Genomic DNA, 113,073 nt, shown 5'->3' with positions numbered 1-113,073 from the left:
AGAAGGCCGCCGCACGCGCGCGTGCGGCCGAACTCCTGGACCTCGTGGGCCTCGACCCGGCCACCTACGGCCCCCGGTACCCGGCGCAGCTCTCCGGCGGGCAGCGCCAGCGCGTCGGCGTCGCCCGCGCCCTGGCGGCCGATCCGCCCGTCCTCCTCATGGACGAGCCGTTCGGCGCCGTCGACCCCGTGGTCCGCGAGCGCCTGCAGAACGAGTTCCTCGCCCTCCAGGCCACCGTCCGCAAGACCGTCCTCCTCGTCACCCACGACATCGAGGAGGCGGTCCGCATGGGCGACCGCATGGCCGTCTACGGGCAGGGCCGCATCGAGCAGTTCGACGCCCCCGCCACCGTCCTCGGCTCCCCCGCCACCCCGTACGTCGCGGACTTCGTCGGCAGCGACCGCGGCCTCAAGCGGCTCGCCGTCACCCCGGTCACCGAGGCCGACCTCGACCCGTGGTCGAAGGACGGCGGCGACGGCGACCCCGCCCCCGTCCCCCTCGGGACCTCGCTCAAGGACGCGCTCGCCGCGCTCCTCCAGCACGACACCGGGCGCCTCACCGTCACCGGCGCCGACGGCGGCCCGGTCGGCGTGCTGACCCCGGCCGGCGTCCACCGCGCGCTGCGCCGGGCCACCCCCGAGTGACCGGCGCCGGCGTGCGCACCGGCCCGGGCGCTCGGGACCCGGTGCGCGCGCCGGTCAGGTCGCGCTGAGCTTCCCGCTCATCCAGACGAGGCCCGAGGGGATCTCGCGGTTCCAGGTGTTGAAGTTGTGGCCGCCGCTCTCCAGGGTGATCGACGACACCTTCGCCGGGTCCTTCACCTTCCGGATGAACTCCCGGGTGGGCTTCAGGTTGTCCTCGCCCCGCTTCGAGGTCGTCACCAGGAACGACGTGCCGCCCTGCGGCCGGTGGTCCAGGCTCCACAGCAGGTCGGACCGCTTGCGCAGCCGGTCGTCGCCGCGGAAGAGGTCACCGGTCGTGACGTCCTCGGCGGCCCGGTAGTACGCCGAGAACCCCGCGCCCGCCGCGAACCGGTCCGGGTGGTGCATCGCGATCTTCAGCGCGCAGTAGCCCCCGGTCGAGTTGCCCATGAAGCCCCAGTTCCGCGGCTTCGTCCCGACCCGGTACGTCCCCGAGACCGCCTTCGGCAGGTCCTCGGCGAAGAAGGTCTCCGTCTGCGGGCCCCCGGGGACGTCCACGCACTCGGTGTCCCGCGGCGGCGCCACCGTCGGGCGCAGCATCACCAGGATCATCGGCTGCATCCGGCCCTCCTTCGCCTGCAGGTAGGCCGTCTTCGGGTACTTCAGCCCCTTGATCAGGTTCTCGGCCATGCCCGGGTAGCCGGTCAGCACCACGGCGGCCGGGAACGTCCGCTTGGCGTACCGGGGCTGGAAGTACTCCGGGGGCAGGTACACGTACGCCTGCGAGACGATCCCGGACCGGTCCCCCGCTATGACGACCTTCTGTATCTGCCCGCCGACCGCCGGACGGCCGGCGCCGGGCACGTCGAGCGTCCGCGTGCCGACGACCCTGACGTCCTTGGAACCCGCGGCATGGTCGACGACCACCCCCATGTCCTGCTCCTGGCCGAGGAGGTCGGCCCACGAGCCGTAGAAGAGGAACGACCGGTTCGCGGCCAGCCCCACCGCGGCGAACAGCGCCACCTGGGTCACGAGGAGCAGCCCGACCCGCCCCACGACCCGGCGCCAGCCGCTCCGCGCGAGCCGCGGCCAGAGCAGCACCGTGGCCAGGAACAGCCCCACGCCCAGCAGCACCGCCAGCCAGAGGACCTTGTCACTGGTGAGTCCCATGAGACGACCGAGCCTTCTTTCAGAGAATTTCCTGTGAACCGATGAACCCGACCCCGCACGGCTCCGTCCTAGAAGGCGCACCAGCCGGAACGGCCCGCCGAACGCGCAGCGAGGCCCGACCGGAGTCGAGAGCCCTCGCAGGACCCCTCGCGGGACCACAGGAACCACGGGAAGTACGGGAAGCCATGTCTGTCACGGTAGATGGGGACAAATCGGGATTGGTTCCGGTTCGGGTACGCCGGATTCTCCACGGCCCCCGCCCCGAGAAGGTCCCCGCCCTCGTCGGCACGGCCTGCACCCTGGTCGGACTGATCGACATCGCGGCCGGGGTCTTCCCCCGGTTCCGCGCCAGCCGCATGCACGCCGTCGCCGAAGTCCTCCCCGGCACCCTCGGCCCCCTGTCCGCCGCCCTCTCCCTGAGCGCCGGCGTCCTGCTCCTGCTGCTCGCCCACGGCCTCAAGCGCCACAAGCGCCGCGCCTGGCGCGCCGCCGTCGTCCTCCTCCCGCTCGGCGGGCTGGCCCAGTTCGTCTGGCGCCACTCCGTGCTCGGCGGCCTGCTCTCCCTCGCGCTCCTCGCCCTGCTGCTGCGCCACCGGAGCGAGTTCGCCGCCCTCCCCGACCCCCGCAGCCGCTGGCGCGCCCTCGCCAACTTCGTGGTCATGGGGGCCGGCTCCATCGCCCTCGGCCTCGTCATCGTCAGCGCCCACCCCGGCCGCGTCGTCGGCAGCCCCAGCCTCACCGACCGCCTCGAACACGTCCTGTTCGGCCTCTTCGGCGTCGAGGGCCCCGTCGGCTACACCAAGGGCGTCGACTGGACCGTCGGCTACTCCCTGGGCGCCCTCGGCATGCTCACCGCGCTCACCACCATCTACCTGGCCTTCCGCCCCGAGCACCCCGCCGCCCGCCTCACCGACGACGACGAGGCCCGGCTGCGCGGCCTCCTCGACCAGCACGGCGGCCGCGACTCCCTCGGCCACTTCGCCCTCCGCCGCGACAAGGGCGTCGTCTTCTCCCCCAGCGGCAAGGCCGCCGTCACCTACCGCGTCGTCTCCGGCGTCATGCTCGCCAGCGGCGACCCCATCGGCGACGTCGAGGCATGGCCCGGCGCCATCGAACGCTTCATGGACGAGGCCAAGGCCCACTCCTGGACCCCCGCCGTCATGGGCTGCTCCGAGACGGGCGGCCAGGTCTGGACCCGCGAGACCGGCCTCGACGCGCTCGAACTCGGCGACGAGGCCGTCGTCGACGTCGCCGACTTCTCCCTCTCCGGCCGCGCCATGCGCAACGTCCGCCAGATGGTCAAACGCATCGAACGCAACGGCTACACCACCCGGGTCCGCCGCGTCGCCGACCTCGACGAGGCCGAACTCGCCCAGGTCCGCCGCGCCGCCGCCGCCTGGCGCGGCACCGACACCGAGCGCGGCTTCTCCATGGCCCTCGGCCGCATCGGCGCCCCCGGCGACGGTGACGCCGTCATAGCGACCGCCCACAAGGCCGACGAGGACGGCACCGACTCCCCCTACGGCGACCTCAAGGCGATCATCCACTTCGTGCCCTGGGGCCGCGACGGCATGTCCCTCGAACTCATGCGCCGCGACCGCTCCGCCGACCCCGGCATGAACGAGCTCCTCATCGTCGCCGCCCTCCATGCCTCGCCCGGCCTCGGCATCGCGCGCGTGTCCCTCAACTTCGCGATGTTCCGCTCCGCCCTCGCCCGCGGCGAGAAGATCGGCGCCGGCCCCGTCCTGCGCGTCTGGCGCGGCCTGCTCGTCTTCCTCTCCCGCTGGTTCCAGATCGAGTCGCTGTACAAGTTCAACGCCAAGTTCCGGCCGCGCTGGGAACCCCGCTTCGTCGTCTACCGCACCAGCCGCGACCTGCCCCGCATCGGCTTCGCCGCCATGCAGGCCGAAGGCTTCGTCAACCTCTCCCTGCCCCGCCCCTTCACCCGCCGACGCCCCGCACCGGCCCCCCGGCCCTGCGCCCACATCGTGCCCGCCGCCGTCGAGCGCGAGGTCCGCGCGGCCTGATCCCACCCCTGGGCCCTACGCTGGACACATGAGTACGACGATCGACCGGGGCACCGCCCGAGGACTGCCGGAGTGGGACCGCTGCGCGGTCATGGGCGTGGTCAACGTGACGCCCGACTCCTTCTCCGACGGCGGCCGCTGGTTCGACACCACGGCCGCCGTCAAGCACGGCCTCGACCTCGTCGCCCAGGGCGCCGACCTCGTCGACGTCGGCGGCGAGTCCACCCGGCCCGGCGCCACCCGTGTCGACGAGGAGGAAGAGCTCCGCCGGGTCGTCCCCGTCGTCCGCGGCCTGGCCGCCGAAGGCGTCGCCGTCTCCGTCGACACCATGCGCGCCCGCGTCGCCGCCCGCGCCGTCGAGGCCGGCGCGGTCCTCGTCAACGACGTCAGCGGCGGCCTCGCCGACCCCGCCATGGTCCCCGCCGTCGCCGCCGCCGAGGTCCCCTTCGTCGTCATGCACTGGCGCGGCTTCAGCCAGGACATGAACAGCCTCGCCGTCTACGACGACGTCGTCGCCGAGGTCGTCGGCGAGCTCCGCACCCGCCTGGAGGCCGTCGTCGACGGCGGCGTCGACCCCGAACGGATCGTCGTCGACCCCGGCCTCGGCTTCGCCAAGCTCGCCCCCCACGACCTGGCCCTGGTGGCCCACCTCCCCGAGCTGCGCGCCCTCGGCCGGCCCCTGCTGGTCGCCGCCTCCCGGAAGCGCTTCCTCGGCCACGTCCTCACCCGCGACGGCGCCGCCCCGCCGCCCGCACGCGAGCGCGACGCCGCCACGGCCGCCGTCTCCGCCCTCGCCGCCCACGCGGGCGCGTGGGCCGTCCGCGTCCACGAGGTCAGGGCCACGGCGGACGCCGTACGGGTCGCCCGAGCCGTCGAGGGAGCCGCGTGAGCCGCACGGGCCGCAGCACCGACGAGGCGGCCGTCGAAGCCGCCAACACCGCCTTCTACGAGGCGATGGAGACCGGCGACTTCGAGGGCGTCTCCCGCCTCTGGCTCGACGACGGCGCCACCCCCGTCACCTGCGTCCACCCCGGCTGGCCCGTGCTCACCGGCCGCGGCGAGGTGCTCCGCTCGTACGCCCTGATCATGGCGAACACCGAGTACATCCAGTTCTTCCTCACCGACCTGGAGATCTCCCTCGCCGACGGCACCGCCGTCGTCACCTGCACCGAGAACATCCTCAGCGGAGGACCCGCCGAGGACGGCGCCGAGCTCGGCCCCCTCGTCGGCCAGCTCGTGGTCGCCACCAACGTGTTCCGCCGCACCTCCGACGGCTGGCGGATCTGGTCCCACCACGCCTCCCCGGTCCTCGCCGACACCGGCGACGAGACGGCCGAACAGCCCGGTGCGGACGGCTCCGAACCCCCCTCCTGACGCGCCCGCGGCCCCCCGAGGGCAAGCGCTGTCGGTCCCCGCAGGTAGATTCGACAGTGGACACCCGGCCGTCCGCACCCGGCTGCGTGGCCACCCGAACTACGACAGCAGGAGTGATTCGCGTGGATCGTGTCGCGCTGCGCGGCCTCAAGGCCCGGGGCCACCACGGCGTCTTCCCCAAGGAGCGCGAGGAGGGCCAGACCTTCATCGTGGACCTGGTCCTCGGCCTGGACACCCGCCCCGCGGCGGCCGACGACGACCTGGCGAAGACCGTGCACTACGGCATCGTCGCCGAGGAGGTCGTCGACGTCGTCCAGGGAGAGCCCGTCGACCTCATCGAAACCCTCGCCGAGCGCATCGCCCAGCAGTGCCTCGGCCACGCCGGGGTCCAAGAGGTGGAAGTCGTCGTCCACAAGCCGGACGCACCCATCACCGTGCCCTTCGACGACGTCACCATCACGATCACCCGGAGCCGACGATGAAAGCGACCCACAGCGACCCCACCGTCCAGCCGGTACCGGCCTCCGTCGTCGCGACCGTCGACGCCGCCGACGTGACCCTCTCCAACCCCCGCTGGGCCGTCCTCGCCCTCGGCGCCAACCTCGGCAACCGCCTGGAGACCCTCCAGGGGGCCCTCGACGCCCTCGGGGACACCCCGGGCCTCCGGGTCAAGGCCGTCTCCCCCGTCTACGAGACGGAGCCGTGGGGCGTCGCCCCCGACAGCCAGCCCTCCTACCTCAACGCCGTGGCGCTCGTGAAGACGACGCTGCCGCCCTCCTCGCTGCTGGAGCGGGCCCAGGCCGTCGAGGAGGCGTTCCACCGCGTCCGCGAGGAGCGCTGGGGCGCCCGCACCCTCGACGTCGACATCATCGCGTACGCCGACGTGGTCTCCGAGGACCCCGTCCTCACCCTCCCGCACCCGCGCGCCCACGAACGCGCCTTCGTCCTCGCCCCCTGGCACGACGTCGACCCCGAGGCGCAGCTCCCCGGCCGCGGCACCGTCGCCGCGCTCCTCGACGCCCTGGGCCGCGAAGGCGTCACTCCCCGTGTCGACCTGGAACTCCGTCTGCCCGAGTAGTCGTTAGGCTCGTGGCAGACAGCCTCGCGACCACATGAAGGACACCCGGTGAAACAACTGCGGCTGAAGGTGCTCGCCGGACTGTTCCTCGTGGCCGGCATCCTCTCCTGGGGTGCCGCCCGCCTCTGGGACGCGGTCGGCACCCTCCCCAGCGTGCCGATCGCCGCGCCCATCGTCCTCGCCGTGATCGCCGTCACCCTCACCGCGACCGCCCTCTCGATCCGGGTCCGCCTCAAGGCCCAGCGCGAGCGGCGCCCCGGCGCCAAGGGCGTCGAGCCCCTCATGGCGGCCCGCGCCGTGGTCTTCGGACAGGCCAGCGCCCTCGTGGCCGCCCTCGTCGCCGGCATGTACGGCGGCACCGGCGTCTTCCTCCTCGGCTCCCTCGACGTGCCCGCCCGCCGCGACCAGGCCCTCTACGCCGGCCTCGCCGTCCTGGCGGGCATCGGCGTCATCGTCGCCGCCCTCTTCCTGGAACGCGTCTGCCGCCTCCCGGAGGACGACGACGAGAACCGCCCCCAGGCCGCCGCATAGCCTCCTACCGGCACGCGCGCACGAGGTGCCCGTTCACCAGGAAGGTCGGGTACGGGGCGAGGCGGTAGCTGTAGAACGAGAAGGGCTTCGCACCGAGGGCGGGGCGGGGCCGGACCTCGTGGACCTGGATCCAGGAGCACTCCGGCGGGTCGAGGGGATGGCGCTCGGGAGCGAAGGCGTTCCTGTCGGCCCAGCGGTCCGACACGTAGAGCTGTGAGACCAGTCGCCGTTTCGACGGGGTGAAGCGCGCTCCGATGATCGTGGCCAGCTCCGTCAGGAACGGGACGTTCGCGCTCACGATCACTCGCCCCAAGCCGGACTTGACGGTGCAGCCGTCGCCTTCGATGTAGCCGTCCAGGAATCCCTGGAACGTATCGATGTCCCTCAGGACCACCCGCGGAAAACGCTGCCGCATATGGTGCGCGTCACCGCCGGCGTAGTGCCGCATGGCGTCGGCCAGGTAGGAGGAGACAACCCGCACGCGGAAGCCGGGCAGGTCGCGTCCCAGATAGCCGGAGGGCCGGCTCACCGCTTCCAGGCGGGCGGGCAAACCGGTGCAGGCGGTCAGCGCAGCCGCGTAGCGGGAGGCGAAGCCCTCCTCGTTCACGACCAGCGAGACGTAGTTCCTGCCGACCGTCCCGTCGGCGCAGGTGGCCCCGACGAAGTACCCGAACTCGTACCCCGGCCTCATCGTGAGCCGTTCCCGGCACAGCTTCCGTGCATGCGTCCAGGCGATCGTCTCCCCCGCCGTGCCCGCCGCGCGTACCCACCCGTCCGGCGTGGCGAGGAGCAGGTCGGGGCTGGCGGTGAACGTCATGTGGTCGGTCACCACCTCTACGGCCGCACGCGCCTTCACCGCCCTCACGTCCACCACCGTGGTCCGCACCGTCCGGTCCCCGTCCAGCGTCCACAGCGTGCTGCCCGGAGCGACGTTCTTCGCCTGGACACAGCCGTCCACGAGATTCACCAGCATCTTGCTGGTGAGGCCGTACCCCATACCGATCCCCCTTGAGCAGCGATCAACTCCACTGATCAAGGACGGTAGGGAGTACGGCGGGCGGGCCGCTACGAACGGGCCACTATCAGGGACATGGCCTCGGCACGGGTGGTAGCGTCGCGCAGTTGCCCACGTACCGCCGAGGTCGTCGTCTTCGCGCCCGGCTTGCGGACACCGCGCAGCGCCATGCACATGTGCTCCGCTTCGATGACCACGATCGCACCGCGGGCATCGAGGATGCGCATCAGCGAGTCGGCGATCTGCGTGGTCAGGCGCTCCTGGACCTGCGGGCGGCGGGCGAAGACCTCGACGAGACGAGCCAGCTTGGACAGGCCGGTGATCTTGCCGGATTCGGCAGGAATGTAACCAATGTGGGCTACGCCATGGAACGGCAGCAAATGATGTTCACACTGGCTCGTCAGCTCGATGTCCTTCACGAGGACCATCTCGTCGTGTCCGAGGTCGAACGTCGTCGTCAGGACGTCCTCGGGCTTCTGCCACAGTCCCGCGAAGAGCTCCTTGTACGCCCGGGCCACCCGCGCCGGGGTCTCGCGCAGGCCCTCGCGGTCCGGGTTCTCGCCGACGGCGATGAGGAGTTCGCGGACGGCGGCTTCCGCGCGCTTCTCGTCGAACTCGCCGATCGTGCCCTCGCCGTCCAGGGTCACCGGGTCGGTCATCTCTGTGCCTCGTTCCGTCTGGCTGATGTGCGCGAAATGCCGCGCCCCCACAGGCTAAAACCTGTGGGGGCGCGGCAGCCATTCCGGGGTGGGACGGTCAGTCCTCGGGGTTGTCGACCGGGGCGATCTCGATGCCCTTGGTGGTGTCGACCGCCGGGGTGGCCGTTCCGTTGGCGCTGTTCGTCAGTGCGAGCTCCTTGGGGGAGAGCACCGGCGGACGCGTCGAGGGGGTGCGGCGGGCGGATCCGGTCCAGGCCGGGCGCGCCGGGCGCTTGACGATGGGGGCGAAGATCTCGGCGATCTCCTCCTTGCCCAGCGTCTCCTTCTCCAGCAGGGCGAGGACCAGGTTGTCGAGAAGGTCACGGTTCTCGACGAGGATCTCCCACGCCTCGTTGTGCGCGGTCTCGATGAGCTTCTTGACCTCTTCGTCGACCAGCGCCGCGACCTCTTCCGAGTAGTCGCGCTGGTGCGCCATCTCGCGGCCGAGGAACGGCTCCGTGTTGTCGCCGCCGAACTTGATGGCGCCGAGCCGCTCGGTCATGCCGTACTGGGTGACCATCGCGCGGGCCGTGGCGGTGGCCTTCTCGATGTCGTTCGCCGCGCCCGTGGTCGGGTCGTGGAAGACGAGCTCCTCGGCAGCGCGGCCGCCCAGCATGTAGGCCAGCTGGTCGAGCATCTCGTTGCGGGTGGTCGAGTACTTGTCCTCGTCCGGCAGGACCATCGTGTAGCCCAGGGCGCGGCCGCGGGACAGGATGGTGATCTTGTGGACGGGGTCGGAGTTCGGCGAGGCCGCCGCGACCAGGGCGTGACCGCCCTCGTGGTACGCGGTGATCTTCTTCTCCTTGTCCGACATGATCCGGGTCCGCTTCTGCGGGCCCGCGACCACTCGGTCGATCGCCTCGTCCAGAGCCTTGTTGTCGATCAGCTTCTGGTCGCTGCGGGCGGTGAGGAGCGCCGCCTCGTTGAGGACGTTGGAGAGGTCGGCACCGGTGAAGCCGGGGGTGCGTCGGGCGACGGCGCCGAGGTCGACGTCCGGAGCGACCGGCTTGCCCTTCTGGTGGACCTTGAGGATCTCCAGACGGCCCAGCATGTCCGGTCGGTCGACCGCGATCTGGCGGTCGAAGCGGCCCGGACGGAGCAGGGCGGGGTCGAGGATGTCGGGCCGGTTCGTGGCGGCGATCAGGATGACGCCGCCCTTCACGTCGAAGCCGTCCATCTCGACGAGGAGCTGGTTGAGCGTCTGCTCGCGCTCGTCGTGGCCGCCGCCGAGGCCGGCGCCGCGGTGGCGGCCGACCGCGTCGATCTCGTCGACGAAGACGATGGCCGGTGCGTTGGCCTTGGCCTGCTCGAAGAGGTCGCGGACGCGGGAGGCGCCGACGCCGACGAACATCTCGACGAAGTCGGAGCCGGAGATCGAGTAGAACGGCACCCCGGCCTCGCCGGCGACGGCGCGCGCGAGGAGCGTCTTGCCGGTTCCGGGCGGCCCGTAGAGCAGGACGCCCTTGGGGATCTTGGCACCGACGGCCTGGAACTTCGCGGGCTCCTGGAGGAATTCCTTGATCTCGTGGAGTTCCTCGACGGCCTCGTCCGAGCCGGCGACGTCGGCGAAGGTGGTCTTCGGCGTGTCCTTGGTGATGAGCTTCGCCTTGGACTTGCCGAACTGCATGACGCGGGAGCCGCCGCCCTGCATCTGGTTCATCAGGAAGAGGAAGACGACGACGATCAGGACGAAGGGGAGGAGCGAGAGCAGGATCGAGACGAAGGGCGACTGCTTCGTCGGGGAGACGGTGTAGCCCTTCTCGATCTGCCCGGCCTCGAACTTCTCCTGGAGCTTGTCGGCGATGTCCACGCCCTGGCTGCCGATGTAGCTGGCCTGGACCTTGCTGCTCTTGTCGATCTTCTGGCCGTCGATGAGCTCGATCTTGATGATCTGCTCGTCACCGGTGGTGACCTTTGCCTGCTTGACCTGGTTCTTGTCGATCGCCTGGACGACCTTGCCGGTGTCCACCGTCTTGTAGCCCTCGGACGAGCCGACGACCTGCATCAGCACGACCACGGCGAGGACGGCCAGCACGATCCACATGACCGGCCCACGGAAGTATCGCTTCACGTCCATCCATACGGAGCGAGTACGCCCCGTCCCTCCTGCCCGTAGGAAAATGCTGCTGTGAGTGCTGCTGTGTGAAAAAGCTGTTCTTCGGACGGTACCTCAGCCGCGTCGCCCGCGACCGCCTTCCCGTGGTTCAACGGGGGGAAGGCGGTGCGGGTTCCCCGGACTGCCGGGTGATCAGCCGCCGTAGACGTGCGGGGCGAGCGTGCCGACGAACGGAAGGTTCCGGTACTTCTCGGCGTAGTCGAGGCCGTAGCCGACGACGAACTCGTTGGGGATGTCGAAGCCGATCCACTTCACGTCGATGGCGACCTTGGCGGCCTCGGGCTTGCGCAGCAGGGTGCACACCTCGAGGGTGGCGGGCTCGCGCGAGCCGAGGTTCGACAGGAGCCACGACAGGGTCAGGCCGGAGTCGATGATGTCCTCGACGATCAGGACGTGCTTGCCCTTGATGTCGGTGTCGAGGTCCTTGAGGATCCTGACGACGCCCGAGGACTGGGTGCCGGCGCCGTAGGAGGAGACGGCCATCCAGTCCATGGTGACGGGGGTGGAAAGGGCGCGAGCCAGATCCGCCATCACCATCACGGCGCCCTTGAGGACACCGACGATGAGCAGGTCCTTGCCCGCGTATTCCGCGTCGATCTTCGCGGCCAGCTCTGCCAGCTTGGCGTCGATCTCTTCCTTGGTGATGAGCACCGACTGGAGGTCGGTGCCCATGTCCTTCTCGTTCACCCGGGTCACTTTCGTTGCAGCGTGCGTCAGCCTTGCCGGATGACCAGTCTGCCACCCTGGCGGCGGGCTTCGACGCGGCCGGGCAGGTTGATGGCCCCCTGGCCGCGCCATCCGGTGATGAGCCGGTCGACTTCCTCGATGTGCCGGGCGAAGAGGGAGCCGGCGGGGGCGCCCTCCGCGATGACCGCGCGGCGCAGGACCCGGCGGCGTACGGCGGGGGGAAGTCCGAAGAGCTTGGCGCATTCGAGGGCGCCGGCCTCGTCGCGCACGGAGGTCTCGGCGTCGGCGGCCCAGGTGTCGAGGGCGTCCGCGTCGTCCCGGGAGAGCTGGGCCGTTCGGGCGAGGGCTTCGACGACGCCCTTGCCGAGGGCCTTCTCCAGGGCGGGGAGCCCCTCGTGGCGGAGCCGGGAGCGGGTGTAGGCCGGGTCGCTGTTGTGGGGGTCGTCCCACACGGCGAGTTCCTGGGCGATGCACGCCTTGCGGACGGTCTGGCGGTCGAGCTGGAGGAACGGGCGCCGGTAGCGGCGGGCGGCGCCGGAGACGGCGGCCATGCCGGAGAGCGAGCGGATGCCGGAGCCGCGGGCGAGACCGAGCAGGACGGTCTCCGCCTGGTCGTCGCGGGTGTGGCCGAGGAGGATCGCGGCGGCGCCGTGGCGCGCGGCGGCGTCGTCGAGCGCGGCGTAGCGCGCGTCGCGGGCCGCGGCCTCGGGGCCTCCCTCGCGGCCCACGGTGACGGTGACGGCCTCGACGGGGGTGAGGCCGAGGGCGGTCATGCGTCCGGCGACCTCGGTGGCGCGGCTGTCGGAGCCGTCCTGGAGGCCGTGGTCGACGGTGATGCCGCCGGCCCGCACGGGGAGCTTGCGGGCTTCGAAGGCGAGGGCGGAGGCGAGCGCCATGGAGTCGGCGCCTCCGGAGCACGCGACGAGCACCAGGGGTGCGGGTGCGTCGGGTGCGGTGGTGGGGTCGGTCTGGTGCTCGGTGAGAACGTCGTGGAGTACGCGGCGGACCGCCAGGCGTATCGCCGCGACCGCAGGATGGGGACCCATGTCCGGTGCCCTTCGTGATGGGGTGGGGTGCCTCGGTCGGAGTCTTAACGGTCGGAAAGGGGGGTTCGGTCACTCAGAGTGCGTCGATGGTGACAGAAACCCGGCCGTTACCCGAGCATTGCACGCCTCACCCCATGCCCAGGGTCCCTCGGATGGGTGATTGGCCGGCCGTTCTCACGTGTTCCTACGCCGTCCGCCGCACCTGTCTCACGAGTCTGCCTTACGGTGCACCCTCGCGATCCAGTCGGCGGGGGCGGCGATCTCCGACTTGGTGGGGAGCGTGTTGGGGGAGGTCCACACGCGGTTGAAGCCGTCCATGCCGACCTGGTCGACGACGGCGCGGACGAAGCGCTCGCCGTCGCGGTACTGGCGGAGCTTGGCGTCGAGGCCGAGGAGCTTGCGCAGGGCGAGGTCGAGGCGGGAGGCCCCGCGGGCCCGGCGCTGCTGGAACTTCTCACGGATCTCGGCGCCGGAGGGCACGACCTGCGGTCCGACGCCGTCCATGACGTAGTCGGCGTGGCCTTCGAGGAGGGACATGACGGCGGTGAGCCGGCCGAGGATCTCGCGCTGCTCGGGGGTCTGGACGAGTTCGACGAGGGACGGCGAGGGTTCTCCCTCCTCGCCCTCGGGGCGGCCGCCGGCGAGGGTCTGGGCCGCCTCGCGGAGGCGTTCCACGACGGTGCCGGGATCGACGTCGGTGGCGGTCAGGAACGACTGGATTTCGCCCTGGAGGTGGTCGCGGAGCCAGGGGACGGCGGTGAACTGGGTGCGGTGCGTCTCCTCGTGGAGGCAGACCCAGAGCCGGAAGTCGTGCGGGGCGACGTCCAGTTCGCGTTCGACGTGGACGATGTTGGGGGCGACGAGGAGGAGTCGGCCGCCGCCGCCACCGGCGGGCAGCTCGCGGGTGGCGGGGGCGAAGGTCTCGTACTGGCCGAGGATGCGGGAGGCGAGGAAGGACAGCAGCATGCCGAGCTCGACGCCGGTGACCTTGCCGCCGACGGCGCCGAGGACGGCGCTGCCGGGGGTGCCGGCGCGGCGGTCCTGCATCTTGCCGAGGAGCGGGGTGAGGAGTTCGCGGAAGCCGGCGACGTTGGCCCGGATCCAGCCGGCCCGGTCGACGACGAGGACGGGCGTGTCGTGTGGTTCGACGCCCTCGGGGATCATGCGCGTGTAGGCGCGGACGTGTTCCTCGGACGCCTTGGCGTGCCTGCGGAGTTCGGCGACGACCTCGCGGGCCTCGTCGCGGCTGACTTCGGGTCCGGGCCGCACGAGGCGGGTCGCGGTCGCGACCGCGAGGTTCCAGTCGACCATCCCGGATGTGCCTGCGCCACCGATGCTCGTCATGCGTCAACCGTACGGTCTCGGCGCGCGATCGGAGAGGGTTCGGTACGGGTTCGCCGCGGGTCGGCGGTGGTCTCGGGCGGGGTCAGCGGGCTCCGGTGAGTGCCGCGGAGAGGCGGTCGAGGGCGGGCTGCGCTTCGTACGGCGAGGGGGTGCGGCCGGCGAGGAAGGCGAAGGCGAGGAGGCGGCCGTCGGGGGTGACGACGGTCCCGGCGAGCGTGTTGACGCCCGTGAGCGTGCCGGTCTTGGCGCGGACGAGTCCGGCGCCCGCGGCGGCCGGCGCGGTGTCGTAACGGCCGGCGAGGGTGCCGGTGAAGCCGCCGACGGGGAGGCCGGTGAGAAGCGGGCGCAGGGCGGGGCGCGCGGGGTCGGCCGCCCGGGTGAGGAGGCCGGTGAGGAGGGTGGCGGAGACGCGGTCGCGGCGGTCGAGTCCGCTGCCGTCGGCGAAGCGGGCGCCGGCGACGGGGAGGCCGAGGCGGACGAGTTCGTCCCGTACGGCCCGTTCGGCGCCCTGGAAGCTGGCGGGGAGGCGGTGGGCGAGGGCGGTCTGCCGGGCGAGGGCCTCGGCGAGGTCGTTGTCGCTGTGGGTGAGGGTGCGCTCGGCGAGGTCGGCGAGGGGCGCGGAGTAGGTGCGGGCCAGCGGGGCGGCCTTCGGGGTGCGGCCGGGGGCGGGGTCGCCGGTGACCCGGACGCCGGCGGCGGCGAGGTGGCCGGCGAAGGCGCGGGCGGTGTCGCCGGCCGGGTCGGCGGTGCGGGGGGCGGGGCCGCTGCGGCTGCCGTCGAGGCGGCCCTCGTCGGTCATGAGGGCGACGACGGGGGCGATGTTCTCGTTGGGGCCGATGGGGTGGAGGGCGGGGCCCCGGTAGAGCGCGGTGTCGTACGCGAGGCGTACGGAGGTGTGCCCGCCCTTCTTCAGGGCGCGGGCGGTGTCGGCGGCGAGGGACTTCAGCCGCGCCGGGTCGAGGGTGGGGTCGCCGCCGCCGGTGAGGGTGACGGTCCGGCCGTCGGGGGCGGCGGTGACGGTCGTGGCGACGCGGTGGTCGGGGCCGAGGGCGGAGAGCGCGGCGGCGACGGTGACGATCTTGATCGTGGAGGCGGGGGTCATGGGGGTGCCGGCGCCTTCGCCGTACAGCTGCGCGCCGGTGGCGGTGTCGACGACGGAGGCGGTCCGCAGCGAGCCGAGGCCGGGGTCGGCGAGGAGCGGGACGAGGACGGCGGCGAGGTCGGCGGGACGTCCGGCGGGGCGTCCCGCGGGGGCCGGGGCGTGCAGGGCGGTGAGGACGCCCGGGGCGCTCGGGGCGGGGGCCGGGCGGCGGGGCGCGGCGGGGGCCGGGGCGGGCGCGGGGGCGTGACGCGTGCCACCCGCCACGGGGGCGGCGGCGCGGGCCCGCTCGGCCGTACGCTGGCCTCCGTCCCACGGCCCGGCCGCGGTCACCGCCGCGGCGGCCACGACGAGTCCGAGGGCGGCGGAGCCCGCCGTGAGCTGCCACATCCTCGGCTCCGGCATCTGCTGACCAGCCCCTTTCGCGATCACACACGTGCGTGAGGGACACTTAATCACCGCGCGTCGTCGCGAGCATTCACTTGTGTTGATTCAGGAGGAGCCACCCGTGGAGTTCGACGTTCTCATCGAGATCCCCAAGGGGTCGAGGAACAAGTACGAGGTCGACCACGAGACGGGTCGCATCCGCCTGGACCGTCGCCTCTTCACGTCGACGGCCTACCCGACCGACTACGGCTATGTCGAGAACACCCTCGGCGAGGACGGCGACCCGCTGGACGCGCTCGTGATCCTCGACGAGCCGACCTTCCCGGGCTGCCTGATCAAGTGCCGCGCGATCGGCATGTTCCGGATGACCGACGAGGCGGGCGGCGACGACAAGCTGCTCTGCGTCCCGGCCACGGACCCGCGCATGGAGCACCTGCGCGACATCCACCACGTGGCGGAGTTCGACCGCCTGGAGATCCAGCACTTCTTCGAGGTCTACAAGGACCTGGAGCCGGGCAAGTCGGTCGAGGGTGCCGACTGGGTCGGCCGCGCCGAGGCCGAGGCCGAGATCGAGAAGTCGTACGCGCGCGCCAAGGAGCAGGGCGGCCACTGAGCCCCCGCTGTCGTGATCGTGTGAAGGCGGTGCACCTGTCGGGTGCACCGCCTTTCGCACGTCCGTCTCCCCTTCATACTGGAATCCACGATTCCCTGGGGATGAGGCGGAGAGAGTGGTGGCGGAGCCGAAGGGCCCCGAGGAGGCGCCGGAGGACCGGAAGCCTCAGTCGGACGAGGCACGGAGCGCGTTCGTCCCTCCGGCCGGGGTGGAGCAGCCCGCGCCGCCCGAGGAGGAGCATCCGACCTCCGAGTTCGCCCTGCCGCCCGGTCTGACGCCGGAGCCGCCGCCGGAGCAGGAGAAGTCGGCGTTCGCCACGCCGGCCACGTACTCGGCGAGGAACTCGCCGCCCGTCTTCACCCCGGCGTACGGGGTGCCGCTGGTGCGGCTCTCGCAGGACGCGCCGTGGCAGGACCGGATGCGGACCATGCTGCGGCTGCCGGTGCACGAGCGGCCGGTGCCGGAGTCCTCCCGCAAGGAGGACGAGTCCGGGCCCTCGGTGCCGCGCGTGCTCGACCTGACCCTGCGCATCGGCGAGCTGCTGCTGGCGGGCGGGGAGGGCGCGGAGGACGTCGAGGCGGCGATGTTCGCGATCTGCCGCTCGTACGGGCTCGACCGGGTCGAGCCGACGGTGACGTTCACCCTGCTGTCGGTCACCTACCAGCCGTCGCTGGTGGACGATCCGGTGACGGCGAACCGGACGGTGCGGCGCCGGGGGACGGACTACACGCGGCTCGCGGCGGTGTACCAGCTGATCGCGGACATCAGCGAGCAGTCGCACGAGGTGTCGCCCGAGGAGGCGTACCGGCGCCTCGCGGAGATACGGCGCAACCGGCACCCGTATCCCGGCTGGGTGCTGACGGCGGCCGCGGGCGTCCTGGCCGGCGCGGCCTCGGTGCTGCTCGGCGGCGGTCCGACGGTCTTCTTCGTGGCGGCGCTGGGCGCGGTGCTCGGCGACCGGCTCGCGTGGCTGTGCGCGGGGCGCGGGCTGCCGGAGTTCTACCAGTTCCTGGTGGCGGCGATGCCGCCGGCGGCGATGGGGGTGCTCCTGACGCTGCTGCACGCGGATCTGCGGCCGTCGGCGGTGATCACCGGTGGCCTGTTCGCGCTGATTCCCGGGCGGGCGCTGGTGGCGGCCGTCCAGGACGGCCTGACCGGCTTCTACATCACCGCGTCGGCCCGTCTCCTGGAGGTCGCGTACTTCTTCGTCGCGATCGTGGTGGGCGTGCTGTCGGTGCTGTACATCGCGGTGCAGTTCGACGCGCAGCTGAACCCCGAGGGGGCGCTGCGGGCGGTGGAGCGGCCGGTGACGCAGATCCTGGCGTCGATGGTGCTGTGCGCGACGTTCGCGGTCCTGCTCCAGCAGTCCCGCTCCACGGTGCTGTTCGCGACGCTGAACGGCGGCGTGGCCTGGGTGATCTACGCGTCGATAGCGGTCACCGCGGAGGGCTCGGCGGTGATGGCGACGGCGGTGGCGGCGGGGCTCGTGGGGCTCTTCGGGCAGCTGATCGCCCGCTACCGCCACACGTCGTCGCTGCCGTACGTGACGGCGGCGATCGGTCCGCTGCTGCCGGGTTCGGCGACGTACTTCGGAGTGCTGGCGATCGCCCAGAACAACCTGGACCAGGGCTTCGCGTCGCTGGCGAAGGCGGCGGCCCTGGCCCTGGCGATCGCGATCGGGGTGAACCTGGGGAGCGAGCTGGCCCGGCTCTTCATGCAGGCCCCGGCCGCGGCGGCGGCCCGCCGCGCGGCGAAGCGGACCCGAGGGTTCTAGGAGGTGTCGGCCCCTGCTGGGAGCGTGCTCCCGGCAGGCCCGACCCCGCAGGCCGACACCCCGGTACGCCGACACCCCGGGGCTCTGGGCTCCCGGGGTGTCGGTGCGGCGGGGTCAGGGCGCCCCGCCGGTGGCTCAGCGCTTCGCGTGGCGGCCGCGGGGGCCCTGGGGGTTGGGGGTGCCGGGGGCGTCGTGGTCGCCCTGGGCCTGGGCCTTCTTGGACTGGGAGCGGGCCCGGAGGAACTCGATCACGATGGGGATGACGGAGATCAGGACGATGCCGACCAGGATCATCTCGATGTGCTTGTGCACGAAGTCGATCTTGCCGAGGGAGGCGCCGAGCAGGGTCACGCCGGCGCCCCACAGCACGCCGCCGATGACGTTGAACGTGATGAACGACCGGTAGTTCATCCGGCTCACGCCGGCGATGATCGGCGTGAAGGTCCGCACGATGGGGACGAAGCGGGCCAGGATCAGCGACTTCGGGCCGTGCTTCTCGAAGAACTCGTGCGCCTTCTCGACGTTCTCCTGCTTGAAGAGCTTGGAGTCGGGGCGCTTGAAGAGGGAGGGCCCGACCTTCCGGCCGAAGAGGTATCCCACCTGGTCGCCGATGATCGCGGCGGCCACCACCAGCGTGCAGACCAGCCACAGCGGCGAGTCCAGCTTCCCGGTGGTGACGAGCAGGCCGGTGGTGAAGAGCAGCGAGTCGCCGGGCAGGAAGAACCCGATGAGAAGGCCGGACTCGGCGAAGACGATCACCAGGACACCGATCAGACCAAAGGTCTGGATCAGATAGTCCGGGTCCAGCCAGCTCGGTCCGAGGGCAAGCGTGTTCACGGGTTCCGGGCTCCTGCGGTCGGTGGGGGCTTGGGGGACGGCTGGCCCCAAGCTATCAACGCGGGCCGGACGCCCCCGGTTCCACCCGGCTCCCACGGGATGCGGACCGGGCCTCCGCACCCGAGGGTGGGGGGTCAGGAGGTGCATGCCGATGGGCATCGAGGAGTACGGAGGCGGCCAGGGGCCGCACCCCGACGTACTGGTCGTGACCACGAACGACGTGCCGGGTTTCGAGGTCCGGCAGGTGCTCGGTGAGGTCTTCGGGCTCACCGTGCGCTCACGCCATCTGGGCAGCCAGATCGGCGCGGGGCTGAAGTCGATGATCGGCGGGGAGCTGAAGGGTCTGACGAAGACCCTCGTGCAGACCCGCAACCAGGCGATGGAACGCCTGGTGGAGCAGGCTCAGGCGCGCGGCGCGAACGCCGTGCTGATGTTCCGCTTCGACGTGACGGAGGCCGCCGACCTGGGCACGGAGGTGTGCGCGTACGGCACGGCGGTGGTGATCGCGCCACGCGCCTGAGCGGGACCGGCGCCGCGCGGCTCAGGCCGCGCGGCGCGCCGCGTTCGCCCGGACGGCCCCGAGCAGGTGCTCGGGGAGTCCGGGGTGGATCGACGCGTAGAAGGCGTGGAAGTTCTCGTCGGCGACGTACATCTCGGCGAGCCCCTCGTGGGTCTTCGGGTGGCACTCGAAGAACCAGGCGGTGATGTGACGGCGGTGGGCCTCGGCGAGGTCCATCGCCTCCTCGGAGGCGGGCGCGTGCCCCTCCTCCATCAGGGCGCGGTAGGCGGCGCCCCAGGCGTCCACCTCGTCCTTCATCCGCTGCCACTCCTCCTTGCCGTACGCGGCGGCGCGGGCCTGCGCCCGCTCGTGCGCGTGGGTGCCGCCCCAGCGGCGGGCGGTCTCCTCCGCGTACCGCTCGGGGTCCTTGTCCCCGAACACCTCGAACTTCTCCTCGGGGGTGAGGTTGATGCCCATCCTCTTCGCCTCCATGGCGTGCTCGACGGCCGCCGCCATCCTCCGGAGCTCGTCGATCCGCGCGGTCAGCAGGGTGTGCTGGCGCCGCAGGTGCTCCTGCGGATCGGCGTGCGGGTCGTCGAGGAGGACCGCGACCTCTTCGAGGGGGAAGCCGAGCTCCCGGTAGAACAGGATGCGCTGGAGCCGGTCGAGGTCCGCGTCGTCGTAGCGGCGGTGTCCCGCCGTGCTGCGGGCGCTCGGCGAGAGCAGCCCGATCGCGTCGTAGTGGTGCAGGGTGCGCACCGTGACCCCGGCGAGGCCGGCGACCCGTCCAACGGAGTAGTCCATCGGTCTTCCGCCCTTCTCTCTGTCGGTACGCGGTTCAGCCTCGGGCCTGACGTGACGTGAGGTGCAAGTCCGTCCGGCGGACAATCTCGGGATGTTATGCGGCTTTTGCTCACTTATGGTGGGTCGGTGGCCACCGATCATGCTCCGTCCGCGCCGTCTCCCGCCGCCGAGACCCCCCTGCGGATCCTGCTGCCCCAGGTGCTGCCCGCCCTCGTGGTCGGAGTGCTGGCGAGCCTGCTGTTCCTGGGGGTCAGCACGCTCGCGGAGCAGTTCGAGGGCGTCCTGTGGGGCGACCTGCCCGACGCCCTGGGCATCGGCGCGTACTCCTCCCTCTGGATCATCACCATGCTCACGGCGACCGGCATCGCCGTGGGGCTCGTGGTCTGGAAGGTGCCCGGACACGCCGGGCCGGACCCGGCGTCCATGGGCCTCGGCGGAGCGCCGCTGCCCGTCGGGATCGTGCCCGGGCTCCTCCTCGCCAGCGTCCTCGTGCTCGCCGGCGGGGTCAGCCTCGGCCCCGAGAACCCGATCATCGCGAGCAACATCGCCCTCGTGTACTGGCTCGGACACCGGGTCGCCCCCGCGGTCCCGGCCGCCGCCTGGGTCGGCCTCGCCTCGGCCGCCACCGTCGGAGCCCTCTTCGGGACACCCGTGGCGGCCGCTCTCATCCTCTCCGAGGCCCTGGCGAGCCGGCCGGGCCCCGGTTCCCTCTGGGACCGGCTCTTCGCCCCGCTGCTGGCCGCCGGCGCCGGCTCGATGACCACGCAGCTGCTGGAGGGGCCGACCTTCGACATGGGGCTCCCGCCGCTGACCGACCCCGGTTACGGCGACCTGCTCGCGGCCCTGGTCATCGCCTCCGCCGCGGCCGCCTTCGGCCTCGCCGCCTGCTACCTCTTCCCGCACGTCCACACCGCCTTCGGGCGTCTGCGCCACCCCATGCTGATGCTGCCGCTCGGCGGCCTCCTCCTGGGGCTGCTGGGCGCCCTCGGCGGGCAGCTGACCCTCTTCAAGGGCCTGGAGGAGATCAAGGAACTGAGCGAGTCGATCGGCAGCTGGTCCTCCGGCGACCTCGCCAAGATGGCCGTGGTCAAGCTCGTCGCCCTCGTCGTCGCCGCGTCCTGCGGCTTCCGGGGCGGCCGGATCTTCCCCGCCGTCTTCATCGGGGCCGCCTTCGGGCTGCTCGCCCAGGCCCTCGTCCCCGAGGTCCACCCGGCGGTCGCCGTCTCCTCCGCCGTCCTCGGCGTCCTCCTCGCCACCACCCGCCAGGGCTGGATCAGCCTCTTCACCGGCGCGATCCTCGCCCCCTCCCCGGCGATGCTCACCCTGCTCTGCCTCGCCTCCCTCCCCGCCTGGCTGATCGTCACCGGCCGCCCCCAGCTCGAACTCGACGAGCACGGCAAGTCCCTGCGCTGACCACCCGTCCCCACCTCACCCCCTGACCACCCGTCCCCGGCCCCACCCCTGATCACCGCCCTCGCCTCGCCCGCCCCGAGCGGGCGGACCGCCCCACCGGCCAGAAGGAGTCCCCCATGCCGCTCCACAAGGGCAGCCACCCCTCCCCGCCCGAACCCCGGCTCGCGCTCAACCCCTTCTTCGGGGAGGCCAACCCGGTCGGCGGCATGACCGAGGCTCCCCCGCACCACCGCCTGCCGGACGGCCCGCTGCCGCCGATGAGCGCCTACCAGCTCGTCCACGACGAGCTGATGCTCGACGGCAACTCCCGGCTCAACCTGGCCACCTTCGTCACCACCTGGATGGAGCCCCAGGCCGGGGTGCTCATGGCCGAGTGCCGCGACAAGAACATGATCGACAAGGACGAGTACCCGCGCACCGCCGAACTGGAGCGCCGCTGCGTCGCCATGCTCGCCGACCTGTGGAACGCCCCGGACCCGGCGACCGCCGTCGGCTGCTCCACCACCGGCTCCAGCGAGGCGTGCATGCTCGCCGGCCTCGCCCTCAAGCGCCGCTGGGCCCAGCGCAACGCCGATCGCTACCCGGGCAGCGCCCGCCCCAACCTGGTGATGGGCGTCAACGTCCAGGTCTGCTGGGAGAAGTTCTGCAACTTCTGGGAGGTCGAGGCCCGGCTCGTCCCCATGGAGGGCGACCGCTTCCACCTCGACGCCGCATCGGCCGCCGCGCTCTGCGACGAGAACACCATCGGCGTCGTCGCCGTCCTCGGCTCCACCTTCGACGGCTCCTACGAGCCGGTCGCCGAGATCTGCGCCGCCCTGGACGCCCTCCAGGAGCGCACCGGCCTCGACATCCCCGTCCACGTCGACGGCGCCTCCGGCGCGATGGTCGCCCCCTTCATCGACGAGGACCTCGTCTGGGACTTCCGGCTCCCCCGCGTCTCCTCGATCAACACCTCCGGCCACAAGTACGGCCTGGTCTACCCGGGCGTCGGCTGGGCGCTGTGGCGCTCGCCCGCCGAACTCCCCGAGGAGCTGGTCTTCCGCGTCAACTACCTGGGCGGCGACATGCCCACCTTCGCCCTCAACTTCTCCCGCCCCGGCGCCCAGGTGGTCGCGCAGTACTACACCTTCCTCAGGCTCGGCCGGGAGGGCTACCGGGCGGTGCAGCAGACCGCCCGGGACGTGGCCCGGGGCCTCGCCGAACGGATCGAGGCGATGGGCGACTTCCGCCTCCTCACCCACGGCGACGAGCTGCCCGTCTTCGCCTTCACCACCGCCCCCGACGTCACCGCCTTCAACGTCTTCGACGTCTCGCGGCGGATGCGCGAACGGGGCTGGCTGGTCCCCGCCTACACCTTCCCCGCCCACCGGGAGGACCTCTCCGTCCTGCGCGTGGTCTGCCGCAACGGCTTCTCCGCCGACCTCGCCGACCTCTTCATCCGGGACCTCCATCTGCTCCTGCCCGAACTCCGCCGCCAGTCGGGCCCGTTCACCGACGACACCGCGGCGGCGACCTCCTTCCACCACTGAGCCGGACCGGGGCCGGCCCTCAGCCGGCCCCCTCCCCTCAGCCGGCCCCCTCCCCGCAGGCGAGCCGGAACTCCGTCCACCGCACCCCGTCCGCGGTCAGCGCGTACTGACAGCGGGCCCCCTCGCGCAGCAGTCCGAGCGGGGTGCGGCGGACGTGCTGCGTGCCGTCGTCCAGCCGGGCGAACGTCCGGCCGCCGTCCACGCTCGCGTGCCCCGACAACTCCCCGGGGATCTCGACCCGGTCGCCCGGGCCCGGCACCGGCAGTCCCACCAGTGTGCGCGGCTCGGCGACCGGTCCCGTGGTCCACACCCGCTGCCACGTCCTGCCCCCGTCACCCGACCGGTGCAACGCCCTCATCGGGTTCTTGACGGGCTCGCCGCCCGCGAGTTCGCCCATCTCCGCCGCGTACACCGCGTCCGGTCCGACCGCGACCGCGACCCGCCTCACCGGCCGGTCCGTCGGGCTCGGCAGCCGGCTCACGGTCCAGCCGCGCCCGGCGTCCCGCGAGAAGGCGACCGCCGCCCGGCCCGAGACCGGGTCCGTCCCGGAGACCCACCAGGACCCGTCGGGCTCCGGCTGCCCGGCCGGCACCGGATGCGGCCCGAGGGCCGGCGCCCCGGCCAGGACCCGGCGCCGGCCGTCCCGCGGATCCACCACGACCAGCCGCTCCCGTATGCAGTCGTCGAGGGAGCCCCCGACGGGCGACGCGCACGCGGTGGTGAGCGCCGCGCCGTCGGGTATCTCCCGGACCACGCCGGCCGTGCGCCGGTCCACCGGGCTCCACGCACGGCCCCCGTCCCGGGTGAACCAGGTGCGCTCCGGCCGGTCGCCTCCGCCGTCCTCGATCAGCGCCCGGCCGGGGCCGAGGGCCAGCAGGTCCGCCGAGACGCCCTGGGACGCAGGGATCTCGGGCAGCGGCGACCGCCGCACGACCCACTCGTCGGCCCCCGCGTCCCGCACGGCCACCTGCTGCCGGCAGAAGCCGCTCTCCGGCGCGCCGGCGGCGCCCACGCACCCGACGAGCAGCGCGAACCCGCTGCCGTCCCGTGCGAATCCCAGGCTGTGCGACCAGCCGGGCAGCGCCGCCCCGGACGGCACCCGGGGCGGCGCACCGAACACCCCCGCCGACGCGACGGATCCCGCGCCCCTCGCCCCGACCCCCCTCGCCCCGGCGCCCTTCCTCGGTCCCTCTTCCGGTCCCGTGCATCCGCTCGACATCACCATCGCCATCACCAGCGCCACGACGGCGCCGGCCACTGCCACCGGCCTGCGCATCGCACGTCCCCCTGTCGTCCCCGGGCGGCCCGCGGTGAACCGCTGCTTTGAATACACCGCTCGCCGCCTCCGGGTTCCCACCTCCGCGCGACTACCTCCCGAGCCGGCCGAACCTCCTGACCGCCAGCGGGAAGAAGACGAGCAGCAGGACCAGCGGCCAGACGACCGCGGCCATGACGTGCCCCGGCTCGCCGCCGGGGCTGCCGAAGAGCTCCCGGGTCGCCGTCGCCGTCGCCGACATCGGGTTCCACTCCACGAACGTGCCGAGCCAGCCGGGCATCGACTCCGGCGAGGCGAAGGCGTTGGAGAGGAAGCCGAGCGGCCAGACCAGGATCTGCACGGCCTGCACCAGCTCGGCCCGCCCCGCGACCAGGGCGAGGAAGATCCCGATCCAGAGCATCGCGAACCGCAGCAGGAGCAGCAGCCCGAGGGCCCCCAGCGTGCTCGCCGGCCCCTCGTGCGCCCGCCACCCGATGGCGTACCCGACGCCGACCATCACGAGCAGCCCCACCGTGGACTGGAGCATGTCGGCGGCCGCCCGGCCGACGAGCACCGCGCCGTCGGCCATCGGCATCGACCGGAAGCGGTCGACCACCCCCTTCTCCAGGTCGCGCGTCACCGCCGTCATGGTGCCTTCGAGCCCGAACACCATGGTCAGGGTCAGCATCCCGGGGACCAGGAAGTCGACGTAGTCGCCGTCGACGTCCCGTCCGCCACCGACCAGATAGCCGAACATCAGCAGCATCATCACCGGGAAGACGAGCCCGACGAGGACCTGCACCGGCTGCCGGGCCCAGTGGGCCAGCTCCCTGCGGGTCATCGTCCAGCAGTCGCCCACCACGTGCGCGGCGCTCATGCCGTCACCTCCGTCCCCCGGGTCGGCTCCCGGTCCGGGCCGCCGTCCGTCAGATGCAGGAAGACCTCGTCCAGCGTCGGCCGCCGCAGGGCGATGTCCTCCGCCTCGATCCCGGCCGCCTCCAGGACCCGCACGGTCTCGGCGAGCGAGGCCATCCGGTCCTCCACCGGCGCGCTGAGCCGCCGCCGGTCGGCGTCCACGGCCACCTCGCCGCGCGCCGCGGGCAGCAGCCGGGCCGCCTCGGCGAGCCGCGCCGCGTCCCGTACGACCACGTCGATGCGGTCCGCCCCGACCCGGGCCTTGAGCTCGTCGGCCGTGCCGTCGGCCACCACCCGGCCGCCGTCCACCACCGAGATCCGGTCGGCGAGCCGGTCGGCCTCCTCCAGGTACTGCGTGGTCAGCAGGACCGTGGTGCCCCCGCCGACGAGCGAGCGCACCGACTCCCAGACCTCGCCGCGACCGCGCGGGTCGAGCCCGGTCGTCGGCTCGTCGAGGAAGAGCACCTCGGGCTCGGTGATCAGCGAGGCGGCCAGGTCGAGCCGCCGCCGCATGCCTCCGCTGTACTGCCGGACGGGCTTGCGTCCGGTGTCGGCCAGGCCGAAGCGCTCCAGGAGCTCGTCGGCCCGCGTCCCGGCGCGCCGGGCGCCCAGGTGGTGGAGCCTGCCGAACATCTCCAGGTTCTGCCGCCCGCCCAGCTCCTCGTCGAGGGCCGCGTGCTGCCCCAGCAGCCCGATCCGCCGCCGCACCTCCCGGGCCCCGGTCCGCACGTCGTGTCCGGCCACCCGCACCAGGCCCTCGTCGTGGCGCAGCAGGGTGGCCAGGATCCGTACCGTCGTGGTCTTGCCCGCGCCGTTGGGCCCGAGCAGGCCGTGGACGGTGCCGCGCCCGACGGTCAGGTCGAGGCCGGCCAGGGCGTCCTTCGTCCCGTACCGCTTGCGCGCACCCTCGACGAGGATCGCGTCCGCCGTCATGTCGATTCCTCCCGAAAAACTCTTAGTCAAATTTGACCAGTTGCCGCCGACGGAGCAAGGTATGCCCTCGGGGTCAGCTAGTCAAACTTGATGAGTGGATATGTTCCGGCGGCCCGCTCAGGTCGCGAAGGGGTTCTCCTCGCCGTCGGCGAGCACGCCCGTGAAGGGCTCCCCCTCGCCGGCGAACACGTACGCCCCGCCCTCGATCCGCTCGATCAGACCGAGCGTCCACTCCTTGCCCGCGTCGGCCGAGTGGACCCACATGTGCATGATCTCGCCGATGTGCCCGAGCTGGGCGGGGCCGCCCTCCGGCGTGTAGTACTCCGTGACCGCGGCCCGCCACTCGTCGAGCGCCCGCACGCGGCGGCGCAGCAGCCCGGCGGCCTCCTCGCGGGGCAGGTCCACGATGAAGCCGATGCCCGCCGACAGGACGTCCATCTTCTGGTCGTAGGTGGTCAGCGCCTCGCGCAGCAGCGCGAAGTACTCCTCCGTGCCCCGCTCCGTCAGCTCGTACTCGACGCGCGGCGGGCCGCCGACCTCGCTCTGCGCCACCTCGTGCGCGTGCAGCAGTCCCTGCTTCGCCATCTGCTTCAGCGCGTGGTAGATCGACCCCGGCTTGGCGTGGGACCACTCGTGCGCGCCCCAGTACTCCAGGTCGTTGCGCACCTGGTAGCCGTGGGCGCGGCCGTGCTGCCTGACCGCGCCCAGGACGAGCAGCCGGATCGCCGACATCGCCGTACCTCCTAGTCAATTTTGACCAGGGTACGCGCGCGGGATGCCCTACTCCTGCCCGTCGCCCCGCTCGGCCGCGATCAGCTCGAAGGACGTCCTGCCGTCCAGGGACTCGCGGATGACGTCCGCGTGCCCGGCGTGGCGGCCGGCCTCCTGCACGAGGTGGAGCAGCATCCAGCGGATCGACACCCTCCCGTCCTCGGGGAACCAGGGCGCCTTCGGCAGCGGGAAGGTCTCGTCCAGGCTCGGCACGGAGCGGACGAAGTCCTCGGTCTCCTTCGCCACGCCCGCCCAGAACGCGATGATCTCGGGGATCGTCTCGTCGCCGACGAGACGGAACGCGTCGCCCCAGGTCTCCTGGGTGCGCTGCCGCTCGTTCGGGCGCTGCTGGGCGAGGCGCAGCCAGTTGAGCTCCACCTCGGCGACGTGCTTGAGCAGCCCGGAGAGGCTGAGCTCGCTGGCGCTGGGGCGTCCGGCCGCCTGCTCCTCGGTGAGTCCGAGGAGGGAGCGGCGGAGTGCGGCGCGCTGCTCCTCGATGAAGTTGAGGAACGCGCCGCGCTCGTCGCCCAGGGCCTCCGAGGGAACGAGAGCCACCATGATGTCCGCCTTCCGTATGACTACGCCGATGGGTGCCGGCGGGGCCTCGCCCCTTCCGACACCCCTCAACCTACGGACCGATGCGGACAGCTGCTGTCCTCATTGCCGGCGGGACGGGAGGGAATTCGTCCCGGGACGGACCCCGGGATCCGCCCCCGGTCGGCCGCCGCCCCGGATCCGCCCTCAGAAGGGGAAACGGCTCCGGCCGTGCTGGATCGAGATCCACTTCTGCGTGGTGAAGGCGTCCACCATCGCGTCGCCGTTGAGACGCCCGATGCCCGAGTGCTTCTCGCCGCCGAAGGGCACGATCGGCTCGTCGTGCACGGTGCCGTCGTTGATGTGGATCATGCCGGTGTGGATGCGCTTGGCGACGCGCACGCCCCGCTCGACGTCCCCGGTGTGGACGGCTCCGCTGAGCCCGTACGGGGTGTCGTTGGCGATCCGCACGGCCTCCTCCTCACCGTCGAAGGGGACGAGGAGGGCGACGGGGCCGAAGATCTCCTGGCCGAGGACCGGGGAGTCGGCGGCGAGGCCGGTGAGGACGGACGGCGAGACGAGGTTGCCGTCCACGGTGCCGTGCAGCAGGGCCGTCGCTCCGGCGGCCACCGTCTGGTCGACGAGCGAGGAGACGGACTCCGCCTGCTGGGAGTTGATGAGCGGGCCGATGTGGGTGGCCGGGTCGGCGGGGTCGCCGACCCGGAGGGTCCGCACCTTCGCGACGAACTTCTCGGTGAACTCCTCCTCCACCGAGCGGTCCACCAGGATGCGGTTGGCGGCCATGCAGACCTGGCCCTGGTGCACGAAGCGGCTGAAGACGGCCGCGTCGACCGCGTAGTCCACGTCGGCGTCGTCGAGGACGATCAGGGCGCTGTTGCCGCCGAGTTCGAGGACGGCGTGCTTGAAGTTCTGCGCGCAGACCGTGGCGACGTGGCGGCCGACCTTGTCGGAGCCGGTGAAGGAGATGACCTTCGGGACCGGGTGGGTCAGCAGGGCGTCGCCGATCTCGGCAATGTCGGTGACGACGACGTTCAGCAGGCCGGCCGGCAGGCCCGCCTCCTCCAGGACCTTGGCGACGAGGGTGCCGCCGCAGATCGGGGTGTTCTGGTGGGGCTTGAGGACGACCGCGTTGCCGAGGGCGAGCGCGGGCGCGACCGACTTGATCGAGAGGAGGAAGGGGAAGTTGAAGGGCGAGATGACACCGACGACGCCCACCGGGACGCGGTAGACGCGGTTCTCCTTGCCGTCGACCGGCGAGGGCAGGATGCGGCCCTCGGGGCGCAGTGCCAGCTGGATCGCCTCGCGCAGGAACTCCTTGGCGAGGTGCAGCTCGAAGGCCGCCTTGAGACGGGTGCCGCCGAGCTCGGCGACGATCGTCTCGGCGATCTCCTCCTCGCGGTCCTCCACGATCCGCAGCGCGCGTTCGAAGACGAGCCGGCGGGTGTAGGGGTTGGTCTCGGCCCACGCGGTCTGGGCGCGCTCGGCGGCACGGTAGGCGCGGTCGACCTCGCCGGCCGTGGCGACCGTGATCGACGCGAGCTTCTCCCCGGTGTACGGGTTGAAGTCGATGATGTCCCACGAGCCGCTGCCCGGCTTCCACTCGCCGTCGATGTACTGATGGGCCAGGTCGGTGAAGTGCGACATGCTGGAGACCCCTCTACCCGCTATCTGCAGTGCGACTGATGTGGCGTCATCGTACTGATGTATCAGGAGAGTTGGAGGAGGCCCCGGAGAAGGTCCCGGCTTTCGGCCGGATCCGGACCGTCCATCTGCAGTCGCTCCATCACCCGCTGGTACTGGGCCACTTCCTCGCGCTTGTCGAGGTAGAGGGCGCTGGTGAGCTGCTCCAGGTAGACGATGTCGGAGAGGTCGGACTCGGGGAAGCTCAGCATGGTGAAGGCGCCGCTCTCGCCCGCGTGGCCGCCGAAGCTGAAGGGCATGACCTGGAGGGTGACGCCGGGGTGCTCGGAGATCTCGATCAGGTGCCTCAACTGCCCCTGCATGACGGCCCGGTCACCGTACGGGCGGCGCAGGGCGGCCTCGTCGAGTACGGCGTGGAACTGCGGGGCGCGTTCGGAGACGAGTACCTTCTGGCGCTCCAGGCGGAGGGCGACGCGGCGGTCGATCTCCGCGCGCGAGGCGTCGGGCATGCCGCGGGTGACGACGGCGTGGGCGTACGCCTCGGTCTGCAACAGGCCGTGGACGAACTGGACTTCGTAGACGCGGATGAGCGAGGCGGCGCCTTCGAGGCCGATGTACGTCTGGAACCAGCCCGGCAGGACGTCGCCGAAGCTGTGCCACCAGCCGGCGACGTTGGCCTCGCGGGCGAGACCGAGGAGCGAGCCGCGCTCGGCCTCGTCCCCGACCCCGTACAGCGTGAGGAGGTCCTCGACGTCCCTGGCCTTGAAGCTCACCCGCCCCAACTCCATACGGCTGATCTTGGATTCGGACGCTCTGATCGAGTAGCCGGCCGCCTCGCGGGTGATCCCGCGCGACTCGCGCAGCCGCCTCAGCTGGGAGCCCAGCAGGATGCGCCGCACCACGCTCCCGGTAGCTCCGCTCGATTCGCCTGCGGTCACGGCTCCCAGCCTCCCCTTTACGGTGTCGAGCCCCCGTCGAGCCCCGGATTCTGCCATCAAACGCTTCAGCGCGTACACATTCGATTACGGAATGGCGGCGAGATCCGAGCGGTCGGGGCGCACACCGCACGCACATCGTGGAAAGTTCCCCTTCACGAGTGGACGACTTATGCACAGATTCGGCACGGGGACGGACAGGTCCGGCGCGTGCACGTGCATCTGCCCTTGCATCCAGTGGGCGCATTCGGAACCATGGACCCCGCGCAGCCGCGTACTCGTTCGTGTTGTCGTGTTGTCGCACCACAGTCGCGATTCCCGGGAGTGCCTCGCATGGGGACGAATGGATCGACCGTGCTCGAGCCTTTACGGCAGGGCCTACCGCCGCTCGATCCCGGCGCCGTCTCCACCTCCGCCTCCTGCGCCCTGCCCGCCCGGTACGAAGCCGTGCGCGGGGCCCGGAAGTTCACCAGCGCGACGCTCGACCGCTGGGAGCTGACCGAGCGCTTCGACGATGTCGCCCTGGTCGTCTCCGAGCTCGTCACCAACGCGCTGCGCCACGCGGTGCCGGGTGACGCGCCCCAGGAGGAAGGCCAGAACCCGCCGGTCAGACTGCACCTCATGCGCTGGGCCTCGCGCCTGGTGTGCGCCGTGCGCGACCCCAGCAGGGAGAGCCCGGAGGCGCGCGGCGGCGAGGAGGACTTCTCCGCCGAGTCCGGGCGCGGACTGTTCCTGGTGGACTCGTTCAGCGACAGCTGGGGCTGGCACCCGCTCGCCGGCACGCTCCAGGGCAAGGTCGTGTGGGCGCTGTTCCGGATCGGTCCGGAGTAGCGGCGCCGCACCACGCGAGAACGGCACGGGAAAGGGCCCCGGCGAACACCGCCGGGGCCCTTTCCCGTGTCCTCGGTCAGACCAGGTGGTCGAACTCCCCGTCCTTGACGCCCAGCAGGAGCGCCTCTATCTCCGCGGGCGTGTAGACGAGCGCGGGCCCGTCGGGGTGGCGCGAGTTGCGGACGGCAACGTTTCCCCCGGGCAGTTTGGCGAACTCCACGCACGATCCCTGGGAGTTGCTGTGCCTGCTCTTCTGCCACTCGACACCGCGCAGCTCCGTGGCCGCCATGCCGTTGTACGCGCGATGCGCATGGTGCACTGGTAGCTCCCCGAGTTGCTTGTTGCAGGTGTCAACTTCCTCGGATCATAGCTGTGTTCACATGCCCCTGCATGAGCAGATGCACGTGCACGGGGGGTGGCGTAGTGGCTACGCGACGCAGCGTGCTACCGCCCGGTACGGGCGACCGGCACCGCAGGAACGTTTCTGACGAACCGTGGTCCGCCGGGCCCGCCCCCACCGATCCTACGACTCTTGATCTTGAACCCTCCCGAGAGGGCAGGGGCCGGCGGGGGCGGCGGTGACGGTCAGCGGGTCGCGCCGGGGTCCTCGGCGCGCTTCCCGTACCGCTTCTCGAAGCGTTCCACCCGGCCCGCGGTGTCCAGGACGCGGGCGGTGCCGGTGTAGAAGGGGTGGCTCGCCGAGGAGATCTCGACGTCGACGACGGGATAGGTGCGGCCGTCCTCCCACTCCACCGTCTTGTCGCCGGTGAGCGTGGAACGGGTGAGGAAGGCGAAGCCTCCCGCCTTGTCACGGAAGACGACGGGCTCGTACGGAGGGTGGATTCCGGGCTTCACGGCGCGATCAGCGCTCCTCTCGGAAGTCGACGTGACGGCCGGCGGCCGGGTCGAACTTGCGCAGGACCAGGCGGTCGGGGTCGTTACGGCGGTTCTTGCGGGTGACGTAGGTGAATCCGGTGCCCGCGGTCGACCGGAGCCTTACCACGGGGCGGAGCTCGTTGCGTGCCATGGTGCGAGAGTAAACGAAAACGGTAATCATTTCCAATGACTGCCAGGAGAGGTGCGTCACTCCCCGGCGTCGCTCCCGGGGGCGGTCACGGCGGGCGTCACTCGCGGCGGCGGTCACCGGCGCGCGGGCGGGAGGAGGGGGTCAGCCCGGTGGTGACCTCGTCCAGCGCGTCGAGGAGGAGGGTGGCCCCCTTGTGCAGGAGGAAGTGGTCGGGGGGATCGGCGGTCCAGGCGGCGACGGTCTCGCGGAGGTCGCCCCAGGAGGGCTCCCGGCGCTCCCGGATCGCCTTCGCGCCGCGCTCGGTCGCCCGGTGGAGGGACTCCGCGAGGCCCGCCGCGGCGGGCACGGGCGGGACGTCGCGCTCCGGCACGTGCGCCTCCATGAGCATCGCCACCCGGCCGAACTCGGCGAGGGCCTCCTCGGCCTGCTCCGCCGCCGCGTGCGAGAGGCCCCGGTGGCGGACCGGCTCGTGGGTGGCCCGGGCGAGGGCCTCCTGCCAGGCGACCCGGGCGGCGCGGGTGGCGAGGAGGGCCTCCCGGACGTCGGGTCCCGCGGGGCCGGACGGGTCGGCGTACCGCGCGGTGACGGCCGCCGCGTACGCGCCCACCGCCGCCACCCAGTCCGCCAGCCGGCCGCGCAGCCGGGGCGTCTCCCACGCCGGGTAGACGGCGTACGACAGCATCGCCAGGAGCCCGCCGATGAGGGTCAGCAGCACTCTGTCCCGCACGGTCTGCGTCAGCCCCGCGCCGTCCATGCCCAGCAGGAAGACGACGTACGCCGCGACGAAGACCTGGCTCACCGCGTACCCGGTCCGCATCAGCAGGTACATCCCGAAGGCGCACACCACCGAGAGCACCGCGGAGAGGTACACGCCGGGGTGCGCCGACTGCACGACCGCCGTCGCCAGCGCCACCCCGACGAGCGTGCCGCCGAAGCGGGCCACCGAGCGGGCGTACGTCTGCGAGAAGTCCGGCCGCATCACCATCACGGACGCCATCGGCGCCCAGTAGCCGTGGCCGAACGGCAGCACCCCGCCCAGGAGCCAGCCGGCCGCCGTGACCGCCGAGACGCGCACCGCGTGGCGCAGGACCGGCGAGTCGGGCCGCAGCTCGGCCCGCATCCGGGCCGCCACCAGGGGCGCGAGCCGGACCAGGGTCGGCCGGGTGCGGGCGACGGGGCGCGCCGGGGGGTCCGCCCCCCGCGCCGCCGCGCGCGACGACGTCTCCGTACGCGGCTCCGCCGTCTCCACGACGTCGCTCAGCAGCGCGGCCAGCCGGAGGGCCGCGCGGCGGGACGGGCCGGACAGGAGGGCGCCGGTGTCCGGGGTGCGGAGCGCGGCGACGGCCTGCGGGGGCAGGACGACCGGTTCGCCGTGCCGGATCGCGTGGGCGGCGGCGTCCAGGAGCGCGCCGGCCGCGGCGAGCAGCTCCCGGACCCGGTCGCGCGCGGGGCCCTCCTCCGGCACCCCGACGGCGGGGTCGGCCAGCGAGGCGAGCACCGGGCGGATCCGCTCCGCCAGGCCCCGAGCCCCGTGCAGCTCCGCCGGGCGGCGGCGGGCCTGGCGGGGGGTCACGGCGGCGGCGCTGCGGGCGGTCATCAGCGGGACCGGGTCGAAGGGGGCGACCGGGTCGTGGCGGAGCCGTCGGGCGTAGTCGGCCTCCGCGGCCAGCGCGTCCGCCAGGGCGTCGCGCTGGGCGCCCCACCGGCGGACCGGGAGGAGGACGACCAGCGCGGCCTGGACGACGCCGCCCGCGAAGATCACCGCGGCATGGCCGGCGGCGGTGGCGACCGAGGTGGGGAGGGTGATCGTCACCAGCATGATCGCCACGTTGGAGGAGGCGATGATGCCGGCGGTGGGGCCGGCGGCCCAGGCCAGCCCCGAGAGGAAGGTCCAGGAGAGCAGCAGCGCCAGGAAGAGCGCCTCGTGGGAGCCGGTGAGGTAGCCGAGGAACGTGGAGACGGCGAGGCTGGCGCCGGAGGCGAGGGCCAGGGTGGGGCGGGGGCGCCAGGAGCGCTGGAAGGTGGCGATGGCCGCCTGGAAGGCGCCGAAGGCGGACGACGCGGCGACGGACGGGCCGAAGAACGCGAGCGAGACCCCCATGACCAGGGCCAGTCCCAGCGCCCCCCGCGCCGCGATGGCCGGCTCCAGCCGCCGCCGCTCCATGCTGAGCCCCGAGCGGGAGGTCTCCTTCAGCGCCCGAAGCCAACTCATGCGGCGAGCGTATCCGCGATTCGGTACCAAACGGGCTTTTCGCCCGCCTTCCGGACAGCCTCTAGGGCCTGTCGTCACAATCCCCTCGTTGCCCGAAGGGCGGCCCTGCGGCGTCTGGTGCGTGCTCTCGGTGTGCCGGGTGGAAGTGCTCGCACTGGGCGTACTCGCGCTTTCGCCCGGTGCGGCGAGAGCGCGTGCCAGGCGTCGCGGGCAGAGGGGAATGTGACGACAGGCCCTAGGGCGCGGGACGGTCCCGGAGGGAGGGGCGGTGGGGGTGGAGCCCGGCCTGGTCGGCCGCCGAGGCCCCGTGGTTCCATCCGTCCTCGTCCCAGGCGGCGCGGACCCGGGTGGTGCGGGTCTCGGGGAAGAGTTCGTCCGTGCGGGTGGTGACGGCGAGGTCGCGGGAGGCGAGGGCCGGCAGGAGCGAGGGCTCCTCGGCGACGACGCGGCGGGACGTCGAGGCGAGGCGGGCGCCCAGCCGGTTGGCGTACGCGAGCAGGAACGACTGCCGGAAGGACTTGGTGCGCTTGCGGCCGCCCGCCCGCTGCTCGGCCTCCGCCCGGGTCATCGCCGCCGTTCCCTGGACCAGCAGCGACGTGTACAGCAGCTCCACCGGATCGAGGTCCGCCTCGAAGCCGACCACCGTCGAGAAGCCGTACGCCTCGTTCCACACGGCCCGGCAGTGGTTCGCCGTGGCGACGGCGTCCAGCAGGATCGCCTTCGCCTGCTCGTACGGCGGCTCCACACCGACGCGGATCGCACCCGGCGTCTCCGGGGTCGGCGCGCCCGCGGCGAGCGTCGCCTCGTCGAGGCTGTGGCGGGCCATGAGCTCCTGGGCCTTCGCCGTGAGAGCCTCCGCCTCCTCGGGGTAGCCGGTCGCCTCCGCCTTGGCGAGGAGCGCCCGGATGCGGCCGAGCATGCGGGGCTCCCCGGCGGCCGGCGGCGGCAGCGCGTCGCCGGGGGCCGGGCCGACGGCGTCGAGCCGCGGCAGCCGGACCAGGAGGCGGTACAGCTCCAGGACGGTCGTGGCGTGCGAGAAGCGGTCCGTGGGGCGCGGGGCCGTGTCGTCGAGCTCGTCGAGCTGCGCCCGCCACCGGTGCGGCAGCCGCGCGTATCCGGCCGTCTCCTTCCTGACCAGGTCGGAGAGGAGGAGGACGTGCGCCTCGGACAGCTCGCGGCGGGCGGTGCGGTCCAGGTCGGCGGGCTGCCAGCCGCGGCCCCACAGGGTGCGGAGGAACTCCTCGCCGCGCCGGGCCAGTTCCCCGTCGGCGCCCCGGTCGGCGGCGAGGAGCGAGGCCGCCGTGTCGAGCGATCCGTCGTCGCTCGCGTACAGCGCCTCGAAGGCCCTGTCGATCGTGGTGCTCATGCCACGATGGTCTCAGCCCGGGCGTACGGGGCGGGAACCCCGGGCGGACGGGGCGGGCACCCCGGGCGTACGGGGCGTGCACCCCCGCCGGACGGGGTCGGGCACCCCGGCGGGGGTAGGGCCAGGCATACCCCGGGGACGCCCCTCAGCGGTCGTGATCCGAGCCGGCCGAAACGGTTCGCTTGAGCCATGACCACGACCACCGCCTCCCCCGCCGCCGTACGGCTCCGGGGACTCACCCGGCACCACCGGGACGTCCGCGCCCTGGACGGCGTCGACCTCGACTTCGCCACCGGGACCTTCACCGCCGTCATGGGCCCCTCGGGCTCGGGCAAGTCCACCCTGCTCCAGTGCGCCGCCGGCCTCGACCGGCCCACCGCCGGGAGCGTGACGGTCGGCGGCACCTGCCTGGACGGACTGAGCGAACGGCGGCTGACCCTGCTGCGGCGCGAGCGCGTCGGCTTCGTCTTCCAGTCCTTCAACCTGCTGCCCTCCCTGACCGCGGCGCAGAACGTCGCCCTGCCGCTCCGGCTCGCGGGCCGCCGCCCGTCCCGTGCCGAGGTCCGGGAGGCCCTCGCGCGCGTGGGGCTGGCCGGGCGGGAGCGCCACCGGCCCGGCGAGCTCTCCGGCGGCCAGCAGCAACGGGTGGCCCTGGCACGGGCGCTGATCACCCGGCCCGCCGTCCTCTTCGGCGACGAGCCGACCGGCGCGCTCGACTCGACGACCGGCCGCGAGGTGCTCGGCATGCTCCGGGAGCTCGTCGACCGCGACGGGCAGACGATCGTCATGGTCACCCACGACCCGGTGGCCGCCGCCCGCGCCGACCGCGTCGTCTTCCTCGTCGACGGGCGCCTGGCGGGCGAGCTGCCGGCGCCGACGGTGGAGACGGTCGCGGCCCGGATGGCGGGCCTGGAGACCGGCCCCGGGACGGCGGCCCGCCCCGAGGAGCGGTCCGGTGCGCAAGGGGAGGCGACGGCGGGCGCCGTCGCGGCCGCGGGGAGCCCGGCATGCTGACCGTCGTGCTGACCGGGCTGCGGGCCCGCTGGGCCTCCTTCCTCGGCGGGTTCGCCGCACTGGCCCTCGGGGTGGGGCTGCTGACCACGATGGGGCTGGGGCTGGCCGCGACCTTCGAGGCGCCCGCGCGTTCTCCCGAGCGGTTCTCCTCGTCGCCCGTCGTCGTGATGGGCAGCGACCGGCTGGTGCTCGACGTCCGGCGCGGGCCCGACCTCGTGTCCGTGGCGCGGCCGCTCGACCGTCCACAGCCTGTGGACGACGAAGTCCTGCGCGCCCTGAAGGCCCGCTGGACCGTCACCGCGCCCGGGGACGGCGGTCCGCCCGCCGCCGTCGGCGTGGACGCCCCCGCCGCCGAGGTCCGGGCCCTCGTGGGCGGGCGGGCGCAGGTCCTCACCGGCGCGGAGCGGGTGCGCGCCGACCCCGATCCGGAGCGGGACGCCCGGGCGCTCACGTCGCTCAACGCCCTGCTCGGCACCTCGGGCGGCGTCACCGCCTTCGTCTCCGTCTTCGTCGTGGCCTCGACGTTCGCGTTCGCCGTCGCGCTGCGCCGCCGCGAGTTCGGGCTGCTGCGGACCGCCGGGGCCACCCCCGGGCAGGTCCGGCGACTCCTCCTCGCCGAGGCGGCGGCGCTCGGCGTGCTCGCCTCCGCCACCGGGTGCGCGCTCGGCTCCCTGGGGGCGCCGCTGCTGGCACGGACCCTGGTCGACGGCGGCCTCGCGCCCGCGTGGTTCACGATCGGCACGGCTTCCTGGCCGTTCCACGTCGCCTTCTGGACGGGGACGACCGTCGCCCTCGCCGGAGCGGTCGCCGCCTCGCGGCGGGCCGGCCGGGTGGGCCCGACGGCCGCGCTGCGCGAGGCGGACGTCGACACCGACGTCCTGCCCCTGGGCCGGGCCCTGCTCGGCACGGGCCTGCTCCTGGCCGGGGCCGGGCTGCTGGCCTGGACGTACGCCACCGAGCCGTCCGAGCTGCTCAAGCGGAAGACGTACACGACCCTGCCGATGCTGCTGACCGGCGGCGTCGCCCTGCTCTCCCCGCTCCTGGTGCGGCCGGTGTCCCGGCTGCTGCGGCTCCGGGGGGCGGTGGGGACGCTGGTACGCGAGAACAGCGCGGCCTCCGTGCGCCGGACCGCCGCCGTCGCCGCGCCCGTCCTCGTGACCGTGGCGCTCGCCGGGACCCTCTTCGGCGCGTCGGCGGGCGTCACGCGGGCGCGTGAGGCCGAGGCGCGGGAGCAGACGGCCGCCGCCTACGTGGTGGCCGGCGAGGAGCTGCGGGCGGTGGCCGCGCCGGCCGGGGCCGTCGTCTCCGCCACCGGGGCGACGTCCGTCTTCGTGCGGGACGGGGACGAGGCCGTCGTGAAGTACGGGGCGCGGGCCGTCGCCGACCCGGCCGCCTTCGCGGAGCTGGCCCGGCTGCCGGTGGTCGCGGGCGACCTGCGGGACCTGGACGACCGGTCGATCGTCGTGAACGAGGAGTTCGAGCGGCGCCGGGTCGGCGAGACCGTCGAGGTCTGGCGGGCGGACGGCAGCGGTCCGGTGCGGCTGCGGGTCGCGGCCGTCCTCGCCCTGGGCACCGGTGACAACGGCCCCTGCGTCACGCGGGCGAACGCGCCGGGCTCCGCCGTCGACCGGATCGACGCGCGCGGCGGCGGCGCGGCGACGGCGCGGGCCCTGGCGGCGAGCGGCGGGACCGTCAGGACGGCGGACGCCTGGGCGGAGGCCGAGCGGCGCACGGACGCCCCGCGGAACCGGCTCGGCATGGTCCTGGTCCTCGGCATCGCCCTCGTCTACACGGTGATCGGCCTGGCCAACACCCTGCTGATGGCGACCTCCGTGCGGGGCGGCGAGCTGGCCTCGCTCCGGCTCGCCGGGGCCACCCGGTCCCAGATCCTGCGGGTGGTGGCGGGCGAGGCGGTGCTCGCCGTCACCGTCGGGGCCGCCCTCGGCCTGGCCGTGGCGGCCGCCGTCCTCGGCACCCTCGGCGCGGGACTCGCCGCCCTCTCCGCGCCCGCCGTCCTGGCCGTTCCGTGGTCGCTCGTCGGCGCGTCGGCCGCCGTGTGCGCGGTGGTCGCGGTCGCCGCTTCGGCCCTCCCCGCGTGGCGGCTCACGCGCTGAGCGGCGATGGTGGAGGTCGGGGCGGTGACAAGGGTCGGAGCCGGGTCACCGCCCCGCCCCTGTCCCGGCGCGCGCGGCGGGTCACCGTCCGAGCCCTCAGCCGTCGGCCTTCCCGCGCCACTCCGGCGCCAGGACCGACCAGACCTCCTGGTCGTGGAGCCGGCCCCGGTAGGCGTAGCTCTGGCGCAGGACGCCGTCCCTCGTCATGCCCAGGCGCCGGGCCACGGCGATGCTCGGCTCGTTGTCGGAGTTGACCACCCATTCGACGCGGTGGACTCCACGGACCTCGATCGCCCAGTCGATGAGCGCGCGGGCCGCCCGGGTCACCAGACCCCGGCCGACCGCCGTCGGCTCCAGCCAGCAACCGGCCTCCGCCGTACCGCCCTTGGCGTCGAGGGTGCGCAGGATGACGGCGCCGACCAGGGTGCCGTCCGACCAGATGCCGTGGATGCGGCCGGTGTCGGCCGCCACCTTCTCCGCGTAGAGACGGAGGAACGCCCGGCTGGACTCCAGGTCGGTCACGACGTCGGGGAGCCCGTTGCGCGCGCCGATGAACTCCCGCCCCCGGTCGATGTGCGCCAGGAACTCGTCTGCCTGCCACGGTTCGAGCGGGCGCAGCTCCGCGCCGTCGTCTCCCAGGGACATCGTGTACATCGTCGTCGCCTTCCACGGTCGGACCGGCACTCACGGGCGAGGGGATCCTCTCATCCCTCCGCCCGGCGAGGAGGCCCTACGGGAGCAAGACCAACTTGCCCCGCACATGGCCCGACTCGCTCGCCTCCTGTGCCCGGGCGGCCTCCTTGAGCGGGAGGGTGTCGGCCAGGCGGACGGCGAGGGCGCCCTCCGCCGCCAGGCGGGCCTGGTCGGCGAGGCCGCGCCGCACGTCCTCCGGATCCCCCGAGACGCCGGAGAAGGCGATCCCGTGCTCGGCGGCGTCGGTGGCCGCGATGGTCACGATCCGCGCCTTGTCCGCCGTCCCCTCTCCGCCGAGGAGCGCGACGGCGACCGGCAGCACGCCGTGGCCGGCCGCGTCGAAGACCGCGTCGATACCCTCCGGGGCGGCCGCCCCGACCCGGTCGGCCAGGCCGTCCCCGTACGTCACGGGGATCGCGCCGAGTTCGCGCAGGTAGGCGTGGTTGGACTCCGAGGCGCTGCCGACGACCGTGACCCCGGCCGCGACGGCGAGCTGGACGGCCACCGAGCCGACGACGCCGGCCGCGCCGTGCAGGAACAGGGTCTCGCCCGGCTCGACGCCGAGCAGGTCCAGGACCCGCTGCGCGGTCTCCCCGGCGACCGGGAGGCTCGCGGCGGCCTCCCAGGAGAGCCCGGCGGGCTTGCGGGCGACGATGCCGGCGATGGCGTACTCGGCGTAGGCGCCGGTCTTCGTCCAGCCGAGGACCTCGTCGCCGACGGCCAGGTCGGTGACGCCCTCGCCGAGCGCGTCGACGGTGCCGGCGAACTCCAGGCCGGGGACGGCGGGGAAGGTCGTCGGGTAGAACTCCTCGACCCAGCCGCGGCGGCGCTTCCAGTCCACCGGGTTGAGCCCGACCGCCGCCACCCTGACGCGGACCTCGCCGGGGCCGGGCACCGGCACGGCGACGCCGGTCGCGTGGCGCAGCACCTCGGCCCCGCCGAACTCCTCGTACACGATCGCTTCCATACCGGCCATCCCAGCCTCCCGTGCTGCCCGTTCGGATTTCCCGCTCTTCGACACGGCCCAGACTGCCGCCGCGGCCACCGGCTCCCCGCCCTCCCTCCGGCCAGTCCCACCTGTCCGAAAGACCGGCCGCCGTCCGCCTGTTCGGGCATACGCTGCTCGGCATGGACGCGCTCACGCTGACCACCGTGTACGAGATCCTCCGGCAGCCCCTCGGCCGGATCCTCCCGCGGGTCTCGGCCGCCCTCGGCCCGCTGGTCCCGCACGCGGAAGCGGCCGAACTCTCCACCCACTGCGCCCACTCGCCCTTCAAGACGACGGCCGGCACGGACGGTCCGACCGCCTCCGAACTGGCGCCGCTGCTCGCGGCGGGCGTGCCCGGCGCACCCTGGCAGGGCGTGGCGACGGTCGGCGGCCGGGAGCGCGAGATCGTCGCCGTCACCAGCCACGCGACCCGCCGCGGCGCGCTCCTCGTGCTGGTCCGCGAGGACGGCGCGGCCCCCGCCGGCCCGGACGCGCTCGCTGTCGCCCAGGCGCTGTGGGACCTGGTGACCAGCCACTTCGACCGGTTCGCGAGCGAGGCCCTGCCGGGCGCGCTGGCCCGCTCGCGGGCCGCGGCCGACACCCGCGCGCGCGTGATCGCCGAGCTCACGGCGGCGCACACGGCCGCGCTCTCCGGGGTCCTCGGCGTGCTGCGGAGCCGCGCCCTCGACGACACGACGGCCCGGACGACCGCCACCGACCTGGCGGCCTCGGCGCTCATCGAGATGCGGGCGGCGCAGCGCCGGGACCGGGCGCTCGCGGAGGAGCCCGCGCAGGACGCCTTCGAGCGGCTCGCCGCCGAGCTGCGGCCGATGCTGCGCCACAGCCCCGTCCGGCTGGAGCTGGGCGCCCCCGACTCGGACCGCTCCCTGGCGGCGGACGTGGCGCACAGCGCGCGGGCCGTCGTCCGCGCCCTGCTGCTCGTCGTCCTGGAGCAGGAGTCGGTCCGGCGGGTCCACGTCGGCTGGCAGCTGACCGAGCACGAGCTGCGCGCCTCGGTGCGGGACGACGGCGCGGGCGCGCTGGCCCCCTGCGACCTGGGCGCCGGCACGATCCGCGACCGGGTCGACGTGCTCGGCGGCCGGCTGGACACGGACATCGTGCCGGGCTGGGGCTCGACCGTCACCGCCGTCATCCCGCTCGCCACGCCCGAGGCGGCCGTCGAGGCCGCCCATCCGCTCACAGGGCTGGGCGAGCGCGAGGTCGAGGTGCTCCGCCACCTCGCCCTCGGCCACCGCAACCGGCGCATCGCCGAGGAGCTCCACATCAGCGAGTCCACGGTCAAGTTCCACGTCGCGAACATCCTGAACAAGCTGGGCGTCGACTCCCGCGGGGAGGCCGCGGCCCTCTTCCACGCGGCCGCGTAGCGCCCGCGTCCGGGGCCGCGTGCAGGACCGCCTCCGGGGCCGCGTGCGGGGGCGGCGTCCGCGGCCGCCGGGGCGGCTTCCGGGGTTTGTCAGTGGCGGGTGCCAGACTCGGACGCATGAGCGAGAGGTGGGCGCTGGCCGCCGAGGCGGAGGGGGACGGAGCGCTGCTCGTGCCCCTCGGCCCGGACGGCGCGCCCGCCGGGCCGGTGCGGCGCGAGCCGGACCTGGTGGCGGCCGTGCGGGACCGGCCCGAGGTGGCCCGCTGGGTGTGGCGGTCGACGGCCGAGGTGTACCCGCGGCTCCTCGCCGCGGGCGTGCGGGTCGAGCGGTGCTACGACGTGGAGGACGCCGAGCAGCTGCTCCTCGGCCACGAGGGGCGGCTCGGGGAGCCCCGCTCGGCGGCGGCGGCCTGGGCGCGCCTGCGGAACGCCCCGGTGCCTCCCGACCCGCCGCAGCGCAGTGCGGAGCCCGGCTCGCAGGACTCCCTCTTCGAGCCGCGGCCCGTGGTCTCCGTTCCCTTCGACGGGTTCCTCGCGGTCTACGCGGAGCAGTTGCGCCGGCACGACCGGGCCGAGCACCCGGGCCGGATGCGGCTGCTGACGGCCGCCGAGTCGGCGGGGATGCTGGTGGCCGCCGAGATGCACCGGGCCGGACTGCCCTGGCGGGCGGACGTGCACCGGGAGCTGCTGCACGAGCTGCTCGGCGAGCGGTACGCGGGCGGGGGCGAGCCGCGCCGCCTCGCCGAGCTGGCCGACGAGGTGTCCGCGGCGCTCGGCCGCCGGGTCCGGCCCGACCTGCCGGCCGACGTGGTGCGGGCGTTCGCGCAGGCGGGCGTGCGGCTGCGGTCCACCCGGCGCTGGGAGCTGGCGGAGGTCGACCACCCGGCGGTGGAGCCGCTGATCGCGTACAAGAAGCTGTACCGGATCTGGACGGCGCACGGCTGGTCGTGGCTGGCCGACTGGGTCAGGGACGGCCGGTTCCGGCCGGAGTACCTGCCCGGGGGCACCGTCAGCGGCCGCTGGACGACCAACGGCGGCGGGGCCCTGCAGATCCCGAAGGTGATCCGGCGGGCCGTGGTCGCGGACGAGGGCTGGCGGCTCGTGGTCGCCGACGCCGACCAGATGGAGCCGCGGGTGCTCGCCGCGATCTCCCGGGACCCGGGGCTGATGGAGGTCGCGGGGCACCCCGACGACCTGTACACCCGGCTGTCCGACCGGGCCTTCTCCGGCGACCGCGAGCACGCCAAGCTCGCACTGCTCGGCGCGATCTACGGCCAGACGAGCGGCGACGGCCTCAAGAACCTGGCGGCGCTGCGGCGCCGCTTCCCGCGCGCGGTGGCCTATGTCGACGACGCGGCGAAGGCGGGCGAGGAGGGCCGGCTCGTCCGGACCTGGCTGGGCCGGACCAGTCCGCGGGCGGTCGGCTCGGGCGACGCCGACGAGGCGGGACTGCCGCAGGACTCGGGCGAACCGGAGCCGGAGAGCGGAGAGTTCGTCCCGGGGTACGCCTCGGGGAACGCCCGGGCGCGGGGCCGCTTCACCCGCAACTTCGTCGTGCAGGGCAGTGCCGCGGACTGGGCCCTGCTGATGCTGGCGGCGCTGCGGCGCTCCCTCGCGGGGATGCGGGCGGAGCTGGTGTTCTTCCAGCACGACGAGGTGATCGTGCACTGTCCGGCGGAGGAGGCCGAGGCGGTGACGGCGGCGATCCGCGCGGCCGGCGACGAGGCGGGGCGGATCGCGTTCGGCGAGACCCCGGTCCGCTTCCCGTTCACGACGGCGACGGTCGAGCGGTACGCGGACGCCAAGTAGGACGACGGCGGGACGCGGGGTGGGGCGGGAGCCGCGCAGACGCGCGGCGAGGGGCGGCAGGTCGGCCCGCCGCCCCTCTCCCCCGTGCGGAGCGCGCTACCTCGCGGGCCGGTCCTGCCACCTGCCGTTGAGCGCGATCGCCTTCAGCTGCGCCATCGTCAGCGCGGGCTCGGAGCGGGTGGCGTCCTCGTGCTGGGCGCCGGTGTTGAAGGCGGAGACGACGACGCGGAAGCCTTCGGGCGTCATGGTGTCGACGGTCCACCAGACGACGCCGGCACCGCCCTTCTCGCCGGGCTGCCGGGTGAGCTTGACCTTGCGGCCGTCGGGCAGCGTGGTGACGTCGCCGCTGCCGAAGAGGTCGCCGGCGGCGCCTTCCATGCCCCACTGGACGTTAATCTGGACGAGGCTCTTCCCCTCGCCGTCGTCGACGACGACATAGCCGAACTCGCCGTCGCCGCCCTTCTCCACGACCTTGAGGCCCTTGGGGAGCAGGGAGCGCAGGGTGGTCGGGACCACGTCACCGACCGGCTGAGGGGGCGTCCGGTGGGTGCCGGGCTCGGCGTTGACCCGCGGCAGCTCCGGCAGCTGCTTCAGCAGCGGGCGCCAGGCGTCGGCCGTGACGAGCGCCTTGAGCTGGGCCGGGGTGAAGGGCGGGTTCTCCCGGCTGACGGGGGAGCCCTTCTCGGCGGCGGCGTTGTACTCGCTCGCGTCGACGAGGAAGCCGTCCTTGGTGAGCAGGACCGCCCGCCAGGACTTGGTCTCCTCGCGCTTGTCGGGGTACTCGTACCCCCGGAGGATCATCAGCCGGGCGCCGTTCGGCAGCCGCTCGGTGACGCAGTCGTCGTAGGGGACGTACGCCTTGCTCGGGCACTCGACCTGCGACGAGCCCCCCTCGCCGCCGGCGGCGCGGTAGAGGCCGACGGAGACCGCCGCACGGCCGTCCCCGTCGTCGTAGACGCCGGCGACGGACTGGCCGCGGCCGTCGAGGCCGGCGATCTCCCATTCGCCGGCCGGGGTGTTGGCCTTGAGTACGGCCGCGATGTCCGCGACCGGGATCTGCGCCTCGACGGGCTTCTGCGGGGTGGCGGTGCCGGTGGTGCTTCCCCCGGAGGAGTGCGTGGGCTTGGGGGCGGCGACGGAGGTGGTCGTCGCGGCGCCCCCGGGGCCCAGGAGGGATCCTCCGTAGGCGCCGCCGATGCCGACGGCGGCGAGGGCGAGGGCGCCGCCGGTCACGGCGAGGCGGCGGCGCACGAGGCGGCGCCGGCCGCGGGCGAGGCCGCCCGCGACGAGCTCGCGGCGGCCCTCGGCGGAGAAGCCGTCGCCGGTGCGGCGCAGGACGGCGCCGAGCTCCTCCTCGAACCCCGCGTTCCGGGGGTCGTCGTGCGGGAGACCTTCGTTCTGGGGCATGGCGGAACCACCGTTTCCGGTTCGTGGGCGGGACGTGTGCGGGCGGGAGTGCGGGGTGTGGCGCGTGCGGGCCGGCGGTCTGACGGGCCGGCGGTCCGGCCGTCTGCCGGTCCGGCCGTCTGCCGGTCCGGCCGTCTGGCCGGCGCCCGCCGGAGGAGATGCGTCCTAGGGCCTGTCGTCAAATTCCCCTCGTTGCCCGAAGGGCGGCCCTGCGGCGTCTGGTGCGTGCTCTCGGTGTGCCGGGTGGAAGTGCTCGTACTGGGCGTACTCGCGCTTTCGCCCGGTGCGGCGAGAGCGCGTGCCAGGCGTCGCGGGGCAGAGGGGAATGTGACGACAGGCCCTAGCGGGCGGCGAACTCGGCGATGCTGCCGCCGAGCCGTTCGCGGAGCCGGGACAGTGCCCGTACGGAGCGGGTGCGCACCGCGGCGGAGCTGACGTGCAGGGCATCGGCGGTCTCCTCGATGCTGCGGTCCTCCCAGTACCGCAGCACCACGACCGCCCGGTCCTTGGGCGCGAGGCCGGCCAGCGCGTCGAGCAGCGCGATCCGGAGTGCCGGGTCCTCGCCGGTGTCGGGGGCGCGGTCGGGCAGTTCGCCGAGCGGCCGCTCGGTGGCGGACCGGCGCCGCTGGTGGCTGAGGAAGGTGCGCACCAGCACGGTCTGGGCGTATGCGGCGGGGTTGCCGACGCGGGCCATGCGCCCCCACAGCGCGTACATCCGGCCCAGCGTCTCCTGGGTGAGGTCCTCGGCGAGATGGGTGTCGCCACTGGTCAGCAGGCAGGCCGACCGGTACAGGTGCCCCGTGCGTGCGGAGGCGAACTCCAGGAACTCGTCCGCGCGGGACTTTCTCATGCCCCTCCCTTCCCTCACGGTCACGTGGTGTGGTCGCCATACACCTCATTGACGCGATGGGGGCGGGGAAATGTTTCAGCGGATCGCGGGCATTTTCCGAGGGGATTCCCGCCCGACGTATCCGAATAAGCGGAATCGGGTAATCCTGAAGGTATGAACACTCTCAGCGCAGCAGAGGTCCTGGCCGCTGGGGTTTGGCAGTCAGGTCTTGGACAGCTTCTCGGCGGCCTGGTCATCGTCGCCGTGCTCATCGGCGCGGTCTGGCTCGGCTTCCGGGTCCGCGACCGCGAATCCTCACCGCCCAAGCCGGACGAACAGCCGCACCGGCCCGACACCGGAGCCCTGCCGGGCGAGACGTCCGAATACCGCAGGGCCGAGGAGATGCCGCAGAACGACGGCGAGCACCGGCTCATGCCGTACCAGCTGAAGGGCTCCGGCGGTACGGAGAGCTCGCCCGACCCGCCCAGCGAGGAGAAGCGCAAGTGGGGCGGGATCTCCAGCGGTGGCTTCGGCAGCGGGGGCACCGGACACGGCGACTGACGCCGGGCGAACCCAGGGCCGCCGTCGGGACCCCGACGGCGGCCGCACCCCGCGTCACGGAGGTCACACCCCGTGGATGACGTCACGCACGACAGGGACGACCGGGCCGTCGCCGCCCGCTTCGAGGAGGAGCGGCAGCGGCTCCGGGCCGTCGCGTACCGCCTGCTCGGCACGTTCGACGAGGCCGACGACGCCGTACGGGAGGCGGTGCTGCGCGCGGCACGGGAGGCGGTACGGGCCTCGGTGCGGCGCGGCGACCCGCCGACCGAGGTCGTGGCCCGGGTCTGCCTGGAGCGGCTCCGGGCCCGCGAGGCCCACCGGGGGAAACCCTGGGATCCGTGGGACCCCTGGGCCGTGGGCGCACCCCACCGGCCGCACCGGCCCGAGCAGGTCTCCGACCCCGGCAGGCGGGCCCTGCTCGCCGCCGACCGCGACTCCGCGTCCCCGGACCTCGCGCAGGTCCTGAACGGCCTGACTCCCTCCGAACGGCTGGCGTACGTCCTCCACGACCTGTTCGCCGAGCCCTACGAGGAGATCGCCGGGATCCTGGAGCGCACCCCGTCCGCCGCCCGGCAGCTGGCGGGCCGCGCCCGGCACCGGGTGGGCGGCGCGGAGGAGATGCCGCACCCCGATCCCGACCGGGGCCGCGAGGTCGTCGCGGCCCTCCTGGCGGCCGCCCGCAACGGCGACCTCGACGGCCTCCTCGCCCTGCTCGACCCGGACGTGGTGCTCCGGGCCGACGCCGCGGCCGTCCGTGCGGGGACGGCCGCGGCGCACGGGGCCCCGGCGGTCGCCCGGCCGGTCGCCCGGCACGCGCGGGTGGCCCGCCCCGCCCTGGTGGACGGCATGGCGGGCCTGGTCGAGGGCGATCCGGCGGGCACCGGCGACGCCACGGCGGTCCTCGGCTTCACCGTCCTGCACGACCTGATCACCTCCGTCGACCTGCTGGCCGACGCGGACCACCTCAGCCGCCTGGACCTCCAGCTCCTCGACGGCGCCGCACGCCGGCCCCCGGCGGCATGAGGGCACCGCCGCGAGCCCGGCATGATCCGGGAGACGTGTCCTAGCCGGCGTCCGTCGGCCGGCCCGCCCGCGTGGCGACGTGGGCCGGCGGCGCGAGGTCGGCGGGCAGGACGGGGTCGGTGACCGGCTCTCCGAAGGTGGACACCACCGGCAGCACCCCCGCCCACAGGCCGAGCGCCGCGTCCTCGGAGTCCCCGTCGTCCGGCGGACCGGTCCGCGTCTTCACCGATGCCTCGGTGAGGTCGAGGGCGAGGACGGACGTCGCGGCGAGCTCCTTGCGGCTGGGCTGCCTCGCGTACTCCCACTGTCCCGGCGAGCTCTGCTCGGTGAGCGCCCGCAGGCCGCGCAGCTTCTCCTCCGGGTCGGTCACGATCCGGGGCACGCCGTAGACCATCGCGCAGCGGTAGTTGACGCCGTGCTCGAAGACGGAGCGGGCCAGGACCAGGCCGTCGACGTGGGTGACGGTGACGCAGACGGTGGTGTCCGGGGCCTGGACCAGGCTGCGGCTGGCGACGGAGCCGTGCAGGTACAGCCGGTCGCCGTCCACGCCGTACACCGTCGGCACCACCATCGTCGTGCCGTCGACGGTGACGCCGAGGTGGCAGAGGAAGCCCGCGGCGAGCACCGCGTCCAGGTCGGCGCGGCGGTGGCTGCCCTTCTCCCGCATGCGGCGCAGCCGGGTCCGCTCGGTGACGGTCGACTGGTCGTCGGGAGTGGCGGTGGTGGTGCTCATGGTTCCCTCTCGCTGCGAAATGGCCGGTGTGCAGGTTGTACGGGGTCTCAGCCCGTCACCGCCACCGGGGACCGCCTGGCGGAACGGCGGTGCTCCGCGAGGGAGTCGCAGATCTCGCCGGCCCGGACGGCGGCCATCGACAGCAGGTTGGCCGTGATGCCGTGCGAGTGCTCGGTGCCCCCCATCAGGTAGATCCCGGCCTCCACGCCCGGAGCGGTCTCCACCCGGTAGTCGCGGCGCACCCGCAGCCGGCCGTCCTCGTCGCGCAGGCACGAGGAGTCCAGCTCGCCGAGCAGCCGGGTCGGGTCGGGCTCGCCGTAGCCGGTGGCGTACACGACGGCGTCGGCCGTCATCGTCTCCGTCTCCTCGGTCGCCAGGTTCCGCACCTCGACGCGGACGCCGTCCGGGCCCTCCTCGACCCCGGTGATCCGGGTGACGCCGAGGATGCGCAGCCGCTGCTCGCCGCGCACCTTCTCCTGGTAGGAGCGGCGGTAGAGCTCCTCGATGAGGTCCATGTCGACGACGCCGTAGTTGGTGTTGCGGTGGTAGTCCATCAGCGTGCGGCGGACGGACGGGTCGGCGCCGTGGTAGAGGTCGACCGCCTCCGGGTCGAAGATCCGGTTCGCGTACGGGCTGTCGTCGGCCGGGCTGTACCCGTACCGGGTGTGCACGGCGACGACCTCGGCGTCCTCGTACGTGCGGTGCAGGTGGTCGGCGATCTCGGCGGCGCTCTGGCCGGCCCCGGCCACCACGAACCGGCGCGGGCTCCCGCCGGGCAGCGCGGCCAGCCGGTGCAGGAACTCGCTGCTGTGCCAGAGGCGTTCGGAGGACTCGACGCCCTCGGGGAGCCGGGGCACCAGGCCGGTGCCGATGACCAGGTTCCGCGCCCGGTAGGTGACGGCCTCCGCCTCGGCGCCGCTGCCGGCGCCGCCGAGGGCGGCCACGTCGACCTCGACGACGGGGCCGTCCTGGCCCGCCCGGTCCGCGGGGCGTATCGCGGTCACCTCCAGGCCGTAACGGACCATGTGGTCCACCCCGTTGGCGGCCCACTGGAGATAGTCGTGGAACTCCTCGCGGGTCGGGAACAGCGCCTTGTGGTTGATGAAGTCGACCAGCCTGCCCCGGTCGTGGAGATAGGGCACGAAGCCGAACCGGCTGACGGGGTTGCGCAGGGTGGCCAGGTCCTTGAGGAAGGAGACCTGCATGGTGGCGTCCGGGATGAGCATGCCGCGGTGCCAGCCGAAGGCCGGCTGCTTCTCCAGGAACACGGCCGTCAGCTCCTCGCCGGGCGCGGCCTGCTCGTTGTGCTCCTCGATGGCGATCGCGAGCGCCAGGTTGGCGGGCCCGAAGCCGACACCGACGACGTCGTAGACGGGGGTGGTGGTCTCGTTCATGGCGGAAACCCTTTCGGGGAGTTCGGGGAGTTCGGGGAAGTCGGTCGGCCGGAGCGGCGGTTCAGGACGTACGGGACCGGCCGGCCGTGAGCACGACGCAGACGGCGGCGAGCGCCAGGGCGAACAGCAGCCCCGTGCCGGCGAAGGAGAGGAACACGGCGGCGATCAGCAGGGTCACCACGGCCGTCGCCCGCAGCGCCCGGCCGGTGCCGCGCGCCCGCAGGGCGGCCGCGGCCGCCGCGACGTACAGGAGCAGGAAGGCGCTGCTGGTGACGACCAGCGCCGGCTCCTCGCCGGTCCCGGCGAGGTTCAGGACGCCGAGCACGGCCGCGTAGGCGAGGGCCAGGGCGAGCGTGGCCGGCACCGGCCGGTCGGCGAGGCGCTTCGGCAGGATCCGCTCGCGGGCGGCGGCCCGGACGACACGGGTGGCGCCGAGGACCCACGCGTTGGTGGCGACGACGGCCAGGCCCAGGGCGAGCAGGTCGCCGGCGATCGCGCCGCCCTCCCCGAGCGAGGCGCCCAGCAGGGCCGTGATCACGACCGGTTCGTCGCCCGGCACGGCGAGGTAGGCGGCCGTCACCACCGCGTAGAGCAGACCCACGATCGGGACGGCCCAGCGGATGGCCCGCCGGTAGCTCCGGGCCGGGTCGTCGACCTGCTCGGCGAGCGTGGAGACGTTCTCCCAGCCGAGGAAGGAGAAGAAGGCGGTCACGACGGCGATGCCGACCCCGCCCCAGCCCTGCGTGACGAACGGCGTGTACTGGCCCGCGTCGAAGCGCGGCACGGCGAGGACCACGGCCCCGCCGAGCCCGAGCAGCAGCACGACCAGGGCGGCGGCCTGGACGCGGGCACCCGCCGTGAGGCCCAGCAGCGTGAACGCCGCGGACAGCGCCATGAAACCGATGGCCAGCGGGTACACCGGCCCGTCGGGTTCGCCGAGCAGACCCAGCAGGCAGCGGGCCGACACGATGCCCATCACCGGGTTGCCGATGACGTACGTGGCCACGAGCAGCAGCGCCGCCGCCCGGCCCGGCCGCCGCCCGAACCCGGCCTCCACCATGGCGGCCAGCCCCGCCGCGTCCGGCCGCCACGCCGACATCTCCGCGAAGAAGCGCGCGAACGGGTACGAGCTGAGCGCGAGCGCCAGCCAGGCGAGCAGCGCGGCGGGACCCGCCTGCCGCTCCGTCAGTCCCGGCACCAGCAGGATGCCCGTGCCCACCAGACTGCTGACGTAGAACACCACCAGCGCCCGGACCCCGAGCCCCGCACGACCTCCCTCGGCCGTCTCCGGCCGAGCCTCCACATCCGTCATACCGTCACCTCCCGTGAACCCCACACCGACACCGACCCGGGCGCGGCCGCTCCTGCGCGGCCGCACCGCCACCCCGCCTCCCGGCGCCCCCTTCCGGACGGGCGCGCGGGAACGGGGGCTCAGGAACCCGTCAGCACCTCCAGGGCCTCGGCGGCGGCCAGCTCCGCCGCCGCGGGGGCGGTCTTGAAGCCGGCGCCCGACCACCCGGTCGCGAGCACGACACGGCTGCCGGCGTGCTCCCGCCCGAGGTGGGGCCGGGAGTGCGGGGTGTAGAGGTCGACGCCCTGCCGGCCGGCGAGGAAGCGGGTGGCGGGGTCGGCGAGCCAGGGCCAGCGCGCGGCGGCCCCCTCGCGGATGTACGCCACCTGCTCGTCGGTGAGCGTCTCGTCGCCGCCGGGCGGCACGTCCCACTCGTCGACGGGCCGCCCGGCCATGTAGCCGCCGGCCGCCTCGCCGCTGAGCTGGGGCCTGCCCCAGACACCGGTCACCAGGTCGACGACGGTCGGCAGGCCGGCCGTGGCCGGGTGGTGGAAGAAGCCGTACCGGATGGTCTTGGTGCGCCCGGCGTCCGCGCCGCTGAGCCGGTGCCCCGCGATGGTCCCGGTGCCGCCGCCGGCGGCCAGGACGACGGCGCGGGCCTCGACGGGGCCGCCGGGTTCGAGCAGCACGCGGACCCGGTCCGCCCCTGGCGGGGCGACCAGTTCCAGGACGCGCGCGGGCAGCAGCCGGGCTCCGTGGGCCAGGGCGCGGTCGCGGTAGGCGCGCGCGGTGCGGGGCGGGTCGGCGTAGCCGGCCTCGGGCTCCCACACGGCGGCGGTGACGCCGTCGACGGCCAGACCGGGGAAACGCTCCCTGAGCACCTCGGGCCCGAGCAGCTCGGCGGGCACGCCCGCGCCGTTCAGCTCGACGACGCCCTTGCGGGCCTGCTCCAGGTCCGCGTCGCCGCACAGCACGAGCGACCCGGTGGTCAGGAAGCCGTACGGCCCGGGCGCCAGGGCGGCCGGTCCCCAGGCCAGTTGGTGGCTCCGCAGCGCGAGTCCCCGCAGGTACGGGTCGGGTTCGTAGGACCGGACGAGCCCGCCGGACATGGCGGTGGCGTGGTCCTGGCTGCCGTCCATCGGTGCGACGAGCGCCACCCGGGCGCCGTGCCGGGCCAGCACGGACGCGGTGGCGGCGCCGACCACTCCGGCGCCCACGATGATCACGTCATAGGCCCGGCCGCGGCCGTGCCCCGGCGCGCGGACGCGCGGCGGGGCGGGCACGGGCACGAGGTCCCAGCCGACGCTGCCGGGCTCCGGCTCCCCGCGCGCGGTGAACCCCCGGTCCGCGTGCGCCCGTACGGCCGCCACCAGCGTGCGGCCGGTCCGTCCCGGGTCCTCGGCGAGGGCCGCGGTGGCCGCGGCGAACGCCGCGTCCACCTGGCTCTCCGGGCCTCCCCGCATCCGCGCCACGTGAGCGGCGGGGCGGCCGGAGGGCTCGGCGAGCAGCGCGGCGAACTCGTCCACGGCGCAGTCGTCGGTGAAGTAGAACGCCCCCGCGAACCCGGCGGACCGCCACTGCCTCCCCACCCGTGCGGCCCCCGCGTGGGTGCCGCACACCACGAGCGCGGTGATCCGGGCGGCGGCCTCCGCGTCGGGCCCGTCGACGGCTTCGACGACCGGGTCCCGGCCCGGCGCCACGCCGACCGCCCCCTCGGGCACGGCCGCCGGGGCGGCCCCCGACAGTGCCGCGGGCAGCGGGCACGCGCCCGTCGCCGGGCCGCTGCCGTCCGAGACGACTGCGCCCGACGGCAGGAGGTGTCCCTGCGGCCGCGGCGCCCGGGGTTCGCGTACGAGCCGGGCCAGGCGCTCCCCGTAGACCGAGCCGTCGTGGGCGACGGCGATCCGCGTGTGCCCCGCGCCCCGCACGGCCGCCAGCAGGTCGACGGCCTGGGCCCGGTCGTCCGGGCACCAGCGCAGGATGGTGCCGGCGCTGTCGGCGAGCAGGTCGGGTGTGGTGGCCAGGGGCAGCAGGACGGGCAGCCCCGCCGCCCGGTAGACGGGCAGGGCCACGCGCGCGCCCGCGCTGTTGAAGTGCCCGACGACGAGCGTGTGCCGGCCCTCGGCGACGACGGCCTCGGCGATCTGCCGGGCGGTCTCGGTCTCGCCCCGGTCGTCGTACAACTCCCAGGTGACGGAGGACCCGTAGTGGGCGGCCGCCCGCTCCAGGTGCTCGCCCCAGGCGGCCCGCTCCCCGGAGAACGGCCCGACGACGGCGCCGTGCGGCAGCGCGTCCGCCGCGGCCTCCACCTCCGCCGACTGCAGGCCGGTCACGGCACCGGCCCAGGTGCCTAGCGCGGACACGACGCCGCCCGGCGTGACGACCGCCGACGCGTCGCCGGCCACCGCCTCGGTCTCGATCGGGCCCGGGGCCTCGGCCCCGGGCCCGATGTCCCACAGGAACTCAGGCACTGAAGACCGCCCCGGGCCAGGCCGCCACCGGCGTGCCCGGGGCGAGGGGCGCCAGGGCGTCCGCGGCCACCCGGCGGGGGCCGGACGGGAGGCCGAGCAGACCGGCGAGGCGGGCCGAGCCGTACGGCAGGGCGGGCGCGGCCCAGGCCGACAGGGCCGCCGCGACGGCCAGCTGGGCGGCGAGGGCGGCGCGGTGGGCGGGGCCGCCGGCCGGACGCTCCCGCTCGAAGCCGGTCACGTACCCGAAGTCCTCGGCGAGGCCGACGATCTCGTCGAGCAGCGCGATCGCGCGCCGCGCGTCGTACCCCTCGACGCCGTACGCGTCCCTCAGCTGGGCGACGGTCGCGGCCAGCCGGTCGCGCAGCCGCTCCCACTCGGGGCCCTGCGGCGCCTCGGCGGGGGCGGCGCCGTCCGTGTCCTCGGCGACCGCCGTGAGGAGACGGCCGAGCCAGCCGTCCCAGCGGTCGGCGAGGCGGGCGCGGCTCACTTCGAGGGCCGCCGAACTGAAGCTGGTCTGACGGCCGTTGGGTCGGTCGGCCAGCACGTGGTAGCGCAGGACGTCCGCGCTCGTGCGGGCGAGCTCCTCGTGCGCCCAGATGGCGTGGCGGCGGCTGGTGGAGAACTTCAGCCCCTCCAGCCGGTAGAACTCGTTGACCACGAACGCCCGCGGCAGCGCGATCTCGGGGTCGTACGCCCGGAACGCGGCCGGGAAGAGCAGGGCGTGGAAGTAGCCGTTGTCGAAGCCGAAGAACTGGACGGGCGCGGGCGCCGGACCGGTGCCGCCGGCGCCGGTCCACTCCAGGAGGTAGCCGGGGGCCATCTCGAACCAGACGTAGATCCGCTGGTCGGTGAAGCCCGCGACCGGGACCGGCACACCCCACTCGGAGGGGTGGCTGACGGCGATCTCGGGAAGCCCCTCGGCCCGCATCCACTCGCACAGGGAGCGCAGGTGCGGCGGCATGTCGACCTGCTCCCAGAAGTCGGCGAGCTGCTGCTCCCAGGGGGCGAGGGGGAAGTAGAGCCGTTCGCAGTCGCGGAGTTCGGGGGTGGCGCCGCAGCCGGTGCAGACCGGGTTCGCCAGGTCGGCGCAGTCGTTCGGGCGGCCGCAGGGCTCGCAGGCGTTGCCGTTGGAGCCGGATCCGCAGTGCGGGCAGTCGCCCTTGAGGTACGCCTCGTACAGCCAGCGCTCGCAACCGGTGCAGTACGGCAGCGGCGTCGTGCGGGCGACGATGTGCCCGGCGTCGTACAGCCGCTGGAAGAACTCCTGGACGGCCGACTGGTACCCGAGGTCACGGCGCGGGCGCACGATCGCGTCGAACGCGGCGCCCGACCGGCTCCACACGGACTCGATCGAGGCGCCGTATCCGTCGGCGACCTCCTCGCCCTTGCGCCCGCCGTCGTTGATGCCGCGGACGGGGACGTAGCTCTGGTGGTCGTCGAGACCGGTCGTGTAGCGCACCGGCCCGGTGCCCTCGGCGGCGAGGAAGCGGCGCAGGACGTCACCGGCGAGATACGGGCCGGCGAGGTGGCCGATGTGCAGGTCGCCGTTGGGGGTGGGCGGGGTGGCGGTGATCCACTGGGTCGTCACGTTGTCGCTCATGCGGCAACCTCCTTGTTCCCGTCGGTGGTGTCGGTGCGGTCGGTGGTGTCGGCGCCGCGGCTGCCGTCGGTGTCGTCGGTCGGCAGGGCCGGCTCGCGCAGCGGCCAGTAGAGGGAGACCCAGCTCAGCTCGGCGTCGCCGGTGTTGTGGACGACGTGCTCCTGGTTGCGCGGCAGGACGACGAGGTCGCCGGCGCGGAACGGCGGTTCCAGCACGCCGTCGAGGGTGACGGCCCCGGAACCGGCCAGGATGATCATGACCTCGTCCTGGTTGTGGCAGTCCGGGTCGGAGTCCCCGCCGGGCCGCAGGAAACAGGCCATCGCCCCCACCGGCGTCTCCTCGCCGCCGGGCCACGGGATCAGCCGCTGGCAGGCGAGCCCGAACTCCTCCGTGGCGGAACTGCGGTCGATGCGGAAGCGGTTGGCCATGGCGGAGGCTCCGGGGGTTCGGGGGAGATCGCGGTACGGGGTCGGGGCGAGCGGCTGCTCCCCCGGCGGCGGGATGGGCGCGGTGAAGGGCATACGGGTCTCCTCGGGCGGGCGACGACGGGCGACGGGCAGGGCGAATCGCGGCACGGCGGCACGGCAGGGCGACGCGACCGGGGGGACGGCGGTGGGGAGCGGAGGTCAGGGGCCGCAGGGCCGGGGGCTTCCGGGGGTCTGAGGGCGCCGGAAGTCCGGGGGGCTTCCGAGCGTCTGGCGTGGCCTGTCTCGGCCGGTCGGCGTCCGGCTCGGGTCCCGGCCGGTCGGCGTCCGGCTCGGGTCTCGGCCGGTCGGCCCTGTTTTCGGCCGTCCGGCCGGGGCTCAGCCGGCGGGCTGTCTGTCCCGGCCGGCCTGGGGGTCGAGTCCGCGCACGGCCGAGACCGGGATGCGGGCGAGACCCGCCATGACCTGGCGGGGCCCGGCCCCCCACCCGTACCGACGCTTCAGCGGGGCGACATGGGTGGCGATGAGCGCGAGCAGGGGGGTGAGGTCGGCGGGCGCGGCGCCCAGCAGGGCGAGCAGCTGCTCGGTGCGGGTCAGCCCGGCGCCCGGACCGATCCCGTGCACGGCGCTGTCCTGCCAGGTGGCGCCCGCGCTTCCCGCGACGACCGTGTTGTGCAGGGCGAAGCCCTGGTTGTCGTGGGCGTGGATGCCGACGGGGGCGGCGACGGCGGCACGGGCGGACTGGACGAGTTCGATGACCCGCTCCGGGCGGAAGGAGCCGAGCGAGTCGACGAGGAACACGGCGTCGAGGGGGCCCAGCGCCGCGGTCTCGCCGAGACATCGGTCGAGTTCCCGGTAGGAGGCGAGGTCGATGTCGGTGAGGAGGAGACAGACGCCGAGTCCGGCCTCCCGCAGCCGGTGCAGCGGCGCCGCGGCGCGGGCCACCCGGTCGTACCGGACGGCGAGCCGCACCAGGCCGACCGGGACGGACCCGGCCGCGAGCCCCTCGGCGATCCGGCCGGCGGACGCCGTCGCGGCGGAGTCCGTGACGGGCAGGAGGGCGGTGTCGAGCAGGACGGAGAAGCGCGGACCGTACCGCTCGTCGTGGTCGGCGGGCAGCGGGACCGGCAGCAGGTCGCCGATCCGCGCTCCGGGGCCGGCGGGGTCGTGGACGGTGCCCAGCTCGACGATGTCGACGCCGATCCGCGCGCAGACCGCGAGGTAGTCGGCGGCCAGCGCGGGGGCCAGGGGGCCGCCGGTGAGCTGCCCGCCGGTGCGCAGGGTGCAGTCGAGCAGGGTCATCCTCATCCCCAGCCGGTGTCGTTCGTGCCCGGACCGGCGACCGGCGCGCCCCGTCCGGTGCCGTCGGCGCCGTACGTCCCGCTCAGGACGCTCGCGCCCCACCCGGTGTCGCGGCCGCCGGTGCCGCCGTCGGCCTGGGCCACGGTGACGACGGCCAGGCCCGCGAGGCCGGTGATCAGCGTGGTGGCGAGGAGGCTGCTGCGGATCCGCCGCTTCATGTCGGGATGTCTCTTTCCGCGAGGGGGCGCCACGAGGACGCCGCGAGGAGGTCACGAGGAGGTCGTGATGGTCTGTGTCGGCTTGCGAGCTTCACGGGCTGTGCGAGCTTTGGTGAGCTTTGACCTTGCGGGCGGTGGGACGAACGTATCCCGCGAGTGCACGCCAACGGGCTCGAGCGCATGGCTCATGAGGCTGCATGGCAGCAAGAGGACGCCATGACAAACGGGGGACAAAGTGTCGATAACCGACAATCGACCGGGCGCGAGGACCGCACGAAGGGCCCGGGAGGCCGAACCGGGGACCGAGCTCCCCACCCCACCCGCCGCCGAACCGGCCGCCGAGGACGACCCGCTGACCCGGGTCTACGGCTGCGTCCTCGACCGCGATCCGGCGCGGCCCGCGGCCCACGCCGCCGAACTCGCCGAGGAACTCCTCCTCCCCCTCGCCAGGGTCGAGTCGGCGGTCTCCGCCCTCCTCGACATGGGCCTGCTGCGCCGCACCCCGGAGCGGGCCGTGCTGCCCGTCGCGCCCGACGAGGCGGTCCAGCGCACGCTCGGCCCCCTGGAACGCGAGATGCGCGCCCGCCGCCGGCACATGGAGCGCAGCCGGGAGCAGCTGATGGCCTTCATGCCGCTCTACGAGTCACACCAGCGCCGGCTGACCCACCTGCGGCAGACGGAGCCCGTCGAAGTGCTCACCGACCTCCGCTCGGTACGGGAGGCGATCACCGAACTGGGCCGTACCTGCGAGCGCGAGGTCCTCACCGCCCAGCCGGGCGGGGGCCGCCGCGCCGAGGTCCTGGAGGAGGCCGTCGCCCGCGACGAGGAACTCCTGCGCCGGGGCGTCCGCATGCACATGCTCTACCAGCACACCGCCCGCTTCTCCGCGGGCACCTGCGCCTACGTGGAACGGGTCGGCCGGCTCGGCGCCCAGGTCCGCACCCTCGACGACGAGTTCACGCGGATGCTCGTCTTCGACCGCACCACCGCCGTGATCCCCGTCCCCGACGACCCCCAGGCAGCGGTCCTCATCCGCGAACCGCACGTCGTCGCCTTCATGGTCGCCGTCTACGAACACCTCTGGCTCGAAGCCCTGCCGTTCGAGACCGAGTGGGACCGCCAGACCATCATGGACATCTCCGACGAGCTCAAGCAGACCATCGTCCGCCTCCTCACCGAGGGCCTCACCGACGCCGCGATCGCCCGTCGCCTCGGCCTCTCCGTCCGCAGCTGCCGTCGCCACGTCGCCGACGTCATGGCCACCCTCGGCGCCGAATCCCGCTTCCAGGCCGGCTACCTCCTCGCCCAGCAGGAACGCGACCACCCCGCTCCCCACGCCCTCCGGCCGCCGAAAGCCCCCTCGGGCCTGGCGGGTTGAGGGCGACGCCACCCCTGCCCCGACCTCCCTCAATTCTTCCTCAGAAGATCACTTTCCTCCTCACCCGCCCCCTCCGGCCCCGGTTACGGTCTCCGAGCGGGACGACCCGATCGCCCCGCATCCGCTACGGCTCCGGGGGTATTCCGTGAAGTGGTCCGCGTACGACACCCACACCGTCCACCGCGCGCTGCCCACACCGCTCACAGCGGCCACGGTCCTCGCCGCCCTCTGCCTCGCGGCCACCGGGTGCACCGCCGGCGGCACCCGGCCGACCGCACCGCCGTCGTCCGCACCGGCACCCCACTCCGCCCCGGCGGACAGGGCGAAGACGGAGGCGGCCCAGGGCGACAGCGCAAAGAAGGCCCTGGAGACGATCTCCCCGGACGACCCCGACTTCGTGGCATCCGGACTGGAGCGGGTCCACGACGGCGTCCACGCCCGGAACCCGCTCCGGAAGGGCCGCGCCTACACGGTCTCCGTCGCCTGCGTCGGCACCGGCGACGTCCAGGTCGTCCTCGCCGACCGGACCCCCCGCCCCGTCCCCTGCGACGGCATCTCCACCGACCGCCGCATCGACAACGCCCCCGCCGAACTCCCGATCGACATCACCCCGGCCCCCGGCGCCACCGGCATGGTCGCCTGGCAGATCACCGTCGCCCCCTGAGCCCCTCCCCAGCCGGCGCGATCCTCCTCCGGGCATGAAAAAGCCCCAGGTCACGGCGAGTGAGTCCTGGGGCTGATCCGAGCCGCCTTCGGGATTCGAACCCGAGACCTACGCATTACGAGTGCGTTGCTCTGGCCAACTGAGCTAAGGCGGCGTGCTGTGTGGACCCAGCTTGGGTGCAGCAGCGCGGCCAAGTCTACACAGTTTCCGGGGGTGGTCCGACCAGGGGCGGTCGGGGGGTGGATCGGGGCTATGAGCAGCGCTTTCCGTCGCGGGGAGGGGTGCCGTCGAGGAGGTAGGCGTTGATGGCGGTGTCGATGCAGTCGCTGCCGCGTCCGTAGGCGGTGTGGCCGTCGCCCTCGTAGGTGAGGAGGGTGCCGGAGGAGAGCTGCTCGGCGAGGGAGCGGGCCCAGTGGTACGGGGTGGCGGGGTCGCGGGTGGTGCCGACGACGAGGATGGGGGCGGCGCCCTCGGCGGTGATGCGGTGGGGGCGGCCGGTGGCGGGGGTGGGCCAGTAGGTGCAGTTGAGGGCGGCCCAGGCGAGGCCCTCGCCGAAGACGGGGGACGCCTTCTCGAAGGACGGGACGGCCTTGCGGACGTCGGCCGGGCCGGAGTAGGCGGGCGGGAGGTCGAGGCAGTTGACGGCGGCGTTCGCGAACATCAGGTTGGCGTAGGTGCCGTCCGCCTCGCGCTCGTAGTAGCTGTCGGCCAGGGCCAGCAGGCCGGAGCCCTCGCCGTCCATGGCCCGGGTGAGGGCCTCGCGGAGCTGGGGCCAGGCGGCCTCGTCGTACATCGCCGCGATCACACCGGTGGTGGCGAGGGACTCGCCGAGGTCTCGGCTCTCGCCGGTGGGCACCGGCTTGGCGTCGACCTCGCGGAAGAAGCCCTTCAGCGCGTCGCTCGCCACGTCGACCGACTCGGTGCCCAGGGGGCAGTCGGGCTTGCGGATGCAGTCGGCGGCGAAGGCCCGGAAGGCGGTCTCGAAGCCGGCGGTCTGGTCGCGGTTGAGGTCGATCGCGGGGAGGGAGGGGTCCATCGCGCCGTCGAGGACGAGGCGTCCGACGCGGTCGGGGAAGAGTTCGGCGTAGGTGGCGCCCAGGAAGGTGCCGTACGAGGCGCCCACGTAGGAGAGCTTCTGGTCGCCGAGGACCGCCCGCAGGATGTCCATGTCGCGTGCGGTGTCGACGGTGGAGACGTGCGGGAGGACGGTGCCGGACTTCTTCTCGCAGCCCGCCGCGAACGTCTTGAACGCGGCACTGAGCCTGTTGACCTCGGCCGTGTCGTCCGGGGTCTGGTCGACCTGGGTGTACGTGTCCATCTGGGGGCCCGTCAGGCAGTCGACGGGTTCGCTGCGGGCGACGCCGCGCGGGTCGACGGCCACCATGTCGTAGCGGGCGCGGACCGGTGCGGGGTAGCCGATGCCCGCGTACCCCTGGAGGTAGCCGACGGCGGAGCCGCCGGGGCCGCCGGGGTTGACGAGGAGCGAGCCGATCCGCTTGCCGGGTCCGGTGGCGCGGATGCGCGAGACGGCCAGCTTGACGTCGCCGGCCTCCGGCTCGGCGTAGTCGAGCGGGGCGAGCAGGGTCGCGCACTGGAAGCCGGTGACACCGCAGTCGCGCCAGGCGAGCTTCTGCGCGTAGTACCGCTTCGGCGCGGCGGCCGCGGCCGGAGCGGCCGAGGAGCCGGTCGCCGAGGGGGCCGAGGGGGTCGTGCGGGATGCTGCGGCGTCGCTTCCGCCCGTGCAGCCGGAGAGGATCAGCCCGGCGGCCGCGAGGGCCGTGGCGGACGTGCGGAGCAAACGCCTGGAGTCCATTGCCGGAGCGTATCGGGACGGGTACGGATCGTGTCCAATCGCCCGAACGCCCGCACGGACGGCCCGGCGGAAGACCCGCCTCAGCCGCGCAGCGCCATCGTCATCGCCTCGACGGCGAGCAGCGGGGCCACGTTGCGGTCGAGGGCGTCACGGCAGGCCAGGATGGCCTCGATGCGGCGCAGGGTCCGCTCGGGGGTGGTGTCGCGGGCGATGCGCTCGACGGCGTCCTGGACGTCGGTGTTGGCCAGGGCGGTGCGGGAGCGGAGCTGGAGCGCCAGGACGTCGCGGTAGAAGCCGGTCAGGTCGGTGAGGGCGAGGTTCAGGCTGTCGATCTGGGTCCGCCTCCGGCGGCGCTTCTGCTGCTCCTCCAGGTCCTTCATGACGCCGGCGGTGCCCCGGGGCATGCGGCCCCCCTGCACGGCGCCGAGGGCGGCCTTCAGCTCCTCGGTCTCGCGGGTGTCGACCTCCTCGGCGACCTGTTTGGCGTCCTCCGCGGCCGTGTCGATCAGCTCCTGGGCGGCCTTGAGGCAGCCACCGATGTCGTCGATCCGCAGCGGCAGCCTGAGGACGGCGGCGCGGCGCGCGCGGGCCGACTCGTCGGTGGCGAGCCGGCGGGCCCGGTCGATGTGGCCCTGGGTGGCGCGGGCGGCGGCGTGGGCCGTCCGGGGCTCGACGCCGTCGCGCCGGATGAGGACGTCGGCGACGGCCTCCACCGACGGCGTGCTGAGGTTCAGGTGCCGGCAGCGGGAGCGGATGGTGGGGAGCACGTCCTCCAGGGAGGGCGCGCAGAGCAGCCAGACCGTGCGGGGGGCCGGTTCCTCGACGGCCTTCAGGACGGCGTTGGCCGACTTCTCGTTCAGCCGCTCGGCGTCGGTGACCAGGATGATCTGCCAGCGGCCGTTCGCCGGGGACGTGTACGACTTGCGGACGGTGTCGCGCATGTCGCGGACGAGGATCTCGGTGCCGACCGCGGAGACCGTGCTGACGTCGGCGTGGGTGCCGACCAGCGCCGTGTGGCAGCCGGTGCAGAACCCGCAGCCCGGCACCCCGCCGAGCGCCCGGTCGGGGCTCACGCACTGGAGCGCGGCGGCGAACGCCCGCGCCGCGGTCTCCCGGCCGGACCCCGGGGGGCCGGTGAAGAGCCAGGCGTGGGTCATCTTCGACACCTCGGGGGCGGGCTCTCCGGCGGCATGGGCGGTCACGAGCGCGTCGGCGTCGCGCGCGGCGGCGGCGAGCTGCTCCTCGACCCGTGTCTGTCCGACCAGGTCGTCCCATACGGCCATGTCTGCCCCTCCTCAGGTACGCCCTCCATTGTGGGGCAGTCCTCTGACAACCCCGCCCGGCGAGCCCTCGGGCCGGGCGCGGTGCGGCGGGCGGGCGTCAGACCGCGTCACGGGTGCGGGTCAGCCACAGGCCGACGGCGGCGCCGATGACGGCCGCGCCGGAGCAGACGCTCGCGGCGACGTGGGAGGCGCCCGAGAAGCCGGCGACGACGTTGATCCAGACGTTGGCGAGGGCGCCGACGGCGAGCAGGAGCCAGAGCAGGAACCTCATGGGGAACCTCCGGGGAAGGGGGTGAGGGGACGTGTTCGGTACGGGTTCGATCTTCGTCCTCGCGTCGCCCGCGCACAGCGGTGCACGCCCCCCGGCCGATGGTGGAGCCTGCTCCACCGTGCCGCCTCGCGCCTCCCGCCTAACCTGGCCGCATGCGTGAAGCGATCAAGGACGCGGCCCGGGCGTGGTTCCGGCTCCTCATCGGGGCCGGGATCGCGGTCGTCTGCCTGCTGCTCGCGGGGCTGGTCCTCTTCACCGCCTTCCTCACCCTCACGGTGATCGGCGCGGGGGTGCTGCCCGAGAGCGTGCTGCTGCTGCGCCGGATCGCGGGGTGGGAACGGCGGCGCACGGGCGCGTGGACCGGGACGCCCGTCCCCGAGGCGTACCTGCCGCTCGACGGGCCCCTCCCCGCGCGCGTGCGGACGGCCGTCACCGACCCGGGGACGCGCCGGGACCTGCTCTGGGCGGCCGCGCAGGCGCTGTACGGCATGGCGCTGTGGTGCGTCTCGCTCGTGCTCGCGGTGTGCGCGCCGCTGGTCGACGGGGTGTGGACGGGGCTCGCGGGCCGCCGGCCGGTGGCCCTGCCGCTGCTCGGCCGCCTCGCCGACCTGGGGTGCGACTGGTCGCGCGCGCTGCTGACGCCCGCCCCCTCGGCCGCCCGGGACGCCGCGCTGGCCGCCCGCATCGAAGAGCTGACGGCCACCCGCGCGGGCGCGGTCGCCGCGCACGGCGCCGAGCTGCGCCGGATCGAACGCGACCTGCACGACGGGGCGCAGGCCCGTCTCGTGGCGCTCTCCATGCGGATCGGGCTGGCCCGGCGGGCGTACGAGTCCGATCCGGCGACGGCCCGCAGGCTCCTGGACGACGCCCAGACGCAGGCCGAGGAGGCGCTGGCCGAGCTGCGGCACGTGGTGCGCGGCATCCACCCGCCGATCCTGACCGACCGCGGTCTCACGGGCGCGGTGCGGGCGCTCGCCGCCGGCAGCGGCCTGGAGGTGGCGGTGACGGTCACGGGCCTGGAGGACCACGCCGCGGACGGTCCCGGTCCGCGCGCGCCCGCCGCCGTCGAGGCCGCCGCGTACTTCGTGGTCGCCGAGGCACTGACGAACGCCGCCAAGCACAGCGGGGCGGACCGAGCCTCCGTCGCCCTCGACCGCGAACGGGCCGCGCTGCGCGTGCGCGTGCGGGACGAGGGCCGGGGCGGTGCCGAGGACGGCGAGGGCGGCGGCTCGGGCCTGACGGGCATGCGCCGCAGGGTGGCCGCACTCGACGGAACCGTACGACTGACCAGCCCCGAAGGGGGCCCGACCGTGATCGAAGTGGAGCTTCCGTGCGTGTGGTGATCGCCGAGGACAACGCCCTCCTGAGGGAGGGCCTGGTGCTGCTGCTGACCTCCTCGGGCCATGAGGTCGCCGGGGTCGCGGCCACCGGGCCGGAGATCCTGCCGCTGCTCCTGGAGCACCGGCCGGACGTGGCCGTGCTCGACGTGCGGCTGCCGCCCGGCTTCCGCGACGAGGGGCTGCGGGCGGCGCTCGCGGCCCGTGCCCGGCTGCCGGACCTGCCGGTGCTGGTCCTGTCCCAGTACGTGGAGGAGACGTACGCGGCCGAGCTGCTGGGCGGCGGCGCGCGGGGCGTCGGCTATCTGCTGAAGGACCGGGTGGGACGGGTCGACGAGTTCCTGGACGCCCTGGAGCGCGTCGCCTCCGGGGGTACGGCCCTGGACCCGGAGGTCGTCACCGAGCTGCTGGCGCGCCGCCGCGACGATCCGCTGGAGTCCCTCACGCCCCGGGAGCGCGAGGTCCTGGAGCTGATGGCGCAGGGCCACGACAACGGCACGATCGCCCGCTCGATGGTGGTCACCGAGCGGGCCGTGCACAAGCACATCGGCAATGTCTTCGCGAAGCTCGGCCTGCCGCCGACCGACAGCGGCGGCCACCGCCGGGTGCTCGCCGTGCTCGCCTACCTCGACGCCTGACGGGGCCCCGGCGCAGGGGCTCGCCCGGCCCGACCCCCGACGGACCCCCGGCTCCGGGCTCGTCCCGTCGGCCTCCGGGACCCCGGCGCGGGGCTCATCGGCCCGCCCGCCTCGCCGAGGCGGGCAGGAACACCCCGGCGGCCACGGTGACCGCCACGGTCCCGGCGATCAGCCCCGCCTGCGCGGGTGCCAGGCCGGGCAGGCCGCCGGTGAGCGCCCAGGCGAAGGCGGTCAGCGGCAGGGCGGCCACCACGGTGCCGACGAGCAGGCCGGTGGCCGTCAGGAACCCGGCCTCCAGGCCGAGCATCCGGCGCAGCTGACCGGCCGAGGCGCCCACCTGGCGCAGCAGGGCCAGCTCGTCGCGCCGCCCGGCGCCGATGAGGCAGAGGGTGCTGAGGACGGAGAGGACGGTGAGTCCGCCGACGGCGCCGACGACGGCGGCCGACACGATCCCGTTCAGCTCGGCCCCGGGCAGCGCCACCTGTTCGGGGGCGACGACCGGGTGGCCCACCGCGCCCGTGTCCGACGCGGCCAGCACGCGCGCGGGGTACGGATCGCTCATGTGCGGGGCCAGTTCGCCCTTCGGCAGCAGGAACTCCCCCAGGGCGAGGGACCGTTCGTAGACCGCCACGACCCGCAGCCGCTTCGGGGTCCCGTCGCCGAGCCGGAGCTCCACGGTCGAACCGGGGTGCGCGTCGAGGGAGTCGGCCATGTCCGCGCCGACGGCGACCGTGCCCGGCCGGCCGAGTCCGGTCAGGTCGCCCTCGACGACGCCGGGGTCGAGCGTGCCCGCGAGGCCGGAGGGGTCCACGCCGAGGACGGGGAGCCGGTCGAGGCGCGGGGCACCGGCCTGCGTCCGGGCGACGACGACCGTGGAACGCAGCACGTCCGTGGCCGACTTCACGCCCGGCAGGCGCTGCACCCGCTCGGCCGTCGTGCCGGTGAACGCGAGGTCCGCGGTGGTCGCCGCCCGCGCCTGGGCCGCGGCGGCCCGCTCCATGGTCGTGCCCGCCGAGAGCTGCACCAGCGCGAAGGCGGTGACGAGGACGACGGGGACGAGCGCGGCGCCGAGACGGTGCGAGTGCGCGGTCGCGCCGGCGGCCGTGAGCCGTCCGGGCGCGCCGCCGAGCCACCGGAACGGCCGGTCGAGGACGGTCATCGCGGCCCGCGCGATCCACGGCCCGAGCAGCGCGCACCCGGCGACCAGCGTCACCGTGGCCGCTCCGGCGGCGGCACCGGCCGCCTCGCCGCCCTGGGCCGTGGCGGTGCCGGCCGCGGCCGCGCCGAGCACGAGCAGCGCGATCCCGGAGATCCGCCGGGCGGAGCTCTTCCCCGCGCGGCCGGGACGCCGGGTCGCCCCGAGGGCGACGATCCGGGCGAGCCCCACGACGATGGCGGCGACGGCCACGAGACCGGCGAACAGCCATGGAGGTAGGGGGAGTTCGAGGCCCTCGGGGACGGCTCCGGTACGGTCCCGCAGCGCCGACCACAGGGCCGGGAAGGCGGGGACGGTCACGAGGGCGCCGAGCAGCGCCGCCCCGCCCGCCACCCGGGTCACCTCCCGGCCGGCCGCGGACCGCACCTGACGGGGCGTCGCACCGGCCGCGAGCAGCAGGTCCCGTTCGTCGGCGCGCTGCCGCAGCGCCTGGGCGACGAGCGAGGCGAGGACGAGGACGGCGACGAGGACGACGGTCCCGGAGACCGCGGCGAGCAGGGGGAGGAGCTCGGAGCGGGCGGGCCGGGCGGCGAGGTGCTCGGCGTCGCCGCGGCCGTCGCCGGTGAACGCCCGGAGCGGCCGGCCCGCGGCGGTGTCCCGCAGACCCGCGGCGTCCAGGGCCTCCCGCACGCGCGCGTGGAGGGTGTCCGCGGAGACACCGGGCTCGGCCAGGACCCCGACGGCGTCCACGGTCCCCGGATGCCCGGCGAGCCTGCGCGCCTCCGGGGCGGTGAAGTAGAGCGCGGCCGGCCCGTCGGCCACGCCGACGACGGTGCGCCCGGCCACGACGTCCCCGACCCGGAGGGCGGACCCGCCCTGGAGGCCGGACCCGGCGCCGACGGCGGAGTCGCCGCCCCCGGCACCTGCACCTGCACCCGCACGCGCACGCGCACCTGCACTCGCATCACCGGCGTCGGCGCCGCGTCCGGCTCCCGCGACCACCTCGTCGGCCGCGCGCGGCTCCCGGCCGGCGACCAGCCGGTACGGGGCGAGCGCGGCGGCGTCCCAGGAGCGGCCGGTCCGGGTGCGGGCCCCGTCGGCCGCCGGCCCCGCCCCGTCGGCCCGCCCGTCCTCCCGTACGGCGAACGTGTCGTCCGGCACGGCGGCCCGGACGCCCGGGACCGCGCGGAGGACGTCGACGGCCGCACGCGGGACGGGCACCCGTTCGGTGAGGGCCGCCTTCTCCGTGGTGGGCTCGCCGCCCCACGGGGTGGCCGTCCAGCGGACCTCCTGGTCACCGGCGACGACGACGGGCGCGGCCGCGTACCGCTCCACGCGCGCGTGGCCGAGGGCGGTCGAACCGACCGCGAGGGCCAGGGTGCCGAGCAGGACGGAGGTGAGGGCGACGGCCGCGAAGACGGCCGCCCACGCCGTGCGGTGGGCGCGCAGCGACCGTGCGGCGAGGAGGGCCGCCGCCGGGTTCCCGAGCCGGCTCACCGCGCCACCGCCAGGGAGCGCCGGGCCCCGCCGCGGACGCCCAGGGCCTCGCGCACTCCGGCCTCGTCCGGGCGGTCGAGGCGGCCGACGAGCCGGCCGGAGTCCAGGAACACGGCCTCGTCCGTCCAGGCGGCGGCCACCGGGTCGTGGGTGACGAGGACGACGGTGCGCCCCCGCTCGTCGACGGCGCGGCGCAGCAGGGCGAGGACCCCGGAGGCGGTGACCGGGTCGAGGGCGGCGGTCGGCTCGTCGGCGAAGACGACCTCGGGCTCGTTGACGAGGGCGCGGGCGACGGCGACCCGCTGGCGCTGGCCGCCGGAGAGGTGCTCGGGAGCGTCCTCGGCCCGGTCGGCCAGCCCCACGGCGGCGAGGCCGTCGAGGGCCCGGGCGTCGAGCGCCCGGCCGCCGCGGGCCCCGGCGAGGAGCAGCGGGAGCGTGACGTTCTCACGGACGTTCAGGGCGGAGACGAGGTTGAGCGACTGGAAGACGAAGCCGATCCGGTCCCGCCGGAGCCGGGTGAGTCCGGCCGTCTTCAGCGTGGCGAGGTCCGTGCCCCCGATCCGTACCGTTCCGGCCGTCGGCCGTTCGAGTCCGGCCGCGCAGCGCAGCAGCGTGGACTTGCCGGAGCCGGACCGGCCCATCACCGCCACGAAGCGGCCGCGCGGCACGGTCAGGCTCACCCGGTCGAGCGCGGGGGCGCCGGCTCCGTACGTCCGGCTCACGCCGTCGAGGGCGAGGGCGGGCCCGCTCTCCGTCACTGCTGTCGTCGTCATGCCGACAACGCTAGGAAAGCGCAGGTCGCAGCGGTATGGGGCGGGCTGCCCGGTGGGGGGTGGAGCTGGCTACACCCCCCACCGGGGGAGATCAGCGGCGGCGGCCGTCGCCCTCGTCCTCGTGCGGGCCGAAGAGCTCGTCCGCGAGGGTCGGCAGATCGTCGAGCGGGGTCTCCTCCGCCCAGTCGGACCGGCGGCGGGGCCTGCCGTCCTCGTCGAGCTGGGGCAGCTCGCGGGTGCGGTCGTTGGCGCCGTCGGGCTCGTGGTCCACGGCGTTCCCGGCGGGCTCGTCGCGGAAGATGCCGGGCGGCACCCGGTCGGCGGGGTCGGACGCGCGGGCGCCGCGCGCGGGCCCGGAGTCCCGCACGGGGGGCAGGACCGCGGTCTCGTCGGCGTCCCGGGGCTCGCGGACCGTCGGCAGGACGGCCGTCGCGTCGACCTCGGGCCGCACGATCGGGGTGGCCACGGTGATCTCTTCGGGCGAGACGGCCGGGGCGTCCGGCTTCACGATCGGCGTCGCCACGGTGACCTCGTTCGCCGACGTGTCGGCGACGCGGGCCGCCCGGGCCGTCTCCTCGGCGGCCTTCCGCTCGGCCGCGGCCCGCTTCTCGGCGGCGGTCTTCGCGGCGACGGCCTTCTCGGCGGCGACGCGCTCCTGCTCGGCCGCGGCCTTCTCGGCGGCGGCCTTGGCCTGGGCCGCCTTCTGCTTGGCCGCCTGGGTGGCGGCGGCCCGCTGGGCGGCGGCCTGCTCCGCCGCGGCCCGTTCGGCTGCGGCCTTCTCCGCGGCGGCCTTGGCGGCTGCCGCGGCGGCGACCTGCTCGGCGGCGGCCTTCGCCGCTGCCTCCTCGGCGGCCTTGGCGGCTGCGGCGGCCTCGGCCATCCGGCGGGCCTCCTCGGCGCGGAGCAGGGCCTCCTCGGCCTTGCGCTGCTTCTCCAGGCGGCGTTCCTCGGCCTCGGCGCGCAGCCGGGCCTCCTCCTCGGCCTCCCGGCGGAGCCGCTCCTGCTCCTCCTGGCGGGCCTTCTCCTCGGCCGCGAGTCGCTTGCGCTCCTCCTCGGCCGCGATGCGGGCCTCCTCGGCCCGGCGGCGGGCCTCCTCCGCCTGGCGCTCGGCCTCCAGACGGCGCGCCTCTTCCTCCTCGCGCCGCTTGCGCTCCTCCTCCTCGGCGCGGAGCTTGGCGAGCTGGGCCTGCCGCTCGCGCTCCAGGCGCTCCTCCTCGGCCTTGCGGGCGGCCTCTTCCTCGGCCTGGCGCCGGGCCTCCTCCTCGGCCTTGCGGCGCGCCTCCTCGGCGGCCTTCACCTCGGCCTCGGAGAGGGGCAGCATCCGGTCGAGCCGGTGGCGGACGACGGTGGTGACGGCCTCGGGCTCCTGGCCGGCGTCGACCACGAGGTAGCGGCCGGGGTCGGCGGCGGCGAGCGCGAGGAAGCCGGCGCGCACGCGCGCGTGGAACTCGGGCGGCTCGGACTCCAGGCGGTCGGGCGCCTCGGTGAACCGTTCCCTCGCGGTCTCCGGGGAGACGTCGAGCACGACGGTCAGGTGCGGGACGAGCCCGCTCGTCGCCCAGCGCGAGATGCGGGCGATCTCGGTCGGGGAGAGGTCGCGGCCCGCGCCCTGGTAGGCGACGGACGAGTCGATGTACCGGTCGGAGAGGACGATCGCGCCCCGCTCCAGGGCCGGCCGGACGAGGGAGTCGACGTGCTCGGCGCGGTCGGCCGCGTACAGCAGGGCCTCGGCGCGGTTGGAGAGCCCCGCCGACGAGACGTCGAGGAGGATCGAGCGGAGCCGCTTGCCGATCGGGGTGGCGCCGGGCTCGCGGGTGACGACGACCTCGTGCCCCTTGGCGCGGATCCACTCGGCGAGCGCCTCGACCTGGGTCGACTTGCCGGCCCCGTCGCCGCCCTCCAGGGCGATGAAGAAGCCGGTCGCGGAGGGCGCCTGGGCCGGGTCGGAGCCGCGGAGCGCGTCGCGCAGGTCGCGGCGGAGCGGGACGCCGGCGCGGTCGTCGGTCCGGGCGAGGACGAGTGCGGCGACCGGCAGCAGCAGCGCGCCGACGAGGACGAGCGTGAAGGCCGCCCCGCCGTGCGCGAAGACGAACTCGCCGGAGGCGAGGCGGTGCGGGCCGATCGCGGCGGCCAGCAGCGGGGCGGCGAGCGCGCCGATGCCGATGCCGACGCGGGCGGTGGCCTGGAGGTGTTCGGTGGTCCGCGCCCGGCGGGGCTCCTCGGCCTCCTGGTCGACGAGGTGGTGGCCGGTGTTCGCGGCGACTCCGGCGGCGTATCCGGCGAGGACGGCGAGGAACAGCACGGTCGCCGTGTCGGGCACCAGGCCCATGGCGATGAGGGCCACGCCGGTGACGGCGGTCGCGAGGGCGAGCAGCCGGCGCCGGGACAGGACGGGCAGGACGGAGCCCGCGGTGCGGATGCCGACGGCGGTGGCGCCGCTGAGCGCCAGGATCACGAGGGCGTACGTGACGGGTCCGCCGCCGAGGTCGTACGCGTGGAGGACGGCGACGGACGCGGCGGCGGCGATGGCGCCGGCGACGGTGGCGCAGGTCAGGACGAGCAGCTGCAGGGCGCCGGTCCGGCCCTTGTCGGGGACGGGCTTCCCGTCCTCCGCGGCGCCCTTGGCGGTCGTCGGCCGGCGCAGGCCCTCCAGGGGCGAACGGGGCCGGGGCGTCTCCCCGCCGGGCAGCGCCATCGCGTACACGACGGTGACGGAGGCGGCGAAGAGCCCGGCGGCGACGTACGAGCCGAGGGCGGCCTGGTGCAGCGAGAACCAGTCGATTCCGGCACCGAGCAGGTTGCCGACGAGGGTCGCGACGAGCAGGGCCGCGGCCGCGGCCGGGACGGCGAGGAAGGCGGTGCGCTGGGACAGCCGGCGCAGGGCGCCGAGGTGGTCGGGGAGCGGCCGGACGGCGGCGCCCTCCAGCGGCGGGGCGGGCAGCAGCGCGGGCGCGGCGCCCTCGCGGCCGATGGTCCAGAGCCGTTCGGCCGCGCCGGTGACGAAGACGGTGCCGAGGAGGTACCAGAGGGCCGCGTCGGGGGTCCAGTCGATCCACAGGGGCGCGGCGACGAGCAGCGCGATCCGGACACCGTCGGCGCCGATCATGGTCCAGCGCCGGTCGAGCGCGCCGCCGGGTCCGGTGAGCGCGGTCAGCGGTCCGAGGAGGACGGCGCCGAAGACGACGGAGGCCAGCAGCCGTGCGCCGACGACGGCGGCCACGGCGAAGGCGGCGCCCCGGTAGCCGCCCCCGAGCGCGCCGGCGGCGACGGCCGCCTGCAGCCCGAGGAGGACGAGGACCAGGAAGGCGAGGACGTCGCCGGTACCGCCGAGCGCGTGCGCGCTCCACAGCCTGCGCAGGGGCTGATGGCGCAAGAGGGCGCTGACGGCGCGCTCCCGGGAATCCGCGACGAGGGCGGCGTCGGAATCTTCGCCGGCGCGGTCTGGCTGCTCTGCTCGCGTCATCCGTCCACCCTATCCGGACGGCCTCCCTCGCCGCGGCCCCCGCCCGAACAACAGGACGAGGCTGTGACGGTACGGCGACGGGGGCGGAGACACCCGGTCTCCGCCCCCGTCGTCCGCGCGGTGCGGTACTACTCCGGCTTGGCCGCCGCCGTCTTCTTGGCGGTGGTCGTCTTCTTCGCCGTCGTGGTCTTCTTCGCGGCCGTCTTCTTGGCGGTGGTGGTCTTCTTCGCCGCCGTCTTCGTGGCCGTCTTCTTCGCGGTCGCCTTCTTGGCCGGGGCCTTCTTGGCGGCCTTCTTCGCCGGCCCCTTGGCCCGCTTCTCCGCCAGCAGCTCGTAGCCGCGCTCGGGCGTGATCGTCTCCACGCTGTCGTCGGTGCGCAGGGTGGCGTTGGTCTCGCCGTCCGTCACGTACGGGCCGAAGCGGCCGTCCTTGACGACGACGGGCTTCTCGCTGACGGGGTCGGTGCCCAGCTCCTTCAGCGGCGGCTTGGCCGCGGCGCGGCCCCGCTGCTTCGGCTGGGCGTAGATCGCGAGCGCCTCTTCGAGCGTGATGGTGAAGAGCTGCTCCTCGTCGGTGAGCGACCGCGAGTCCGTGCCCTTCTTCAGGTACGGGCCGTAGCGGCCGTTCTGCGCGGTGATCTCGACGCCCTCGGCGTCCGCGCCGACGACCCGCGGCAGCGACATCAGCCGGAGCGCGTCGTCCAGGGTGACGGTGTCGAGGGCCATCGACTTGAAGAGGGAGGCGGTCCGCGGCTTCACCGCGTTCTTGCCGGTCTTCGGGGTGCCCTCGGGCAGGATCTCGGTGACGTACGGGCCGTAGCGGCCGTCCTTCGCGACGATCTGGTTGCCGCTGACCGGGTCGGTGCCCAGCTCGAAGTCGCCGCTGGGCTTGGCCAGCAGCTCCTCGGCGTGTTCGACGGTCAGCTCGTCGGGCGCCAGGTCGGCCGACACGTCGGCCTTCTGGTAGCCCTCCTGGTCCTTCTCGCCGCGCTCGATGTACGGGCCGTACTTGCCGACGCGGAGCATGATGCCGTTGCCGACGGGGAACGAGGAGATCTCGCGGGCGTCGATGGCGCCGAGGTCGGTGACGAGCTCCTTGAGGCCGCCGAGGTGGTCGCCGTCGCCGTTCCCGGCGTCCGCGGCGCCGCCGGAGGCGCCCGCGCCGGAGCCGTCGCCCTCACCGAAGTAGAAGCGCTTCAGCCACGGCACGGACTGGGCCTCGCCCCGCGCGATGCGGTCGAGGTCGTCCTCCATCCGGGCGGTGAAGTCGTAGTCGACGAGCCGGCCGAAGTGCTTCTCCAGCAGGTTGACGACGGCGAAGCTCAGGAAGGACGGCACGAGGGCCGTGCCCTTCTTGAAGACGTAGCCGCGGTCGAGGATGGTCCCGATGATCGACGCGTACGTCGACGGGCGGCCGATCTCGCGCTCTTCGAGCTCCTTGACCAGCGATGCCTCGGTGTACCGGGCCGGGGGCTTGGTCGCGTGGCCGTCGGCGGTGATCTCCTCGGCGGAGAGCGCGTCGCCCTCGGCGACCTGCGGCAGGCGCCGCTCGCGGTCGTCGAGCTCGGCGTTCGGGTCGTCGGCCCCCTCCACGTACGCCTTCATGAAGCCGTGGAAGGTGATCGTCTTGCCGGACGCGCTGAACTCGGCGTCGCGGCCGTCGGCGGCCCGGCCGCCGATCTTCACGGTGACCGAGTTGCCGGTGGCGTCCTTCATCTGGGAGGCGACGGTCCGCTTCCAGATCAGCTCGTAGAGGCGGAACTGGTCACCGGTTAGACCGGTCTCCGCGGGGGTGCGGAAACGATCACCCGAAGGACGGATCGCCTCGTGCGCCTCCTGGGCGTTCTTGACCTTGCCCGCGTAGACGCGCGGCTTCTCCGGCAGGTAGTCGGCGCCGTACAGCTGCGTGACCTGCGCCCGGGCCGCCGCGACGGCGGTGTCCGAGAGGATCGTGGAGTCCGTACGCATGTAGGTGATGAAGCCGTTCTCGTACAGCTTCTGCGCCACCTGCATGGTCGCCTTCGCACCGAAGCCCAGCTTGCGGCTCGCCTCCTGCTGGAGGGTGGTGGTGCGGAAGGGCGCGTACGGCGAACGGCGGTACGGCTTGGACTCGACCGAGCGCACGGCGAACGCGGTGTCGGCGAGCGCGGCGGCCAGGGCCCGCGCGTTCGCCTCGTCCAGGTGGAGCACGCTCTCGGACTTCAGCCGGCCGTCGGCGCCGAAGTCACGGCCCTGTGCGACGCGCTTGCCGTCGACCGACGCCAGGCGCGCGACCAGCGACGACGGGTCGGAGGCGTCGCCGGAGCGGCCGGTGCCGAAGGTGCCGGTGAGGTCCCAGTACGAGGCGGAGCGGAAGGCGATGCGCTCGCGCTCGCGCTCGACGACGAGGCGGGTGGCGACGGACTGCACGCGCCCGGCGGAGAGCCGCGGCATGACCTTCTTCCACAGGACCGGCGAGACCTCGTAGCCGTACAGGCGGTCGAGGATGCGGCGGGTCTCCTGGGCGTCGACCATGCGCTGGTTCAGCTCGCGCGGGTTGGCGACGGCCTCGCGGATCGCGTCCTTGGTGATCTCGTGGAAGACCATCCGGTGGACGGGGACCTTGGGCTTGAGGACTTCCTGGAGGTGCCACGCGATGGCCTCGCCCTCGCGGTCCTCATCGGTGGCGAGGAAGAGTTCGTCGGACTCCGCGAGGAGCTCCTTGAGCTTCCTGACCTGCGCCTTCTTGTCGGCGTTGACGACGTAGATGGGCTGGAAGTCGTGCTCGACGTCGACCCCGAGGCGGCGCACCTCGCCGGTGTACTTCTCCGGTACCTCGGCGGCGCCGCTGGGGAGGTCGCGGATGTGCCCGACGCTCGCCTCGACGACGTAGCCGGGGCCGAGGTAGCCCTTGATCGTCTTCGCCTTGGCAGGCGACTCGACGATGACGAGTCGGCGGCCGCCGGGTGCGGTCTCGCTGGTCGGGGACAACTTCGCTCTTCTCTCCGGGGTCGACACTCTCTGGCACGTACGGCACTGGCACGCACGACAGCGGCACGGACGGTGACGCTCCCGTCGCTGCGGAGTGTGACGGTACAACCCGCCCCCGTGTCAAACGGCGAAAGCCCGCAACGGCCACTCGAACGGTAACCCGAGTCCTGGCATTCCTGCCGCCCGGACTCCCGGACGGGCGGGGCGGGCATTCGGGCAGGTGCCGTCGCCGGAGGGGGCGCGGGCGGGGCCCGGAAGGGGTCAGAGGCGCCCGAAGCACCAGAGCCCGAGGGCCAGGAAGACGACGCCGGACAGGCCCGTCAGTGCGACCGCCGCGCGCGGCGCGACCCCGTACACCACGGGTTCACGGTGCAGCGAGCGCACGGTGGTCCACAGCAGCAGCGCGCCTCCGAACAGCGTGAACGCCGCCCCCGCGAAGATCGCCGGCCCGCTCTCCATGCCCGTACCCCGTTCCGTCCCCGTGCGGTGTTCGTCTCCCGGGCCGAGGCTGGCACCTCCGGGCGTCGTGGGCACGAACTCCGGGTGAACGCAGCGGGGCGCCCCGGAGGGTGTCACGAAGATGGCCGGTAGTGACCCATTCCTCACCCCTTCCCCCCCTCCCGTCACATCGTGTCGAGCGTGGCGCGGCGCCGGCTGCCGCGCTCGAAGAGCCCCAGGAGGGCGACGGCGAGGACTCCCCAGCCGGCGCCCACCGCCAGCTCGGCCCCCAGCAGCGCGCCGTCCAGGCCGGTCCCCGCGGTCAGCCCGCGCGCCGCGTCCGCCGCGTGGGTGAGCGGCAGCACCTCGCCGGCGGTCCGCATCCACTCCGGCAGCGTCTCCCGGGGGACGGCGGCGCCCGTCAGGAGGAGCAGCCCGGAACTCGCCACGTTGGAGACGAGGAACACATCGCGGAAGCGGAGCCCGAGCGCGCCGAGCGCGAGCCCGAAGGCCGAGCAGGCGCCCGCCGCGACGAGCAGCACCAGGCCGAGGCCGGGCAGCGCCCCCGCGGGCACCGGCAGGCCGAGGAGCAGCGCGGCGGCGGTGAGCACGAACGCGCTGACGAACAGGCCGTTGAGGACGTACGGCAGGGCGCGGCCGAGCCACAGCGGCACCCGGTGGCGGGGCGAGAGCAGCACGGCGCCGAGGGTGCCGTACCGGCGCTCGTTGGCGACGGCCATCGTGCCGCCGTAGACGCAGGAGGCGGAAGCCGCGAGGACGGCGTTCCCGACGAGGTGGAAGCGGTCGTCGGCGACACCCAGCTCGCGGCCGAGGAAGACGAAGAAGAACACCTGGAGGAGCGGCCCGACCAGCAGGGTTCCGACGAACATCGGCGGGGTGGTCCAGTTGAACAGCGCCCGGTAGGAGATCGCCCCGCCGACGACGACGAGCCGGGCGGTGCCGAGGAAACGGAACATGGCTCTCTGGCCTTTCAGGTGAGGGCGAGGGTGGCCGCGGCGCGCGCCCGGCGCTCCACCCGGCCGAGGACGAGGACGGCGGCCAGCGCGTATCCGGCGCCGAGCCCGGCGGCCGCCAGCAGCGGCACGACCACCTCGCCGCCGGAGGTCGCCGCGTGCACGGCCCGCGCGCCCCAGGTCGTGGGCAGCGCCCAGGAGACCGGGCGGGTCCAGACGGGCAGCACCGTCACGGGCACGAGCAGGCCGGACAGCAGCCAGACGGGGGTGTCGAGCGGGTTGGCCAGCGCGTTGGCGTTGCGCAACAGGACGAACGCGGCGGCGAGCAGCAGCCCCGTCATGCCCAGCGCCAGGACGCAGACCGGGACCGCGACGAGGAAGAGCACCGGGTGCACGAAGTCGAGCGGCACGTCGAAGAGGAGGACGCCCCACAGGATCGTCGCCCCCATCGCGTACGTGCCGATGACGGCGGTCGCCAGGGTGATGGGGAGCAGTACGAGCGCGAGCGGGGTCGGCGCCACGACGAGGGTCTCCAGGGTGCCGAGCCAGCGCTGGTTCTGCACCGCGCCGCCCGAGCCGAAGAGCACCGACCCCCAGATGCCCATGAGTCCGGCCCCGACGGAGGCGGTGAGCAGCCGGTCCGGGTCGCCGGCGGCGCGGAACAGGTAGACGGCCAGGGTCGCGTAGACCAGCGGGACCAGGACGGCGAAGGTGATCTCCAGCGGAGAGCGCGACATGTACGCGACGTGGGTGCGCACCCCGACCAGCAGCAGCCGTGGGACGCGCCTCACGCCGCCGCCCCCTCGGCCGCGATGGTCCCCGCCGTCTCCTCCACGATCGCGATGTAGGCGTCCTCCAGGGAGGGTTCGCGGCTCGTGACCCGCCCGATCCGGACGCCGTCGAGCGCCTCCAGCACGGGTCCGTGCAGGTCGGCGGCGCCGCGCCCGGTCTGCACGGTCACGGTCTGGAGCGCGCCTCGGTCCTCGGCCGAGACGCCCCGCACCCCGGGCACCCGGCGCACCCGGTCGAGCCGCTCCTCGTCGACGCCGTACGCCTCGATCTCCAGCACGTCCCGCTCCCGCACGAGGGACTTGAGGCTGCCGGGGGTGCCGAGGGCGCGGACGCGGCCGCCCGCGATGACGGCGATCCGGTCGCAGAGCTCGTCGGCCTCGGCCATGTAGTGGGTGGTGAGCAGCACGGTGGTGCCGGCCGCGGCGAGGTCGGCGACGGTGCGCCGCAGGTCGCGGGCGGCGACGGGGTCGACGCCGATGGACGGCTCGTCGAGGAAGAGGACGTCGGGGCGGTGCAGCAGGCCGCGGGCGATGTGGAGGCGCTGCCGCATGCCGCGCGAGTACCCCTCGACCCGCTCCCGCTCGCGCCCCGAGAGGCCGACCAGGTCGAGGAGTTCGGCGATGCGCCGCTTCTGGTCGCGGGCCGCGACGCCGTACAGCTCGGCGAAGTAGCGGAGGTTGTCGAGCGCGGAGAGCCGGTCGTAGAGGCCGCGGTCGCCGCCGAAGACGTACCCGATCCTGCGGCGTACGGCGACGGGGTCGCGGGCCACGTCGTGGCCGAACACCCGGGCCGTGCCGGAGGTCGGCAGCAGCAGGGTGTTGAGCATCTTGATGGTGGTGGTCTTGCCGGCGCCGTTGGGCCCGAGCAGCCCGAACAGCTCCCCGGGCGCCACCTCGAAGGTGACCCCGCGCACGGCCTCGGTCTCGGTGCGCCGGGGCCTCGGCCATCCGGTCCTGCTGGTGTAGGTGCGGCGCAGCGCGTCCGCCTCGATTGCGAGCATGGGGCGGACGGTAGGAGCCGGCGGGAGGGCGGGGCCAACGATTCGGGGGCTCCCGAATCGTCGGCCCGCGGCCTCACGCGACGGCGCCGAGCACGTCCTGCCCCGTGAGCAGGGCGAGCAGCGAGCGTCCGGTGTCGGTGAGTTGGTAGTAGACCGAGCGGCCGACGCGGTGCCGGGTGACCACCCCGGCCTCGGAGAGCACCGACAGGTGCTCGGAGACCGTGCTGGGCGCGAGGCCGAGCCGGTCGGCGAGGCCGGCCGTGGTCAGGGGGCCGCCCAGTTCGCGCAGGACGGCCGCCCGGCCGCGGCCGAGCATCAGCCCGAGCCGGTCCTCGGCGACGGGCTCGGGGGGTTCGCGCAGCGCGGCGGCGCCCCTGGCCTGGAAGCTGAGCGCGAAGACCTCGGGGTCGTCCGTCGAGTACAGCCGGCAGCCCTCGGCGAAGACCAGCGGGACGAGGACCAGGCGCCGCTCCCCCGGCGCGTACACCGCGTCGACGTGCTTGGTCAGTTCGAGTACGGGCGGCTGCCACCGCCCCCGGCTCTCCAGGCCGGCGAACAGCGCGTCGACGCCCTCGGTCGCGAACGTCCGGGCGCGGACGAGCACTTCGTCCTCGACGAGCCGCCGCATGGTCGGCCAGTACGGCTCGATCGCCCCTTCCCAGTAGGCCGCGTACGCGTCGGCGAGCGCCGCGCAGGCCGCCTCCGGGTCCTCCAGGTAGGGCCGCAGGAAGGGCGCGTCGGCCATGCCGGGGTAGCAGGCGGCCACCTGCTCGCGCACGAACACCGGGTCGGTGGACCGCAGGGCGGCCAGTTCCTCGTGGACGTGGACGGTGCCGAACGGCCGCGGCAGCAGGAAGTCGGAGACGTCGTAGCGCCCCTGGGCGAACAGGTCCCACAGCGGCCGCAGCCGGTCGTCCTCGCGCCACACCTCGCGCGCCTGCCCCACCCACTCCCGGTACGGCCAGGACGGGTGGCGCCAGGGCAGCGCGAGGTGCATCGAGCAGAACGCGTCGCGCAGGGGGCTGACCGCGATCCGGGTCGCCCCCAGCGATGCCTCGTCCAGCTCGATCCGTATCAAGCGCCCTGCTCCCCGGGGCCTTCCGCGCCGGCCGGGAGGAGGAAGCCCTCCTCGACGAGCAGCCGGATCGCCTGCGGGGTGCGGTCGCGCAGGACGACCGGGTCCTCTCCCATCAGCTGACCGATCGCGTCGAGGATGCGGCCGGCGCTGAGGGTGCCGTCGCAGACGCCGGCGAACCCGGCGCCGACGTGGTCGACCTTGGTGGCGCGGCGCATCCCGCGGTTCTGCCGGAGCACGACGTGCTCGGGGTCCTCGGCGCCCGGCAGCCCGACCTGCTCCTGCATCACCTCGGGCGCGAGCGTGAACCGGTCGGCGAGGAGCGCCGCGTCGTCGCGGGTGCGCAGGTAGTCCTGGCGCTCGAAGTGGGCGCGCACGGTGGGGCCGAGGGGCTGCTCCACCGGGTGCGGCCACTCCTCGATCAGGATCGCCGGCTCGACCGCCCCGGAGGCCACGGCGTCGTTCCGCCGGATCGTGATCCAGCCGAAGCCCACCGCGCGCGTCCCGCGCGCCTCGAACTCGTCGAGCCAGCGGCCGTACGCCACCCGGTACGCGTCCGGGTCCCCGCGGTGGTCGCCGCTGTCCCGCAGCCAGAGCTCGGTGTACTGGGTGACGTCCTGGACCTCGCGCTGGACGATCCAGGCGTCGCAGCCGCGCGGCACCCAGGACCGCAGCCGCTCCTGCCAGTCCTCGCCCTCCACGTGCTGCCAGTTGGCGAGGAACTGGGCGTATCCGCCGTCGTTGAGCCGCTCGCCCGCCTGCTGCACCAGCGTGCGGCACAGGTCGTCGCCGCCCATCCCGCCGTCCCGGTAGGTGAGCCGGGCGCCGGGGGAGATGACGAACGGCGGGTTGGAGACGACCAGGTCGTACGTGTCGCCGTCGACGGGCTCGAAGAGCGAACCGGTCAGCAGCTCGGCCTCGCGGGCCCCGGAGAGGGCCAGCGTGAGCCGGGTGAAGTCCAGGGCGCGCGGGTTGAGGTCGGTGGCGGTGACCAGGGTCGCGTGCTGGGCGGCGTGCAGCGCCTGGATGCCGGAGCCGGTGCCGAGGTCGAGCGCGGAGGAGACCGCCGTGCGGACCGTGATGCCGGCGAGCGTGGTGGAGGCGCCGCCGACGCCGAGGACCACGCCCTCGTCCTTCTTCCCGATGCCGCCGGCCCCGCCGACGGCGCAGCCCAGGTCGGAGACGATGAACCAGTCCTCGCCGTCCGGGCCGCCGTAGGGCCGGATGTCGACGGTGGCGAGGACGTCGTCGTCCTCGCGGACCACCCAGCCGTCGTCGAGGGCCTCGTCGAGCGGGAGCGCCGCGGCGGCGGCCCCGTGCCCGACGGGACGCTGGAGCAGGAAGAGGCGGACGAGGACCTCCAGCGGCGAGTCGCCGCGGGTGGCGCGCAGGGCCGGGACGGTCTCGCTGCGGGCGAGCGCCGAGTAGGCGGGTGCGCCGAGCAGGTCGAGGAGTCCGTCGGCGGTGAAGCCGGCGGCGAGCAGCGCCTCGCGCAGACGGGCGGCGTGCGCGGGCACCGGGAGGCGGGGGGGCAGGCTGGTCGTACTCACCGCTCCATTGTGACCGCCGCCACCGGCATCCGGGCCGCCGACCCGGCGGCGGGCGGGCGACCGCCGCCGCCACCGGGCCCGCGGGGCCCCGATTCCTACTCCGTGGTCTTCTTGGTCGGCTTGGGGGTGGCCTTCTTCGCCGGGTCCGTGGCGCCGGAGTCCGTGCCCGCCGTGTCCGCGCCCTGGTCCGACGCGTCGGAGCCGGAGTTCGGGGAGGCGGTGCTCTTCGGCGGGACCGAGGCGGTCGGCTTCTGGCAGCCGGGCTGCTTGGCCATCGCCTGGCCGAGTTCGCCCTCCTCCAGCTTGGACAGGGCGTTCTGGTCCATCTTCTCGATCTTGGTGAGCCCGTCGGCGACGCTCTGGAGGCCGTCGGCGAACTTCTGCTGGTTCGTCGGGTCCAGCGCGTCGACCTGCTTCTTGAGCCCCTCGTAGGCCACCGCGGTGGCGTTGAGCTCCTTGATCGCGTCCTGCTGGACCTTCTCGCCGTTCTCGACGGGCGGGGCGCCGGCGGCCTCGACGGCCTTGGCGAGCGCCCGGTCGGCGTCGGCGATGTCCTGGAACGCCTTCGAGTCGGCGGTCTGGATCTCGGCCGGCTTGCTGTCCGCCGCGGTCGAGATGATGATCTGGTGGGCGTCGGCGCGCTTCTGGATCTGGGGCTTGGCCTGGTCGCAGAAGGTCTTCGCCCAGTCACCCACCTTGTCGCCCTCGTCGTCGCTGCAACCGGACAGCGCGAGCACCAGTACCGCGCCGCCGGACAGTGCGGCCGCAAGCTTCTTGTTCAACGGATCGGTCCCTTCCAAGGCTCTCGGCCCCGGAACATACACGCCGAACGGGCTACTTCCACCTTTCGTGCGACTGATTCGTCCGATATTGCAACCTTTTGAACCAAGCGATATGCGACACGATCGTCTTCGAAACGCCCGGGAATGAGACGGACGCCACGTCAGGAGACGGCCACGGAACGCCTCTTGGAGACCCGCACCGCGGCGACGACCACGGTCACCGCGACCACCGCGACCGCCGCCCGCACACCGGCGTTCGCGTCGTCGCCGTAACCGAACTGCACGACCGCCGGCGCGATCAGCAGCGCCACCAGGTTCATCACCTTCAGGAGCGGGTTGATCGCCGGTCCCGCCGTGTCCTTGAACGGGTCGCCGACCGTGTCCCCGATGACCGTCGCCTCGTGCGCCTCGCTGCCCTTGCCGCCGTGGTTGCCGTCCTCGACCAGCTTCTTCGCGTTGTCCCAGGCACCGCCGGAGTTGGCCAGGAAGACCGCCATCAGCGCCCCCGCGCCGATCGCACCGGCCAAGTACGAGCCCAGCGGACCGACGCCGAGCGTGAAGCCGACCGCGATCGGGGCCATCACCGCGAGCAACCCGGGCGTGGCGAGCTCGCGCAGCGCGTCCTTGGTGCAGATGTCGACGACCCGCCCGTACTCCGGCTTCTCGGTGAAGTCCATGATCCCGGGATGCTCGCGGAACTGCCGCCGCACCTCGTGGACCACCGCCCCCGCCGACCGCGAGACGGCGTTGATCGCGAGCCCCGAGAAGAGGAAGACCACCGCCGCGCCGAGGATCAGCCCGAAGAGGTTGTTGGGCTGCGAGATGTCCATCGAGAGCGTCAGCGCGTCCGCCGTGCCGATCCGCCCGCCGACGTCGGCGACCGAGGTCGCGATGGTGTCCCGGTACGAGCCGAAGAGCGCCGAGGCGGCCAGGACGGCCGTCGCGATGGCGATGCCCTTGGTGATGGCCTTCGTCGTGTTGCCGACCGCGTCGAGTTCGGTGAGGACCCGCGCGCCCGCGCCCTCGACCTCCCCGGACATCTCCGCGATGCCCTGCGCGTTGTCGGCGACCGGGCCGAAGGTGTCCATGGCGACGATCACGCCGACGGTGGTGAGCAGGCCCGTCCCGGCGAGCGCGACCGCGAACAGCGCCAGCATGATCGAGGCGCCGCCGAGCAGGAACGCCCCGTAGACGGTGAGCCCGATGAGCAGGGCCGTGTAGACCGCGGACTCCATGCCGAGCGCCACGCCCGCGAGGACGACCGTGGCGGGCCCGGTGAGGGAGGACTTCCCGATGTCCCGCACCGGCCGCCGGCTCGTCTCCGTGAAGTAGCCGGTGAGCTGCTGGATGAGCGCGGCGAGGACGATCCCCAGGGCGACCGCGACCAGCGCGAGGACCCGCGGATCGCCGTCGTGACCGCGGATGCCGGGCTCGGTGACGCCTTCGAGGGCCGCGTACGAGGACGGGAGGTAGGCGAAGGCCGCGACGGCGACCAGGACGAGCGAGACCACCGCCGAGACGAGGAACCCCCGGTTGATCGCGCTCATGCCGCTGCGGTCGGCGCGCCGCGGCGAGACCGCCAGGATGCCGATCACCGCCGTGACCACGCCGATCGCCGGAACCATCAGGGGGAAGGCGAGGCCGTCGTCGCCGAAGGCCGCCATCCCGAGGATCAGCGCGGCGACCAGGGTCACGGCGTACGACTCGAACAGGTCGGCCGCCATGCCCGCGCAGTCGCCGACGTTGTCGCCCACGTTGTCGGCGATGGTGGCGGCGTTGCGCGGGTCGTCCTCCGGGATGCCCTGCTCGACCTTGCCGACCAGGTCGGCGCCGACGTCGGCCGCCTTGGTGAAGATCCCGCCGCCCACCCTCATGAACATGGCGACGAGCGCGGCTCCCAGACCGAAACCCTCCAGGACCTTCGGCGCGTCGGCGCCGTAGACGAGGACCACGCACGACGCCCCCAGCAGCCCGAGGCCGACGGTGCACATGCCCACGACCCCGCCCGTACGGAACGCGATCCGGGTGGCCTTGTGCGCGATCTCCGTCAGGTCCTTCTCCGGCACGCCCGGCGCGGGGGCGGCCTCCCGGGCCGCCGCGGCGACCCGCACGTTCGCCCGGACGGCCAGCCGCATGCCGATGTAGCCGGTGGTCGCCGAGAAGAGCGCCCCCACCAGGAAGAACAGGGAGCGGCCGGCCCGCTGCGACCAGTCGTCCGCGGGCAGCAGCATCAGCAGCAGGAACACGGCGACGGCGAAGACCGCCACGGTCCGCAGCTGCCGGGCCAGATAGGCGTTGGCGCCCTCCTGCACGGCGCCCGCGATCTCCCGCATCCGCTCGGTCCCCTGCCCTGCCGCGAGCACCTGGCGGACGAGGAGCCGTGCGACGACCAGCGCGGTGAGGGCGACGGCGGCGACGACGATCACGATCGTCCGGTTCCCGCTCGTGAGCACCGCGGCGGCGAGGGTGGTGGGGTACATGGGGACGGATCATAGGGAGACGAACCCCCTCATTCGGGGACCCGGCGAAGCCCCCCGCGCGGATGCACCAATCCGACACCGACGCACGGCGGCGGTGGGACGCGGCGGCCGGGTCCTTCGGCATGTGGGGTGGCCACGAAGCCCGAGCACGGCGCCGACGGGGCGGCCACGGAGCCCGAGCACGGTGTCGACGGGGAGGGGCGGCCACGGAGCCCGAGCCGCGGGGCCGACAGGGGCGGGGCGCGCCGAGGCCGACACCGGAGGGGCGTCGCGGGACGCACAAGAGAAGCCGCACAAGAGAAGAGGCCCCGCGATGCGGGGCCTCTTCTCACAGGACAACCGGTGCTCTCACCCGTACGGCCCGTCTCACACGCTCGGCCGCGGCCTCCGCGTCAGGACAGGACGTCCGCCGGACTCACCGGCCAGCTCATCCGGATGGTGCCGCCGTCCTGGCCGGCACTCACCTCGACGTCGTCGACGAGCCCGCGGATCACCGCGAGCCCCATCTCGTCCTCGCCGTCGGCGTCGTCGAAGTCCTCGGCCGGAGCCGCGGCCCGTGCGCCGGGGACACCGGCGGCATCGGCCGCCGCCACCCCCGCGCCCGGCACCTCGTCGCCGACCGCGATGGAGAACGTCTTCTCCTCCTCGGTCAGCACGACCCGGATGGGGGTCGTGACGCCGTTGCTGCGGTGCAGCCCGACCGCGCGGGAACATGCCTCACCGACGGCGAGACGCACCTCGTCGAGGACCGCCTCGTCCACGCCCGCCCGGCGCGCCACGGCGGCCGCCACCAGGCGGGCCGTGCGGACGTGCTCGGGCTGAGCGCTGAAGCGGAGTTCAACGGTGGCCATGCGAACCCCCTTGGGCTCAGTCGACGGCGTTGACGGCCTCGTCGACCGAGGTGTGGATCGGGAACACCTTGGTGAGGCCCGTGATCCGGAAAATCTTGAGAATGCGCTCCTGGTTGCAGACGAGGCGCAGCGATCCCTCGTGCGCGCGGACGCGCTTCAGGCCACCGACGAGCACACCGAGGCCGGTGGAGTCGAGAAAGTCCACGCCCTCCATGTCCACGACCAGGTGGTAGCTGCCGTCGTTCACCAACTCGACCAACTGCTCGCGCAGCTTGGGCGCGGTATACACATCAATCTCGCCACCGACCTCGACGACCGTACGGTCGCCACCAGCGCCGGACACATTGCGAGTCGACAGGGACAGGTCCACGGATCCTCCAGCACCTTGCTATCGGGCGATCGCCCCCTCGGGCCTCCCGGGCGGAGCCAGGGAACTGATCGCCAGCCGCGATGGCATTCAATCACTTACCAGCAGCCATGCACGACGCCTTGGAAGCATTGTCCGTCATGGCAGTGACACACTCGGTGCCGATGGCCAAGAATCAGCGCCCCAGTCGACCGGCCGGGGACACGGGCAGTCGCCCCTCCCCCGGCGTGGTCCTCGACCGGCTCGCCGCGGGCGGGAGCCGGTCTTCGCGCATCACCCATACGGAGCACATGCCCGCCCGGGAGGGTCGTCATGCCGTCTGGCCGCACCGCATCCGTCCGGAGGTGATCGCGGCGATCACCGAGGCCGGGATCGAGCACCCCTGGGCGCATCAGGCGGAGGCCGCCGAGCACGCCCTGGACGGCGAATCCGTGGTGATCGCGACGGGAACGGCCTCGGGCAAGTCGCTCGCCTACCTCGCCCCGGTCCTCACGACCCTCCTGGACGGCTCCGAGGCCCCGAACGGACGCGGGGCCACCGCGCTCTACCTCTCGCCCACCAAGGCCCTCGCCGCCGACCAGCGGCGCGCCGTGCGGGAGCTGGCCGCCCCGCTCGGCAACCGGATCCGCCCCGCCGTCTACGACGGCGACACCCCGGTCGAGGAACGCGAGTGGGTCCGCCAGTACGCGAACTACGTGCTGACCAACCCCGACATGCTCCACCGGGGCATACTCCCCTCCCACCCCAGGTGGGCCTCCTTCCTGCGCGCCCTGCGCTACGTCGTGATCGACGAGTGCCACACCTACCGGGGCGTCTTCGGCTCCCACGTCGCCCAGGTGCTGCGCCGCCTGCGCCGGATCTGCGCCCGGTACGGCTCCGAACCCGTCTTCCTCCTCGCCTCCGCCACCTCGGCCGAGCCCGCGCGCGCCGCAGCCCGCCTCACCGGGCTTCCGGTCACCGAGGTCTCCGACGACGCCTCCCCGCGCGGCGAGCTGGTCTTCGCCCTCTGGGAGCCGCCGCTCACGGAGCTGCACGGCGAGCGCGGCGCGCCGGTGCGGCGCACCGCCACCGCCGAGACGGCGGACCTGCTCACGGACCTCACCCGCCAGGGCGTCCGCTCGGTCGCCTTCGTCCGCTCCCGGCGCGGCGCCGAGCTGATCTCGGTGATCGCCCAGGAGCGGCTGGCCGAGACCGACCGCGCGCTGGCCCGCCGGGTCGCCGCCTACCGGGGCGGCTACCTGCCCGAGGAGCGGCGGGCCCTGGAGCAGGCCCTCCACTCCGGCGAGCTCCTCGGCCTGGCCGCCACGACCGCCCTGGAGCTGGGCGTCGACGTCTCGGGCCTGGACGCCGTCCTGATCGCCGGCTACCCGGGCACCCGGGCCTCCCTGTGGCAGCAGGCCGGCCGCGCCGGCCGATCGGGCGAGGGGGCCCTGGCCGTCCTGATCGCCCGCGACGACCCGCTGGACACCTTCCTGGTCCACCACCCGGAGGCCATCTTCGAACAACCGGTCGAATCGACCGTGCTGGACCCCGACAACCCCTACGTCCTCGCCCCCCATCTGTGCGCCGCCGCGGCCGAGCTGCCCCTGACCGAGCCGGACCTGGCCCTCTTCGGCCCCGCCGCCCCCGGCCTGCTGCCCCAGCTCGAAGGGGCCGGGCTGCTGCGCCGCCGTTCCACCGGCTGGTACTGGACCCGCCGCGAGCACGCCGCCGACCTCACCGACATCCGGGGCGGCGGCGGGAGCCCCGTGCGGATCGTCGAGTCCGGCACCGGCCGGCTGCTCGGCACGGTCGACGAGGCCGCCTCCCACAGCGCCGTCCACGAGGGCGCCGTCCACCTCCACCAGGGCCGCACCTACCTGGTGCGGGAGCTCGACCTCAAGGACTCCGTGGCCCTCGTCGAGGAGGCCGTCCCGCCCTACTCGACCACCGCCCGCGACACCACCTCCATCGCCGTCCTGGACACCGAGACCGAGATCCCCTGGGGAGCCGGCCGCCTCTGCTTCGGCTCCGTCGAGGTCACCAACCAGGTCGTCTCCTTCCTGCGCCGACGGCTGATCACCGGCGAGGTCCTCGGCGAGACCAAGCTCGACCTGCCGCCCCGCACCCTGCGCACCCGGGCCGTGTGGTGGACGGTCACCGAGGACCAGCTCGACGCCGCCCGGATCACCCCGGAGATCCTCGGGGGCGCCCTGCACGCCGCCGAGCACGCCTCCATCGGCATGCTCCCGCTCTTCGCCACCTGCGACCGCTGGGACATCGGCGGTGTCTCCGTCCCGCTCCACCCGGACACCCTGCTGCCCACCGTCTTCGTGTACGACGGCCACCCGGGCGGCGCGGGCTTCGCCGAGCGCGCCTTCCACACGGCCCGCGCCTGGCTCACCGCCACCCGCGAGGCCATCGCCTCCTGCGAGTGCGACGCGGGCTGCCCCTCCTGCATCCAGTCCCCCAAGTGCGGCAACGGCAACGACCCCCTCCACAAGCGCGGCGCCGTCCGTCTCCTCACCGAACTCCTCCGCCCGACCCCGCCGACACCGGAAACCCCGGAGGCGGCGAGGCGGGAAGCTCCGGGAGCCCCGCCGGCCCCCGGAGCCCCGGTGACCCCGACGGGCCCGGAAGCACCAGCGGCGCCGACGGGCCCGCCCTCGACCTGACCATCGGCCGGTAGGGGCCCCGCACGACCCGGGCGGTCACCTCCACGACCTCGCCGCGCAACGCGCACCCCGCCAGCTCGGCGCCCTGCGCCGCCGCCACCCGGGTGGCGGCGGCGCACGCCTCGGCCTCGCCCCACAGGGCACGGTCCGCCGCCGCGAGGGCGGCCAGGTCGGCCGCGCCCCCGGCCCGGTGCCGGGCCGCGACCGCCTGCCCGAGCGCAAGCACCGCCCCGAACACCACACACAGCGCACACGCCCCGAACGCCGCCCAGACGGTCGCAGCACCCCGATCCCGGCCTCGGTCTCGGTCCCGACCTGGGGCTCGGCCCCGGCCTGGGGCTCGGTCCCGGCCTGGGTCTCGGTCCCGCCCTCGCTCTCGGTCCCGCCCTCGGTCTCGTCTCCCGTCAGGGCCGACGGCTTCCCCTCGCGACCGCGGACCGCCCGCCGTCACTCGGCACCTCCGACACCCGGAGGCTCGCCGGCTTGAGCCGGACCGGCCTGAGGCGGACCGGCCTGAGGCGGACCGGCCGGAGGGACGTCCTCAGGAGGCGCGTCCTCAGGGGGCGCGCCGAGGGTGTCCTCGGCGAGGGCGGCCGCGCCGGCCCGCAGGGTGATGCCCATGCCCCCGGGGCCGGGGGCGGCGACCTCGACCGCCACGCGCCACAGGTCGCCGTCGCGCGTCACCGAGACCCGGGAGCCCTCGGGCGCGGCGGCCCGGGCGGCCGCCTCGGCGGAAGCCGGGGGTTCCGAGCGGGCCGCCGCCCGCGCTCCGGCCCGCGCCGCGTCCACGCAGCGGATCTGCGCGGCGGCCGCGGCGAGGGCCCAGAGCAGGGTCACCGTGAACACCGCGAGGACCGGCAGGACCATCGCCGCCTCGACGGTCACGAAACCCCGGTCAGAACGGCGCATCGAGGGCCTTGCCGATCATCGACTCCAGGGCTCCCGAGACCGTCTCGCTGGTCACGATCTTGTAGAGCACCGCGGCGAAGGCCGCTGCGGCGATCGTCCCGATCGCGTACTCGGACGTGGTCATTCCCTCGTCGCGGCGCGGCGCCGCCCGTCGTGCCCGCCACCATTCGCCCAGCCACACCTTGATCGTCATGTCGACCTCCTCGTCCTTCCCGTGTCCCTGTCTCGTCCTGCCGTGCTCTGTCGTGCTCTGTCGCGCGTCGCCCGGCCCTGCTTCGCCGGGCGTGTCGGCCCCGCCGTGCTGCCGTGCTGCCGTGCTGCCTTGCTGCCTTGCTGCCTTGCCGTTCTTGCCACCCCCTGGCGTCGTCCCCGCGTCCGTTCCGTCCCGGGGGCGTGTCGTCGTGTTCACCGGTCGAGCAGCCCGGTCGCCAGTCCGATCACCACCGGGGCGACTCCCACCGCGAGGAACGCGGGGAGGAAGCAGAGCCCCACGGGAGCGCTGATCAGGACCTGGGCCCGGCGTGCTGCCGCCGCGGCCGAGCGGGCACGGGCGGCGCGGAGGGCGTTGGCGTGTCGGGCGACGGCCTCCGCCGCGGGGGCTCCCGATGAACCGGCCCGTTCCATGCAGCGGGCCAGCCCTTCGGCCCCGGGGAGGGCGGCGAACCTCCGCCACACCTCGGCCGGTTCGCCGCCCAGCCGGAGTTCGGCCGCAGTGCGGGCCAGGCGGTCGCCGAGGGGGCCGCCCAGCGATCGGCCGACCGCCTCCGCAGCCTCACCGGGCCCGGCGCCGGAGGCGGCGCAGGCGGCCAGCAGGTCGGCGGCGAGGGGCAGATGACGGGCCGTCTCTTCGTCGACGCCGGACGGAGTCCCCCGGCGGAGGAGCGCCTGCCGCGCGCCGAGCGCCACCAGGACCCCGGCGCACAGGCCGGTGATCCCGCCGAAGAGCGCCCAGCCGACGCCGACTCCGACCAGGGGCACCACCCGGACCGCCACCCACGGCGGCATCGCGGCCCGGCTTCTCCGGCCGTGGGGCTCCGACAGGTCGAGGAGGACCACGGCCCGTCGGCGCGTCCGGTGCGCCCGGAGCCGGCGCAGCGCCTCCACGGCGCCCCGCCCGCAGAGGATCACGGCCAGCGCCGGAAGTCCGGCCGCCTGGAGGACGTCGAGACCCTGCTGAACGACGTCGGGTGTCATGCCCGCTCACCCCCTCGGACGATCCGCGCGGCCCACCACAGGCCCGTCGTCTCCAGGGCCCCGCCGACGGCCAGGCAGCCCAGCCCCGCCGGGGTGTGGAGCAGGACCCGGAGCGGGTGGGCGCCCAGCGCCGCGCCGAGGGCGAGTCCGGCCGCGGGGAGGAGGGCGAGGACGGCCACCGTCGCCCAGGCGCCGGCCAGTTCGGCACGCAGGCGGTCCCGCTGCTCGCGGTGGTCGCGCAGGGCGGCTTCCAGCCGGTCGAGCCCGGCAGCGAGCCCGGCACCGCCGTCCACGGCCACCTGCCAACAGGCCGCCATGCCGGCGAGCCCGTCGGCACCGTCCTGCCGGGCCGCCCGGCGCAGGGCGTCCGGCACGTCCCCGCCGAACCGGGCCGCCGCCAGGACGGACGCCTCGGCGGCGCCCAGGGCGCCCGTCTCCCGGGCAGCGAAGGCCAGCGCCTGCGCGGGCTGCCATCCGGCCCGAAGCTCGCCGACCACCGCCCCGCACAGAGCCGTCACCCGTGCGGACCGCGCCTCCCGCTCCTTCCGCAGCTCGGCGGCCCGCAGCCGCCGCCCGACCAGGGGCATCGCGAGCGCTCCCGCCACCAGGGGCAGCGGTGACTCGCCCACGAGCGCGAGGACCGCCCCCACCGGCAGGCAGAGCCAGGCACGTCGCCCCTGCAGCGCGGCCCGGACCCGCGTCGCCGCGTCCGGCCAGGTCCGGAGGCCGCCGGCGAGCCCACCTCCCCGCCCTGACCAGCCGGTACCGCCGGGGCCGTCGCGACCGCCGGGACCGCCGGGGCGTCCGCTCGCGAGCAGCGAACGCGCCCGGTTCACCCCGCGCCGCCGTTCGGCCGTCCACCACAGCGCCAGGACCGCGCAGAGCGCCACCGCCCCTTGTGCCAAGACCCGTGCGGGGTCCAGCGCTTCCGGCGTCATGCTCCCCCTCCGATCAGCGACCCGAGCCGCTCCCAGCCCCGCTCACGCTCGAATCCGGAGGCGCTCCAGCGCAGTGCGGGAACCGTGCGGACGAGGCCGTCCCGGTCCCGCTCCAGCACGTGGACCTCGGCGATCCGCCGGCGTCCGTCCCGGTCCCTCACGACGTGCAGGACGACGGAGAGGCCCGCGCCCAACTGGCTGTGCAGGGCCGCCCGGTCGAGTCCGGCCGCCGTCCCCAGCGCCTCCAGCCGGGCGGGTACGGCCGCGGCCGTGTTGGCGTGCAGCGTCCCGCAGCCTCCGTCGTGGCCCGTGTTGAGGGCCGCGAGGAGGTCCACGGCCTCCGCCCCGCGGACCTCGCCGACGACGAGGCGGTCGGGGCGCATCCGCAGCGCCTGACGGACCAGGTCCCGCAGGGTGACGAGACCGGCGCCCTCCTGGTTGGCGGGGCGCGCCTCCAGGCGCACCACGTGCGGGTGGTCGGGCCGCAGTTCCGCCGAGTCCTCGGCGAGGACGATCCGCTCCCGCTCCCCCACCAGCCCCAGAAGAGAGGCGAGGAGCGTGGTCTTCCCCGTGCCCGTGCCGCCGCTGACCAGGTACGACACCCGGGCGTCGATCAGGGCGCGGAGGATCGCGGTGCCGTCCGGAGGCACCGTGCCGGCGGCAGTGAGCTCCGCCAGGGAGAAGGCGCGCGGGCGCACCACCCGCAGCGACAGGCAGGTCGAGCCGACGGCGACCGGCGGCAGGACGGCGTGCATCCGGGTGCCGTCGGGGAGCCGTGCGTCCACCCAGGGGCGGGCGTCGTCGAGGCGGCGCCCGGCCACCGCAGCGAGCCGCTGTGCGAGCCTGCGGACGGCGGAGGCGTCGGGGAAGGACACCGGAGCCCGTTCGAGACCGGCGCCCCGGTCCACCCAGACGCGGTCGGGAGCGGAGACCAGGACGTCGGTGACCGCCGGGTCGGCGAGCAGCGGTTCCAGCGGGCCGGTGCCGATCAGTTCGCGGCGCAGCTGCTCCGCGGCGCCGAGTACCTCCGTGTCGCCGAGCAGGCGCCCCTGGGCCCGCAGCGCCGCCGCCACCCGCGCGGGGGTGGGTTCGGCCCCGCTCGCCGCGAGCCGCTGGCGCACGGCGTCGAGGAGCGCGGCGCCGCCGCCGGTGGCGGTCCGCTCGCCGGCCCCGGTCATGCCGCACCGCCGGGGACGAGCGCGCGCTCCCAGAAGGCGGTGCAGAACCGGCCCAGTGGCGCGCGGGGTTCGGCGCCGGGCGGGACGCCCGCGTCCTGGTCGGCCACGATCCCCGGGTCGTAGGGGAGTTCGCCGGCCAGCGGCAGCCGCAGCGCGTCGGCGACCCACCGCTCGTCGAGTCCCGCCGCGTACGGTCCGCGGACCACGGCCCGGACGTCCCGGACGGCCGCGCCGAGGGCCAGGACCACCCGGTGGGCCGCGGCGACGGCCCGCAGCTCGCCCGGCACGACGAGCAGGGCGAGGTCGAGCTGCGCCAGCGCCTCCGCGGCCGCGTCGTCGGTCCCCCGGGGCAGGTCGACCACGACGACCCCGCCGCGGCGGCGCGCCGCGCCGAGCACGGACCGCACGGCCTCCGGCGTGACCGGCGCGGCGGGTTCCCTGCCCCAGCTGAGCACCCGGACGCCCCGCACCGACGGCAGGGACTCCTCCAGGGCACCGCCGGCCAGGCGGCCCTTCGAGGCGGCGAAGTCGGGCCAGCGCCTGCCCTCCTCCCGCTCGCCGCCGAGCAGCACGTCGAGCCCGCCGCCCAGCGGATCGCCGTCGACGAGCAGGGTGCGCCGTCCGGTCCGCGCGGCGGCGAGCGCGAGGCCGCACGCCAGGGTGGAGGCGCCGGCGCCGCCGCGCCCTCCGACGACCCCGACGGTCAGGGCGGACCGGCCGACCCCTTCGGCCGCGTCGGCGATGCGGTCGACGAGGAGGCCCTCGGCGTCCGGCAGCCGCAGCACGCACTCCGCGCCGATCTCGACGGCCAGCCGCCAGATCGCCGGGTCGTCCCGGTCGCGGCCGACGAGGACGGTCCCCGGCCGGCGCACCGCTCCCCGGCAGCGGGCCGCGGCGTCGTCGCCCACGAGCACGAGCGGCGGATCGGTCCAGCCGGTGCGCCGCTCGGGCACCCGGTGGTGGACCTCGGGTTCGACCCCGGCCGCCGCGCACAGCCGGAGCAGATCGTCGAGCAGTCCGAGATCCTCGGTGACGATCAGCGGCCCGGTGCGGCGAGGCTCGTCCGGAGCCCGCGACTCCGGCCGGCGCGATTCCGTACCCGTCCTGGTTGCCCCCACGGCACACCCCTCTCGTGAATCCTGCGGTCCGCGAACTTCGCGACAGGAATCACCGTGGGGCCGTCCGGGAAATCGTGGGGAATCCGACGGGAAACTGCGGATAACCGAGGCCCTGTGAATAACTTCCTCACCCCTCCGGGGACTGCCCGGAACGCATCCCGCCGGTTACTGTGGGTGACGAATCAGGGGTGTGCTCGACCTCGGGCCGAAACGCGGCCGAGGGCCGGAAGGAAGGGAGCAGGCGATGTCACAGGGAGCGAAAACGGCTCCGGACATGCGACGACCCCCGCCGGGGGGGAGAGCGGGGGTCGTCTCTCCGGCCGACTCGGGGGGGGGAGGAGCCGGACCGGGTTAGCACGGTCGCGAACGATCCGTGACTTCCATGGTGTACCCGAGAGCCTTCTCAGGCAAACCCACGCGCCCGAGCGTACGCCGAATGGCGGGCACCTATGCTCAGCGTTGTGGAAAACCACTCCTTGCCGCGCACAGCCGCCTTCTTTGACCTGGACAAGACGGTCATTGCGAAGTCCTCGACGCTGACCTTCAGCAAGTCCTTCTACCGGGGAGGACTGATCAGCCGCCGCGCCGCCCTGCGGACGGCCTACATCCAGTTCGTCTTCCTGGCGGGCGGGGCCGACCACGACCAGATGGAGCGGATGCGCGAATACCTTTCCGCGCTCTGCAAAGGCTGGAACGTGGCCCAGGTGAAGGAGCTCGTCGCCGAGACCCTTCACGACCTGATCGACCCGATCATCTACGACGAGGCGGCCTCCCTCATCGAGTCGCATCACGCCGCGGGCCGCGACGTCGTCATCGTCTCGACCTCCGGAGCCGAGGTGGTCGAGCCGATCGGCGAGATGCTCGGGGCCGACCGCGTCGTGGCCACCCGGATGGTGGTCGGCGAGGACGGCTGCTTCACCGGCGAGGTCGAGTACTACGCCTACGGCCCGACCAAGGCCGAGGCGGTCCGGGAACTGGCCGAGTCCGAGGGGTACGACCTCTCGCGCTGCTACGCGTACAGCGACTCGGCGACCGACATCCCCATGCTGGAGGCCGTCGGCCACCCGTACGCGGTCAATCCCGACCGGACCCTGCGCCGCGAGGCCACGGCCCGCGAGTGGCCGGTGCTGGCCTTCGAGAAGCCGGTGCGGCTCAAGCAGCGGCTGCCCGAGTTCCGGATGCCGCCCCGGCCCACGCTCGTCGCCGCGGCCGCCGTGGGCGCGGCGGCGGTGGGCGCCGGCCTCGTCTGGTACGCGGCCCGTCGGCGGCAGGCCGCGCTCGCCCAGCGACTGACGGGTGACTTTGCCCGAATTTGAGCGATGCGCCAGAGAAGTGCGGCCACCACTTTCGCTTCCTCCCGGACAGGAGTAGAAAGGAATCAGGCCCGCGAGACCGAGGACATCCGAGAGGATCACCTGTTGAGCATGAAGGCCCCACGGACCTAGCACCGAAACCGGGCACCCACGCGACGTCGACCCGTCGATTACGGGCCAGCCGCACCAGGCCACGGGCAAAGCACCCGGCCTGATGGGCACATATCGAGGACGCTTGGTAACTGGGTGGACGTGCCAGCGGCGGTACCAGGACTGGTGCCGCCGCAACCCGTTCCGGGCCCCCACGGGGGCCCGGAATTTCCTTGTCCCCAGGACCCTCGGATGCCCTCGCGGGCCCGGCGGCGTCCTCTGGGGACGCGGGCCTCAGGCCGCGCCGCGCTGGAGCGCCTCGCAGACGGCCGTCGACTCGCGGACCCCCAGTTCGACCGAGCGGCCGCAGTGGGCGATCCACGCGCCGACACCCTCCGGGGTGCCCGACAGGTAACCCTCGAAGGCCGCCACGTAGGCGGCGCGCCCCTGCTCCGCGTGGCCGACCTCGGCGGGGCAGATCGCCTTGGGGTCGAGGCCGCTGCCGACCAGCACGATCCGCTCCGCCGCCCGCGCGACCAGCCCGTTGTACGAGGTGAAGGGGCGCAGGGCGAGCAGTTCGCCGTGGACGACGGCGGAGGTGACCAGGGCGGGGGCGTCGCCGCCGGCGACGATCAGTTCCGCGAGGCCGTCGAGACGGCCGGCGACCTCGGCGGGCGTCGGTGCCGGGGCCTCGATCAGCGGCTCGTCGACGGTCTCGCCGTCCAGCCGGGGACGCCCCACGGATTCACCGGGGTCACCGGCGGCGACCAGGTGGAGCCGGGCGAGGACCCGCAGCGGCGACTGCCGCCAGATGGAGAGCAGCTGCCCGGCCTCGGCGCCCAGGCGCAGGGCGGCGCCGACCGCGCGGGCCTCGGGGTCGGCGCTGAAGTCGGAGCGCCGGCGGACCTCTTCCAGGGCCCAGTCGGCGCCGGCGAGGGCGGCCGAACCGCGCGCGCCGCGCAGAGCCGCCTCGGAGGAGATCTCGTTGCTGCGGCGCCGCATCACGCGGTGGCCGTAGACCCGGTCGACGGCCTTGCGTACGGAGTCCACCGCGTCCGCGACGCCCGGCAGGGAGCCGAGGGCGGCCAAGGGGTCAGAGGCGTGCGTACTCATAAGTAGGGAGGCTACGCGTCCCGGGGGCCCACCCCACGAAGGAGTGGTCTTCTTCACGCTCCTTGACCACTGCACGCGGTCGTGCCACTACGCTAGGTGAACATGAAGATCGCTTTCGTCGGGAAGGGCGGCAGCGGCAAGACGACGCTGTCCTCGCTCTTCATCCGCCACCTCGCCGCCAACGAAGCCCCCGTCGTCGCCGTCGACGCCGACATCAACCAGCACCTCGGTGCCGCGCTCGGCCTGTCCGAGGCGGAGGCCGCGGCGCTGCCCGCGATGGGGGCGCACCTGCCCCTGATCAAGGAGTACCTGCGGGGCTCCAACCCGCGGATCGAATCCGTCGACTCGATGATCAAGACGACGCCGCCCGGGGAGGGCTCGCGGCTGCTGCGGGTCCGCGAGGACAACCCGGTGTACGAGGCGTGCGCGCGGCCGGTCCCGCTCGACGACGGGGACGTCCGGCTGATGGCGACCGGCCCCTTCACCGAGTCGGACCTCGGGGTCTCCTGCTACCACTCGAAGGTGGGGGCGGTGGAGCTCTGCCTCAACCACCTGGTGGACGGTGTCGACGAGTACGTGGTGGTCGACATGACGGCGGGTTCGGACTCCTTCGCGTCCGGGCTCTTCACTCGCTTCGACATGACGTTCCTGGTCGCCGAGCCGACGCGCAAGGGCGTCTCGGTCTACCGCCAGTACAAGGAGTACGCGCGGGACTTCGGGGTCGCGCTCAAGGTCGTCGGGAACAAGGTGCAGGGCCGCGACGACCTCGACTTCCTCCGCGAGGAGGTCGGCGAGGACCTGCTCGTGACGGTCGGCCACTCGGACTGGGTCCGGGCGATGGAGAAGGGCCGCCCGCCGCGCTTCGATCTCCTGGAGGCGGAGAACCGCATGTCGCTCCAGGCCCTCCAGGACGCGGCGGACGACTCGTACGCCCATCGGGACTGGGAGCGCTACACCCGCCAGATGGTCCACTTCCACCTGCGGAACGCCGAGAGCTGGGGCAACGCCAAGACCGGGGCCGACCTGACGGCGCAGGTCGACCCCGGGTTCGTGCTGTCGGAGGAGCTCGGCGCGGTTCAGCCCGCCTGAGGGCAGGGCTCGCGGCGCCGGTGACGTCGAGTCCGCCCGAGGGCCGGGCGCCGTCCGGCCGTCAGTGTCCTTCGGGCCGCTTGGCCGCGGGGGCCGGGACCGCGGGGACGCCCGCCGCCGGGGCTCCGGCGGGCGCCGCCGGCTGGGGGGCGAGGAACGCCTGCCAGCCGCCGGCCGGTGCCTCGCCGACCTTCAGGGTGCGCATCTTGGCGACGACGTCGGGATCCTGGGCGTCGAGCCAGTCGGCGAGCTGGCGGAAGGAGACGCACTTGACGTCCTTCTGGACGCAGACCGTGGCGATGGTCTCCTCGATGGCCCGCATGTACGTGCCGCCGTTCCAGGACTCGAAGTGGTTGCCGATGATCAGCGGCGCCCGGTTGCCGCGGTAGGAGCGCTCGAACGCCTGCACCAGGCCGTCGCGCATCTGGTCGCCCCAGTAGCGCTGCTGGGAGGGGTCGCCCTGGGTCGTTCCGGGCGACTGGTTGACCAGGAAGTTGTAGTCCATGGAGAGCGTCTGGAAGGCGCGGCCGGGGACGGGTACGAGCTGCATCGACAGGTCCCACAGGCCCACGTCCTTCTTGGGCCAGATCTGGTCGTTCACGCCGCTGGTGTCGTAGCGGAAGCCCAGCTGCGCCGCCGCCTGGACGAAGTTCTTCCGCCCCTCCAGGCAGGGGGTGCGGGCGCCGACGAGCTCCTTGTCGTAGTCGAAGGGCAGCGGCTGCTCGGCGCGCAGGCCGGCGTTGGTCTTCCAGTTCTTGACGAACGACTTGGCCTGCTCGATCTCGCTCTTCCACTCCTCGACGGACCAGTTGCCGACGCCTCCCTCGGCGCCGCAGAAGTGGCCGTTGAAGTGGGTGCCGACCTCGTTGCCCTCCTGCCAGGCGCCGCGCAGCTCGCGGACGGTGGCGCGGATGCCCTCGGTGTCGTTGAAGCCGATGTCGGAGCGGCCGGCGCTGTGCTGCGGCGGGTCGTAGAGGTTCCGCTTCTCCTCGGGCAGCAGGTACACGCCGCTGAGGAAGTAGGTCATCTTGGCGTCGTACTTCCTGCCGACCGCGCGGAAGTGGGAGAAGAGCTTCTGGCTGTCCTCGCCGGCGCCGTCCCAGGAGAAGACGACGAACTGCGGCGGGGTCTCCCCCGGCTTGAGGCGCTGCCAGACGGGCTGGTGGGGCTGGGCGCCGGTGAAGGCCGTGGAGCCGTCGCCGATCAGGCGGGGCGCGGCCTGCGGGGCCGCGGCGGCCGGGCCCTTCTTGGCGGCGCCCGCGCCGCCCGCCGTGCCCTTCGTGGCCGCGCCGTCGGAGCCCGAGCAGCCGGCGAGGCCGGTGATCAGGGCGACGGCGAGGGTGCCGGCGGCGAGCGCCTTCCTGTGGACTGCGGTCCTTGTCCCTGCGGCTGTCATCCGCCCACCTCTCCTCGGTTCCGTTCGGGCGGCGTCAACGTCGCACCACGGCGGCCGGGATGATGAAACGACAAGCGGCAATACGTTCGGCGATCACCGGAACAGGTGAATCATTGCCCTATTTGCCCCGAAAATAATGCCGCACTCTTTACTCTCCATTACGATCCATTTACTGAGCGTTGATCCTCGCCCCGCCGTGGATCCCGCCGCACATCCCGCCGCTGCACGCCGTGACCCACGGCCGCGAGCCCCCACGTTCGTCCCGCACGAGCCGCGACCGCGCTGCCCCGGAGGAGACGGGAACACATGACCCTCTGCACCCCCGACCGCACGACCACCCGACCCCGATCGCAACGGCCCCACAGCCCGCCGGACGGACCGCGCCGCTTCCGCGTCGCCGGCGCCGACCTGTCCGCCTCGGTCGCCGTCTTCCTGATCGCCCTGCCCCTCTCGCTGGGCATCGCACTCGCCACCGGAGCCCCGCTCCAGGCCGGACTGGTCGCGGCCGCCGTCGGCGGCATCGTGGCCGGCCGGTTCGGCGGCTCCCCGCTCCAGGTGAGCGGGCCCGCCGCCGGCCTCACCGTCGTGACGGCCGAGCTCATCCGGCTGTACGGCTGGCGCACCACCTGCGCCATCACCGTCCTCGCGGGCCTCGCCCAACTCGCGCTCTCCGTGCTGAGGGTGGCCCGCTCCGCACTCGCCGTCTCGCCCGCGATCGTGCACGGCATGCTGGCCGGCATCGGCGTCACCATCGCCCTCGCGCAGCTCCACATCGTGCTCGGCGGCACGCCGCAGAGCTCCGCCGTCGACAACGCCGTGGGGCTGCCCGCGCAGTTGGCGCGCGTCCATCCGGCGGCGCTCGTCATCAGCGCCCTCACCGTCGTCGTCCTGCTGTGCTGGCCGAAGCTGCCGGGCCGGGCCGGGCGGCTCGCCCGCAGGCTCCCGGCCGCGCTCGTCGCGGTGGCCGGGGCGACGGCGGTGGCGACGCTCGCGGGACTCGCCGTCCCCCGCGTGGACCTGCCGTCCTGGAGCAGCCATGCCCTGCCGGGTCTGCCCGAGGGCCCCGTCCTCGGCATCGCCGCCGGCGTCCTGACGATCACGCTGGTGACCAGCGTGCAGTCGCTGCTCTCGGCCGTCGCGGTCGACAAGCTCGTCGCCGCCCGCCCGGACGGCGGCCGGGGCGTGCCCCGCTCCGCCCTCGACCGCGAACTCGCCGGCCAGGGCGCGGCGAACGTGATCTCCGGCGCGCTCGGCGGGCTACCGGTCGCCGGGGTCGCGGTCCGCAGCGTCGCCAACGTCTCGGCGGGCGCGGTGAGCCGGGCGTCGACGATGCTCCACGGCCTGTGGATCGTCCTCGCGGCCCTGCTGCTGGTGCCCGTGCTCGACCTGATCCCGCTGCCCGCGCTCGCCGCCCTCGTCATGGTGGTCGGCATCCAGATGGTCAGCATCACCCACATCCGGACAGTCACGCGCCACCGCGAGGTCGTCGTCTACGTGGTGACGCTGTCGGGGGTCGTCCTCGTCGGCATCCTGGAGGGCGTCGCCCTCGGCATCGCCGTGGCCATCGCCGTGGCGCTCCACCGGCTCACCCGCACCCGGATCACCCGTGAGGAGCGCGACGGCCGCCAGGTGCTGCACGTGCGGGGCCAGCTGACCTTCCTCGCCGTTCCCCGGCTCAGCCGTGCCCTTCACCAACTGCCCCACGGCTCCGACGTCGTGGTCGAACTGGACGGATCCTTCATGGACCACGCGGCCTACGAGGCGCTGAGCGACTGGACCAACGGCCATCTCGCCCACGGCGGCACGGTCGAGACCACCGGCCCCTCCGGCGGCCGGATCACCGACCCGGCGCCCGTCGCCCACTCCGCCTCGCACGCCTGCTGCCGCCCGTGGAACCCCTGGCACAACCACCAGTGCGGGGAGCGGCCGGCGGAGCCCGCCGAGAGCGACGCCCCCGAGCGCACGACGGGGCTGCACCTGGCGAGCGGCATCGGCAAGTTCCAGCGGAACACCGCGCCGCTCGTGCGGGACGAACTCGCGCGGCTCGCCCGGGAGGGCCAGAGCCCCTCGCAGCTCTTCCTGACCTGCGCCGACTCCCGCCTCGTGACGAGCATGATCACGTCGAGCGGCCCCGGCGACCTGTTCACCGTCCGCAACGTCGGCAACCTGGTCCCGCTGCCCGGCGAGGAGAGCGGGGACGACTCGGTGGCGGCGGCCATCGAGTACGCGGTGGACGTGCTGCGGGTCGACTCGATCACCGTCTGCGGCCACTCCGGCTGCGGTGCGATGCAGGCCCTGCTCAACGCGGGGCCGGACGACCCGCCGACCCCGCTCCGCCGCTGGCTGCGCCACGGCCGGCCGAGCCTGGAGCGGATGGCGAGCCGACGCCACGCCTGGGCCAGGATCTCGGGGCGGCTGCCCGCCGACGCGGTCGAGCAGCTCTGCCTGACCAACGTGGTGCAGCAGCTGGAGCACCTGCGGGCGTACGAGCCGGTGGCGCGCCGGCTGGCCGAGGGGACGCTGACGCTGAACGGCGTGTACTTCCACGTGGGCGAGGCGCAGGCGTATCTGCTCTCCGGGACGGACGAGGTGCACGGCTACGACGACGTCTTCACCCAGGTCATGCCGACCGGCCACTTCGAGACGGCACGCGCGTCCTGACCGGCGCGCTCCGTCCCGACTCCCGGGTGTCCTGAACCGGCACGCTCCGTCCCGACTCCCAGGTGTCCTGAACCGGCCGGCCCTCCCCGGCTCCCGCGCGTCCTGAACCAACGGCTGCGGCCGTCCGTGAGACTGTGTGGCCCCTTCTCCCACCGCTCGGGAAGAAGGGGCCACCGTACGTCTGCCCGCTCACAGGTCTAAACCAATTCCCTGGAGGCTCTTGTCACCCGGGCATCTGACTGATGAGCTATGACACGGGACACATAAGTACAGAGGACGCCCTGGGAATGGGAGATGTCGTGAGCAACGAAAGCCTGGCCAATCTGCTCCGGGAAGAGCGCCGTTTCGCGCCGCCCGCCGAGCTGGCCGCGCACGCCAACGTGACGGCGGAGGCGTACGAGCAGGCCAAGGCGGACCGACTGGGCTTCTGGGCCGAGCAGGCCAGGCGTCTGACCTGGGCCACCGAGCCGACCGAGACGCTCGACTGGTCGAACCCCCCGTTCGCCAAGTGGTTCGCGGACGGCGAGCTGAACGTGGCGTACAACTGCGTCGACCGGCACGTCGAGGCCGGCCACGGCGACCGGGTCGCCATCCACTTCGAGGGCGAGCCCGGCGACAGCCGCTCGATCACCTACGCCGAGCTCAAGGACGAGGTCTCCCGGGCCGCCAACGCCCTGACCGAGCTGGGCGTCCGCAAGGGCGACCGGGTCGCCGTCTACCTGCCGATGATCCCCGAGGCGGCCGTCACGATGCTGGCCTGCGCCCGCGTCGGCGCCGCCCACTCGGTGGTCTTCGGCGGCTTCTCGGCCGACGCCGTGGCCTCCCGCATCCAGGACGCCGACGCCAAGCTGGTCGTCACCGCCGACGGCGGCTACCGCCGCGGCAAGCCGAGCGCCCTCAAGCCGGCCATCGACGAGGCCGTCGCCAAGTGCCCGCAGGTCGAGCACGTCCTCGTGGTCCGCCGCACGGGCCAGGAGACCGCCTTCACCGAGGGCCGCGACGTGTGGTGGGACGACGTCGTCTCCCGCCAGTCGACGGAGCACACCCCCGAGGCGTTCCCGGCGGAGCACCCGCTCTTCATCCTGTACACCTCCGGGACCACGGGGAAGCCGAAGGGCATCCTGCACACCTCCGGCGGCTACCTCACCCAGGCCGCGTACACACACCACGCCGTCTTCGACCTCAAGCCGGAGACCGACGTCTACTGGTGCACCGCCGACATCGGCTGGGTCACCGGGCACTCGTACATCGTCTACGGCCCGCTGGCCAACGGCGCGACGCAGGTCATGTACGAGGGCACCCCGGACACCCCGCACCAGGGCCGCTTCTGGGAGATCGTGCAGAAGTACGGCGTCACGATCCTCTACACGGCGCCGACGGCGATCCGCACCTTCATGAAGTGGGGCGACGACATCCCCGCCAAGTTCGACCTGTCCAGCCTCCGGGTGCTGGGCTCGGTCGGCGAGCCGATCAACCCCGAGGCGTGGGTCTGGTACCGGGAGCACATCGGCGCGGGCAAGACCCCGATCGTGGACACCTGGTGGCAGACCGAGACCGGCGCGATGATGATCTCGCCGCTGCCGGGCGTCACCGAGACCAAGCCGGGCTCCGCCCAGCGCCCGCTGCCGGGCATCTCCGCCACCGTCGTCGACGACGAGGCCAACGAGGTGCCCAACGGCGGTGGCGGCTACCTGGTCCTCACCGAGCCGTGGCCGTCGATGCTCCGCACCATCTGGGGCGACGACCAGCGCTACATCGACACCTACTGGTCCCGTTTCGAGGGCAAGTACTTCGCCGGCGACGGGGCGAAGAAGGACGACGACGGCGACATCTGGCTCCTCGGCCGGGTCGACGACGTGATGCTCGTCTCGGGCCACAACATCTCGACGACCGAGGTCGAGTCGGCCCTGGTCTCCCACCCGGCCGTCGCCGAGGCGGCCGTCGTCGGCGCCGCCGACGAGACGACCGGCCAGGCCATCGTCGCCTTCGTCATCCTGCGCGGCTCGGCAAGCGAGGACGAGAACCTCGTCGCCGACCTGCGCAACCACGTCGGCACGACCCTGGGCCCGATCGCCAAGCCGAAGCGTGTCCTGCCGGTCGCGGAGCTGCCGAAGACGCGCTCGGGCAAGATCATGCGCCGCCTGCTCCGCGACGTCGCGGAGAACCGGGAGCTGGGCGACGTCACCACGCTGACCGACTCCTCGGTCATGTCGCTCATCCAGACCCAGCTGCCGGCCTCCTCCAGCGAGGACTGACCGGCCCGGTCCGCACGACGTGAGGCGCCCGTCCCGAACTCCTTCGGGGCGGGCGTTTCGCATGCCGGGCTCCGATGGGACGAAAGCCGCGAACATCCATAAAGTTGGTCCCGCCGGACGCCACCCGAGCTCGTTAGGTAAGGTAAGGACCGCGTCAGGAACGCGACAGGAAAACCTAGGTGAGCCGGGAAGTCTGGTCGGCATGTGCTCTGCCCTGCCCGCCCGACGGAGGTCTCCCACGTGTCTGCGCCCACCGACCGCAAGTTCCTCGGCAGGCTCTCGCTGCCCGAGCGGCGGTATCTGACCGACGCCCTGCGCACCGAGACCGTCGGCGGCGTACTCCTCCTGGTCGCCGCCGTCACCGCCCTCGTCTGGGCCAACAGCCCGCTGGCCGACGGCTACGAGACCGTGCAGGACTTCCACCTGGGCCCCGCCGCCCTCGGACTCGACCTGTCGATCCAGCACTGGGCCGCCGACGGCCTCCTCGCGATCTTCTTCTTCGTCGCCGGCATCGAGCTCAAGCGCGAACTCGTCGCGGGCGAGCTGCGCGACCCCCGGGCCGCCGCCCTCCCGGTCGTCGCCGCACTCTGCGGCATGATCGCGCCCGCCCTCGTCTACGCCCTGGTCAACGCCGTGGGCGACGGCTCCATGGACGGCTGGGCGGTGCCGACCGCGACCGACATCGCCTTCGCGCTCGCCGTCCTCGCCGTCATCGGCACCTCGCTGCCCTCCGCGCTGCGCGCCTTCCTGCTGACCCTCGCCGTCGTCGACGACCTCTTCGCGATCCTGATCATCGCGGTCTTCTTCACCAGCGACCTGAACTTCGCCGCGCTCGGCGGCGCCTTCGCCGGCCTCGTGCTCTTCTGGGTACTGCTCCGCAAGGGCGTCCGCGGCTGGTACGTGTACGTGCCGCTGGCCCTGGTCATCTGGGGCCTGATGTACAACAGCGGCGTCCACGCCACCATCGCCGGCGTCGCCATGGGCCTGATGCTCCGCTGCACCACCCGGGAGGGCGAGGAGCACTCCCCCGGCGAGCACATCGAGCACCTGGTGCGCCCGCTCTCGGCCGGTCTCGCCGTGCCCCTGTTCGCGCTCTTCTCGGCCGGTGTGAGCATCTCGGGCGGCGCGATCCACGACGTCTTCACCCAGCCGGTGACCCTCGGCGTGGTCCTCGGCCTCGTCGTCGGCAAGACCGTCGGGATCTTCGGCGGGACCTGGCTCGCCGCCCGCTTCACCCGGGCGGAGCTCAACCCGGACCTGGCCTGGCCCGACGTCTTCGCCGTCGCGTCGCTGGCCGGGATCGGTTTCACGGTCTCGCTCCTCATCGGGGAGCTCGCCTTCGCCGGGGACGACGTCCTGACCGACGAGGTGAAGGCTTCGGTCCTGATCGGCTCGCTCATCGCGGCCGTCTGCGCGTCGGTCCTGCTGAAGCTGCGGGTACGGAAGTACCAGGCGCTCTGCGCGGACGAGGAGCGCGACGAGGACCAGGACGGCATCCCCGACATCTACGAGGAGGACGACCCGGAGTACCACCTGCGGATGGCCGAGATCTACGAGAGGAAGGCCGCGGAACACCGGCAGCGCGCCCAAGTGGCGGGGGCATCGCGCGACGGGACCGCCCGTCCGGCATGATCTGAGTCGGACCGTAGAAGAGACCTCGGACCGCAGAAGAGAAGAGGGAGCAGCGATGAGCGACCCGTTCGACGGAACCGAGCGCAGCATCGGCCAGCTGGTCGCCTCGGCGACCGCCGAGATGTCCGCGCTGGTGCACGACGAGATCGCCCTGGCCAAGGCCGAAATCCGACAGGACGTCAAGCGCGGCGCGATCGGCAGCGCCGCGGGCATCACGGCGGCCGTCGTGCTGCTGTTCTCACTGCCGATGCTGAGCTTCGCGCTCGCCTACGCCATCAACACCTGGACCGGCGGGCACAACGGCAACGGGGGCTGGAACCTCGTCTGGTGCTTCCTGCTGTCGTTCGCCTTCAACGTGCTGGTCGCGGGCCTGCTCGGCCTGATCGCGTACGCCAAGTTCAAGAAGGTCAAGCCGCCGGAGAGGTCCATCGCCTCGGCCAAGCAGACGGCGGCGATCATGCAGAACGTCAAGCCGCACCCCCGCCCCGAGCCGGGCAGGGAGCTCGACAAGGCGCTGGACAAGACCTCCGCTGTGGCACGCTCGTCGGTATGACCCTCCCCGAGAGCAGCAACGCCAATGCCGGGCCCGTCCGGCTCGACGGGCCGTGGACCCATCGCGACGTGGCGGCCAACGGCGCCCGGTTCCACATCGCCGAGATGGGCGACGGCCCGCTGGTGCTGCTCCTGCACGGCTTCCCGCAGTTCTGGTGGACCTGGCGCCACCAGCTGCCCGCCCTCGCCGAGGCGGGCTTCCGGGCGGTCGCGATGGACCTGCGCGGGGTGGGCGGCAGCGACCGCACGCCCCGGGGTTACGACCCCGCCAACCTGGCGCTCGACATCACCGGCGTCGTCCGCTCGCTCGGCGAGCCCGACGCGGCGCTCGTCGGCCACGACCTGGGCGGCTACCTCGCCTGGACGGCGGCGGTGATGCGGCCCAAGCTGGTGCGCCGCCTGGTGGTCTCCTCTATGCCGCATCCGCGCCGCTGGCGTTCGGCGATGCTGTCCGACTTCGCGCAGTCGCGGGCCGGTTCGCACATCTGGGGCTTCCAGCGGCCGTGGCTGCCGGAGCGTCAGCTCGTCGCGGACGACGCGGCGCTGGTGGGCGACCTGATCCGGGACTGGTCGGGGCCGAGGCCGGCGGACGACGAGGCGATCGAGGTGTACCGGCGGGCGATGTGCGTCCCGTCGACGGCGCACTGCTCGATCGAGCCGTACCGATGGATGGTGCGGTCCCTGGCCCGCCCGGACGGCATCCAGTTCAACCGGCGCATGAAGCGGCCCGTACGGGTGCCCACGCTGCACCTGCACGGCTCGATGGACCCGGTGATGCGGACCCGCAGCGCGGCCGGTTCGGGCGAGTACGTGGAGGCGCCCTACCGCTGGCGGCTCTTCGACGGCCTCGGGCACTACCCGCACGAGGAGGACCCGGTGGCCTTCTCCACGGAGCTCGTCAACTGGCTGAAGGACCCCGAACCCGACCGGTGACGTGTCGTCACCGCCGACGGGGGTACACGCGTCCGTCGAACGGCCATGTGCCCGGCGCATACTCCAATTGGCGGGCCCCCGGGCGGTTACCGACCTTGGGCCCCGGGCAGACGTCCGGGTATGGGCTGGACGCACGACTACAGTGACACGGCACGCGACCGCCGCTCGGCCACCGGGCCGGCCTCCCGGGAGAGGGGTGGCCCACAGGACCAGGGCCGCGCGCACTCCGCACCGGAGGTGGGGATCTCCCGCATTCTGCGGCGCCGGGCCCGATGGGTCTCGGCCCGTCTCCGGCATCCCCGCGACTGACGACCCCCGGGGTGTCGTGCCGGCCGGGTCCCGCCCGGCCGGCACGACCTCCGCCTACAGGGCGCAAGCCTGGGTGTCGACCTGCTGGTTCGCCGTCCGGCCCCGCTCGATGTCCTCGCGGATCTCGTCGACCGTCAGGGCGTATCCGGTGTTCGCGTCGTCGAGCGAGCGGGCGAAGATCACTCCGTAGACCTCGCCGTCCTCGGTGAGGAGCGGGCCGCCGGAGTTGCCCTGCCGGACCGTCGTGTACAGCGAGTAGACCTCCCTGCGGACCTGGTCGCGGTGGTAGATGTCGGGACCGGTGGGGGTGATGCGGCCCCGGACGCGCGCCGACCTGACGTCGTACGAGCCGTTCTCCGGGAAGCCGGCGACGATCGCGCCGTCACCGCTGCGCGCCGCTTCGTCGGTGAAGGACAGCGGCGTCGCCTTGAGGCCCGGCACGTCCAGGACGGCGATGTCGCGCTGCCAGTCGTAGAGGACGACCTTGGCGTCGTAGAGCCTGCCCTCGCCGCCTATCTGGACGGTCGGCTCGTCGACGCCTCCGACCACGTGGGCGTTGGTCATGATGCGGCGGTCGGCGAAGACGAAGCCGGTGCCTTCGAGGACCTTGCCGCAGCTCTGGGCGGTGCCGACGACCTTCACGATGGAGCGCTGGGCACGGGCCGCGACGGGGCTGTCGGCGAGCGCCGGGTCGGGGGGCAGCACCTCGGTGATGGGCTCGTTGGCGAAGGGGCTGAAGACCTGGGGGAAGCCGCTGCGGGCGAGCGTCGAGCTGAAGTTGGCGAACCAGGTGGAGGTCTGATCGGGCATCACCCGGGACACGCCGAGCAGCACCTTGGAGTTCCGGACCTCCTTGCCCAGCGTGGGCAGGGTGGTGCCGGCGAGGGCGGAGCCGATCAGCCAGGCCACGAGCAGCATCGCCACCACGTTGACCAGGGCGCCGCCGGTGGCGTCGAGGGCCCGGGCGGGCGACCAGGTGATGAAGCGGCGCAGCTTGTTGCCGAGGTGGGTGGTGAACGCCTGGCCGACCGAGGCGCAGATGATGACCACCATCACGAAGACGACCGTGGCGGTCGTCGACACCTCGCTGTTGTCGGTCAGCTGGTCCCAGAGGATCGGGAGCAGCAGGACGGCGACGAGACCGCCGCCGAGGAACCCGATCACCGAGAGGATGCCGACCACGAATCCCTGGCGGTAGCCGATGATCGCGAACCAGACGGCGGCGAGCAGCAACAGGATGTCCAGCACGTTCACCGTCAGTAGCCTCGCAGATTCGTTTCCGGTCGCCCGGGGCGTGCTCGGCCGAAGGCCGGGCCCGCCCGAAGGTCAGCCTGTCATGAGCGCCAGTCGAGCGGGACCTGTCTCGCGCGGTCCCAGGGGCGCTCCCAGCCGGCGAAGTGGAGCAGCCGGTCGATCACTCCGGCGGTAAAACCCCAGACCAGAGCGGATGCGACCAGGAACGCGGGGCCTTGGTGGCCGCTCGGGTGGACGGTCGTCGCGCGGTTGGCGGGATCCGTGAGATCCGCCACGGGCACGGTGAAGACCCGTGCGGTCTCGCCGGGGTCGACGACCCCGATCGGACTGGGGGTGCGCCACCAGCCGAGGACGGGGGTGACGACGAAGCCGCTGACCGGGATGTAGAGCTGGGGCAGCACGCCGAAGAGCTGGACGCCGGCGGGGTCGAGGCCGGTCTCCTCCTGGGCCTCGCGGAGCGCGGCGCGCAGCAGTCCGCCGTCAGCGGGGTCGCCGTCCTCGGGGTCGAGGGCGCCGCCGGGGAAGGAGGGCTGTCCGGCGTGCGAGCGCAGGCTGCCGGACCGCTCCATGAGGAGGAGCTCGGGGCCGTGCTCGCCCTCGCCGAAGAGGACGAGGACGGCGGACTGGCGGCCGGCCCCGCTCGCGGGCGGCAGGAAGCGGCTGAGCTGCTCGGGGCGGACCGTGCGGGCGGCCCGGTCGACGGGGCCCAGCCAGGCGGGCAGCCCGTCCCGGCTGAGCAGGCCGCCAGTGCCGGGTCCGTGCAGGTCTTCGTCAGTGCGCGTCATAGGCACCCCCGTGGTTCACAACGCGATCGGTGGGCGGGTTCGTTCCCGCGGCCCCGGGCCGGGGCAGGGCGGTGGCCGGGCGTGGGGCCCGGCCCGCGGCGGCCGTGCTCAGCCGCTCGCGCCGAGGGGCGGCGCCGGGCGGCCCGGATAGCCGGGCGGCGGGTCGAGCCGCTGTCCCGGGAAGCCGCCCATCTCGTACTTGAGCAGCTTCCGTGCCTTCTCGGGGTCGGTCTCGCCCTCGCCGTACGAGGGGCAGAGGTGGGTGATCGGGCAGGCGCCGCAGGCGGGCTTGCGGGCGTGGCAGATGCGGCGGCCGTGGAAGATCACCCGGTGCGAGAGCATCGTCCACTCGCTCTTCGGGAAGATCGTGGCGATCTCGGCCTCGATCTTGACCGGGTCCTCCTGCTCGGTCCACCGCCAGCGGCGGACGAGCCGCATGAAGTGGGTGTCGACGGTGATGCCGGGGACGCCGAAGGCGTTGCCGAGGACGACGAAGGCGGTCTTGCGGCCGACGCCGGGGAGCTTGACGAGGTCGTCGAGACGGCCGGGTACCTCGCCGTCGAAGTCGTCCCGGAGGGCGGCGGCGAGACCCATGATCGACTTGGTCTTCGCGCGGAAGAAGCCGGTGGGGCGGATGAGCTCCTCGACCTCCTCGGGCACGGCGGCCGCGAGGTCCTCGGGCGTGGGGTACTTCGCGAAGAGGGCGGGGGTCGTCTGGTTCACCCGGAGGTCGGTGGTCTGCGCCGAGAGGACCGTGGCGACGAGCAGCTCGAAGGGGTTGCGGAAGTCGAGCTCCGGATGGGCGTACGGGAAGACCTCGGCCAGCTCCCGGTTGATCTTGCGGGCTCGGCGGACCATCGCGAGCCGCGACTCGGGCTTCACGGCCTTCCGATTTGCAGCTTTCGCCTGTTTCGACACGCCGTGTTCGCCCACAGCGGAATTACCTTCGGCCGACACTCTTCCATCCCCCTTGGCCTGCGCTCTCACCGGCGAGTTGGACACCCGACCAGCCTAGGGGCCGCCGCCGACATCCGCCCCGGGCGTGGCCGATCCGCCCCCAATCGGCCCCCTGGCGTACGGACGGGTAGCTCCGTGGGTCAAACTTGTTGTGATTGATCGCACTGTTTTGTGCGTCCGGCATCATGGGACCCAGGTCCTTTGAGCAGGTCGACAGTAGGAGAGAACTCGTGGACGACGTTCTGCGGCGCGCCCCGCTCTTCGCGGCGCTCGATGACGAGCAGGCAGCCGAGCTGCGCGCCTCGATGAGTGAGGCGACGCTCGCCCGTGGCGACGCGCTCTTCCACGAGGGCGACCCCGGTGACCGCCTGTACGTGGTCACCGAGGGCAAGGTGAAGCTGCACCGCACCTCCCCCGACGGCCGCGAGAACATGCTGGCCGTCCTCGGCCCCGGCGAGCTGATCGGCGAGCTGTCGCTCTTCGACCCGGGCCCGCGCACCGCCACCGCGACCGCGCTGACCGAGGTCAAGCTGCTCGGCCTCGGCCACGGCGACCTCCAGCCCTGGCTGAACGCCCGCCCCGAGGTCGCCACCGCGCTGCTGCGCGCGGTCGCCCGCAGGCTGCGCAAGACCAACGACCAGATGTCCGACCTGGTCTTCTCCGACGTCCCGGGCCGTGTCGCCCGCGCGCTCCTCGACCTGTCGCGCCGCTTCGGCGTGCAGTCGGAGGAGGGCATCCACGTCGTCCACGACCTCACCCAGGAGGAGCTGGCCCAGCTGGTCGGCGCCTCCCGCGAGACGGTGAACAAGGCGCTCGCCGACTTCGCCCAGCGCGGCTGGCTCCGCCTGGAGGCCCGCGCCGTGATCCTGCTCGACGTGGAGCGCCTCGCGAAGCGCTCGCGCTGACGCACCGCGGACACGAGAAGGCCGCCCCGGTCCGAGGACCGGGGCGGCCTTCCGTGCGTCCGGGGGACGGTCAGCGCTTGGAGCCGTCCACGATCACCGGGGCGGAGACGCCGTTCCCGCAGGGCACGGTGTAGACGGCGTTCTTGGCCGCGGCCTCCTTGAACGCGTCGATGCACTGGTTCATCAGGACCTTGTCCGTCAGCGAGTCGTTGAGGATCTTGTTGGCGCGGGCGATGCCCTCCGCCTCGATCCGGCGCCGGTCGGCATCGGCCTTGGCGGTGCGGGATGCCTCGGTCGCCCGTTCGGTGGCCTGCTGCTGCTGGATCTTGCGGTCGATCTGGCCCTGCAGGGCGTCCGAGGGCTTCACGTTGCGCAGGTTGACCGTGGTCACGTCGATACCGCGCGGGGCCAGGCGCTCCTTGATCAGGGCGCCGATCTCGGCGTTGATCTTCTCGCGGTCGGAGGCGTACCCCTGCTCACTGGAGTAGCGGGCGAAGACGTTGCGGACGATCTCACGGCTGTCGGGGTAGACGAGCCGCTGCTAGATGGCGTCCTCGGTGCCGGCGAGCTTGTAGAGCTCCACGGACTTGGAGGGGACGACGGCCCACTTCACCGTCACCTCGGCGTACATCACGCCGCCCTGCGAGGAGCGGACCTCGACCACGTCCTTATCGGAGAGGTTGAGGTCGACCGGGCGGGTCGAGAAGGTCGTGACGTTCGTGAACGGCGACTTCATGTGCAGGCCCGAGGTCATCGGGGTGCCGACCTTGCCGAACGCGACCGGCACGCCGACCTCGTACGCGCTGATCACGTACGTCATGCTCACGATCAGCGAGAAGAGGCCGGCCAGGACAGCGCCGAGGGCGCCGAACTTCAGCCCCGTGGAGTCGTTGGCACGACCGACGAAGAAGAGCACCACTGCGGCTATGACCAGCAGAATGGCGATGACGAACACGGGCGTTCCCCCCGAAAGCTACGGCCAGAAGTAAGCGGAGCGTAAAACACGGGTCAGGAACGCCAAAAGGCCGGGGGCCCCCTCGGGACAGGATCGTGACGACCCGCCCCGGAGGCCGCCGGCCGGCCGGAGGAGACGCCTAGGGCCTGTCGTCACATTCCCCTCTGCCCCGCGACGCCTGGCACGCGCTCTCGCCGCACCGGGCGAAAGCGCGAGTACGCCCCGTACGAGCACTTCCACCCGGCACACCGAGAGCACGCACCAGACGCCGCAGGGCCGCCCTTCGGGCAACGAGGGGATTTTGACGACAGGCCCTAGGAGGCGTCCTTCTCCCCCAGGTACTCCAGCTGTGCCCGGACGGACAGTTCGGCCGCGGGCCAGAGCGAGCGGTCCACGTCCGCGTAGACGTGGGCGACGACGTCGGCGGCCGACCGGTGACCGGCCGACACCGCCGCCTCCACCTGGGCGAGCCTGCTCGCCCGGTGCGCCAGGTAGAACTCCACGGCCCCCTGCGCGTCCTCCAGGACCGGCCCGTGCCCCGGCAGCACCGTGTGGACGCCGTCGTCGACCGTCAGCGAGCGCAGCCGCCGCAGCGAGTCCAGGTAGTCGCCGAGCCGCCCGTCCGGATGCGCGACCATCGTCGTCCCGCGCCCCAGGATCGTGTCGCCGGTCAGCACCGCCCGGTCGGCGGGCAGATGGAAGGAGAGCGAGTCGGAGGTGTGCCCGGGGGTCGGGACGACCCGCAGCTCCAGGCCGCCGACCGTCATCACGTCCCCCGCGCCGAGCCCCTCGTCGCCGAGCCGCAGCGCCGGGTCGAGGGCGCGCACGGCCGTCCCGGTCAGCTCGGCGAACCGCCCGGCGCCCTCCGCGTGGTCGGGGTGCCCGTGGGTCAGCAGGGTGAGCGCCACCCGCTTGCCGAGGGACGCGGCGGTCTCCACCACGCGGGCGAGGTGCCCCTCGTCGAGCGGACCGGGGTCGACGACGACGGCCAGCTCGGAACCGGGCTCGGAGAGCAGCCAGGTGTTGGTGCCGTCCAGGGTCATCGCGGACGGGTTCGGCGCCAGGACGTTCACCGCGCGGGCGGTCGCCGGTCCGGACACCACCAGTCCGCGCGGCTGGCCGGGCAGCGCGGCGGCGTCGCTCATGCCGCACCCCCGGTCGGGATGATCTTGGTGAACTCCTCGTGCCCCGGCCAGCTCAGGACCAGCTCCTCGCCTTCGAGGCGCGCCTGGGCGAGGACCGGGGTCAGGTCCTGGCCGTCCGCCGCGGCCAGCGCCTCGGCGGCCGTGGAGAACGCCTCCAGGGTGCGCAGCGTCGAGATCGTCGGCGGCATCATCGTCAGCTCGCCCCGGTCGTACCCGGCCGCGGCCTCCGCCGGGCGGATCCACACCGTGCGGTCCGCCTCCGTGGAGGCGTTGCGGGTGCGCTGCCCGGCCGGGAGCGCCGCCACGAAGAACCAGGTGTCGTACCGGCGCTGCTCGAACGCGGGGGTGATCCAGCGCGCCCACGCGCCCAGCAGGTCCGAGCGCAGGACGAGCCCCCGCCGGTCGAGGAAGTCGGCGAAGGACAGCTCGCGGGCGACCAGCGCCTCCCGGTCCCGCTCCCAGTCCTCGCCGGTGGTGTCGCCGACCACCGTGTCCGCCGTCTCGCCGGCGAGCAGGACGCCCGCCTCCTCGTACGTCTCGCGGACGGCGGCGCAGACAACGGCCTGGGCCTGGGCGGGGTCGTCGAGCCCGAGCCGCCCGGCCCAGGTCTCCAGGGCGGGGCCGGCCCAGCGGACCGGCTGCTCGTCGCGCGGGTCGACACCGCCGCCGGGGTAGGCGTACGCGCCTCCCGCGAAGGCCATGGAGGCGCGGCGGCGCAGCATGTGGACGTCCGGCCCGGCCGCCCCGTCGCGCAGGAGCAGCACGGTGGCGGCCCGCCGCGGGGTCACCGGGGTGAGCTCACCGGCGGCGAGGGCGCGGATGCGGTCGGGCCACTCCGGCGGGTACCACTGACCGTTCGACTGATTCGGCTGACCATTCGGCATGGCCGGATGCTATGCGCAAGCATCGGAATGCACGAGGGCCGGTTCTCCCGTGGCGGGGAAACCGGCCCTGTGTCACGCGGGTGCGGGGGGTCAGGCGTCGACGAGCTCGACCTGGACCTCGACCTCGACGGGGGCGTCGAGCGGCAGCACGGCCACGCCGACGGCGCTGCGGGCGTGCACGCCCTTCTCGCCGAGGACGGCGCCGAGCAGCTCGCTGGCGCCGTTGACGACGCCCGGCTGCCCGGTGAAGTCGGCGGCGGAGGCGACGAAGCCGACGACCTTCACGACGCGCTTGATGCGGTCGAGGTCACCGGCGACCGACTTCACGGCGGCCAGCGCGTTGAGCGCGCAGGTGGCGGCGAGCTCCTTGGCCTCCTCGGCCGTGACCTCTTCGCCGACCTTGCCGGTCACCGAGAGCTTGCCCGCCACCATCGGGAGCTGGCCCGAGGTGTAGACGTACACGCCGGACTGCACGGCCGGCTGGTACGCGGCCAGCGGCGGCACGACCTCCGGCAGGGTCAGGCCGAGCTCGGCGAGCCTCGCCTCGACGGCCCCGCTCACGACTTGGCCCGCTTCAGGTAGGCCACGAGCTGCTCGGGGTTGTTCGGCCCGGGCACGACCTGGACGAGCTCCCAGCCGTCCTCGCCCCAGGTGTCCAGAATCTGCTTGGTCGCGTGCACCAGAAGCGGCACCGTGACGTACTCCCACTTGGTCATGGGGCCGACTGTATCCGCTGTCGCGGGGCCGCTCTCCGAGGCGGCCCCCCGAGCCGGGGGCCCGAGGCGATCGGCGGGACCGCCCGCCGGGGCCCGGCACGATCGGCGGGACGCCCCCTAGGGCCTGTCGTCACATTCCCCTCTGCCCCGCGACGCCTGGCACGCGCTCTCGCCGCACCGGGCGAAAGCGCGAGTACGCCCAGTACGA

At 73.9% G+C, this 113,073-nt stretch carries 99 protein-coding genes, 1 tRNA gene and 2 pseudogenes (1 of these 102 only partly in view); 33 read left to right on the top strand and 69 right to left on the bottom strand.

What is annotated here, in order from left to right; all coding sequences use genetic code 11:
• Positions 1–644 carry the 3' portion of an ATP-binding cassette domain-containing protein gene (locus tag AB0424_RS25770; RefSeq protein WP_366308907.1) on the top strand. It extends 319 nt beyond the left edge of the window, so 644 of the gene's 963 nt are visible here — the last part of the coding sequence; its start codon lies off the left edge, out of view; its stop codon occupies positions 642–644.
• 54 nt (positions 645–698) lie between these two features.
• On the opposite strand, the gene AB0424_RS25765 is transcribed toward AB0424_RS25770, so the two are convergent.
• On the bottom strand, positions 699–1,811 hold the full coding sequence (locus AB0424_RS25765; protein ID WP_366308906.1) for an alpha/beta hydrolase-fold protein: 1,113 nt from the start codon (positions 1,809–1,811) through the stop codon (positions 699–701).
• 185 nt (positions 1,812–1,996) lie between these two features.
• On the opposite strand from AB0424_RS25765, the gene AB0424_RS25760 reads away from it, so the two are divergent.
• From AB0424_RS25760 to AB0424_RS25735, 6 genes are all read left to right on the top strand, one after another.
• Positions 1,997–3,838, top strand: a complete 1,842-nt coding sequence (locus AB0424_RS25760) for a phosphatidylglycerol lysyltransferase domain-containing protein (protein WP_366308905.1) — start codon at positions 1,997–1,999, stop codon at positions 3,836–3,838.
• A gap of 28 nt (positions 3,839–3,866) precedes the next feature.
• Positions 3,867–4,727 (top strand): dihydropteroate synthase, encoded by an 861-nt coding sequence (folP, locus tag AB0424_RS25755; protein WP_366308904.1) that lies wholly within the window; start codon positions 3,867–3,869, stop codon positions 4,725–4,727.
• Entirely contained in the window at positions 4,724–5,212 is a 489-nt protein-coding gene (locus AB0424_RS25750; protein ID WP_366308903.1) for a nuclear transport factor 2 family protein, read from the top strand. The genes folP and AB0424_RS25750 overlap by 4 nt, the downstream gene beginning before the upstream one ends.
• A gap of 122 nt (positions 5,213–5,334) precedes the next feature.
• Complete coding sequence (gene folB, locus AB0424_RS25745; protein WP_364277156.1) at positions 5,335–5,694, top strand: dihydroneopterin aldolase; 360 nt, start codon at positions 5,335–5,337, stop codon at positions 5,692–5,694.
• Entirely contained in the window at positions 5,691–6,290 is a 600-nt protein-coding gene (gene folK / locus AB0424_RS25740) for a 2-amino-4-hydroxy-6-hydroxymethyldihydropteridine diphosphokinase (protein ID WP_366308902.1), read from the top strand. Before folB ends, folK begins: the two co-directional genes overlap by 4 nt.
• A gap of 48 nt (positions 6,291–6,338) precedes the next feature.
• Entirely contained in the window at positions 6,339–6,821 is a 483-nt protein-coding gene (locus tag AB0424_RS25735) for a DUF3180 domain-containing protein (RefSeq protein WP_366308901.1), read from the top strand.
• A gap of 4 nt (positions 6,822–6,825) precedes the next feature.
• On the opposite strand, the gene AB0424_RS25730 is transcribed toward AB0424_RS25735, so the two are convergent.
• From AB0424_RS25730 to dacB, 7 genes are all read right to left on the bottom strand, one after another.
• A complete protein-coding gene (locus AB0424_RS25730) occupies positions 6,826–7,818 on the bottom strand; it encodes a hypothetical protein (protein ID WP_366308900.1) in 993 nt (330 codons plus the stop codon).
• Between the two features lie 68 nt (positions 7,819–7,886).
• Entirely contained in the window at positions 7,887–8,495 is a 609-nt protein-coding gene (gene folE / locus AB0424_RS25725; RefSeq protein WP_366308899.1) for a GTP cyclohydrolase I FolE, read from the bottom strand.
• 97 nt (positions 8,496–8,592) lie between these two features.
• A complete protein-coding gene (gene ftsH / locus AB0424_RS25720) occupies positions 8,593–10,611 on the bottom strand; it encodes an ATP-dependent zinc metalloprotease FtsH (RefSeq protein WP_366308898.1) in 2,019 nt (672 codons plus the stop codon).
• Positions 10,612–10,782: 171 nt separating this feature from the next.
• Positions 10,783–11,322 (bottom strand): hypoxanthine phosphoribosyltransferase, encoded by a 540-nt coding sequence (gene hpt / locus AB0424_RS25715; protein WP_351861291.1) that lies wholly within the window; start codon positions 11,320–11,322, stop codon positions 10,783–10,785.
• Between the two features lie 41 nt (positions 11,323–11,363).
• Entirely contained in the window at positions 11,364–12,383 is a 1,020-nt protein-coding gene (tilS, locus tag AB0424_RS25710; RefSeq protein WP_366308897.1) for a tRNA lysidine(34) synthetase TilS, read from the bottom strand.
• Between the two features lie 207 nt (positions 12,384–12,590).
• On the bottom strand, positions 12,591–13,727 hold the full coding sequence (locus AB0424_RS25705; protein WP_366308896.1) for a zinc-dependent metalloprotease: 1,137 nt from the start codon (positions 13,725–13,727) through the stop codon (positions 12,591–12,593).
• Positions 13,728–13,809: 82 nt separating this feature from the next.
• Complete coding sequence (dacB, locus tag AB0424_RS25700; protein ID WP_366308895.1) at positions 13,810–15,231, bottom strand: D-alanyl-D-alanine carboxypeptidase/D-alanyl-D-alanine-endopeptidase; 1,422 nt, start codon at positions 15,229–15,231, stop codon at positions 13,810–13,812.
• Between the two features lie 103 nt (positions 15,232–15,334).
• On the opposite strand from dacB, the gene AB0424_RS25695 reads away from it, so the two are divergent.
• A complete protein-coding gene (locus AB0424_RS25695) occupies positions 15,335–15,826 on the top strand; it encodes an inorganic diphosphatase (RefSeq protein ID WP_015034462.1) in 492 nt (163 codons plus the stop codon).
• Positions 15,827–15,941: 115 nt separating this feature from the next.
• Complete coding sequence (locus AB0424_RS25690; protein ID WP_366308894.1) at positions 15,942–17,600, top strand: threonine/serine exporter family protein; 1,659 nt, start codon at positions 15,942–15,944, stop codon at positions 17,598–17,600.
• A 135-nt stretch (positions 17,601–17,735) separates the two neighbouring features.
• Here the strand turns inward: AB0424_RS25690 and AB0424_RS25685 are convergent, their stop codons facing one another.
• Positions 17,736–18,437 (bottom strand): VTT domain-containing protein, encoded by a 702-nt coding sequence (locus AB0424_RS25685; protein ID WP_366308893.1) that lies wholly within the window; start codon positions 18,435–18,437, stop codon positions 17,736–17,738.
• Positions 18,438–18,588: 151 nt separating this feature from the next.
• On the opposite strand from AB0424_RS25685, the gene AB0424_RS25680 reads away from it, so the two are divergent.
• Complete coding sequence (locus AB0424_RS25680; RefSeq protein WP_366308958.1) at positions 18,589–18,957, top strand: YbjQ family protein; 369 nt, start codon at positions 18,589–18,591, stop codon at positions 18,955–18,957.
• Positions 18,958–18,978: 21 nt separating this feature from the next.
• Here the strand turns inward: AB0424_RS25680 and AB0424_RS25675 are convergent, their stop codons facing one another.
• Complete coding sequence (locus AB0424_RS25675; RefSeq protein WP_366308892.1) at positions 18,979–19,740, bottom strand: MerR family transcriptional regulator; 762 nt, start codon at positions 19,738–19,740, stop codon at positions 18,979–18,981.
• 126 nt (positions 19,741–19,866) lie between these two features.
• On the opposite strand from AB0424_RS25675, the gene AB0424_RS25670 reads away from it, so the two are divergent.
• The gene (locus AB0424_RS25670; protein ID WP_366308891.1) at positions 19,867–21,153 is read left to right on the top strand and encodes an ion channel protein; all 1,287 of its coding nucleotides are present in this window, start codon (positions 19,867–19,869) and stop codon (positions 21,151–21,153) included.
• A 116-nt stretch (positions 21,154–21,269) separates the two neighbouring features.
• Complete coding sequence (locus tag AB0424_RS25665; RefSeq protein WP_366308890.1) at positions 21,270–22,682, top strand: glutamate decarboxylase; 1,413 nt, start codon at positions 21,270–21,272, stop codon at positions 22,680–22,682.
• A gap of 37 nt (positions 22,683–22,719) precedes the next feature.
• On the opposite strand, the gene AB0424_RS25660 is transcribed toward AB0424_RS25665, so the two are convergent.
• The 7 genes from AB0424_RS25660 to AB0424_RS25630 form a co-directional block, all read right to left on the bottom strand.
• Positions 22,720–23,958 (bottom strand): exo-alpha-sialidase, encoded by a 1,239-nt coding sequence (locus AB0424_RS25660; RefSeq protein ID WP_366308889.1) that lies wholly within the window; start codon positions 23,956–23,958, stop codon positions 22,720–22,722.
• 91 nt (positions 23,959–24,049) lie between these two features.
• Positions 24,050–24,814 (bottom strand): ABC transporter permease, encoded by a 765-nt coding sequence (locus tag AB0424_RS25655; protein ID WP_366308888.1) that lies wholly within the window; start codon positions 24,812–24,814, stop codon positions 24,050–24,052.
• Positions 24,811–25,785, bottom strand: coding sequence for an ATP-binding cassette domain-containing protein (locus tag AB0424_RS25650; RefSeq protein WP_366308887.1), 975 nt, complete (start codon positions 25,783–25,785; stop codon positions 24,811–24,813). The genes AB0424_RS25655 and AB0424_RS25650 overlap by 4 nt, the downstream gene beginning before the upstream one ends.
• 117 nt (positions 25,786–25,902) lie before the next feature.
• Positions 25,903–26,517, bottom strand: coding sequence for a PadR family transcriptional regulator (locus AB0424_RS25645; RefSeq protein WP_366308886.1), 615 nt, complete (start codon positions 26,515–26,517; stop codon positions 25,903–25,905).
• Positions 26,518–26,565: 48 nt separating this feature from the next.
• Entirely contained in the window at positions 26,566–27,114 is a 549-nt protein-coding gene (locus AB0424_RS25640) for a DinB family protein (protein WP_366308885.1), read from the bottom strand.
• Between the two features lie 183 nt (positions 27,115–27,297).
• Positions 27,298–28,755, bottom strand: a complete 1,458-nt coding sequence (locus AB0424_RS25635; RefSeq protein ID WP_366308884.1) for an aldehyde dehydrogenase family protein — start codon at positions 28,753–28,755, stop codon at positions 27,298–27,300.
• Positions 28,756–28,817: 62 nt separating this feature from the next.
• Positions 28,818–29,690, bottom strand: coding sequence for a helix-turn-helix transcriptional regulator (locus AB0424_RS25630; protein WP_366308883.1), 873 nt, complete (start codon positions 29,688–29,690; stop codon positions 28,818–28,820).
• A gap of 330 nt (positions 29,691–30,020) precedes the next feature.
• On the opposite strand from AB0424_RS25630, the gene AB0424_RS25625 reads away from it, so the two are divergent.
• The gene (locus AB0424_RS25625) at positions 30,021–30,518 is read left to right on the top strand and encodes an ATP-binding protein (RefSeq protein ID WP_366308882.1); all 498 of its coding nucleotides are present in this window, start codon (positions 30,021–30,023) and stop codon (positions 30,516–30,518) included.
• A 76-nt stretch (positions 30,519–30,594) separates the two neighbouring features.
• Here the strand turns inward: AB0424_RS25625 and AB0424_RS25620 are convergent, their stop codons facing one another.
• From AB0424_RS25620 to AB0424_RS25600, 5 genes are all read right to left on the bottom strand, one after another.
• Positions 30,595–30,807: a DUF397 domain-containing protein gene (locus tag AB0424_RS25620; RefSeq protein WP_366308957.1), complete on the bottom strand. Its 213-nt coding sequence runs from the start codon at positions 30,805–30,807 to the stop codon at positions 30,595–30,597.
• A 296-nt stretch (positions 30,808–31,103) separates the two neighbouring features.
• The gene (locus AB0424_RS25615) at positions 31,104–31,373 is read right to left on the bottom strand and encodes a type B 50S ribosomal protein L31 (RefSeq protein WP_366308881.1); all 270 of its coding nucleotides are present in this window, start codon (positions 31,371–31,373) and stop codon (positions 31,104–31,106) included.
• Between the two features lie 7 nt (positions 31,374–31,380).
• The gene (gene rpmG / locus AB0424_RS25610; protein WP_366308880.1) at positions 31,381–31,545 is read right to left on the bottom strand and encodes a 50S ribosomal protein L33; all 165 of its coding nucleotides are present in this window, start codon (positions 31,543–31,545) and stop codon (positions 31,381–31,383) included.
• 97 nt (positions 31,546–31,642) lie between these two features.
• Positions 31,643–33,757 carry an FUSC family protein gene (locus AB0424_RS25605; RefSeq protein ID WP_366308879.1) on the bottom strand — a complete coding sequence of 705 codons (2,115 nt, stop codon included), beginning with the start codon at positions 33,755–33,757 and terminating at the stop codon, positions 31,643–31,645.
• Between the two features lie 235 nt (positions 33,758–33,992).
• Positions 33,993–35,123 carry a DUF2786 domain-containing protein gene (locus AB0424_RS25600; protein WP_366308878.1) on the bottom strand — a complete coding sequence of 377 codons (1,131 nt, stop codon included), beginning with the start codon at positions 35,121–35,123 and terminating at the stop codon, positions 33,993–33,995.
• Between the two features lie 189 nt (positions 35,124–35,312).
• On the opposite strand from AB0424_RS25600, the gene AB0424_RS25595 reads away from it, so the two are divergent.
• Both AB0424_RS25595 and AB0424_RS25590 read left to right on the top strand, forming a co-directional pair.
• A complete protein-coding gene (locus AB0424_RS25595) occupies positions 35,313–36,137 on the top strand; it encodes an ABC transporter ATP-binding protein (RefSeq protein WP_366308877.1) in 825 nt (274 codons plus the stop codon).
• A complete protein-coding gene (locus AB0424_RS25590; protein ID WP_366308876.1) occupies positions 36,131–38,251 on the top strand; it encodes an ABC transporter permease in 2,121 nt (706 codons plus the stop codon). The genes AB0424_RS25595 and AB0424_RS25590 overlap by 7 nt, the downstream gene beginning before the upstream one ends.
• A 96-nt stretch (positions 38,252–38,347) precedes the next feature.
• Here AB0424_RS25590 and AB0424_RS25585 read toward each other — a convergent pair whose 3' ends face one another.
• Together AB0424_RS25585 and AB0424_RS25580 are read right to left on the bottom strand one after the other, a co-directional pair.
• Positions 38,348–38,905, bottom strand: a complete 558-nt coding sequence (locus AB0424_RS25585) for a GNAT family protein (RefSeq protein ID WP_366308875.1) — start codon at positions 38,903–38,905, stop codon at positions 38,348–38,350.
• A gap of 76 nt (positions 38,906–38,981) precedes the next feature.
• Positions 38,982–39,911, bottom strand: a complete 930-nt coding sequence (locus AB0424_RS25580) for an NADP-dependent oxidoreductase (protein ID WP_366308956.1) — start codon at positions 39,909–39,911, stop codon at positions 38,982–38,984.
• Positions 39,912–40,072: 161 nt separating this feature from the next.
• Between AB0424_RS25580 and AB0424_RS25575 the strand changes: the two genes are divergently transcribed.
• Complete coding sequence (locus AB0424_RS25575; RefSeq protein WP_366308874.1) at positions 40,073–41,317, top strand: LuxR C-terminal-related transcriptional regulator; 1,245 nt, start codon at positions 40,073–40,075, stop codon at positions 41,315–41,317.
• Between the two features lie 116 nt (positions 41,318–41,433).
• A complete protein-coding gene (locus AB0424_RS25570; protein ID WP_366308873.1) occupies positions 41,434–43,125 on the top strand; it encodes a bifunctional 3'-5' exonuclease/DNA polymerase in 1,692 nt (563 codons plus the stop codon).
• 96 nt (positions 43,126–43,221) lie between these two features.
• Here AB0424_RS25570 and AB0424_RS25565 read toward each other — a convergent pair whose 3' ends face one another.
• Positions 43,222–44,532: a hypothetical protein gene (locus AB0424_RS25565; protein WP_366308872.1), complete on the bottom strand. Its 1,311-nt coding sequence runs from the start codon at positions 44,530–44,532 to the stop codon at positions 43,222–43,224.
• 340 nt (positions 44,533–44,872) lie between these two features.
• A complete protein-coding gene (locus tag AB0424_RS25560; protein ID WP_366308871.1) occupies positions 44,873–45,382 on the bottom strand; it encodes a SigE family RNA polymerase sigma factor in 510 nt (169 codons plus the stop codon).
• Between the two features lie 153 nt (positions 45,383–45,535).
• Here AB0424_RS25560 and AB0424_RS25555 point away from each other — a divergent pair, with 153 nt between their 5' ends.
• Together AB0424_RS25555 and AB0424_RS25550 are read left to right on the top strand one after the other, a co-directional pair.
• Entirely contained in the window at positions 45,536–45,922 is a 387-nt protein-coding gene (locus tag AB0424_RS25555) for a DUF6479 family protein (RefSeq protein ID WP_366308870.1), read from the top strand.
• Between the two features lie 72 nt (positions 45,923–45,994).
• Positions 45,995–46,945 carry a sigma factor-like helix-turn-helix DNA-binding protein gene (locus AB0424_RS25550; protein ID WP_366308869.1) on the top strand — a complete coding sequence of 317 codons (951 nt, stop codon included), beginning with the start codon at positions 45,995–45,997 and terminating at the stop codon, positions 46,943–46,945.
• A gap of 40 nt (positions 46,946–46,985) precedes the next feature.
• On the opposite strand, the gene AB0424_RS25545 is transcribed toward AB0424_RS25550, so the two are convergent.
• From AB0424_RS25545 to AB0424_RS25510, 8 genes are all read right to left on the bottom strand, one after another.
• The gene (locus AB0424_RS25545; protein WP_366308868.1) at positions 46,986–47,678 is read right to left on the bottom strand and encodes a pyridoxamine 5'-phosphate oxidase family protein; all 693 of its coding nucleotides are present in this window, start codon (positions 47,676–47,678) and stop codon (positions 46,986–46,988) included.
• Positions 47,679–47,725: 47 nt separating this feature from the next.
• Positions 47,726–49,072, bottom strand: coding sequence for a lysine N(6)-hydroxylase/L-ornithine N(5)-oxygenase family protein (locus tag AB0424_RS25540; protein WP_366308867.1), 1,347 nt, complete (start codon positions 49,070–49,072; stop codon positions 47,726–47,728).
• A 61-nt stretch (positions 49,073–49,133) separates the two neighbouring features.
• Complete coding sequence (locus tag AB0424_RS25535; protein WP_366308866.1) at positions 49,134–50,384, bottom strand: APC family permease; 1,251 nt, start codon at positions 50,382–50,384, stop codon at positions 49,134–49,136.
• Positions 50,385–50,503: 119 nt separating this feature from the next.
• A complete protein-coding gene (locus AB0424_RS25530; RefSeq protein WP_366308865.1) occupies positions 50,504–52,834 on the bottom strand; it encodes an FAD-dependent oxidoreductase in 2,331 nt (776 codons plus the stop codon).
• Positions 52,827–54,434 carry a class I tRNA ligase family protein gene (locus AB0424_RS25525; protein WP_366308864.1) on the bottom strand — a complete coding sequence of 536 codons (1,608 nt, stop codon included), beginning with the start codon at positions 54,432–54,434 and terminating at the stop codon, positions 52,827–52,829. The genes AB0424_RS25530 and AB0424_RS25525 overlap by 8 nt, the downstream gene beginning before the upstream one ends.
• On the bottom strand, positions 54,431–54,955 hold the full coding sequence (locus tag AB0424_RS25520) for a cupin domain-containing protein (protein ID WP_366308863.1): 525 nt from the start codon (positions 54,953–54,955) through the stop codon (positions 54,431–54,433). Before AB0424_RS25520 ends, AB0424_RS25525 begins: the two co-directional genes overlap by 4 nt.
• Before the next feature lie 282 nt (positions 54,956–55,237).
• Positions 55,238–56,161, bottom strand: coding sequence for a hypothetical protein (locus tag AB0424_RS25515; protein ID WP_366308862.1), 924 nt, complete (start codon positions 56,159–56,161; stop codon positions 55,238–55,240).
• Positions 56,162–56,163: 2 nt separating this feature from the next.
• Positions 56,164–56,379, bottom strand: coding sequence for a hypothetical protein (locus AB0424_RS25510; protein ID WP_366308861.1), 216 nt, complete (start codon positions 56,377–56,379; stop codon positions 56,164–56,166).
• A gap of 235 nt (positions 56,380–56,614) precedes the next feature.
• On the opposite strand from AB0424_RS25510, the gene AB0424_RS25505 reads away from it, so the two are divergent.
• Together AB0424_RS25505 and AB0424_RS25500 are read left to right on the top strand one after the other, a co-directional pair.
• Positions 56,615–57,757, top strand: a complete 1,143-nt coding sequence (locus AB0424_RS25505; RefSeq protein WP_366308860.1) for a helix-turn-helix transcriptional regulator — start codon at positions 56,615–56,617, stop codon at positions 57,755–57,757.
• Between the two features lie 145 nt (positions 57,758–57,902).
• Entirely contained in the window at positions 57,903–58,421 is a 519-nt protein-coding gene (locus AB0424_RS25500; protein ID WP_366308859.1) for a hypothetical protein, read from the top strand.
• Between the two features lie 80 nt (positions 58,422–58,501).
• Here AB0424_RS25500 and AB0424_RS25495 read toward each other — a convergent pair.
• From AB0424_RS25495 to AB0424_RS25480, 4 genes are all read right to left on the bottom strand, one after another.
• A tRNA-Thr gene (locus tag AB0424_RS25495) sits at positions 58,502–58,575 on the bottom strand.
• Between the two features lie 96 nt (positions 58,576–58,671).
• The gene (locus tag AB0424_RS25490; RefSeq protein WP_366308858.1) at positions 58,672–60,234 is read right to left on the bottom strand and encodes an alpha/beta hydrolase; all 1,563 of its coding nucleotides are present in this window, start codon (positions 60,232–60,234) and stop codon (positions 58,672–58,674) included.
• Positions 60,235–60,314: 80 nt separating this feature from the next.
• Entirely contained in the window at positions 60,315–61,517 is a 1,203-nt protein-coding gene (locus AB0424_RS25485) for a DNA polymerase III subunit delta' (protein ID WP_366308857.1), read from the bottom strand.
• 97 nt (positions 61,518–61,614) lie between these two features.
• A complete protein-coding gene (locus AB0424_RS25480; protein WP_366308856.1) occupies positions 61,615–61,788 on the bottom strand; it encodes a hypothetical protein in 174 nt (57 codons plus the stop codon).
• A gap of 152 nt (positions 61,789–61,940) precedes the next feature.
• Here AB0424_RS25480 and AB0424_RS25475 point away from each other — a divergent pair, with 152 nt between their 5' ends.
• Entirely contained in the window at positions 61,941–63,131 is a 1,191-nt protein-coding gene (locus AB0424_RS25475; protein WP_366308855.1) for a histidine kinase, read from the top strand.
• Entirely contained in the window at positions 63,119–63,763 is a 645-nt protein-coding gene (locus AB0424_RS25470; protein ID WP_366308854.1) for a response regulator transcription factor, read from the top strand. Before AB0424_RS25475 ends, AB0424_RS25470 begins: the two co-directional genes overlap by 13 nt.
• A 94-nt stretch (positions 63,764–63,857) precedes the next feature.
• On the opposite strand, the gene AB0424_RS25465 is transcribed toward AB0424_RS25470, so the two are convergent.
• The 14 genes from AB0424_RS25465 to AB0424_RS25400 all read right to left on the bottom strand — a co-directional run bounded on the left by AB0424_RS25465 (position 63,858) and on the right by AB0424_RS25400 (position 83,933).
• Positions 63,858–66,416, bottom strand: a complete 2,559-nt coding sequence (locus AB0424_RS25465) for an FtsX-like permease family protein (protein WP_366308853.1) — start codon at positions 66,414–66,416, stop codon at positions 63,858–63,860.
• Positions 66,413–67,189 (bottom strand): ABC transporter ATP-binding protein, encoded by a 777-nt coding sequence (locus AB0424_RS25460; RefSeq protein ID WP_366308852.1) that lies wholly within the window; start codon positions 67,187–67,189, stop codon positions 66,413–66,415. The genes AB0424_RS25465 and AB0424_RS25460 overlap by 4 nt, the downstream gene beginning before the upstream one ends.
• A gap of 91 nt (positions 67,190–67,280) precedes the next feature.
• Complete coding sequence (gene tmk / locus AB0424_RS25455; RefSeq protein ID WP_366308851.1) at positions 67,281–70,652, bottom strand: dTMP kinase; 3,372 nt, start codon at positions 70,650–70,652, stop codon at positions 67,281–67,283.
• A gap of 128 nt (positions 70,653–70,780) precedes the next feature.
• Positions 70,781–73,621 (bottom strand): type I DNA topoisomerase, encoded by a 2,841-nt coding sequence (gene topA / locus AB0424_RS25450; protein ID WP_366308850.1) that lies wholly within the window; start codon positions 73,619–73,621, stop codon positions 70,781–70,783.
• 261 nt (positions 73,622–73,882) lie between these two features.
• Complete coding sequence (locus AB0424_RS25445) at positions 73,883–74,080, bottom strand: hypothetical protein (protein WP_366308849.1); 198 nt, start codon at positions 74,078–74,080, stop codon at positions 73,883–73,885.
• A gap of 164 nt (positions 74,081–74,244) precedes the next feature.
• A complete protein-coding gene (locus AB0424_RS25440) occupies positions 74,245–75,036 on the bottom strand; it encodes an ABC transporter permease (RefSeq protein ID WP_366308848.1) in 792 nt (263 codons plus the stop codon).
• Positions 75,037–75,050: 14 nt separating this feature from the next.
• Entirely contained in the window at positions 75,051–75,824 is a 774-nt protein-coding gene (locus tag AB0424_RS25435) for an ABC transporter permease (RefSeq protein ID WP_366308847.1), read from the bottom strand.
• Positions 75,821–76,825 (bottom strand): ABC transporter ATP-binding protein, encoded by a 1,005-nt coding sequence (locus AB0424_RS25430; protein WP_366308846.1) that lies wholly within the window; start codon positions 76,823–76,825, stop codon positions 75,821–75,823. The genes AB0424_RS25435 and AB0424_RS25430 overlap by 4 nt, the downstream gene beginning before the upstream one ends.
• A gap of 73 nt (positions 76,826–76,898) precedes the next feature.
• Positions 76,899–77,903: a helix-turn-helix domain-containing protein gene (locus tag AB0424_RS25425; protein WP_366308845.1), complete on the bottom strand. Its 1,005-nt coding sequence runs from the start codon at positions 77,901–77,903 to the stop codon at positions 76,899–76,901.
• Positions 77,900–79,450, bottom strand: coding sequence for a methyltransferase (locus AB0424_RS25420; RefSeq protein ID WP_366308844.1), 1,551 nt, complete (start codon positions 79,448–79,450; stop codon positions 77,900–77,902). Before AB0424_RS25420 ends, AB0424_RS25425 begins: the two co-directional genes overlap by 4 nt.
• Before the next feature lie 95 nt (positions 79,451–79,545).
• Complete coding sequence (locus AB0424_RS25415; RefSeq protein WP_366308843.1) at positions 79,546–80,232, bottom strand: small secreted protein; 687 nt, start codon at positions 80,230–80,232, stop codon at positions 79,546–79,548.
• Positions 80,233–80,393: 161 nt separating this feature from the next.
• Complete coding sequence (locus AB0424_RS25410) at positions 80,394–82,712, bottom strand: sodium-translocating pyrophosphatase (RefSeq protein WP_366308842.1); 2,319 nt, start codon at positions 82,710–82,712, stop codon at positions 80,394–80,396.
• A 392-nt stretch (positions 82,713–83,104) separates the two neighbouring features.
• Complete coding sequence (locus AB0424_RS25405) at positions 83,105–83,563, bottom strand: ATP-binding protein (protein WP_366308841.1); 459 nt, start codon at positions 83,561–83,563, stop codon at positions 83,105–83,107.
• A 16-nt stretch (positions 83,564–83,579) separates the two neighbouring features.
• On the bottom strand, positions 83,580–83,933 hold the full coding sequence (locus tag AB0424_RS25400) for an STAS domain-containing protein (RefSeq protein WP_015034520.1): 354 nt from the start codon (positions 83,931–83,933) through the stop codon (positions 83,580–83,582).
• 80 nt (positions 83,934–84,013) lie between these two features.
• Between AB0424_RS25400 and AB0424_RS25395 the strand changes: the two genes are divergently transcribed.
• Positions 84,014–86,584, top strand: coding sequence for a DEAD/DEAH box helicase (locus AB0424_RS25395; protein WP_366308840.1), 2,571 nt, complete (start codon positions 84,014–84,016; stop codon positions 86,582–86,584).
• A gap of 40 nt (positions 86,585–86,624) precedes the next feature.
• On the opposite strand, the pseudogene AB0424_RS25390 reads toward AB0424_RS25395, so the two are convergent.
• The 7 genes and pseudogenes from AB0424_RS25390 to ssd all read right to left on the bottom strand — a co-directional run.
• Positions 86,625–87,035, bottom strand: a pseudogene (locus AB0424_RS25390) (Rv3654c family TadE-like protein); the annotation flags it as partial.
• Positions 87,032–87,469 carry a TadE family type IV pilus minor pilin gene (locus tag AB0424_RS25385; protein ID WP_366308955.1) on the bottom strand — a complete coding sequence of 146 codons (438 nt, stop codon included), beginning with the start codon at positions 87,467–87,469 and terminating at the stop codon, positions 87,032–87,034. The gene AB0424_RS25385 and the pseudogene AB0424_RS25390, both read right to left, overlap by 4 nt.
• 10 nt (positions 87,470–87,479) lie before the next feature.
• Entirely contained in the window at positions 87,480–87,686 is a 207-nt protein-coding gene (locus tag AB0424_RS25380) for a DUF4244 domain-containing protein (protein WP_366308839.1), read from the bottom strand.
• A gap of 212 nt (positions 87,687–87,898) precedes the next feature.
• Entirely contained in the window at positions 87,899–88,687 is a 789-nt protein-coding gene (locus AB0424_RS25375; protein ID WP_366308838.1) for a type II secretion system F family protein, read from the bottom strand.
• Positions 88,684–89,625: a type II secretion system F family protein gene (locus tag AB0424_RS25370; protein WP_366308837.1), complete on the bottom strand. Its 942-nt coding sequence runs from the start codon at positions 89,623–89,625 to the stop codon at positions 88,684–88,686. Before AB0424_RS25370 ends, AB0424_RS25375 begins: the two co-directional genes overlap by 4 nt.
• A complete protein-coding gene (locus AB0424_RS25365; protein ID WP_366308836.1) occupies positions 89,622–90,803 on the bottom strand; it encodes a TadA family conjugal transfer-associated ATPase in 1,182 nt (393 codons plus the stop codon). Before AB0424_RS25365 ends, AB0424_RS25370 begins: the two co-directional genes overlap by 4 nt.
• Positions 90,800–91,921 (bottom strand): septum site-determining protein Ssd, encoded by a 1,122-nt coding sequence (ssd, locus tag AB0424_RS25360; protein ID WP_366308835.1) that lies wholly within the window; start codon positions 91,919–91,921, stop codon positions 90,800–90,802. Before ssd ends, AB0424_RS25365 begins: the two co-directional genes overlap by 4 nt.
• Before the next feature lie 449 nt (positions 91,922–92,370).
• Between ssd and AB0424_RS25355 the strand changes: the two genes are divergently transcribed.
• Positions 92,371–93,237, top strand: coding sequence for an HAD-IB family hydrolase (locus tag AB0424_RS25355; RefSeq protein ID WP_366308834.1), 867 nt, complete (start codon positions 92,371–92,373; stop codon positions 93,235–93,237).
• Between the two features lie 381 nt (positions 93,238–93,618).
• On the opposite strand, the gene AB0424_RS25350 is transcribed toward AB0424_RS25355, so the two are convergent.
• Complete coding sequence (locus AB0424_RS25350) at positions 93,619–94,437, bottom strand: oxidoreductase (RefSeq protein ID WP_366308833.1); 819 nt, start codon at positions 94,435–94,437, stop codon at positions 93,619–93,621.
• A 102-nt stretch (positions 94,438–94,539) separates the two neighbouring features.
• Between AB0424_RS25350 and AB0424_RS25345 the strand changes: the two genes are divergently transcribed.
• Positions 94,540–95,526 (top strand): ATP-binding protein, encoded by a 987-nt coding sequence (locus AB0424_RS25345; RefSeq protein ID WP_366308832.1) that lies wholly within the window; start codon positions 94,540–94,542, stop codon positions 95,524–95,526.
• 61 nt (positions 95,527–95,587) lie between these two features.
• On the opposite strand, the gene AB0424_RS25340 is transcribed toward AB0424_RS25345, so the two are convergent.
• Entirely contained in the window at positions 95,588–96,922 is a 1,335-nt protein-coding gene (locus AB0424_RS25340) for a hypothetical protein (protein ID WP_366308831.1), read from the bottom strand.
• Between the two features lie 306 nt (positions 96,923–97,228).
• Here AB0424_RS25340 and AB0424_RS25335 point away from each other — a divergent pair, with 306 nt between their 5' ends.
• The 6 genes from AB0424_RS25335 (at position 97,229) to AB0424_RS25310 (ending at position 105,264) form a co-directional block, all read left to right on the top strand.
• Entirely contained in the window at positions 97,229–99,583 is a 2,355-nt protein-coding gene (locus AB0424_RS25335; protein WP_366308830.1) for a SulP family inorganic anion transporter, read from the top strand.
• 299 nt (positions 99,584–99,882) lie between these two features.
• Positions 99,883–101,838 (top strand): acetate--CoA ligase, encoded by a 1,956-nt coding sequence (gene acs, locus AB0424_RS25330; protein WP_366308829.1) that lies wholly within the window; start codon positions 99,883–99,885, stop codon positions 101,836–101,838.
• A gap of 240 nt (positions 101,839–102,078) precedes the next feature.
• Entirely contained in the window at positions 102,079–103,470 is a 1,392-nt protein-coding gene (nhaA, locus tag AB0424_RS25325; RefSeq protein WP_366308828.1) for a Na+/H+ antiporter NhaA, read from the top strand.
• 55 nt (positions 103,471–103,525) lie between these two features.
• On the top strand, positions 103,526–104,023 hold the full coding sequence (locus AB0424_RS25320; RefSeq protein ID WP_366308827.1) for a phage holin family protein: 498 nt from the start codon (positions 103,526–103,528) through the stop codon (positions 104,021–104,023).
• Positions 104,020–104,955, top strand: a complete 936-nt coding sequence (locus AB0424_RS25315; protein WP_366308826.1) for an alpha/beta hydrolase — start codon at positions 104,020–104,022, stop codon at positions 104,953–104,955. The genes AB0424_RS25320 and AB0424_RS25315 overlap by 4 nt, the downstream gene beginning before the upstream one ends.
• A gap of 120 nt (positions 104,956–105,075) precedes the next feature.
• Positions 105,076–105,264 carry a hypothetical protein gene (locus AB0424_RS25310; protein WP_366308825.1) on the top strand — a complete coding sequence of 63 codons (189 nt, stop codon included), beginning with the start codon at positions 105,076–105,078 and terminating at the stop codon, positions 105,262–105,264.
• A 54-nt stretch (positions 105,265–105,318) separates the two neighbouring features.
• Here AB0424_RS25310 and AB0424_RS25305 read toward each other — a convergent pair whose 3' ends face one another.
• From AB0424_RS25305 to nth, 3 genes are all read right to left on the bottom strand, one after another.
• A complete protein-coding gene (locus tag AB0424_RS25305; protein ID WP_366308824.1) occupies positions 105,319–106,518 on the bottom strand; it encodes a MarP family serine protease in 1,200 nt (399 codons plus the stop codon).
• Between the two features lie 80 nt (positions 106,519–106,598).
• A complete protein-coding gene (locus tag AB0424_RS25300) occupies positions 106,599–107,303 on the bottom strand; it encodes a CoA pyrophosphatase (RefSeq protein ID WP_366308823.1) in 705 nt (234 codons plus the stop codon).
• Between the two features lie 108 nt (positions 107,304–107,411).
• Entirely contained in the window at positions 107,412–108,236 is an 825-nt protein-coding gene (gene nth, locus AB0424_RS25295; RefSeq protein WP_366308822.1) for an endonuclease III, read from the bottom strand.
• Between the two features lie 254 nt (positions 108,237–108,490).
• On the opposite strand from nth, the gene AB0424_RS25290 reads away from it, so the two are divergent.
• Positions 108,491–109,165: a Crp/Fnr family transcriptional regulator gene (locus AB0424_RS25290; RefSeq protein WP_015034542.1), complete on the top strand. Its 675-nt coding sequence runs from the start codon at positions 108,491–108,493 to the stop codon at positions 109,163–109,165.
• Positions 109,166–109,235: 70 nt separating this feature from the next.
• On the opposite strand, the pseudogene AB0424_RS25285 reads toward AB0424_RS25290, so the two are convergent.
• The 5 genes and pseudogenes from AB0424_RS25285 to AB0424_RS25265 form a co-directional block, all read right to left on the bottom strand.
• Positions 109,236–109,985: pseudogene (locus AB0424_RS25285) on the bottom strand (prohibitin family protein).
• 449 nt (positions 109,986–110,434) lie between these two features.
• Complete coding sequence (locus tag AB0424_RS25280; protein WP_366308821.1) at positions 110,435–111,265, bottom strand: MBL fold metallo-hydrolase; 831 nt, start codon at positions 111,263–111,265, stop codon at positions 110,435–110,437.
• Positions 111,262–112,149 carry an NUDIX hydrolase gene (locus AB0424_RS25275; protein ID WP_366308820.1) on the bottom strand — a complete coding sequence of 296 codons (888 nt, stop codon included), beginning with the start codon at positions 112,147–112,149 and terminating at the stop codon, positions 111,262–111,264. The genes AB0424_RS25280 and AB0424_RS25275 overlap by 4 nt, the downstream gene beginning before the upstream one ends.
• A gap of 90 nt (positions 112,150–112,239) precedes the next feature.
• Positions 112,240–112,710, bottom strand: a complete 471-nt coding sequence (locus AB0424_RS25270) for a RidA family protein (RefSeq protein ID WP_366308819.1) — start codon at positions 112,708–112,710, stop codon at positions 112,240–112,242.
• Positions 112,707–112,865, bottom strand: a complete 159-nt coding sequence (locus tag AB0424_RS25265; RefSeq protein ID WP_015034547.1) for a DUF4177 domain-containing protein — start codon at positions 112,863–112,865, stop codon at positions 112,707–112,709. Before AB0424_RS25265 ends, AB0424_RS25270 begins: the two co-directional genes overlap by 4 nt.
• Between the last annotated feature and the right edge of the window lie 208 nt (positions 112,866–113,073).

Origin of the sequence: Streptomyces sp. NPDC051180, assembly GCF_040689545.1 — a bacterium.
GTDB lineage: Bacteria > Actinomycetota > Actinomycetes > Streptomycetales > Streptomycetaceae > Streptomyces.
This window is presented reverse-complemented; position numbering and strand designations above follow the sequence as displayed.

What these genes read in the sequence shown, in the direction of transcription:
- AB0424_RS25765 (WP_366308906.1), bottom strand. Translation starts at nt 1,811, where the DNA reads ATGGGACTCACCAGTGACAAGGTCCTCTGGCTGGCGGTGCTGCTGGGC.
- AB0424_RS25760 (WP_366308905.1), top strand. Translation starts at nt 1,997, where the DNA reads ATGTCTGTCACGGTAGATGGGGACAAATCGGGATTGGTTCCGGTTCGG.
- folP (WP_366308904.1), top strand. Translation starts at nt 3,867, where the DNA reads ATGAGTACGACGATCGACCGGGGCACCGCCCGAGGACTGCCGGAGTGG.
- folK (WP_366308902.1), top strand. Translation starts at nt 5,691, where the DNA reads ATGAAAGCGACCCACAGCGACCCCACCGTCCAGCCGGTACCGGCCTCC.
- AB0424_RS25730 (WP_366308900.1), bottom strand. Translation starts at nt 7,818, where the DNA reads ATGGGGTACGGCCTCACCAGCAAGATGCTGGTGAATCTCGTGGACGGC.
- folE (WP_366308899.1), bottom strand. Translation starts at nt 8,495, where the DNA reads ATGACCGACCCGGTGACCCTGGACGGCGAGGGCACGATCGGCGAGTTC.
- ftsH (WP_366308898.1), bottom strand. Translation starts at nt 10,611, where the DNA reads ATGGACGTGAAGCGATACTTCCGTGGGCCGGTCATGTGGATCGTGCTG.
- hpt (WP_351861291.1), bottom strand. Translation starts at nt 11,322, where the DNA reads ATGGGCACCGACCTCCAGTCGGTGCTCATCACCAAGGAAGAGATCGAC.
- tilS (WP_366308897.1), bottom strand. Translation starts at nt 12,383, where the DNA reads ATGGGTCCCCATCCTGCGGTCGCGGCGATACGCCTGGCGGTCCGCCGC.
- AB0424_RS25705 (WP_366308896.1), bottom strand. Translation starts at nt 13,727, where the DNA reads ATGACGAGCATCGGTGGCGCAGGCACATCCGGGATGGTCGACTGGAAC.
- dacB (WP_366308895.1), bottom strand. Translation starts at nt 15,231, where the DNA reads ATGCCGGAGCCGAGGATGTGGCAGCTCACGGCGGGCTCCGCCGCCCTC.
- AB0424_RS25680 (WP_366308958.1), top strand. Translation starts at nt 18,589, where the DNA reads ATGGGCATCGAGGAGTACGGAGGCGGCCAGGGGCCGCACCCCGACGTA.
- AB0424_RS25675 (WP_366308892.1), bottom strand. Translation starts at nt 19,740, where the DNA reads ATGGACTACTCCGTTGGACGGGTCGCCGGCCTCGCCGGGGTCACGGTG.
- AB0424_RS25665 (WP_366308890.1), top strand. Translation starts at nt 21,270, where the DNA reads ATGCCGCTCCACAAGGGCAGCCACCCCTCCCCGCCCGAACCCCGGCTC.
- AB0424_RS25660 (WP_366308889.1), bottom strand. Translation starts at nt 23,958, where the DNA reads ATGCGCAGGCCGGTGGCAGTGGCCGGCGCCGTCGTGGCGCTGGTGATG.
- AB0424_RS25655 (WP_366308888.1), bottom strand. Translation starts at nt 24,814, where the DNA reads ATGAGCGCCGCGCACGTGGTGGGCGACTGCTGGACGATGACCCGCAGG.
- AB0424_RS25650 (WP_366308887.1), bottom strand. Translation starts at nt 25,785, where the DNA reads ATGACGGCGGACGCGATCCTCGTCGAGGGTGCGCGCAAGCGGTACGGG.
- AB0424_RS25645 (WP_366308886.1), bottom strand. Translation starts at nt 26,517, where the DNA reads ATGTCGGCGATCCGGCTGCTCGTCCTGGGCGCGGTCAGGCAGCACGGC.
- AB0424_RS25640 (WP_366308885.1), bottom strand. Translation starts at nt 27,114, where the DNA reads ATGGTGGCTCTCGTTCCCTCGGAGGCCCTGGGCGACGAGCGCGGCGCG.
- AB0424_RS25635 (WP_366308884.1), bottom strand. Translation starts at nt 28,755, where the DNA reads ATGTCGCACTTCACCGACCTGGCCCATCAGTACATCGACGGCGAGTGG.
- AB0424_RS25625 (WP_366308882.1), top strand. Translation starts at nt 30,021, where the DNA reads ATGGGGACGAATGGATCGACCGTGCTCGAGCCTTTACGGCAGGGCCTA.
- AB0424_RS25620 (WP_366308957.1), bottom strand. Translation starts at nt 30,807, where the DNA reads ATGGCGGCCACGGAGCTGCGCGGTGTCGAGTGGCAGAAGAGCAGGCAC.
- rpmG (WP_366308880.1), bottom strand. Translation starts at nt 31,545, where the DNA reads ATGGCACGCAACGAGCTCCGCCCCGTGGTAAGGCTCCGGTCGACCGCG.
- AB0424_RS25605 (WP_366308879.1), bottom strand. Translation starts at nt 33,757, where the DNA reads ATGAGTTGGCTTCGGGCGCTGAAGGAGACCTCCCGCTCGGGGCTCAGC.
- AB0424_RS25600 (WP_366308878.1), bottom strand. Translation starts at nt 35,123, where the DNA reads ATGAGCACCACGATCGACAGGGCCTTCGAGGCGCTGTACGCGAGCGAC.
- AB0424_RS25595 (WP_366308877.1), top strand. Translation starts at nt 35,313, where the DNA reads ATGACCACGACCACCGCCTCCCCCGCCGCCGTACGGCTCCGGGGACTC.
- AB0424_RS25590 (WP_366308876.1), top strand. Translation starts at nt 36,131, where the DNA reads ATGCTGACCGTCGTGCTGACCGGGCTGCGGGCCCGCTGGGCCTCCTTC.
- AB0424_RS25585 (WP_366308875.1), bottom strand. Translation starts at nt 38,905, where the DNA reads ATGTACACGATGTCCCTGGGAGACGACGGCGCGGAGCTGCGCCCGCTC.
- AB0424_RS25580 (WP_366308956.1), bottom strand. Translation starts at nt 39,911, where the DNA reads ATGGAAGCGATCGTGTACGAGGAGTTCGGCGGGGCCGAGGTGCTGCGC.
- AB0424_RS25575 (WP_366308874.1), top strand. Translation starts at nt 40,073, where the DNA reads ATGGACGCGCTCACGCTGACCACCGTGTACGAGATCCTCCGGCAGCCC.
- AB0424_RS25570 (WP_366308873.1), top strand. Translation starts at nt 41,434, where the DNA reads ATGAGCGAGAGGTGGGCGCTGGCCGCCGAGGCGGAGGGGGACGGAGCG.
- AB0424_RS25565 (WP_366308872.1), bottom strand. Translation starts at nt 44,532, where the DNA reads ATGCCCCAGAACGAAGGTCTCCCGCACGACGACCCCCGGAACGCGGGG.
- AB0424_RS25560 (WP_366308871.1), bottom strand. Translation starts at nt 45,382, where the DNA reads ATGAGAAAGTCCCGCGCGGACGAGTTCCTGGAGTTCGCCTCCGCACGC.
- AB0424_RS25555 (WP_366308870.1), top strand. Translation starts at nt 45,536, where the DNA reads ATGAACACTCTCAGCGCAGCAGAGGTCCTGGCCGCTGGGGTTTGGCAG.
- AB0424_RS25545 (WP_366308868.1), bottom strand. Translation starts at nt 47,678, where the DNA reads ATGAGCACCACCACCGCCACTCCCGACGACCAGTCGACCGTCACCGAG.
- AB0424_RS25540 (WP_366308867.1), bottom strand. Translation starts at nt 49,072, where the DNA reads ATGAACGAGACCACCACCCCCGTCTACGACGTCGTCGGTGTCGGCTTC.
- AB0424_RS25535 (WP_366308866.1), bottom strand. Translation starts at nt 50,384, where the DNA reads ATGACGGATGTGGAGGCTCGGCCGGAGACGGCCGAGGGAGGTCGTGCG.
- AB0424_RS25525 (WP_366308864.1), bottom strand. Translation starts at nt 54,434, where the DNA reads ATGAGCGACAACGTGACGACCCAGTGGATCACCGCCACCCCGCCCACC.
- AB0424_RS25520 (WP_366308863.1), bottom strand. Translation starts at nt 54,955, where the DNA reads ATGCCCTTCACCGCGCCCATCCCGCCGCCGGGGGAGCAGCCGCTCGCC.
- AB0424_RS25515 (WP_366308862.1), bottom strand. Translation starts at nt 56,161, where the DNA reads ATGACCCTGCTCGACTGCACCCTGCGCACCGGCGGGCAGCTCACCGGC.
- AB0424_RS25510 (WP_366308861.1), bottom strand. Translation starts at nt 56,379, where the DNA reads ATGAAGCGGCGGATCCGCAGCAGCCTCCTCGCCACCACGCTGATCACC.
- AB0424_RS25490 (WP_366308858.1), bottom strand. Translation starts at nt 60,234, where the DNA reads ATGGACTCCAGGCGTTTGCTCCGCACGTCCGCCACGGCCCTCGCGGCC.
- AB0424_RS25485 (WP_366308857.1), bottom strand. Translation starts at nt 61,517, where the DNA reads ATGGCCGTATGGGACGACCTGGTCGGACAGACACGGGTCGAGGAGCAG.
- AB0424_RS25480 (WP_366308856.1), bottom strand. Translation starts at nt 61,788, where the DNA reads ATGAGGTTCCTGCTCTGGCTCCTGCTCGCCGTCGGCGCCCTCGCCAAC.
- AB0424_RS25475 (WP_366308855.1), top strand. Translation starts at nt 61,941, where the DNA reads ATGCGTGAAGCGATCAAGGACGCGGCCCGGGCGTGGTTCCGGCTCCTC.
- AB0424_RS25460 (WP_366308852.1), bottom strand. Translation starts at nt 67,189, where the DNA reads ATGACGACGACAGCAGTGACGGAGAGCGGGCCCGCCCTCGCCCTCGAC.
- tmk (WP_366308851.1), bottom strand. Translation starts at nt 70,652, where the DNA reads ATGACGCGAGCAGAGCAGCCAGACCGCGCCGGCGAAGATTCCGACGCC.
- AB0424_RS25445 (WP_366308849.1), bottom strand. Translation starts at nt 74,080, where the DNA reads ATGGAGAGCGGGCCGGCGATCTTCGCGGGGGCGGCGTTCACGCTGTTC.
- AB0424_RS25440 (WP_366308848.1), bottom strand. Translation starts at nt 75,036, where the DNA reads ATGTTCCGTTTCCTCGGCACCGCCCGGCTCGTCGTCGTCGGCGGGGCG.
- AB0424_RS25430 (WP_366308846.1), bottom strand. Translation starts at nt 76,825, where the DNA reads ATGCTCGCAATCGAGGCGGACGCGCTGCGCCGCACCTACACCAGCAGG.
- AB0424_RS25410 (WP_366308842.1), bottom strand. Translation starts at nt 82,712, where the DNA reads ATGTACCCCACCACCCTCGCCGCCGCGGTGCTCACGAGCGGGAACCGG.
- AB0424_RS25405 (WP_366308841.1), bottom strand. Translation starts at nt 83,563, where the DNA reads ATGGCCACCGTTGAACTCCGCTTCAGCGCTCAGCCCGAGCACGTCCGC.
- AB0424_RS25395 (WP_366308840.1), top strand. Translation starts at nt 84,014, where the DNA reads ATGGCATTCAATCACTTACCAGCAGCCATGCACGACGCCTTGGAAGCA.
- AB0424_RS25380 (WP_366308839.1), bottom strand. Translation starts at nt 87,686, where the DNA reads ATGACGATCAAGGTGTGGCTGGGCGAATGGTGGCGGGCACGACGGGCG.
- AB0424_RS25375 (WP_366308838.1), bottom strand. Translation starts at nt 88,687, where the DNA reads ATGACACCCGACGTCGTTCAGCAGGGTCTCGACGTCCTCCAGGCGGCC.
- AB0424_RS25370 (WP_366308837.1), bottom strand. Translation starts at nt 89,625, where the DNA reads ATGACGCCGGAAGCGCTGGACCCCGCACGGGTCTTGGCACAAGGGGCG.
- AB0424_RS25365 (WP_366308836.1), bottom strand. Translation starts at nt 90,803, where the DNA reads ATGACCGGGGCCGGCGAGCGGACCGCCACCGGCGGCGGCGCCGCGCTC.
- AB0424_RS25355 (WP_366308834.1), top strand. Translation starts at nt 92,371, where the DNA reads ATGCTCAGCGTTGTGGAAAACCACTCCTTGCCGCGCACAGCCGCCTTC.
- AB0424_RS25350 (WP_366308833.1), bottom strand. Translation starts at nt 94,437, where the DNA reads ATGAGTACGCACGCCTCTGACCCCTTGGCCGCCCTCGGCTCCCTGCCG.
- AB0424_RS25345 (WP_366308832.1), top strand. Translation starts at nt 94,540, where the DNA reads ATGAAGATCGCTTTCGTCGGGAAGGGCGGCAGCGGCAAGACGACGCTG.
- AB0424_RS25340 (WP_366308831.1), bottom strand. Translation starts at nt 96,922, where the DNA reads ATGACAGCCGCAGGGACAAGGACCGCAGTCCACAGGAAGGCGCTCGCC.
- AB0424_RS25335 (WP_366308830.1), top strand. Translation starts at nt 97,229, where the DNA reads ATGACCCTCTGCACCCCCGACCGCACGACCACCCGACCCCGATCGCAA.
- AB0424_RS25320 (WP_366308827.1), top strand. Translation starts at nt 103,526, where the DNA reads ATGAGCGACCCGTTCGACGGAACCGAGCGCAGCATCGGCCAGCTGGTC.
- AB0424_RS25315 (WP_366308826.1), top strand. Translation starts at nt 104,020, where the DNA reads ATGACCCTCCCCGAGAGCAGCAACGCCAATGCCGGGCCCGTCCGGCTC.
- AB0424_RS25310 (WP_366308825.1), top strand. Translation starts at nt 105,076, where the DNA reads ATGGGCTGGACGCACGACTACAGTGACACGGCACGCGACCGCCGCTCG.
- AB0424_RS25300 (WP_366308823.1), bottom strand. Translation starts at nt 107,303, where the DNA reads ATGACGCGCACTGACGAAGACCTGCACGGACCCGGCACTGGCGGCCTG.
- AB0424_RS25280 (WP_366308821.1), bottom strand. Translation starts at nt 111,265, where the DNA reads ATGAGCGACGCCGCCGCGCTGCCCGGCCAGCCGCGCGGACTGGTGGTG.
- AB0424_RS25275 (WP_366308820.1), bottom strand. Translation starts at nt 112,149, where the DNA reads ATGCCGAATGGTCAGCCGAATCAGTCGAACGGTCAGTGGTACCCGCCG.
- AB0424_RS25265 (WP_015034547.1), bottom strand. Translation starts at nt 112,865, where the DNA reads ATGACCAAGTGGGAGTACGTCACGGTGCCGCTTCTGGTGCACGCGACC.